The organism is Burkholderia sp. BCC1988 (genome assembly GCF_905339895.1).
GTDB lineage: Bacteria > Pseudomonadota > Gammaproteobacteria > Burkholderiales > Burkholderiaceae > Burkholderia.
Genome location: NZ_CAJPHA010000011.1, coordinates 115343 through 230685 on the forward strand (window position 1 = coordinate 115343; position 115343 = coordinate 230685).

The 115343-nt window shown below is 66.7% G+C and carries 101 protein-coding genes and 2 pseudogenes (2 of these 103 running past the window's edge); 41 read left to right on the plus strand and 62 right to left on the minus strand.

Annotation, left to right across the window (positions count from 1 at the left end; genetic code table 11):
* The 4 genes from U4012_RS17650 to U4012_RS17665 form a co-directional block, all read left to right on the plus strand.
* Positions 1-498 carry the end of an NAD(P)/FAD-dependent oxidoreductase gene (locus U4012_RS17650; RefSeq protein WP_044843181.1) on the plus strand. 747 nt of this gene lie to the left of the window's left edge, so 498 of the gene's 1245 nt are visible here — the last part of the coding sequence; its start codon lies off the left edge, out of view; it ends in the stop codon at positions 496-498.
* A gap of 38 nt (positions 499-536) precedes the next feature.
* On the plus strand, positions 537-1937 hold the full coding sequence (locus tag U4012_RS17655; protein ID WP_044843182.1) for an MFS transporter: 1401 nt from the start codon (positions 537-539) through the stop codon (positions 1935-1937).
* Positions 1938-2101: 164 nt separating this feature from the next.
* Positions 2102-2653: a GNAT family N-acetyltransferase gene (locus U4012_RS17660; RefSeq protein WP_321800351.1), complete on the plus strand. Its 552-nt coding sequence runs from the start codon at positions 2102-2104 to the stop codon at positions 2651-2653.
* 151 nt (positions 2654-2804) lie between these two features.
* Entirely contained in the window at positions 2805-3206 is a 402-nt protein-coding gene (locus U4012_RS17665) for a PPC domain-containing DNA-binding protein (RefSeq protein WP_124520778.1), read from the plus strand.
* A 67-nt stretch (positions 3207-3273) separates the two neighbouring features.
* Here U4012_RS17665 and U4012_RS17670 read toward each other — a convergent pair whose 3' ends face one another.
* The 4 genes from U4012_RS17670 to U4012_RS17685 all read right to left on the minus strand — a co-directional run bounded on the left by U4012_RS17670 (position 3274) and on the right by U4012_RS17685 (position 7538).
* Positions 3274-4509 carry a DUF2252 family protein gene (locus U4012_RS17670; RefSeq protein WP_321800353.1) on the minus strand — a complete coding sequence of 412 codons (1236 nt, stop codon included), beginning with the start codon at positions 4507-4509 and terminating at the stop codon, positions 3274-3276.
* A gap of 104 nt (positions 4510-4613) precedes the next feature.
* Positions 4614-5900: an Nramp family divalent metal transporter gene (locus U4012_RS17675; RefSeq protein WP_321800354.1), complete on the minus strand. Its 1287-nt coding sequence runs from the start codon at positions 5898-5900 to the stop codon at positions 4614-4616.
* A 468-nt stretch (positions 5901-6368) separates the two neighbouring features.
* Positions 6369-6617: an adhesin gene (locus tag U4012_RS17680; RefSeq protein WP_321800355.1), complete on the minus strand. Its 249-nt coding sequence runs from the start codon at positions 6615-6617 to the stop codon at positions 6369-6371.
* A gap of 486 nt (positions 6618-7103) precedes the next feature.
* Positions 7104-7538 carry a universal stress protein gene (locus tag U4012_RS17685; protein ID WP_044843188.1) on the minus strand — a complete coding sequence of 145 codons (435 nt, stop codon included), beginning with the start codon at positions 7536-7538 and terminating at the stop codon, positions 7104-7106.
* Between the two features lie 382 nt (positions 7539-7920).
* Between U4012_RS17685 and U4012_RS17690 the strand changes: the two genes are divergently transcribed.
* The 4 genes from U4012_RS17690 to U4012_RS17705 all read left to right on the plus strand — a co-directional run bounded on the left by U4012_RS17690 (position 7921) and on the right by U4012_RS17705 (position 12381).
* The gene (locus U4012_RS17690; protein WP_321800358.1) at positions 7921-9405 is read left to right on the plus strand and encodes an amidase; all 1485 of its coding nucleotides are present in this window, start codon (positions 7921-7923) and stop codon (positions 9403-9405) included.
* A gap of 377 nt (positions 9406-9782) precedes the next feature.
* Positions 9783-10475: a hypothetical protein gene (locus U4012_RS17695; RefSeq protein WP_257769710.1), complete on the plus strand. Its 693-nt coding sequence runs from the start codon at positions 9783-9785 to the stop codon at positions 10473-10475.
* Between the two features lie 117 nt (positions 10476-10592).
* Positions 10593-11426, plus strand: coding sequence for an arylamine N-acetyltransferase family protein (locus U4012_RS17700; protein ID WP_044843191.1), 834 nt, complete (start codon positions 10593-10595; stop codon positions 11424-11426).
* Positions 11427-11520: 94 nt separating this feature from the next.
* The gene (locus U4012_RS17705) at positions 11521-12381 is read left to right on the plus strand and encodes a class I SAM-dependent methyltransferase (protein ID WP_321800363.1); all 861 of its coding nucleotides are present in this window, start codon (positions 11521-11523) and stop codon (positions 12379-12381) included.
* Positions 12382-12396: 15 nt separating this feature from the next.
* Here the strand turns inward: U4012_RS17705 and U4012_RS17710 are convergent, their stop codons facing one another.
* The 4 genes from U4012_RS17710 to U4012_RS17725 all read right to left on the minus strand — a co-directional run bounded on the left by U4012_RS17710 (position 12397) and on the right by U4012_RS17725 (position 19389).
* Positions 12397-17238 carry an NAD-glutamate dehydrogenase gene (locus U4012_RS17710; protein ID WP_124666733.1) on the minus strand — a complete coding sequence of 1614 codons (4842 nt, stop codon included), beginning with the start codon at positions 17236-17238 and terminating at the stop codon, positions 12397-12399.
* A 267-nt stretch (positions 17239-17505) separates the two neighbouring features.
* Positions 17506-17694, minus strand: a complete 189-nt coding sequence (locus U4012_RS17715) for a 4-oxalocrotonate tautomerase (RefSeq protein ID WP_044843193.1) — start codon at positions 17692-17694, stop codon at positions 17506-17508.
* Positions 17695-17744: 50 nt separating this feature from the next.
* The gene (locus U4012_RS17720; protein ID WP_321800367.1) at positions 17745-18521 is read right to left on the minus strand and encodes a class II aldolase/adducin family protein; all 777 of its coding nucleotides are present in this window, start codon (positions 18519-18521) and stop codon (positions 17745-17747) included.
* The gene (locus U4012_RS17725; protein ID WP_321800369.1) at positions 18496-19389 is read right to left on the minus strand and encodes an urea transporter; all 894 of its coding nucleotides are present in this window, start codon (positions 19387-19389) and stop codon (positions 18496-18498) included. The genes U4012_RS17720 and U4012_RS17725 overlap by 26 nt, the downstream gene beginning before the upstream one ends.
* A gap of 242 nt (positions 19390-19631) precedes the next feature.
* On the opposite strand from U4012_RS17725, the gene U4012_RS17730 reads away from it, so the two are divergent.
* Complete coding sequence (locus U4012_RS17730; protein ID WP_124488162.1) at positions 19632-20186, plus strand: putative glycolipid-binding domain-containing protein; 555 nt, start codon at positions 19632-19634, stop codon at positions 20184-20186.
* Here U4012_RS17730 and U4012_RS17735 read toward each other — a convergent pair.
* The 6 genes and pseudogenes from U4012_RS17735 to U4012_RS17760 all read right to left on the minus strand — a co-directional run bounded on the left by U4012_RS17735 (position 20147) and on the right by U4012_RS17760 (position 25537).
* Positions 20147-21070, minus strand: a complete 924-nt coding sequence (locus U4012_RS17735) for an alpha/beta fold hydrolase (protein WP_321800371.1) — start codon at positions 21068-21070, stop codon at positions 20147-20149. The two genes, U4012_RS17730 and U4012_RS17735, sit on opposite strands and share 40 nt — an antisense overlap.
* A 4-nt stretch (positions 21071-21074) precedes the next feature.
* A complete protein-coding gene (locus U4012_RS17740; RefSeq protein ID WP_321800373.1) occupies positions 21075-21980 on the minus strand; it encodes a metal-dependent hydrolase in 906 nt (301 codons plus the stop codon).
* Positions 21977-22915 carry an SDR family NAD(P)-dependent oxidoreductase gene (locus tag U4012_RS17745; RefSeq protein ID WP_124520751.1) on the minus strand — a complete coding sequence of 313 codons (939 nt, stop codon included), beginning with the start codon at positions 22913-22915 and terminating at the stop codon, positions 21977-21979. Before U4012_RS17745 ends, U4012_RS17740 begins: the two co-directional genes overlap by 4 nt.
* Before the next feature lie 21 nt (positions 22916-22936).
* Entirely contained in the window at positions 22937-24529 is a 1593-nt protein-coding gene (locus U4012_RS17750; protein ID WP_321800377.1) for an NAD(P)/FAD-dependent oxidoreductase, read from the minus strand.
* Positions 24530-24776: 247 nt separating this feature from the next.
* Positions 24777-25025: pseudogene (locus U4012_RS17755) on the minus strand (lysoplasmalogenase family protein); the annotation flags it as partial.
* A 329-nt stretch (positions 25026-25354) separates the two neighbouring features.
* Positions 25355-25537 carry a hypothetical protein gene (locus tag U4012_RS17760; protein ID WP_321800379.1) on the minus strand — a complete coding sequence of 61 codons (183 nt, stop codon included), beginning with the start codon at positions 25535-25537 and terminating at the stop codon, positions 25355-25357.
* 84 nt (positions 25538-25621) lie between these two features.
* Here U4012_RS17760 and U4012_RS17765 point away from each other — a divergent pair, with 84 nt between their 5' ends.
* The 3 genes and pseudogenes from U4012_RS17765 to U4012_RS17775 all read left to right on the plus strand — a co-directional run.
* Positions 25622-26353: a metallophosphoesterase gene (locus tag U4012_RS17765; RefSeq protein ID WP_321800381.1), complete on the plus strand. Its 732-nt coding sequence runs from the start codon at positions 25622-25624 to the stop codon at positions 26351-26353.
* Positions 26354-26897: 544 nt separating this feature from the next.
* Entirely contained in the window at positions 26898-27656 is a 759-nt protein-coding gene (locus U4012_RS17770; protein ID WP_321800383.1) for a tyrosine-type recombinase/integrase, read from the plus strand.
* Positions 27657-27724: 68 nt separating this feature from the next.
* Positions 27725-28096: pseudogene (locus U4012_RS17775) on the plus strand (arginase family protein); the annotation flags it as partial.
* Positions 28097-28232: 136 nt separating this feature from the next.
* Here U4012_RS17775 and U4012_RS17780 read toward each other — a convergent pair.
* The 5 genes from U4012_RS17780 to U4012_RS17800 form a co-directional block, all read right to left on the minus strand.
* On the minus strand, positions 28233-28634 hold the full coding sequence (locus U4012_RS17780) for a cupin domain-containing protein (protein WP_321800385.1): 402 nt from the start codon (positions 28632-28634) through the stop codon (positions 28233-28235).
* 252 nt (positions 28635-28886) lie between these two features.
* A complete protein-coding gene (locus U4012_RS17785) occupies positions 28887-29867 on the minus strand; it encodes a sulfonate ABC transporter substrate-binding protein (protein WP_321800387.1) in 981 nt (326 codons plus the stop codon).
* A gap of 123 nt (positions 29868-29990) precedes the next feature.
* Complete coding sequence (locus tag U4012_RS17790) at positions 29991-30848, minus strand: MerR family transcriptional regulator (protein WP_321800389.1); 858 nt, start codon at positions 30846-30848, stop codon at positions 29991-29993.
* 9 nt (positions 30849-30857) lie between these two features.
* Positions 30858-31418 (minus strand): N-acetyltransferase family protein, encoded by a 561-nt coding sequence (locus tag U4012_RS17795; RefSeq protein WP_321800391.1) that lies wholly within the window; start codon positions 31416-31418, stop codon positions 30858-30860.
* A 101-nt stretch (positions 31419-31519) separates the two neighbouring features.
* Entirely contained in the window at positions 31520-32425 is a 906-nt protein-coding gene (locus U4012_RS17800) for a LysR family transcriptional regulator (RefSeq protein ID WP_321800393.1), read from the minus strand.
* 125 nt (positions 32426-32550) lie between these two features.
* Here U4012_RS17800 and U4012_RS17805 point away from each other — a divergent pair, with 125 nt between their 5' ends.
* The gene (locus U4012_RS17805) at positions 32551-33549 is read left to right on the plus strand and encodes a quinone oxidoreductase (RefSeq protein WP_321800395.1); all 999 of its coding nucleotides are present in this window, start codon (positions 32551-32553) and stop codon (positions 33547-33549) included.
* Between the two features lie 91 nt (positions 33550-33640).
* Here U4012_RS17805 and U4012_RS17810 read toward each other — a convergent pair whose 3' ends face one another.
* Positions 33641-35155: an MDR family MFS transporter gene (locus U4012_RS17810; RefSeq protein WP_321800396.1), complete on the minus strand. Its 1515-nt coding sequence runs from the start codon at positions 35153-35155 to the stop codon at positions 33641-33643.
* Between the two features lie 229 nt (positions 35156-35384).
* On the opposite strand from U4012_RS17810, the gene U4012_RS17815 reads away from it, so the two are divergent.
* Positions 35385-36944 carry a methyl-accepting chemotaxis protein gene (locus U4012_RS17815; RefSeq protein ID WP_321800398.1) on the plus strand — a complete coding sequence of 520 codons (1560 nt, stop codon included), beginning with the start codon at positions 35385-35387 and terminating at the stop codon, positions 36942-36944.
* A 79-nt stretch (positions 36945-37023) separates the two neighbouring features.
* Here U4012_RS17815 and U4012_RS17820 read toward each other — a convergent pair whose 3' ends face one another.
* Both U4012_RS17820 and U4012_RS17825 read right to left on the minus strand, forming a co-directional pair.
* Positions 37024-38691 carry an ATP-dependent helicase gene (locus tag U4012_RS17820; protein WP_321800400.1) on the minus strand — a complete coding sequence of 556 codons (1668 nt, stop codon included), beginning with the start codon at positions 38689-38691 and terminating at the stop codon, positions 37024-37026.
* A gap of 120 nt (positions 38692-38811) precedes the next feature.
* Positions 38812-39666 (minus strand): helix-turn-helix domain-containing protein, encoded by an 855-nt coding sequence (locus U4012_RS17825; RefSeq protein WP_257769841.1) that lies wholly within the window; start codon positions 39664-39666, stop codon positions 38812-38814.
* 535 nt (positions 39667-40201) lie between these two features.
* On the opposite strand from U4012_RS17825, the gene U4012_RS17830 reads away from it, so the two are divergent.
* Positions 40202-40411 (plus strand): hypothetical protein, encoded by a 210-nt coding sequence (locus U4012_RS17830; RefSeq protein ID WP_044843214.1) that lies wholly within the window; start codon positions 40202-40204, stop codon positions 40409-40411.
* A 348-nt stretch (positions 40412-40759) separates the two neighbouring features.
* Entirely contained in the window at positions 40760-41044 is a 285-nt protein-coding gene (locus tag U4012_RS17835) for a hypothetical protein (RefSeq protein ID WP_044843215.1), read from the plus strand.
* A gap of 230 nt (positions 41045-41274) precedes the next feature.
* Here U4012_RS17835 and U4012_RS17840 read toward each other — a convergent pair whose 3' ends face one another.
* Positions 41275-41922, minus strand: coding sequence for a hypothetical protein (locus tag U4012_RS17840; RefSeq protein ID WP_321800525.1), 648 nt, complete (start codon positions 41920-41922; stop codon positions 41275-41277).
* A gap of 246 nt (positions 41923-42168) precedes the next feature.
* On the opposite strand from U4012_RS17840, the gene U4012_RS17845 reads away from it, so the two are divergent.
* From U4012_RS17845 to U4012_RS17865, 5 genes are all read left to right on the plus strand, one after another.
* Positions 42169-43503 (plus strand): FAD-binding oxidoreductase, encoded by a 1335-nt coding sequence (locus U4012_RS17845; RefSeq protein WP_321800405.1) that lies wholly within the window; start codon positions 42169-42171, stop codon positions 43501-43503.
* A 60-nt stretch (positions 43504-43563) separates the two neighbouring features.
* The gene (locus U4012_RS17850) at positions 43564-44658 is read left to right on the plus strand and encodes a potassium channel family protein (RefSeq protein WP_044843218.1); all 1095 of its coding nucleotides are present in this window, start codon (positions 43564-43566) and stop codon (positions 44656-44658) included.
* Positions 44659-44800: 142 nt separating this feature from the next.
* Positions 44801-46279, plus strand: coding sequence for a sensor domain-containing diguanylate cyclase (locus U4012_RS17855; protein WP_321800407.1), 1479 nt, complete (start codon positions 44801-44803; stop codon positions 46277-46279).
* A 311-nt stretch (positions 46280-46590) separates the two neighbouring features.
* The gene (locus tag U4012_RS17860) at positions 46591-48018 is read left to right on the plus strand and encodes an MFS transporter (protein ID WP_044843220.1); all 1428 of its coding nucleotides are present in this window, start codon (positions 46591-46593) and stop codon (positions 48016-48018) included.
* Positions 48019-48122: 104 nt separating this feature from the next.
* Positions 48123-48455, plus strand: coding sequence for a cupin domain-containing protein (locus U4012_RS17865; protein WP_321800409.1), 333 nt, complete (start codon positions 48123-48125; stop codon positions 48453-48455).
* Positions 48456-48468: 13 nt separating this feature from the next.
* Here the strand turns inward: U4012_RS17865 and U4012_RS17870 are convergent, their stop codons facing one another.
* The 3 genes from U4012_RS17870 to U4012_RS17880 all read right to left on the minus strand — a co-directional run bounded on the left by U4012_RS17870 (position 48469) and on the right by U4012_RS17880 (position 51401).
* Positions 48469-49446, minus strand: a complete 978-nt coding sequence (locus U4012_RS17870; RefSeq protein ID WP_321800411.1) for a helix-turn-helix domain-containing GNAT family N-acetyltransferase — start codon at positions 49444-49446, stop codon at positions 48469-48471.
* Between the two features lie 138 nt (positions 49447-49584).
* Positions 49585-50343, minus strand: a complete 759-nt coding sequence (locus tag U4012_RS17875) for an SDR family oxidoreductase (protein ID WP_321800413.1) — start codon at positions 50341-50343, stop codon at positions 49585-49587.
* 113 nt (positions 50344-50456) lie between these two features.
* Positions 50457-51401 (minus strand): LysR family transcriptional regulator, encoded by a 945-nt coding sequence (locus U4012_RS17880; protein WP_321800415.1) that lies wholly within the window; start codon positions 51399-51401, stop codon positions 50457-50459.
* 183 nt (positions 51402-51584) lie between these two features.
* Between U4012_RS17880 and U4012_RS17885 the strand changes: the two genes are divergently transcribed.
* Positions 51585-52799, plus strand: coding sequence for an FAD-dependent monooxygenase (locus U4012_RS17885; RefSeq protein WP_321800417.1), 1215 nt, complete (start codon positions 51585-51587; stop codon positions 52797-52799).
* Positions 52800-52913: 114 nt separating this feature from the next.
* Here the strand turns inward: U4012_RS17885 and U4012_RS17890 are convergent, their stop codons facing one another.
* Positions 52914-54314 carry an LLM class flavin-dependent oxidoreductase gene (locus U4012_RS17890; protein WP_321800419.1) on the minus strand — a complete coding sequence of 467 codons (1401 nt, stop codon included), beginning with the start codon at positions 54312-54314 and terminating at the stop codon, positions 52914-52916.
* Positions 54311-55576 (minus strand): acyl-CoA dehydrogenase family protein, encoded by a 1266-nt coding sequence (locus tag U4012_RS17895; RefSeq protein WP_321800421.1) that lies wholly within the window; start codon positions 55574-55576, stop codon positions 54311-54313. The genes U4012_RS17890 and U4012_RS17895 overlap by 4 nt, the downstream gene beginning before the upstream one ends.
* Before the next feature lie 293 nt (positions 55577-55869).
* On the opposite strand from U4012_RS17895, the gene U4012_RS17900 reads away from it, so the two are divergent.
* A complete protein-coding gene (locus U4012_RS17900; protein WP_321800423.1) occupies positions 55870-57108 on the plus strand; it encodes an SfnB family sulfur acquisition oxidoreductase in 1239 nt (412 codons plus the stop codon).
* A 130-nt stretch (positions 57109-57238) separates the two neighbouring features.
* On the opposite strand, the gene U4012_RS17905 is transcribed toward U4012_RS17900, so the two are convergent.
* Positions 57239-58177, minus strand: a complete 939-nt coding sequence (locus U4012_RS17905; protein ID WP_321800425.1) for an alpha/beta hydrolase — start codon at positions 58175-58177, stop codon at positions 57239-57241.
* Between the two features lie 61 nt (positions 58178-58238).
* Positions 58239-59342, minus strand: coding sequence for an OpgC domain-containing protein (locus U4012_RS17910; protein WP_044843341.1), 1104 nt, complete (start codon positions 59340-59342; stop codon positions 58239-58241).
* Positions 59343-59723: 381 nt separating this feature from the next.
* Here U4012_RS17910 and U4012_RS17915 point away from each other — a divergent pair, with 381 nt between their 5' ends.
* Positions 59724-60878 carry a porin gene (locus U4012_RS17915; protein ID WP_321800428.1) on the plus strand — a complete coding sequence of 385 codons (1155 nt, stop codon included), beginning with the start codon at positions 59724-59726 and terminating at the stop codon, positions 60876-60878.
* Positions 60879-60930: 52 nt separating this feature from the next.
* Here the strand turns inward: U4012_RS17915 and U4012_RS17920 are convergent, their stop codons facing one another.
* A complete protein-coding gene (locus U4012_RS17920; protein ID WP_321800430.1) occupies positions 60931-61842 on the minus strand; it encodes a LysR family transcriptional regulator in 912 nt (303 codons plus the stop codon).
* A gap of 140 nt (positions 61843-61982) precedes the next feature.
* Here U4012_RS17920 and U4012_RS17925 point away from each other — a divergent pair, with 140 nt between their 5' ends.
* The gene (locus tag U4012_RS17925; RefSeq protein ID WP_321800432.1) at positions 61983-62999 is read left to right on the plus strand and encodes an aldo/keto reductase; all 1017 of its coding nucleotides are present in this window, start codon (positions 61983-61985) and stop codon (positions 62997-62999) included.
* 191 nt (positions 63000-63190) lie between these two features.
* Positions 63191-63931, plus strand: a complete 741-nt coding sequence (locus U4012_RS17930; protein ID WP_321800434.1) for a sulfite exporter TauE/SafE family protein — start codon at positions 63191-63193, stop codon at positions 63929-63931.
* 102 nt (positions 63932-64033) lie between these two features.
* Here U4012_RS17930 and U4012_RS17935 read toward each other — a convergent pair whose 3' ends face one another.
* The 3 genes from U4012_RS17935 to U4012_RS17945 form a co-directional block, all read right to left on the minus strand.
* Positions 64034-66196, minus strand: a complete 2163-nt coding sequence (locus U4012_RS17935) for a hypothetical protein (RefSeq protein ID WP_321800436.1) — start codon at positions 66194-66196, stop codon at positions 64034-64036.
* A gap of 497 nt (positions 66197-66693) precedes the next feature.
* Positions 66694-67080 (minus strand): ester cyclase, encoded by a 387-nt coding sequence (locus U4012_RS17940; RefSeq protein ID WP_044843235.1) that lies wholly within the window; start codon positions 67078-67080, stop codon positions 66694-66696.
* Between the two features lie 56 nt (positions 67081-67136).
* Entirely contained in the window at positions 67137-68033 is an 897-nt protein-coding gene (locus tag U4012_RS17945) for a LysR family transcriptional regulator (protein WP_257769921.1), read from the minus strand.
* 536 nt (positions 68034-68569) lie between these two features.
* On the opposite strand from U4012_RS17945, the gene U4012_RS17950 reads away from it, so the two are divergent.
* The 3 genes from U4012_RS17950 (at position 68570) to U4012_RS17960 (ending at position 71645) form a co-directional block, all read left to right on the plus strand.
* Positions 68570-69397, plus strand: a complete 828-nt coding sequence (locus U4012_RS17950; RefSeq protein ID WP_321800440.1) for a peptidoglycan DD-metalloendopeptidase family protein — start codon at positions 68570-68572, stop codon at positions 69395-69397.
* 189 nt (positions 69398-69586) lie between these two features.
* Entirely contained in the window at positions 69587-70477 is an 891-nt protein-coding gene (gene bla, locus U4012_RS17955; protein ID WP_321800442.1) for a class A beta-lactamase, read from the plus strand.
* A gap of 295 nt (positions 70478-70772) precedes the next feature.
* Positions 70773-71645, plus strand: coding sequence for a LysR substrate-binding domain-containing protein (locus U4012_RS17960; protein ID WP_257769935.1), 873 nt, complete (start codon positions 70773-70775; stop codon positions 71643-71645).
* 31 nt (positions 71646-71676) lie between these two features.
* Here the strand turns inward: U4012_RS17960 and U4012_RS17965 are convergent, their stop codons facing one another.
* The 13 genes from U4012_RS17965 to sapR all read right to left on the minus strand — a co-directional run bounded on the left by U4012_RS17965 (position 71677) and on the right by sapR (position 85321).
* Positions 71677-72012: a type 1 fimbrial protein gene (locus tag U4012_RS17965; protein WP_321800445.1), complete on the minus strand. Its 336-nt coding sequence runs from the start codon at positions 72010-72012 to the stop codon at positions 71677-71679.
* A 363-nt stretch (positions 72013-72375) separates the two neighbouring features.
* Entirely contained in the window at positions 72376-72630 is a 255-nt protein-coding gene (locus tag U4012_RS17970) for a GlsB/YeaQ/YmgE family stress response membrane protein (RefSeq protein WP_321800527.1), read from the minus strand.
* Positions 72631-72775: 145 nt separating this feature from the next.
* On the minus strand, positions 72776-73783 hold the full coding sequence (locus U4012_RS17975) for a fimbrial protein (RefSeq protein WP_321800447.1): 1008 nt from the start codon (positions 73781-73783) through the stop codon (positions 72776-72778).
* Between the two features lie 9 nt (positions 73784-73792).
* Entirely contained in the window at positions 73793-76390 is a 2598-nt protein-coding gene (locus tag U4012_RS17980; RefSeq protein WP_321800449.1) for a fimbria/pilus outer membrane usher protein, read from the minus strand.
* Positions 76391-76586: 196 nt separating this feature from the next.
* Complete coding sequence (locus U4012_RS17985; protein ID WP_321800451.1) at positions 76587-77327, minus strand: molecular chaperone; 741 nt, start codon at positions 77325-77327, stop codon at positions 76587-76589.
* 111 nt (positions 77328-77438) lie between these two features.
* Entirely contained in the window at positions 77439-77912 is a 474-nt protein-coding gene (locus U4012_RS17990) for a fimbrial protein (RefSeq protein WP_415750385.1), read from the minus strand.
* 531 nt (positions 77913-78443) lie between these two features.
* On the minus strand, positions 78444-79220 hold the full coding sequence (locus tag U4012_RS17995) for an ABC transporter ATP-binding protein (protein ID WP_321800455.1): 777 nt from the start codon (positions 79218-79220) through the stop codon (positions 78444-78446).
* A complete protein-coding gene (locus U4012_RS18000) occupies positions 79217-80131 on the minus strand; it encodes an ABC transporter ATP-binding protein (protein ID WP_044843243.1) in 915 nt (304 codons plus the stop codon). Before U4012_RS18000 ends, U4012_RS17995 begins: the two co-directional genes overlap by 4 nt.
* 1 nt (position 80132) lies before the next feature.
* Positions 80133-81047, minus strand: a complete 915-nt coding sequence (nikC, locus tag U4012_RS18005; protein WP_124492228.1) for a nickel transporter permease — start codon at positions 81045-81047, stop codon at positions 80133-80135.
* 66 nt (positions 81048-81113) lie between these two features.
* On the minus strand, positions 81114-82184 hold the full coding sequence (locus tag U4012_RS18010) for an ABC transporter permease (RefSeq protein ID WP_321800459.1): 1071 nt from the start codon (positions 82182-82184) through the stop codon (positions 81114-81116).
* 10 nt (positions 82185-82194) lie between these two features.
* Entirely contained in the window at positions 82195-83796 is a 1602-nt protein-coding gene (locus tag U4012_RS18015; protein WP_321800461.1) for an ABC transporter substrate-binding protein, read from the minus strand.
* Between the two features lie 64 nt (positions 83797-83860).
* Positions 83861-84424, minus strand: coding sequence for a D-alanyl-D-alanine dipeptidase (gene ddpX / locus U4012_RS18020; protein ID WP_321800463.1), 564 nt, complete (start codon positions 84422-84424; stop codon positions 83861-83863).
* A 15-nt stretch (positions 84425-84439) separates the two neighbouring features.
* Entirely contained in the window at positions 84440-85321 is an 882-nt protein-coding gene (sapR, locus tag U4012_RS18025) for a sap1 transcriptional regulator SapR (RefSeq protein ID WP_044843248.1), read from the minus strand.
* A gap of 257 nt (positions 85322-85578) precedes the next feature.
* On the opposite strand from sapR, the gene U4012_RS18030 reads away from it, so the two are divergent.
* Both U4012_RS18030 and U4012_RS18035 read left to right on the plus strand, forming a co-directional pair.
* Complete coding sequence (locus U4012_RS18030) at positions 85579-85827, plus strand: helix-turn-helix transcriptional regulator (protein WP_321800466.1); 249 nt, start codon at positions 85579-85581, stop codon at positions 85825-85827.
* 3 nt (positions 85828-85830) lie between these two features.
* Positions 85831-87165 (plus strand): type II toxin-antitoxin system HipA family toxin, encoded by a 1335-nt coding sequence (locus U4012_RS18035; protein ID WP_321800467.1) that lies wholly within the window; start codon positions 85831-85833, stop codon positions 87163-87165.
* A gap of 36 nt (positions 87166-87201) precedes the next feature.
* Here U4012_RS18035 and U4012_RS18040 read toward each other — a convergent pair whose 3' ends face one another.
* The 7 genes from U4012_RS18040 to U4012_RS18070 form a co-directional block, all read right to left on the minus strand.
* A complete protein-coding gene (locus U4012_RS18040) occupies positions 87202-88455 on the minus strand; it encodes a hypothetical protein (RefSeq protein ID WP_321800469.1) in 1254 nt (417 codons plus the stop codon).
* A 26-nt stretch (positions 88456-88481) separates the two neighbouring features.
* Positions 88482-89024, minus strand: coding sequence for a class I SAM-dependent methyltransferase (locus tag U4012_RS18045; RefSeq protein ID WP_044843252.1), 543 nt, complete (start codon positions 89022-89024; stop codon positions 88482-88484).
* 79 nt (positions 89025-89103) lie between these two features.
* Positions 89104-90693, minus strand: coding sequence for an ABC transporter substrate-binding protein (locus U4012_RS18050; RefSeq protein ID WP_321800471.1), 1590 nt, complete (start codon positions 90691-90693; stop codon positions 89104-89106).
* Positions 90694-90819: 126 nt separating this feature from the next.
* Positions 90820-91152: a hypothetical protein gene (locus tag U4012_RS18055; protein WP_059533926.1), complete on the minus strand. Its 333-nt coding sequence runs from the start codon at positions 91150-91152 to the stop codon at positions 90820-90822.
* Positions 91153-91399: 247 nt separating this feature from the next.
* The gene (locus tag U4012_RS18060) at positions 91400-91729 is read right to left on the minus strand and encodes a hypothetical protein (RefSeq protein ID WP_044843255.1); all 330 of its coding nucleotides are present in this window, start codon (positions 91727-91729) and stop codon (positions 91400-91402) included.
* Between the two features lie 135 nt (positions 91730-91864).
* Positions 91865-92785 (minus strand): bestrophin family protein, encoded by a 921-nt coding sequence (locus U4012_RS18065; RefSeq protein ID WP_124570628.1) that lies wholly within the window; start codon positions 92783-92785, stop codon positions 91865-91867.
* A gap of 12 nt (positions 92786-92797) precedes the next feature.
* Positions 92798-95122 (minus strand): FdhF/YdeP family oxidoreductase, encoded by a 2325-nt coding sequence (locus tag U4012_RS18070; protein WP_321800475.1) that lies wholly within the window; start codon positions 95120-95122, stop codon positions 92798-92800.
* A gap of 153 nt (positions 95123-95275) precedes the next feature.
* Between U4012_RS18070 and U4012_RS18075 the strand changes: the two genes are divergently transcribed.
* Positions 95276-96697, plus strand: coding sequence for a PLP-dependent aminotransferase family protein (locus U4012_RS18075; RefSeq protein ID WP_321800477.1), 1422 nt, complete (start codon positions 95276-95278; stop codon positions 96695-96697).
* Positions 96698-96752: 55 nt separating this feature from the next.
* Here the strand turns inward: U4012_RS18075 and U4012_RS18080 are convergent, their stop codons facing one another.
* The gene (locus U4012_RS18080; protein ID WP_321800480.1) at positions 96753-97994 is read right to left on the minus strand and encodes a mechanosensitive ion channel family protein; all 1242 of its coding nucleotides are present in this window, start codon (positions 97992-97994) and stop codon (positions 96753-96755) included.
* A 312-nt stretch (positions 97995-98306) separates the two neighbouring features.
* Here U4012_RS18080 and U4012_RS18085 point away from each other — a divergent pair, with 312 nt between their 5' ends.
* The gene (locus tag U4012_RS18085; RefSeq protein WP_321800482.1) at positions 98307-100025 is read left to right on the plus strand and encodes a SulP family inorganic anion transporter; all 1719 of its coding nucleotides are present in this window, start codon (positions 98307-98309) and stop codon (positions 100023-100025) included.
* 124 nt (positions 100026-100149) lie between these two features.
* Here the strand turns inward: U4012_RS18085 and U4012_RS18090 are convergent, their stop codons facing one another.
* Entirely contained in the window at positions 100150-101025 is an 876-nt protein-coding gene (locus U4012_RS18090) for a LysR substrate-binding domain-containing protein (RefSeq protein WP_321800484.1), read from the minus strand.
* 95 nt (positions 101026-101120) lie between these two features.
* On the opposite strand from U4012_RS18090, the gene U4012_RS18095 reads away from it, so the two are divergent.
* Complete coding sequence (locus U4012_RS18095; protein WP_321800486.1) at positions 101121-101717, plus strand: LysE family translocator; 597 nt, start codon at positions 101121-101123, stop codon at positions 101715-101717.
* Between the two features lie 34 nt (positions 101718-101751).
* Here U4012_RS18095 and U4012_RS18100 read toward each other — a convergent pair whose 3' ends face one another.
* From U4012_RS18100 to U4012_RS18120, 5 genes are all read right to left on the minus strand, one after another.
* Positions 101752-103206, minus strand: a complete 1455-nt coding sequence (locus U4012_RS18100; protein ID WP_321800488.1) for a DHA2 family efflux MFS transporter permease subunit — start codon at positions 103204-103206, stop codon at positions 101752-101754.
* Positions 103203-103766: an isochorismatase family protein gene (locus U4012_RS18105; protein ID WP_321800490.1), complete on the minus strand. Its 564-nt coding sequence runs from the start codon at positions 103764-103766 to the stop codon at positions 103203-103205. The genes U4012_RS18100 and U4012_RS18105 overlap by 4 nt, the downstream gene beginning before the upstream one ends.
* A 70-nt stretch (positions 103767-103836) precedes the next feature.
* Positions 103837-104292, minus strand: coding sequence for a MarR family winged helix-turn-helix transcriptional regulator (locus U4012_RS18110; protein ID WP_321800492.1), 456 nt, complete (start codon positions 104290-104292; stop codon positions 103837-103839).
* Between the two features lie 169 nt (positions 104293-104461).
* On the minus strand, positions 104462-104698 hold the full coding sequence (locus U4012_RS18115) for a hypothetical protein (protein WP_321800494.1): 237 nt from the start codon (positions 104696-104698) through the stop codon (positions 104462-104464).
* Between the two features lie 46 nt (positions 104699-104744).
* Complete coding sequence (locus U4012_RS18120) at positions 104745-105824, minus strand: serine hydrolase (RefSeq protein ID WP_321800496.1); 1080 nt, start codon at positions 105822-105824, stop codon at positions 104745-104747.
* Positions 105825-106214: 390 nt separating this feature from the next.
* On the opposite strand from U4012_RS18120, the gene U4012_RS18125 reads away from it, so the two are divergent.
* The 7 genes from U4012_RS18125 to U4012_RS18155 all read left to right on the plus strand — a co-directional run bounded on the left by U4012_RS18125 (position 106215) and on the right by U4012_RS18155 (position 115165).
* Positions 106215-108746, plus strand: a complete 2532-nt coding sequence (locus tag U4012_RS18125; protein ID WP_321800529.1) for a type VI secretion system Vgr family protein — start codon at positions 106215-106217, stop codon at positions 108744-108746.
* Between the two features lie 5 nt (positions 108747-108751).
* Positions 108752-109726 carry a DUF4123 domain-containing protein gene (locus U4012_RS18130; protein ID WP_321800497.1) on the plus strand — a complete coding sequence of 325 codons (975 nt, stop codon included), beginning with the start codon at positions 108752-108754 and terminating at the stop codon, positions 109724-109726.
* Between the two features lie 43 nt (positions 109727-109769).
* On the plus strand, positions 109770-112670 hold the full coding sequence (locus U4012_RS18135; protein ID WP_321800498.1) for a T6SS effector BTH_I2691 family protein: 2901 nt from the start codon (positions 109770-109772) through the stop codon (positions 112668-112670).
* Positions 112667-113398, plus strand: coding sequence for a putative type VI secretion system effector (locus U4012_RS18140; protein ID WP_321800499.1), 732 nt, complete (start codon positions 112667-112669; stop codon positions 113396-113398). The genes U4012_RS18135 and U4012_RS18140 overlap by 4 nt, the downstream gene beginning before the upstream one ends.
* 21 nt (positions 113399-113419) lie before the next feature.
* On the plus strand, positions 113420-114151 hold the full coding sequence (locus tag U4012_RS18145; RefSeq protein ID WP_321800502.1) for a putative type VI secretion system effector: 732 nt from the start codon (positions 113420-113422) through the stop codon (positions 114149-114151).
* 112 nt (positions 114152-114263) lie between these two features.
* Positions 114264-114902, plus strand: a complete 639-nt coding sequence (locus U4012_RS18150; RefSeq protein WP_321800504.1) for a putative type VI secretion system effector — start codon at positions 114264-114266, stop codon at positions 114900-114902.
* Positions 114903-114913: 11 nt separating this feature from the next.
* A complete protein-coding gene (locus tag U4012_RS18155) occupies positions 114914-115165 on the plus strand; it encodes a PAAR domain-containing protein (protein WP_321800506.1) in 252 nt (83 codons plus the stop codon).
* A 50-nt stretch (positions 115166-115215) separates the two neighbouring features.
* Here U4012_RS18155 and tssF read toward each other — a convergent pair whose 3' ends face one another.
* Positions 115216-115343: the 3' end of a type VI secretion system baseplate subunit TssF gene (gene tssF, locus U4012_RS18160; RefSeq protein ID WP_321800508.1), read on the minus strand. Its footprint extends 1684 nt past the window's final position; the window shows 128 of its 1812 coding nt (coding positions 1685-1812); its start codon lies off the right edge, out of view; it ends in the stop codon at positions 115216-115218.

A 115343-nucleotide genomic window follows, 5' to 3' on the forward strand; every position in this document is an offset into this window, starting at 1 on the left:
GGCATCGGCCTCGCGCTGAACGCGACACTCGCGAGCGACGCGGGCCTCGCAGTCGACGACGGCATCGTGGTCGACGAATTCGGCGCGACCAGCGATCCGGCGATCTTCGCGTGCGGCGACGTCGCGAACCATCACAACGGCTGGCTGAAGCGGCGCGTGCGGCTCGAATCGTGGGCGAACGCGCAGAACCAGGCGATCGCGGCCGCGAAGGCCGTGCTCGGCGTGCGCGCGCCGTACGCCGAGATTCCGTGGTTCTGGTCCGATCAGTACGACGTGAACCTGCAGATCCTCGGCGATCTGCCGGCCGATGCGCAGCTCGTCGTGCGCGGCGATCTCGCCGCGCGACGTGCGACGCTGTTTTTCGTGGGCGACGGACATGTGAGAGGTGTCATCGCCATCAACAACGCACGCGAGCTCAAGCTCGCACGCAAGTGGATGAACCAGGGCCGGGCAGTGAACACGGAAGCCCTGGCGGACACGACCCAAGCGCTTGCCTGACCGGCGAAACCGGTACAAAGACCCAGGAGACACCCCGCATGAGCACTTTCGACAACGTCGTGGCCGGCAGGGCCACGATGGAAGCTGCCGCCTCCACGCCCGGCGCGATCATCGCGCGGCTCGAGCGGCTTCCGGCCAACGCGATGCAGATCCGCGCGCGCGTGCTGATCGGCACCGCGACGTTCTTCGACGGCTTCGACGTGATCACGATCGCGGCGACGCTGCCGCTGCTGATTCACAAGTGGGGGCTGTCGCCGACGCAGATCGGCATGCTGATCGCGTCCGGCGCGATCGGCCAGCTGATCGGCGCATTCCTGTTTCCCGCGCTCGCGGAGAAGCATGGCCGCGTGAAGGCGATCGCGTGGAGTTCCGCGGTGATCGGCATCACCAGCATCGCGTGCGGCTTCGCGCCGACGTTCGAGGTGTTCGTGCTGCTGCGGATCCTGCAGGGGCTCGGCCTCGGTGGCGAGCTGCCGGTCGCGGCCACGTACATCAACGAAATCACGCGCGCGCACGGCCGCGGCCGCTTCGTGCTGCTGTACGAAATCGTGTTCCCGATCGGCCTGCTGGTATCGATGGCGCTCGGCGCGTGGCTCGTGCCGCGGTTCGGCTGGGAGATCATGTATTTCGTCGGCGGGCTGCCGCTGATCCTCGCGCTGGTGCTCACGCGTCTGGTGCCGGAATCGCCGCGCTGGCTCGCGTCGCGCGGGCGGCTCCCGGAAGCCGGGCGCGCGGTCGGCGTGTTCGAAGCGTCGGTGCGTGGCGAACTGCCGCCGGTCACGCAGGTGGCCGCGTACGACGAGATGGTGCGCCAGCACCCGAAGCGCCGGATGAGCGACCTGTTCAGCGCCGCGTATCGCAAGCGCACGCTCGCGGTGGCGACGCTGTGGGCGACCTGCGGGTTCATCCAGTACGGGCTGTCCACGTGGCTGCCGACGATCTACAAGAACTTCTATCACGCGCCGCTGCAGCTCGCGCTGAATCTCGCGGTGATCGGCTCGGTGATGGGCGTGCTCGGTTCGCTCGCGTCCGCGCTGCTGGTCGACAAGCTCGGCCGCAAGCCGGTGATCGTGTGGTCGTTCGTGCTGTGCGCGCTGTCGCTGGCGTTCGCGGGCATCTACCACGCGTCGTCGGTGTACGTCGTCGCGACCTTTTGCTCGCTGTCGCTGGGGCTGATGGCATCGGGCTTCATCACCGCGTACGTCTATACGCCGGAACAGTATCCGACGAGCATCCGCGCGTCGGGCTGCGGGCTCGGCAGCGCGTGGCTGAAGATCGCGTCGTTCGCGGCGCCGATGATCGTGCCGCACGCGATCATCGGCGGCAATCTCGCGCCGGCGTTCTACCTGATCGGCATCGTGCCGCTGATCGCCGCCGTGACCGTTCATTTCGTCGGGATCGAGACGAAGGGGAAGGTGCTCGAAGCGCTCGAGGCATAAGCGCGGCGCGCGGCAAAGGCGATGTGGAAGGCCCGGACGATGTGTCCGGGCTTTTTCGTTTCGGGCAGCGGATCGTGCGTGCCGGACAGCGCGAACGCACGCGATGGCCGGCCTCCGGATAGCGTGTTCTAATTCATGCTTGCGTTTTTTCCCCGGCCGCCGCGATGCCCTTGTTCGAACCCGTCACGCTGCATACGTCCCGACTCGTCCTGCGTCCGCTTCGCGACACGGACGCTCATGCGTTCTTCGACCTCTGGTCCGATGCGCAGGCGATGCGCTATGCGTCGTTCGCGCCGCTCACGGATTGGCGGCAGGCCGCCGAGCGCGTCGCGCTCAACCTCGCGACGACCGCCAGCGGCCAGGATCTCGTCTGCGTGCTCGAAGCCCGGGACACGGGCGACGTGCTCGGCGAATGCGTGCTGTTTCATGCGCACGAGCAATGCCGGCGTGCGGAAATCGGCTTCAGCCTGCGGCGCCGCTACTGGCGCGGCGGCTATATGCGCGAGGCCGCGTCGGCGGTCATCGACCACGCGTTCGGCACGCTGCGCCTGAACCGCATCGAGGCCGACATCGATCCGCGCAACGTCGCTTCGGCCGCGTTGCTCGAACGGATCGGGTTCGTCAGGGAAGGCGTGCTGCGCGAACGCTGGATCGTCGGCGACGAGGTGTCGGACAGCGCGCTGTACGGTTTGCTCGCGCGCGATCGGCGCGGGTGATGCGGCGCGTCCGGTGCGAACGAATGACGCATCGGCATCGTTCCCGTAGTCGCGACGCAGGAGCGGCGTTCGATCCGGCTGGCGGCTTGCCGGATTGCCGTGTCGAACGTACGCTTTGCCTACCCGCGACCCCATCAGCAGGTTACCGCCCATGCAAGCCCATCCTCTGCGTCTTTCCCCCGGCGACGATCTGCGCGCGTCGATCGAGCAGGCGTTGCGTCGACTCGACGCGCATGCAGCATTCGTGATCCAGGGCATCGGCAGCCTGAACGTCGCGCAGCTGCGCTATGCCGGCGTCGCTGCGCCGACCGAGCTGCGCGGCGATCTCGAGATCCTGACGCTGGCCGGTTCGGTCTCGCCGGACGGCGCGCACCTGCACATGGCGGTGTCCGACGCGCACGGCCGCGTCTCGGGCGGCCACGTCGCGAGCGGCTGCGTGGTGCGCACGACCGCCGAGATCCTGCTCGTATCGTTGCCCGCGCATCGTTTTTCCCGCGAGCACGATGCGCTCACCGGGTTCAACGAGCTGGTGGTCCGTCCGGCGAAAGACTGAGATCGCGCGGGCCGGGCCGTTCACGATCGTGCGTCCATCGCAACGACGCACGACCGGCGGCGACGATTCAACGGGCCGTCTTGCCGACCACATGGCGCCGGCAATGTTCGAGATACGCCTCTTCGTGCGCGACCATCAGTTCGATGATGCTTCGCCACAGCCATGACGGCGCGTCGGCCGTCTTCGGGTGCTGGCGCCGCAACTCGCTGCGCCACGCGCGTTGCGTCGTGTGGTCCATCTGCGCGGCATGCGCGCTGCCGATCACCAGCGCCAGATAGCGCGCGACTTTGACCGCATCGGCCTCCGACATCCGTTCCGCGTCCAGTTTCAGATCCTGCGGCATCAATTCGCGTATGACGACGGGGCATCCGTCGAGGCGTGCCGCGCACATCCGGCTGCCCAGCATCGGCGATACGTGCCGCGCGCCTTCGAGCACCCGTTGCGCGGGATCGCGCGGCATGCGCACGCCGGGATCCTTCGGAGCCTTCGCCGCCGCGGCCTCCTTGATGTCGATCAGATACGGCGGATGGCCGTCGGAACACGCGTCGTCGATATCGAGCATGACCGCGAAGCGGCGCCGTCCGAGCGAGCTGCATCCCTTTACCCAGAAGGCGGCGTCGAGCACCTTCATCCTCGCGTCGCGGTGTGGCGCGCGGCTGAGCGCCGCGCCGATCGGCGAATCCGGGGTGGATTCGAACAGCGCGTGGATGGCGCTCCGCTCGCGCTCGGACAACGGCCAGAAGCGTTTGCCGAGCGGAATGCGCGGCGTGACGTTCTGGATCGTCTGCCGGTCGAGCTTGCGCCACGATCGGTGCAGCGCCGCCTTCATCGCGATCTTGATCGCGGTTGGGCGTTGCAGGTGACTGGTCTCGGCGCGGTGCCGGCTGTCGAACGCCTGCTCGTATCCGGCGATGAGCGCTTCGACCATCCGCCACGTGATGATGCCGGGCAGATCGGAGCTGCGCGCCGCGGTCGCGAGCGAGAAGCCGAGACGCAGCAGGTCGTGTACGGGATTGCCGATCACGCTCTGGTCGAGATCGCGGATCTGCACGGCAACCTCGCCCGTCTTCGCCGCGACGGGCCCCAGATTGCCGAGATGGCAGTCGCCGCCGATCCATACCGCGGGGCCGTCGGGCAGGGTGCCGGAGCGATGGTCCGCGAGCCACGCGTAGAAGCGCTCGGCGCTGCCGCGCGTATACGTGTGTATCGAGCGCGCCATCTTGCCGCTGCGCAGGCGCGCGAGAATCTGCGCGCGCTGGTCGCTGGACGGCAGCCGTGCCGATCCCGATGCTTTCTTCGCCACGATGCGTTCTCCTTCTGTTCCGCGGCATGCGTCGCCGGTGCGTGTGCCGGCTCGCGTGACGTCGGTGTATCCGGCGCCGCGCCGGCCGGCGCGGCTCCACCTGCTCAACCCGGCACGAACACGCCCAACGCCGCGACCGCCATCGCGAACGTCGCGAGCCAGCCGCCCCAGGCCAGCAGGCCGGTGATCGCGAATTTGCCCATGATGCGCGTGCTGTGGGCCATCAGCATCATCACGACCATGATCGGCACGGCGGTCACGCCATTGATGACCGCGCTCCAGTAGAGCGCGCGGATCGGGTCGAAATGCATGAACGTGATCGCGACGCCGCCGATGATCGCCAGTGCGATGACCGCATAGAACTCGCGCGCGACGCCGAATTGCAGCGCGAGGCTGCTGCGCCAGCGGAAAGTGCCCGCGGCCGCATAGGCGGCCGACCCCGCGAGGACCGGCAGCGCCAGCAGGCCGGTGCCGATGATTCCGAGCGCGAACAGCACGTACGCGAAGTGCCCGCCGATCGGCTCGAGCGCCCGCGCGGCATCCGCCGACGTCTTCACGTCGATGTGGTGCAGGTTCAGCGTGGCCGCGGCCGTCAGCGTGATGAAGAACGCGATGACGTTCGACACGCCCATCCCGACCCACGTATCGAAGTTGATCCGGCGCAGCTGCGCGGGGGCCTGGTGAGGCGCGTGCCGCAACGACTGCTGGTTCGGCACCGCGCGCAGCTCCTCGACTTCCTGCGATGCCTGCCAGAAGAACAGGTACGGGCTGATCGTGGTGCCGAGCACAGCGATGACCGTGGTCAGGTAGGCGGCGGACAGCTGGACGCGCGGCAACACGAGCGCACGGCCGACCTCGCCCCACGGGACGGGCACGATGAGCGCCACGGCGACGTAGGCGAGCAGGACCAGCGCGGTCCATTTGAGCAGGCGCGCGTAGCGGTCGTACGGCACGAGGATCTGCAGCAGGGCCGATGCGCCGCCGAGGCACACGACGTAGAGTTCTTGCGGGCCGTTCAGCAGGAGCTTGACCGCCGCGCCCATTGCCGACAGGTCGGCCGCGATGTTGATCACGTTCGCGACGATCAGCAGCACGACGGTGACGTAGAGCAGCCACGGCGGATAGTGCGTGCGCATGTTCGACGCGAGGCCCTTGCCCGTCACGCGGCCGATGCGCGCGCTGACCAGCTGGATCGCCGTCATCAGCGGATACGTCAGCAAGAGCGCCCACAGCAATTCGAAGCCGAACTGCGCGCCCGCCTGCGAGTACGTGCCGATGCCGGACGGATCGTCGTCCGCGGCACCGGTGACGAGGCCCGGCCCGAGGCGGCGGAGCCACGTTGCGGCACGCGGACGCTGCTCCGCGGAATCGAGGGACTCGTTGTCGTTCATGATCGCGACTCGTGGGGAGGGGGCAATCGAGTCGCAATTGGCATGCCCAGGAGGAAGGGGCGGCTGGGGCGGGCGGGTTACGGGATGCGACCGCCAGACGCGGTGCAACCGAACGCAACTCGACGCGATGGAAAACCGGCTCGGCTAACGGGCGGGGAGCGGCGGTACGGCAGGGAGCGCACGACGTGCTCGCGTGCTCGTGACGGGGGGGAACCCGAACCCAGTTGGAGAAGCGACGGACGGTGCCGAGCGATTCGCGCAAGTCGCTATCGCTGCGACGTGCTTGACGTGTCGCGGCGAACGCTGATCTTTCGCCGCGATCGTCGGATGGTTGGCGTATTCGTACTGCCGCTACCGGCGAGCCAATGCCGCCGGTGGCATGCAAAAGAACCTCGGAAGGCGCCGCGGATCACAGTTGGCGCCCAGGCGCCGCGACACGCATGCAACCGGCGCGGCGCCCGGTCGGCCTCAACGGGCCGCCACCGCGACGTCCCGATTACCGCGCCCGGACACGAGGCAGCTCGACATGAACGCTTCGCTCTGGCTGTCGGCCGCCGCGCTGCCGAAGCCCTTGCCGAGCGCGGCGTATTTCACCTGCTCGGCGCCCTGCGAGCAGGCGGTCGGGCTGGCATCGCGGCCTTGCGCGTGCAGCAGCGCGCGATCGCCGATCAGATAGACCAGCAGCGCGAAAAAAGCGATGTGTACGACTCGTCTCATGGTTCGTCTCCTCGTCGCTCAAGCGTAACGCGGAGACGTTTCTCGAAGCACTTGGGGCTTCCCCCGGTAAACGTCTGCAGAAATGACAGCGAGCCCGGCTGATCGTGTCCCGTTTTTACCGTGCGGACGACGAAAAGGCACGTTGGCCGCCCGCATCGCCGCACGATTGACGCGAGTTTGACGAATGTCAGACGGCGGGCAGGGCGAGACGGTCGTGCCGACGGTCAGGGCGATAGCATGAATACATGTTTCAACGGAACGCGATGCGCGGCAGGCGATGGGCGCCGCGGCTCCGAATGCAGCGGGTACGTATTGAACATCGCTATCGAATTAGTGAGGAATCCAAATGCTTAACGTATCGTCCGTCCTGATCAGTCTCGCGCCGATGTGGGCGATTCTGCTGGTTGCATCGTCAGCCGCGACCTATCTCGTGTTCTGGCGCAAGGTCATCAAGTAAGAAGCGGCGAGTGCCGCATCGCGTGCCGCTCATCTGACCGCCGTCACCGGCACGTTCGAAATCCGCACGAGGCGGCCCATCATGCTGCGACCGAACATCGACAGCATCTGATGAAACGGATCGTGCCGCGGCGCGACGACGACGATTTCGTCGCAGCCCGTCTCGGCCGCAACGGCCGCGATCGTGTCGGCTACCGGCCCGACCTTCTTCACGACGCTGTATCGGACGCCGGCTTCCCGCAGCACCCGCTCGGCCGTCGCCAGATCGTCGCACGCGAACTGGTCCTCGATCGAGCGCAGTCGCGACAGCGAGTGAAATGCCTCGAGCCGCGTCGCTTCGAGCGGCGGCTGGACGTTGATCAGCACGATTTCCGACGCGCAGCGTTCGCGATACAGGAAGGTCGCATGGCGGACCGCCTGCAGCGAACGCGGCGAATGACCGACCGGAACCAGCAGCTTGAGCATGGAAGATGCTCCGGAATCGAGATGTTTGCAGCGTAGCGCGGCGCCGGATCGCCCGACCTAAAGAGATCGGGCGGCCGCGTAAAAATGTCGTCAACGTCCGCCGCGCCTATTAGAAATATAAGAAATTTAAGTTTATGCGCATAAACGTTTTCACCGACCGGCCGGGCGGCGGCCCCAGGCGGGCCGTCGAGTGGCGCACCACGCCGATTTAGTCGGATCCTCAATGAATCGCGGCGGAAAATATCGGAGGTCGGCGATCCGGCGTCGCGTAGAGTAGTGCATCGGCCGCGGCGCGGCCTTCTCCCGGGCTGTCCAGGCCGTTCGGGACGGACCGCCGCCACGCTGCGGCCCGCCATTCCATTCCGATTCCAGGAGACCTCGCATGCCGCATGGCGCCCCGCAGCTTCTCGCACCCGCTTCCATCACCGTCGACCCGATCGTGCGCCTGTCGGCCGGCGAACTCGCGTCGGCGATCCGCGGCAAGGCGGTCTCGTGCGTCGAGACGATGCGTGCGTATCTCGATCACATCGAGCGCGTGAACGGCGCGGTGAACGCGTTGATTTCGCTGCGCGATCGCGCCACGCTGCTCGCCGAAGCGGCGGAAAAGGACGCGGCACTCGCCCGCGGCGAGTACCACGGCTGGCTGCACGGAATGCCGCAGGCGCCGAAGGATCTCGCGATGACGAAAGGGCTGCGCACGACCTACGGCTCGCCGATCTTCCGCGATCACGTGCCGCAGGCCGATTCGGTCGGCGTCGGCCGGATGCGCGCGGCGGGCGCGATCTTCATCGGCAAGACCAACACGCCGGAGTTCGGCCTCGGCTCGCATACGTTCAACGAAATCCACGGCGCGACGCGCAATCCGTACGACCTGACGAAGAGCGCGGGCGGCAGCAGCGGCGGCACGGCGGCGGCGCTGGCCGCGCGCATGCTGCCGGTCGCGGACGGCAGCGACTTCGGCGGCTCGCTGCGCAATCCGGCCGCGTTCTGCAACATCTACGGGTTCCGTCCGTCGCAGGGCCGCGTACCGCGCTGGCCGGGCGTCGACGTGTTCATGCAGCAACTCGGCATAGAAGGGCCGATGGGCCGCACGGTCGGCGATGTCGCGCAGCTGCTCGCGATCCAGGCCGGCTACGACCCGAACGATCCGCTGTCGCTCGCGGAAGATCCGGCCGTGTTCGCGAAGCCGCTCGATACGGACCTGCGCGGCAAGCGCATCGCGTGGGTCGGCGACTGGAACGGCTATCTCGCGACCGAGCCGGGCGTGCTCGCGCAGTGCGAACAGGGCCTCGCGACGCTGCGCGAGATCGGCTGCGACGTCGATGCCGCGCTGCCGGCGTTCGCACCGGAGCGCATCTGGCGGCTGTGGCTCGCGCATCGGCACCTGCTGTCCGGCGGCGGGCTGCTCGCGCACTATCGCGACCCGGCACGGCGTGCGCTGCTGAAGCCCGAGGCGATCTACGAGGTCGAAGGGCTGCTCGCGATGCAGGGGGCCGAGGTATTCGACGCGAGCGTCGAGCGCACCGCGTGGCACCAGGCCGTGCTGGGCTTCTTCGATCGCTACGACTTCATCGCCGCGCCGACCGCGCAGGTGTTCCCGTTCGACGTCGAGCAACGCTGGCCGCAGGAAATCGCGGGCCGCGCGATGGATACCTACCACCGCTGGATGGAAACGGTCGTGCCGTGGACGCTGGCCGGCTGCCCGGTGATCAGCGTGCCGGTGGGCTTCAACGACGCGGGGCTGCCGATGGGGATGCAGCTGATCGGCCGGCCGCGCGCGGATCTCGCCGTGCTGCAGCTCGCGCGCGGCTACGAGCAGGCGGCCGACTGGGTCGGCCGGCGGCTGCCGGGCTGGATGGCTGCGTAATGCGACGGCCGGCGGGCCGGTGACACACGCCGAACGCAAGCGACGAAACGGGCGGCCGCGTGCCGCCCGGTTCGTTTCCACACCTCGAAACGCGCCGGCTAATCCTGCCATTCGTGCGCCGGGCATCACGCTGTCGCACAACGGCGCCGGCCGACGCCGGCGCAGCGCCGGCGCATACCGGGCGTCGCCGGGATTGCCGCGGTGCAGGAACGAATCGCGGCGCCAGCCCGATATCGCGCGGCAAATCCGGATGAATCCGCGCGCCGGGCGACGCTCGTGCCGGGCGATTTCGTATCGATGTGTTTCAGTCGTTGCGGCGGCGCGCGGCGCGCTTCGACAATATCGGCCTCAAACATATTCGGGCACGAGGGAAACACATGAAGCACATTCGCGCGACGGGCAAGCACCTGGCATCGGCGGGCATCGCCTTCGGCATCATGCTCGGCGTGAACGGCACCGCCCATGCACAACTCGACCTCCAGTCGATCGGCTCGGCGCTGCTCGGCGGCGGGCAACAGCAGGCCGCACCCGCGCAGGGCGGCGTCGCGCAGTTGATGCAGGCGTACGTCGGCGCGAACCAGCAGGTGCTGGTCGGCCAGTCGTCGCTCGCGTCGGCGATGGGGCTCACCGGCGCGGCCGGTCAGGCGCAGCAGGCCGCCGGCCTGCTCGGCGGCGGCAATGCGCTGACGCCGGCCGCGCTGTCGCAGATGGGCGGCGCGCAGCAGTCGGTGTCGCAGGCGCTCGGCCAGGCGTTCGCGAGCGGCGGGGCGTCGCACGGCCCGATCGACAAGCAGGCGTTCAGCAACGGCCTGGCGTCGCTCGGCCAGGGCCTGACGCAGTACTCGCAACTGCAGTCGGGGCTCGGTAATCTCGGTTCGACCAGCGCGGCATCGCTGCTGCAGTCGGGCCTGAATCCGCAGAACATGCAGGCCGCGTCGTATATCGCGCAAAGCGCGCCGGGCCAGTTGCAGTCGCTCGCGTCGACGCTCAGCCAGGCCGTGCAGTTCGCGACGAGCCAGGGCATTACGGTGCCGTCGGTCGCGTCGTCCGCGCTGAAGCTGCTGCCGTAACGCGGCCGCACCCGCTACGGAGCCGGCAGCGCGCGCGGCGATCCGGGATGGCCCCGCGCAACATGGGGATATCGCTCGATGCTATCGTGGCGTGTTCCCCGTTACCGGTGCCGGTTCATGACTGACTCGTTCGACCTCTCGCGCTACTTCGCCCGCATCGGCTACGACGGCCCGGCCGAGCCGACGCTCGACGTGCTGCGACGGCTGCACCTGCTGCAGCCGCAGGCCATTCCGTTCGAAAATCTCAATCCGCTGACCGGCGCGCGCGTCGCGCTCGACCTGCCCGCGATCGTCGACAAGGTGGTCGGGCGCCGCCGCGGCGGCTACTGCTTCGAACTCAACAAGCTCTTCTACACCGCGCTCACGACGATCGGCTTTCGCGTGACGCCGCTGATCGCGCGCGTGCGCTGGATGCGGCCGCCCGAGCTCGTCACCGCGCAGACCCACATGCTGCTGCGCATCGATCTCGACGGCGCGGCGTGGCTCGCCGACATCGGCTTCGGCAGCGCGACGCTCACCGCGCCGCTGCGCTTCGTGCCGGGCGAGCGGCAGCTGACGCCGCATGGGGCGTTTCGCGTCGTCGACGCGCCGGTCGACGGCGAATTCGACATGCAGTTCCAGATCCCCGACGGCTGGCAGACGACCTACCGCTTTTCGCTGAAGCCGGCCGAGTGGATCGATTACGACGCCGCGAACTGGTTCACGTCGACCTATCCCGAGTCGATCTTCGTCAACGACCTGATCGCCTGCCGCGTGCTGCCGGACGGCCGCGCGGCGCTGTTCAACACCGTGCTGACGCTGCGCGACGCGGCGGGCGCGGGGCGCACGGTCACGTTCGACGACGCGGCCGCGTGGGGCGCGTGCCTGCGCGACACGATCGGCATCGATACGACCGGCTTCGACCTCGACGCGTTGTTCGCGCGGGTGGCGGCGCGGGCGAACCCGATGTAATGCGTCGCGGGCCGCGACATGACCGTACGCAATCCCGCCGGCCGTGCGTGGCGCCTGCAGGCGCCGCACCAGCCGCGCGCATGAGGACGAGACGATGACCGACCTTCATCCGGACGCCCCTGACAGCACCGCCGCGCGCGTCGCGCTGTGGCGCGCGCTGCACGTCGAGCTCGATGCGCCGCCGCACGTGCTCGTGGACGAAATCGGACTGCGCCTGCTCGCGCCGGCGCCCGGCTGGCAGCAGCGCGGCGACATGGATCCGCAATTCACGCGGCCGTTTCGCGCGTCGATCGTCGCGCGGGCGCGCTTCATCGAGGATCTCGTCGTCGAGCAGGCCGCGCGGGGCGTGAGCCAGTACGTGATCCTCGGCGCGGGCCTCGACAGCTTCGCGCAGCGCCGGCCCGAGATGGCGTCGCGCCTGACCGTCTTCGAGGTCGATCCGCCCGCGCCGCAGGCGTGGAAGCGCCGCCGGCTGACCGAGCTCGGCTTCGGCGTGCCGGACTGGCTGCGGTTCGTGCCGGTCGATTTCGAAGCGAAGCAGTCGTGGCGCGACGCGCTCGTGCGCGCGGGCTTCGATGCAGGCAAGCCGGCGGTCGTCGTGTCCACCGGCGTCAGCATGTACCTGACGCGCGACGCGAACGCGGCGGCGCTGCGCGAAGTCGCGTCGCTCGCGCCGGGCTCGACGTTCGCGATGACGTTCCTGCTGCCGCTCGAGCATGCCGATCCGGACGTGCGCCCGGCGCTCGAAATGGCCGCGAAGGGCGCGCGCGCGAGCGGCACGCCGTTCATCAGCTTCTTCATGCCGGCGGAGATCCGCGCGCTCGCGATCGGGGCCGGCTTCGCGCGAGCCGAGCATGTGTCGGCCGCGGAGCTCACGCGCCGCTACTTCGCCGATCGGACCGACGGCCTGCGCCCGCCGGACAACGCGGAAGAGCTGCTGGTCGCGACGGTGTGACGTCGCGACCTTCCATCACGCGCGTTCGAGCACGGCCATCTCGCGCACGATCACGAGCAGCACCGCGAGGCTCGCGCCGCCCGAGGCGCGCAGGTCGGCGAGCAGGTGCTCGTAGCGTTGCAGCGCGGCTTCGCGGCGTTCGCGCCACGCGTGGACGATCGTCTCGGGCGCCGTCGAGTCGGCCGATTCCGCGAGCGCGCTGGTGGCGAGCGTGCGCTTGAGCCGCGCGACTTCCGCGAGCGCGGCCGCGCGCGCCAGCATGTCCCAGTGCGTCGGGGTCGGCAGCGAGGCCGCGCGTTCGCCGATCCACCCGTAGTTCAACAGCGTGCCGAGCGAGAAGTAGACACCCGCGACCAGCTCGAGGCTGCGATCGCAGGTCGCGGCCACTTCGGCGATGTCGAGCAGCGCGGCCGAGATGTCGCCGCTCGCGACGCGTACCGCGAGCGCGCTCTCGACGCCGGCTTCGACCAGCGCGCGCTGCCGCTCGGACAGCGCCTCCAGATCGGCGGTTGGCAGCAACGACGGCAATTGCGGCGCGATGCGCTGCACCGCGTCGCGGCACCGCGCGATCAGGCCGGCGACGCCGCCGTCGGCCACCGTGCCCGACTGCAACTGCCGCAGGAACCACAGCGCCGCGCGCTCCAGCAGCCGCGCGACGTCGACGAACATGCGCGCCTGCACGTCGTCGGCGACGCGGTTGTCGAGCGCGTCGATGTCGCGCCACACCGCATCGAGATCGAACACGTCGCGCGCCATGATGCAGGCGCGCACGATGTCGCCCGGCTTCGCGTCGGTTTCCTCCATCAGCCGGTGCACGAACGCGCAGCCGACCCGGTTGACGAGCGCGTTGGTCAGGTGCGTCGCGAGAATCTCGCGGCGCAGCGGGTGGCGCTGCATCGGTTCGCTGAAGCGCTGTTGCAGCGGCTTCGGGAAATAGTCGACGAGCATCGCGGCGACGAGCGGATCCTCGGGCACGTCGGATTCGAGCAGCGCGTCGTACAGCCACATCTTGCTGTACGCGAGCAGCACCGCGCGCTCCGGCGACGTGAGGCCCTGTTTCGCGGCCTGCCGTTCGGCGATCTCGTCGTCGGTCGGCAGGAATTCGATCACGCGGTTCAGGCGGCCCGCGCGTTCGAGCCAGCGCATCAGGCGCGCCTCGGCGTCGAGCAGCTCGACGCCGTAGCGGCCCGCGATCGACAGCGCCTGCGTCTGGTAGTAGTTGTCGCGCAGCACGAGCAGCCCGACTTCGTCGGTCATTTCCGCGAGCAGGGCATTGCGCTGCTTCTCGGTCATCTCGCCGTCGCCGACGACGAGCCCGAGCAGGATCTTGATGTTGACTTCGTGATCCGAACAATCGACGCCGGCCGAGTTGTCGATCGCGTCGGTGTTGATGCGCCCGCCGCGCTGCGCGAACTCGATGCGGCCGAACTGCGTGCAGCCGAGGTTGCCGCCTTCGCCGACGACCTTGCAGCGCAGGTCCGCGCCGTTCACGCGTACCGCGTCGTTCGCGCGATCGCCGACCTGCTGGTGGGTTTCGCGCGCGGCCTTCACGTAGGTGCCGATGCCGCCGTTGTACAGCAGGTCGACCGGTGCCTGCAGGATCGCGCGGATCAGCTCGGTTGGCGGCAGCGCCTGCGCGTCGATGCCGAGCGCGGCCTGCACGGCCGGCGACAGCGGGATCGTCTTCGCGGTGCGCGGGTAGACGCCGCCGCCCGCCGAGATCACCGACGTGTCGTAGTCGGCCCAGCTCGAGCGTTCGAGCGCGAACATCCGCTGGCGCTCCGCGAAGCTCGTCGCCGGGTCGGGGTTCGGGTCGAGGAACACGTGGCGATGATCGAACGCCGCGACGAGCCGGATATGCGGCGACAGCAGCATCCCGTTGCCGAACACGTCGCCCGACATGTCGCCGACGCCGACCACCGTGAAGTCGGTCGTCTGCGTATCGATGCCCATCTCGCGGAAGTGCCGCTTCACCGATTCCCACGCGCCGCGCGCGGTGATCGCCATCTTCTTGTGGTCGTAGCCGACCGAGCCGCCGGACGCGAACGCGTCGTCGAGCCAGAAACCGTATTCGTGCGAGATCGCGTTCGCGTAGTCGGAGAAGGTGGCCGTGCCCTTGTCGGCCGCGACGACGAGATACGGATCGTCGGCGTCGTGGCGCACCACGTCGGGCGGCGGCACGATCGCGTTGCCGGCGAGATTGTCGGTCAGGTCGAGCAGGCCGCGCAGGAAGGTCTGGTAGCACGCTATGCCTTCGCGCATCCATGCTTCGCGATCGCTCGGCGGCGGCGGGTTCTTCACGACGAAGCCGCCTTTCGAGCCGACCGGCACGATCACGACGTTCTTCACCATCTGCGCCTTCATCAGCCCGAGCACCTCGGTGCGGAAATCCTCGCGACGGTCGGACCAGCGCAGCCCGCCGCGCGCGACGCGCCCGCCGCGCAGGTGCACGCCCTCGACGCGCGGCGAGTACACCCAGATCTCGAACATCGGCTTCGGCTCGGGCAGGCCGGGCACCTTCGCCGGATTGAACTTGAACGACAGGTACGGCTTCGATTCGCCGTTCGCGTCGTGCAGGAAATAGTTGGTGCGCTCGGTCGCGTTGATCACGCCAAGAAACTGGCGCAGGATCCGGTCCTCGTCGAGGTTCGGCACCTGGTCGAGCGCCGTCTCGATCGCCTTCAGCAGGCGTTCGGCCTGCACGTCGCGCGTGCCGCCCGTGGCCGGGTCGAAGCGCACCAGGAACAGCTCGACGAGCTGCCGTGCGATCGCCGGGTTGCCGGTCAGCGCGCGCTCGATATAGGCGTCGCTGAACGTCGAGCCGACCTGCCGCAGGTATTTCGCATATGCGCGCAGGATCGTGACTTCGCGCGCGCTCAGGTGCGCGCGCAGCACGAGGCGGTTGAAGTCGTCGTTCTCGATCCGGCCGCTCCAGATCCGGTCGAACGCATCCTCGAACAGGCCCTTCACGCGTTCGATGTCGAACTCGGTATCGTCGGCGAGTTCGAGGCCGAAGTCGTGCACCCAGGCGGGCGCGGCATCCTGCGTCTGGATCCGGTACGGCCGCTCCTCGTCGACGCGCACGCCGAGATGCTCGAGCATCGGCAGGCTGCGCGACAGCGCGATCGGGTCGCCCGCGCGATACACCTTGAAGCGGAACGCGCGCGCGTCGGCCTCGATCGGGCGGTACAGGTTCATCGCCAGCTGGCCCGACGCCTTCACGCGCTCGATCAGCTCGATGTCGCGCACGGCCGTGCGCGCCGGATAGTCGTCGCGATAGCCGGCCGGGAACGAGTCCGCATAGTGCTGCAGCAGGCGGTTGCCTTGTTCTTCGCCGAACGCGTCGAGCAGCGCGTCGGCGAGATCGTCCTGCCAGCGGCGCGCCACCTGCACGAGCCGCGTTTCGAGTTCGCGCGTGTCGACGTCGGGCATCGTGCCCGGTTCCGCATGGACGACGAAATGAATCCGCGCGATCGCCGATTCCGACAGCAGCGGCGTGAACTCGACGTTCACGCCGTTGTACGCATCGACGAGCAGCTTCGCGATGCGGCGGCGCAGGTCGGTGTTGTACTTGTCGCGCGGCACGAACGCGAGGCACGACACGAAGCGGTCGAAGCGGTCGCGCCGTACGAACAGGCGCGTGCGCTGGTGTTCCTGCAGGCGCAGGATGCCGAGCGCGATGTCGTAGAGCTGGTCTTCGTCGGCCTGGAACAGTTCGTCGCGCGGATAGGTTTCGAGCACCGTCACCAGCGACTTGCCGAGATGCCCCTTCGGCAGGAAGCCCGCGCGCCGCACGATGTTCGCGCATTTGCGGCGCACGATCGGTATCTCGGTGTACGAACCGAAATAGGACGTCGACGTGTAGAGTCCGATGAAGCGCCGTTCGCCGGTCACCTTGCCGTCGGCGCCGACCAGTTTCACGCCGACGTAGTCGAGATAGCCGGGCCGGTGCACGGTCGCGCGCGAGTTCGCTTTCGTCAGGAAGATCGGCCAGGGGCCGGTGATGATCTCGGCGGCGGCCGGCGGCAGCGGCGTCACGTCCGGCGCGCCGGGCGCGCGCAGCGATTCGCGCAGCAGGCCGCAGCCGGAGCCTTCGACGCCGCGCAGGCCGAAACCCGTGCCGTCCGACACGAGCGCGTAGTCGCGCTGGCCGAGGAAGGTGAAGTGGTCGGCGACCATCCATTCGAGGAACGCGCGCGCCTCGATGTCTTCCGCGGTGGATTCGCGGGCCTTCATGTCCTTGATCGTCGCGCGCGCGATGTCGACGATCTTCGGCCAGTCCTCGACCGATGCGCGCACGTCGCCGAGCACGCGCGCGATGTCGTTGCGCAGCGTGTTGAGCAGCGCGGCGTCGCCGCAGCGGTCGACTTCGAAGTGGATGAACGACGCGAGCTGCGACTGGCCGTCGCCGGCCGTCGCGCCGCCGGCGTCGACGCGCTCGATCGCGCCGTCGCCGCCGCGCCAGATGCGGAACACCGGGTGCAGCGCCGAGTGCAGCGCGAGCCCGAGGCGGTTGACGGCCATCGTCACCGAGTCGACGAGGAACGGCATGTCGTCGTTGACGATCTCGATCACCGTGTGGTCGGAGTGCCAGCCGTGCTGTTCGAGGATCGGGTTGTACACGCGCAGCCGCTCGCTGCCGGGCACGAACTTCTGGGCGGTCTGCCAGTGCGCCATCGCGGCGCCGTAGAGGTCGGCGATGCCGCGATTCTGCAGATCATCGGCGTCGACGAAATCGTAGTAATGACGCAGGAACGGTTCGACGATCCGGAACGTGGCTTCGGGCAGGCGTCCGCGCGCGAATTCGACGACATCGGAGAGCAGGTGTGCGACGACTTCTTCGTTCTTCGCTTCCATGGCGGTCTCCTGGTCGGGTGGCCATTGGCTGCTGCGTCTGTGCCGCATTATATGCGCCGATTGCGTGACAACGCGATGTGCGGGCGCACAACGCGGCGCAGGGAACGAAGGGCGCGTGCGACGCCGGTAGCTGGCGTCGCACGGGCGGGTCAGGCGAGGTCCGGCGGCTTCGAGTCGAGCCGCATCGTGCGGCGCATTCGTCCGGATGTCACCGCAATTCGAACGCCTGTCGCCAGGCAGGTTCCGCCGCCGCCGAACGCAGCGGCGTCAGCGTTCGTCGCTCCACAGCTTGCCGCCCGTCGCCCAGTTCTCCTTCTTCACGTCGGCGAGGATGATGTCGACCGAGCCCGGGTCGCAGCCGAGCGTCTCGCACGTGACGCGCGTGATCGCTTCGACGAATGCGCGTTTCTGCTCGACCGTGCGGCCTTCGAACAACTGGATATTGAAAGTCGGCATGACTGGATGCTCCGATGGTTGGGGGTAGGGAAGTCGGGACGCGAGCGGCGTCAGTCGCGATACGACGGATCGATCCGGTCGAGGCGGCGCAGCAGCGCCGGCCATTCCAGTTCGCCCTCGATCGCGCCGCCGTCGCGCAACTGCGCGGCGGTGCGCTCGGCGACGGCCGGCTCGGGCAGCACGAGCGTCCCGCCGCCTGCCTGCGCGCGCACCTGGATGTCGCAGGCCTTGATCAGCGTATCCATCAGCACATATGCCTCGGCGACGGTCCGGCCGACCGTCAGCGTGCCATGGTTGCGCAGCAGCATCGCGGATTTCGCGCCGAGGCTGGCGGTCAGCCGCGTGCCTTCGGCCGGCGAGAACGCGAGCGCCTCGTAGTCGTGGTACGCGAGGTCGCCGTGAAACCGCAGCGCGTGCTGCGACGCGGGCAGCAGCCCGTCGCGCTGGATCGACACGGCGATGCCGGCCGTATTGTGCAGGTGCATCACGCAGACGGCGTCCGGCCGCGCGGCGTGCACGGCCGCGTGCAGTGCAAAACCGGTCACGTTGACTGCGTGTTCGCTGTCGCCGATCCGGTTGCCGGCCAGGTCGATCTTCACGAGATTCGATGCGCGAACCTCGTCGAACGCGAGGCCGAACGGGTTGATCAGGAAGTGTCCGGGTTCGCCGGGCACGGTCGCGGAAAGATGCGTGTAGATCAGGTCGTCCCAGCCGTTCAGCGCGACGAGGCGATAGGCGGCGGCGAGATCGACGCGCAACCGGCGCTCGGCGTCCGAGATCGGGCCGCCGGGCTTCACGGTGTCAGGACGGTGTGCGAATGACGACATCGGGTTCTCCGAGGGTGAAGCGGCGCGCGACGATCACCGTGATCCACGCAGCGATCGCGAACGGGGCGGTGAATGCTGGGAGGCCCGCGCGCGTCGCGAGCCACTGGATCAGCGCGGCGAGCGCGGCGGCCGCGAACGCCGCGCGCGGCCCGCGCGGCATCAGCGCGAGTGCGGCGAGCGCGCCGTTGAAGCCGAGCAGGCCGTCGGCGAACGACGCGCCGTTCGCGCCGGCCGCGATCAGCAGCACGGTCGACACGATCGTGCCGCCGAGTGCGAACGCGGCCGCGCGGCGCGACGCGACGGCGAGGCCGGCGACGATCAGCGCGCCGGCCCACGGGCCTTGCGCAAAGGTGGTTTGCGCGACGCCCGACAGCAGCGCGTCGGCGATGGAAGGAAGCGTCAGCGGCGCACCGGCTGTCGCGTCGCCCGCATGCTGCGGCGCGACAAACGGCAGCCACAGCGCGGTGACGGCGAGGCACGGGCTCGAATACGGGCACTGGCGCCAGCGGGCGAGCGGCACACGCATCGCGCGTTGCACGAGCGCCGCGCCGATCGCGACCAGCGGTACCAGCGCGATGGCGGCGGGCGAAGCAGGCGCGAACAGCACGGCGATCAGCGCGGCGAGCGCGCCGTTGAAGCCGTGCAGCCCCTGTTCGACGTCGCGGCGCTCGGCACCCGTCAGCACCGCCGTCATGCTGGCGGCGGCCGAGCCGACCAGCGCCGCGGACGCGAGCCGCAAGTCGGTCAGCGCCAGCGCGGCAAGCAGCAGCGCGCCGGTGACGGCATGCGCCTGCAGCACGATCTGCCCGATGCCGCGCAGCAGGATGCGCAGGTCGATCGACGGCGAGACGGGGCGGGCGGTAGGCATGGCGGCGGTGGAGCAGGACGAGCCGCGAGCATAGGACACAATGCCGTGCACCGGAATAGGGAATTCTGGATAGTCAGGATTTGTGGCGCATGCCCTGAGTTGGGGCGGGGCGCGTGTTTCGGCGTCTTGTTTGCCCGGGACAATGGCGCTGTCGCGGGATTGCCGGGCCGGGAAACGAAATTTTGGCCGCAGCCGGATTTTTCGTGCGTATGCTGACGCGTCGGCGTTTTCGAGGAGGAACGATGCGTGAACTGCGCTGGGCGTCGCTCGAGGGCGACGGAATCGAACACCTGACGTTCGACCGGGGGGACGCGGGCATCGTCGTCGAAAGTGCCGTGGTCGGCCAGCGGTACGGCCGCGCGTACGGGCTTGCATACCGGGTCGAGTGCGATCCGCAATGGCGGGTCAGGTATGCGGTGCTCAAAGTGATGGGCGGCGGCACGCTGGAACTGCACGGCGACGGCGCCGGGCACTGGCGCGACGGTTCAGGCAGCGCGCTGCCGGAGCTGGATGGCTGCGTCGACATCGACATCGCGGCGACGCCGTTCACGAACGCGCTGCCGATCGGCCGCCTCGGCCTCGCTCGCGGCGAGCGGCGACCGATCGACGTCGCATACATCTCGACGCCGGACCTGAAGGTGACGCCGGTCAAGCAGGCTTACGCGTGCATCGAGCCGGGCCGGCGCTACCGCTACGAAGGCATCTTCCGGAATTTCACGGCCGAGATGGACGTCGACGCCGACGGGCTCGTGATCGACTACGAAACGCTGTTCAAGCGCCTGCCGCCGTTGCGCTGAACCGCCGCCCGCGGTGCCGCGGCTGCTGCCGCGACCGCCGGTCGTTCATGCGCCGAGGCAAACCGGTCGATCCGCGCCGCGATCAGGTCGGGATTGCGTACCACGACCCAGTGCCCGCCGTCGATTTCCTCGCGCACGTGCTCGCCGAGCCAGCGCTCGAGATCGACCGACATTTCGGGCGTCACGTAGCGGTCGCGCACCGGCACGAGGATCTGCACCGGCGCCTGCGCATACCGCTCGCGCGGCTTGCTCGCCCGCGCGAGGAAATTCGCGCGGTAGAGCTGCAACCCGTTCAGCGCGTTCTTCAATTGCGCGGGATCGCGCTCGGGCCGCACGCGTTCGGTCAACTGCAGCCAGCGCGGCCACAGTGCGGCGCCGCCGAGGCGCCACACCAGCGACGGCACGACCGGCAGGTGGAAGAACGCGATGTACCACGATTTCAGGCTCTGCCTGAGCCGCATCTTCGCGCGGAACACGTGGTCGAGGCACGGGCCGGAGATCGACGTGTATGACGCGATCCGGCCGCGCAACGCAGGGTCGGTCACGGCCTCCCAGCACTGGATCGACCCCCAGTCGTGACCGACCAGATGGAACGGCCGCGCGCCGCAGGTCGCGTCGGCGACGGCCTTCAGGTCGTCGGCGAGCCGCGCCAGCGTGTAGTCCGCGCGGCGGCGCGGCGCATCGGATGCGCCAGCGCCGCGCACGTCGTACGCGATCACGCGGTAGCGCTTCGCGAGCCGCGCACGGACCGGCGCCCACACGGCCGACGAATCGGGATAGCCGTGCACGAGGATCAGCGGCGGCGCGCGGCGCGGGCCGCTGACATGGACGGCGAGTTTCACGTCGCCGGAGCGGACGGTCAGCATCTCGTGCGTGCGTGCCATGACGTCATGCCTGCGGAACCGGATGCAGCGGCACGCGGCGCGGGGCGGCCTGCGCCGCGTGGCGCGCATTGGTCGCGTCGATGTTCGCGAGCAGCGTGTCGAGCCCCTGCAGGTACTGATGGTTGTCGTGGTCCCACGGATGGAAGCCCGGACGGAAGTAGTCGAGCCATTCGCGCGCGATGCTCGGGAACACGCCGGTCCGCGGGCTGTACAGATACTTCACGAGCCGCCACATACCGCCGAACCTGCCGTGTTCGCGACGGTGCGCGCGCATCAGGCGCACGTGGAAGTCGAACACGATCGTCCAGAACAATACCGTCGTCGTCAGCATCGTGCCCGTGCGCAGCAGGTAGCTGCCGAGGCCGGGCTTCATCACGGCGTTCCATACGTCGTACGACACCGCCTTGTGCTCGGTTTCCTCCATCGCGTGCCACATCCACATCTGCTGATAGCCTTCGACCGACCCGTCGATCCGGTGCTCGTGGCCCGCCAGCAGCTGGTTCGCGAGGATCGCCGTGTAGTGCTCGAGCGCGATCGTGATCGCGAGCTGCATCGAATGCGGCAGCGTCTTCTTGAAGAAGCCGAGGATCGTCCACAGCCGCTTGTCGAGCTTGTGCGCGGGCAGGCCGGACGCCTGGAGCAGGTCGTTGTACTCGATGTGCTCGCGCGTGTGCATCGCTTCCTGGCCGATGAAGCCGAGCACCTGCTTCTTCAGCTCCGGATCCTCGATGCGGTCGCGGTAGTGGCGCACCGAATCCATGAAGAAGCGCTCGCCGGCCGGGAACAGCAGCGACAGCGCGTTCATGAAGTGCGTGACCGGCACGCCCTGGACGTGCCAGTCCTTCGCGCGTTCGGGCGGCAGCGCGAAACGGATGTCGCGCCGCACCGGCATCATGTTCGGGGTCGTCATGATTGTTCTCCTCCCTGATTGCCTGCGTTGTTGTAGGTGGCGTGAAGCGGCGCGGCGGCCGGCGTGCCGTAGCGGGCGGCCGCGCGGCGGGCCTTCGCGGCCTCGCGGCGCGTCGTGAGCACGACGAGCGCCTGGTACGCGGCCGGCAGGATGCGCGCCATCCAGTCCGCGGCCTTCGCGTCGCGGCCGATCAGCACACGCCGCTTGTTGCGGCGCACGCCGGCGAGGATCGTGCGCGCGGCGTCGTCGGCGGTCGTGATGAAGAACTTCTCGAAGCTGTCCTTGCCTTGCTGCTCGCTCTCGACGATGAAGCCGACCATGTTCTTCGCGACGCGGCTCGACTGCGCGATGTTGGTGCGGATGCCGCCCGGATGCACGCAGGTGGCCGACACGCCGCACTTCATCATGTCGAGTTCCTGGCGCAGCGATTCGGTGAAGCCGCGCACCGCGAACTTGGTCGCGTTGTAGCCGCTCATGCCCGGCTGCGCGAAGATCCCGAAGATGCTCGACGTGTTGATCACGTGACCGTCGCCGCTCGCCTTCAGGTGCGGCAGGAACGCCTTCGTGCCATGCACGACGCCCCAGAAGTTGATGTTCACGATCCACTCGAGATCGCCGTATTCCATCCCTTCGATCGTGCTCGACAGCGCGACGCCCGCGTTGTTGAAGATCAGGTTGACCTTGCCGTGTTCCTGCGCGGTGTCGTCGGCCCACGCGAACATCGCGTCGCGGTCGCCGACGTCGAGCACGCGCGTCGACACGCGCACGTTCGGCGCGATCGCGCGGACGATCCGCTCGGTTTCCGCGAGGCCGACGCCGTTCTTGTCGGCGAGCGACACATGGCAGCCGGCCTGCGCGAGCTGGACCGCGAGCGAGCGGCCCATGCCCGAGCCTGCGCCCGTGATCGCGGCGACCTTGTTGGCGAAATCTCTCATGTCGTTGGCTCCTTGTCTGGCTCAGGCCGCTTCGGCGGACGTGGAAGCGGAAGCGGCGGAAGCGGCGGGCGCGGCGACGGGCCGCCCGCTCGTGTCGTGGTGCGGCGCGCGATACGCGTGGTAATCGGCGATCGAGAAGTGCGCGGTCGCCTGGCGGAAGCGCCAGGTGAAGCCCGGCCACAGCGTCGTGTTCTTGCCGGTGCGCGGGTCGAGGTACCAGCTCTTGCAGCCGCCCGTCGACCAGATCGCCTTTTTGAGGCGGCCCTGCAGGTCGCTGTTGAACTGCGCCTCGACGAGCGGGCGCACCTCGATCGCATCCGCGCGTTCGCGCTGCATCGCGTTCAGCGCGCCGAGGATGTATTCGATCTGCGACTCGATCATGAACACCATCGAGTTGTGGCCGAGGCCGGTGTTCGGGCCGACGATCATGAAGAAGTTCGGGTAGCCCGGCAGCGTCGTGCCGAGATACGCGTGCGCGCCGTCGCGCCACGCATCGACGATGTCGAGGCCGCCGCGGCCGATGATCGCGCCGCGCGGATACGGATCGGCGACCTGGAAGCCCGTGCCGTAGATCAGGCAGTCGACTTCATGACGCTTGCCGTCGGTCGTCACGACCGCGTCGGCTTCGATGCGCTCGATGCCGGTCGTGATCACGTCGACGTTCTTGCGCGACAGCGCCGGGTAGTAGTCGTTCGAGATCAGCACGCGCTTGCAGCCGAGCGTGTAGTCCGGCGTGACCGCACGGCGCAGCTCCGGGTCGGGAACCTGCTTGCGGATATGGCGCAGCGCGAGCTTCTGCACGTTCTTCATCAGCGACGGATGGATCGCAAAGCCGAGCACGCGCGATTCGAGCATCCAGTAGATGCCGCTGCGCACCGCTTTCTGCGTGAACGGCAGCGTGCGGAACAGCCACTTCTCGAAGCCGCTCAGGTTGCGGTCGGGCTTCGGCATGATCCACGGCGGCGTGCGCTGGAACAGCGCGAGTGTCTTCACGCGCGGCGCGATCTGCGGCACGAACTGGATCGCGCTCGCGCCGGTGCCGATTACCGCGACGCGCTTGCCTTCGAGTGGGTAGTCGTGATCCCACTGCTGCGAATGGAACGCGCGGCCCTTGAAGGTCTCGACGCCGGGAATCGCCGGCAGCGCGGCGCGCGACAGCCCGCCCATCCCCGACACCAGCACGCGCGCCGACAGCCGCTTGCCGTTCGCGAACGTGAGGCGCCAGCGTCGCGCGGCCTCGTCGTATTCGGCGCGCTGCAGCTCATGGTTCAGGCGCAGGTGCGGGCCGACGCCGAAGCGCTGCACGCAGTCTTCCAGGTACGCGCGGATCTCCGGCTGCGGCGCGAACATGCGCGTCCAGCGCGGGTTCGGCGCGAACGAGAACGAATAGACGTGCGATTGCACGTCGCACGCACACCCGGGGTAATGATTGTCGCGCCACGTGCCGCCGACCGACGCGGCCTTCTCGAGCACGACGAAGTCGGTCACGCCGGTCTGCCGCAGGCGAATGGCCATCCCGAGACCGGCGAAGCCGGTGCCGATGATGGCGATGTCGGTGGTTTCGTCCAGGCCGTCGTGGCCGGGCGGGCCGAAAGGCAACGTGCGAGCATTCATCCGGGTGTCTCCGATTTGGCTCATTTTTGAATGTTACATTGGTTGATGTAACGATAGTGGGTGAACCCGGAAACCGCAAGAGGCTAGAAGCGGCGCTCTAAGGGCCGGAAGCCGCGCGGGAAAAGGCTGAGCGGGGTTTGGAACGGTCTGGTTTCCGCATTGCGGAATGCACGGAAACGGCCGTCGGCAGGGCAGGAGCGGCGGGCGACGAAGGCCGCCGACACGCGGCGGCCTGTTTGAAACACTATCAGGGACGGATCGGGCGGGCGGCCGTCTCATGGAAAACCCCGGCGACGATCGTGATCTGCGCGAGCGCGTAGAGGCCCCAGATCAGGTAGTCGATGCCGGGAAAGCCGCCGAGGAAGCGTCCAACGCCGATCAGCGTGTCCGAGCCGACGAAGATCAGGCTGCCGACGGCGACCAGCGGGCCGCGTGTGCGGGCCGCGAGCGCGAAGCTCGCCATCGCGCACAGCACGAGCATGTAGACGGCGACGGGTATTGGCCCATACCACTTCCGGCTAACGGTTGACGACGAATGCATAGATGCCGTCAGGCAAGCCGTCTACGACTGCGCGCCGATTAGCTACAGAGTGGATGTGGTTGGAAGGAGCGAAACCACCGCACCAGTCGACGAACCCAAGCCCAACCATGTGCACGATGCCGTGCTGGCGAATCAATAGGGACAGTGCGCCTGCCGGGCTACAAAATCAGCGCACATAGCACTGAATGTGGCCCGCAGGCATCAAAGGAGAGGGGTGCAACAGCCACAAGCGATGGCCTGTAGCTGCCGGATACAACCGATGGAGTGTAGCGACCTTAGCCTGTTTATGCTGCGGGGATAAGCTTCGATTCCATTGCTGCCAAGGCGCTGATGTATCGCGCAAGCGCGTGGTCTTTGAGATTGACGAAGGGAAGCGCGGCCTTGCCGATCTGGATCAGCGATCCGCTTTGAGGCCATAGCGGCGGCACTGCGGGCACTGCATCGTTCCCGTTGCGATAAAGCGCCATCGGCGTCTTGGCGAGAATGGTTGAGATGTTTGGCTCGGGGCTTATTCGATCGATTGTGAGACTGCATGACAAGGGGGTGTTGAAGTGAAAAACTCATTCGTCCAACGCTTCGAGCGCAACGCGGTTGGCCGTGACTTCGCAGTGGGCGACATCCATGGCTGTTTCGCGAAACTCGAAACCGCCCTCGCCGCTCTTGGCTTTGATGAATCGCGGGATCGCCTGTTCTCTGTCGGCGATCTGGTTGATCGTGGGCCGGAATCTGAGCGTGTGCTCGAATGGCTCGACAAACCGTGGTTCCATCCCGTGCAGGGAAATCACGAGGACATGGTTGTTCGCTTCACGCATGGCACGCGCGAGACCGAACATTATCTGATGAACGGTGGGTCATGGCTGGTCTGCAAGACCCCGCCCGAACAACAGCCGTTCGCCGACGCGCTTGTCATGCTGCCCTACGCTATCGAAGTCGAGACGGCCGGCGGCACCATCGGCATCGTGCATGCGGATGTGTCCGGCCCGACGTGGAGCGGCATGATCGAGGCGTTTTCGTCGGTGACGAGCAACAACAAGCTGAAGGCGATCACGAACGATTGCCTCTGGTGCCGTGACCGCATCCAAGATGGGGATCTATCAGGCGTGTCCGACGTGCGCGCTGTCATCGTTGGTCACACTCCGCTCAAGCGCCCCGCCATTCTCGGCAACGTCTATCACATCGATACGGGCGGCTGGACCCGCGACGGTTATTTCACGTTCATCGAACTCGATACGCTCGAGACAATTCCGCCGAAGGCTGAGCGGCTTTATTGGGAGGAAGCATGACCAACACCATCGAATTCCGCCGCTGGAACAGCAGGCGCAAATGGCGCGCAGCATGTTCTTCAATGGTCCGGCGAACTTCACGAGCTTGTAACCGTGCTCACGGATGAGAATATCGGCTACGGTCGATTTCCCCGCGCCTGCATTACCGACGAGTGCAATAACTTGCGGGTGGTTCATGACTGCTCCGTGTCGAGCCCGAGATACGTGCGCCAGTAGACCTTGCCTTCTGGCGTCTTAAATCCCCAACTGTTGGATTTTTTCCCCATCACGAAGAGCGATCTTGCAATCGTCCCCTCCGGCAGAATCAGCCGATGGAAATCTGTTGCCCTGCGGAACACGATGGCACCAGGGCCGCGCCAAAAGATGCCGTACAGAGCAAGCGATTTATGAAGCGACGTCCCCAAGCTCGGCAGCGCTGAGTTGTGCTGGCACTCGTCAAGCAATTGCTTGTACCGAGTCGGATATCGGGCTGAAGTCTCAGCTGAATGCAATCCGCGGCGCCCCGTTTGCCGGTCAGGAGATCGCTAAGGTAGCGGCTCGAGAGGTGTCCGACTTCATCCGAGACGCAGCTTCGACTAGAGGACCAGCAAGCGCCACGAAAATTCGATCTCGCCTGCACGACGTTTTCCGGGAAGCTATTGAACGCGGCCTTGTGGAACTCGGAAAGAATCCGGTGGAAGTTGTGAAAGCCGCAAAATCGTCGGTCACACGGTCACGACTGACATTGAACGACTTCAAGGCAATTCTCGCCGAGGCTCAGAAGGATGCTTCTCTGCGATGGCTATCAAACGCCATGATGGTGGCGCTCGTATCGGGCCAGCGTCGAGAGGACGTTGCCACCATGCGCTTCGATCAAATCAGGAATGGTTTCCTGTGGGTCGAGCAAACGAAGGGGAGAGTTGGCCATACCGCGAAGCTAAAGATCCCACTGTCATTGAAACTGGCCGCGCTTGATGCCACGCTAGGAGATGTACTGAAGCGCTGCCAAGATAGTGTTGAGTCGAAGTATGTCATCCATTTCGTGAAGCGCTCCGGACGATCCAAGGAAGGTGATGCGCCAAAATTAGGGACGATAACCGACAAGTTTGCCGACCTGCGAGACGCAGCCAAGATTCCGACGCTTCCAGACAAGACCCCCGCCTCATTCCATGAGATCCGGTCGCTGGCCTCCAGACTCTATACTGAAGAATATGGGAAAGAGTTTGCCCAAGCGTTGTTAGGTCACAAGTCGTCACAGATGACCGACATGTATCGCGATGTCCGAGGCCGGGAGTGGGTCGAAATCAAGCCGGATGAAGAGTGACGTTTTGGACGATTTTCGGTAAACGAGTGGACGCTCTATGCTGGGCGTGCGTTTGAGGTGGGTTCGTTATCCGTACATGGAACGACGATTTCCTCGGGATCGAGCGGCTCGATGCGGCGTGGGTGCATGAGCATGGTCCGCGCGCGGCGGTGGAGCGGATCGTCGACGTCATCGGCGCGCGGCCCGCGTACCTGACGTTCGATATCGACTGTCTCGATCCGGCGTTCGCGCCCGGCACGGGGACGCCGGTCGCGGGCGGGTTGTCGTCCGCGCAGGCGCTCGCGATCGTGCGTGCGCTCGGGGCGGTGAATCTGGTCGGCGCGGATGTGGTCGAGGTTGCGCCTGCTTACGATCACGCGGACATTACCGCGATCGCCGCTGCGCATGTTGCGTGCGATTTGCTGTGTCTGTGGCGGCAGAAGAAGGTGGCGGGGCGTTGAAGTGGGGTGGGGCTGGCGGGCACGGCCATAGCTTCCCGGCCCATTGCCGACCTTCAACGCCCCAACGTCAAGCCGAAAAGAGGATGTTCAACCCGACGCATAAAGCCCCATGCAGCCCGGCAACACCGCTTGCCGCTCAGGGATCGTTGACCGTTTCGGGCTCTGCCGGGATCAGGATTTCGAGCAGTTCGCAATCATCCGACCAGCCTATTACGGTATGGCGGATGCCCGGTGGCTGAATCCAGCACGAACCGGCCACCAGCCGCTGCGGTCCAATGCCTTCAAAGTCGGTCTGAAACCGGCCCTTCAGGCAGTAAACCAGCTGAAACTGCACGTTGTGGTGATGCCGCACGCTCAATTCCGGGCGGAACGGCGCAATCATGCGGACTACGTGCGCTCTGACAAGGCCGCTGGTTGCCGCCGCAACGCCCAAGTCCCGGTAAGTGGAGTAGCCGCGCAGGCCGCCGGTCTTGAAGTCGTCCTCCGCGTAATGGCTGATGACGAAACGCTGCGGCGCGTCGGGAAGAAAATGTTCCATGCACCCCTCCGAAGGAATGGGTCAGTGGAAAATGAAATACCGAACTGATCCGGAAAGCAATCGGTAGCGGCACGCACCCGGGGACGTCGACGTAATTGTCCGAGCAGAAACGATGGTTGAATGGCGGTGCGAAAGTGCGGGCAGATGGCCGAACGCCGCCAGCGCGCCCGACGTTCCCCCCGAAAATTCCCAAAAAAAAAGCCGACGGGCAGGGTACCCGTCGGCCTGTTCGAAATGAGTGCGAACCGTGCGTTACTTCGCCGCGAGCGCGCTTGCCACGCCCTTGTCGGTCCACGCGTTATCGGCCACGTTCAGCTTCTGCGGAATCAGCTTCGCCGCATAGAACGCATCGGCCACCCCCTGCTGAACCGCGACGATCTTCTCATCGACCGGCACCGCGCCGAACGGCACACGCTTGATCCACGTTTCCACGAGCGGCTGCGGCAGGCCGACCTTCGGCGCGATCAGCGCGGCCGTCTCGGCCGGATGCCCGTTGACCCACAGGCCCGTCTCGCGCAATTGCTTCAGGATCGTGCCGACCACGTCGGCATGTTGCTCCGCGAAGCCACGCGTTGCCTCGTAGAAGTTGTTCGCGGGCGTGAGGCCCGTGTAGTCGGACAGCGTGCGGATCTTCAGCGAATTCTGCGCGGCCGCGTAGTACGGATCCCACACGGCCCACGCGTCGACGTTGCCGCTCTCGAACGCGGCACGCGCGTCGGCGGGCGGCAGGTACACCGGGCGAATTTCGTCGTAGCGTACGCCGGCCTTTTTCAGCGCTTCGAGCAACAGGTAGTTCGCGCTCGAACCCTTCTGCAGCGCGACCTTCTTGCCGCGCAGGTCGGCGAGCGAGCGTACCGGCGAATCGGCCTTCACGAACACGGCCTCGTTGTGCGGCGACGGCGGTTCCGCGGCGACGTACACGAAGCGCACGCCGGCCGCCTGCGCGAACACCGGCGGCGGCGCGCCCGTGTAGCCGAAGTCGATGCTGTTCGCGTTCAGCGCCTCGAGCAGTTGCGGGCCGGCCGGGAATTCGAACCACTGGACGGTGTAGCCGAGCGGTTTGAGCCGCGTCTCGAGCGAGCCCTGCGTCTTGACGACCGACAGCAGGCCGGCCTTCTGGTAGCCGATGCGCACGACCTTGTCGGCGCTGCCTTGCGCGAGGGCCGACGTGGCGGCGACGGCGACGAGCGCCGTCACGGCGGTGCGGGTGATCCAGCGGGTGAAACGAATCATCGAACGGACTCCATGCGAAACGTCTTCGGGGAGCGGCGCGCGCCGCTCGGTTGGAAGAATCGTCGCACGGGCGATCGGGCCCGCAAACCAAGCAATGCCGATATGAATATGACGGCGGCGGTCCTATGCTTTGTCGCCGTCGCCTTGCGGGCCGGACGCATCGGACGTATTCGACGTGCCGGCCTGGCGTGCTGCTTCGTCGCTGAGTTTCCGGTCGAGGATCGTCGCGACACGGCCGCCCAGATACGCACTGGCGGCGTTCTCGAGCGCGCGGTTCGTCTCGCCCTCGACGAACACGGCCGCGAGCGGGCGCAGGCGCCAGATCGCATCGACGAGCGCGGGCACGTCGGTGACGGGCGGCAGCGTGCCTTCGTCATAGCGGTCGAGCCGCTTCACGACGAGATCGACGAGCAGCCGCGCGATCGCATCGAAGTGCGGCCGCGCGAGGCTGATCACGTCGAGCAGCTCGCGCGGCGGGATGCCTTCCTTCGTCATCGCGGCTGCCGCCTCGAGCAGCGCGGGGCTTTTCGCGACGAACGACAGGCCGCGCCGTTCGAGCAGGCCGAGTTCGGTCACGCGCGACAGTTGCGACGCCGTCTGCGGGCCGAACATCTGCGCGAGTTGCGCGAGCGAATAGGTTTTCGGCAGTTCGTGCGACCAGCGGCCGCCGATCGCGTTTTCCAGGCCGAGGATCGAGCGCAGGTCGTGACCCTCGTCGATCGCCATGATCAGGTCCTGGATGTTCGACAGCGTGTAGCCGCGCGCGAGCAGGTGGTTGATCAGCTTCAGGCGCGCGACGTGCGTGTCGTCGTAGATGCCCACGCGCCCGCGCTTCTCGGGCGGCGCGAGCAGCCCGCGATCCTGGTACGCGCGCACGTTGCGCACGGTCGTGTCGGACACGCGTGCGAGTTCGTCGACCGTGTACTCGTTGCGGGAATCCGGCGCGGCCTCGTCTGGCATGGTTGGAGTCTGTTTTGACATGCGGCCATTCTAGCGCGGCGCGACAGGCTCGGGCGCGGCGGGGAGCGTGCGTGCGCCGTCGCCGAGCGCGCGCTGCATCAGCGCGGTGTCGATCCAGCGGCCGTGCTTGAAACCGACCGCCTTCAGCACGCCGGCCGGCTCGAAACCGAACGCGCGGTGCAGCGACGTCGACCCGCCGGTGCCGCCGTCGGCGATTACCGCGATCATCTGCCGCCACGGGCCGGCTTCGCAACGCGCGATCAGTGCCGCGAGCAGCGCGCGGCCGATGCCGCGGCCGCGCTGCGCGTCGTCGATGTAGATCGAATCCTCGATCGTGTGGCGGTACGCGCTGCGCGTGCGATAGGGCGTCGCGTACGCGTAGCCGGCGATGCGGCCGTCGCATTCCGCGACGAGATAGGGCAGCCCGTGGCGCAGCACCGCGTCGCGGCGCGCGCGCAGTTCGTCGACGTCGGGCGGCGTCTCCTCGAACGACGCGACGCTGTGGCGCACGTGGTGCGCGTAGATCGCGTGAATGGCGTCGAGATCGGCATCGGTCGCGTCGCGGACGACGCAGGCGGGAGCGGCGGGCATGGTGGCGGAGCAGGCGGATGAAACCGCTACTATGCCGGCCGTCGGGCGGTGCGGTAAAGGCATTGGCCGCGTCGCCTGCGTGCAGGGCCTGCCCGACCGGCCTACAGATGGCCGTCCGCGTCGCGAACGGCGTCGGCGATCGCCTCCGCGACGCGCTGCACGCGCGGCGAGCGGCGCACGTCCGGGTGGACGACGAGCCAGATCTCGCGCTCGACGTCGCAACGAGGCGCGGACGTCAGTTCGACGAGCGCTGCGGGGGCCGACAACGACGGATCGGCCGCGGCCGGGCCCGAGCTCGTGGCCGGCACGTCGACGAGAAAGCGCGGCAGCAACGCGATTCCCGCACCGGCCACGCACGCACGATGCAGCGCGGCCAGGTCGTTGGCGACGAACGCGAAGCGGCGCCCGGCCGCGAAGCGCTCGAGCCATTGCTGCTGCGGCATTTGCGCGAGCGCGTCGTCGTAACCGAGGAATGCCCAGGTGTCGGGCGGCGCGGTGGCCCAGTCGCGCGATGCGCACAGCGCGAAGCGCATCGTGCCGAGCCGGCGCGCGGCCAGCCCCGGCTCGTTCGGTCGTGACAAGCGCACGGCGAGGTCGGCTTCGCGCGCGTACAGGTTCGCCGCGTGCATTTCGCCCATCAGGTCGATCCGCAGCGCGGGCCACGCGCGCTGCGCGCGGGCGAGCCGCGGCGCGAGGAAGTGGCTCGCGAATACCGGCGACGCGGACACGCGCACCACTCCGTCGAGCGCCGCCGCCCCCTGCGCGGCGCGCGCGAACGCATGCACGTCGGTTTCGACGCGCGCCGCATGTTCGGCGAGATGCAGCCCTTCGTCGGTCGGCGGCCAGCCGCGCGGCAGCCGGTCGAACAGCCGGATGCCGAGCGCGGACTCCAGCGCGTCGATGCGCCGGGCAACCGTCGAATGCTGGACCTGCAGCGTCCGCGCCGCGGCCGACAGGCTGCCGCCGCGCATCACCGCGAGGAAATAGCGGAGGTCGTCCCAGCTCATCGGCGGCGCGGACACTGCCGTTGGTTCGGTCGAATTTTGCACAGTAGATGGGCGCGTAACGGGAATTCCGTTCGATTATGCACGATGGGATGATCGTGTCACTTCATTCGATTGCGAGGAACGTCATGACCCAAACTGCCACCGCCACCCGGATCGGGATCGACCGCTACGGCGACGCCGGCGTGCTGCGCCGCGTCGATGCGCCCGTCGCGCCGCCCGGCGCCGGCGAGGTGCGGATTCGCCAGACCGCCGTCGGCGTGAATTTCGTCGACATTTATTTCAGGACCGGCGCGCACCCGTTGCCGGCATTGCCGGACGCGCTCGGCGTGGAGGCGGCCGGCGTGGTCGATGCGATCGGGCCCGGCGTGACGGCGCTCGTCCCGGGCCAGCGCGTTGCCTATGCGGGACTGCCGACCGGCAGCTATGCGAGCCTGCGCACGCTGCCTGCCGAGCGCGTGGTGCCCGTGCCCGACGGCGTGAGCGACGACGCGGCCGCGGCCGGGCTGCTGAAAGGCATTACCGTCTACATGCTGCTGCACCGCGTGCGGCAGGTCGGCGCCGGCGAGACCGTGCTCGTGCATGCGGCGGCCGGCGGCGTCGGCTTGCTGGCGACGCAGTGGGCGCGCGCGCTCGGCGCACGGGTGATCGGCACGGTCGGCTCGGCCGCGAAGGCGGCGCTGGTGCGCACGCACGGGGCGGAAGCGGTGGTCGATTATCGCGAGGCGGATTTCGTCGCGGCGGCCCGCGCGTTCGGCGGCGGCGCGGGCGTCGACTACGCGATCGACGGAATCGGCGGCGACGTGCTGACGCGTACGCTCGGCGCGGTCCGGCCGTTCGGGATGGTCGCGAGCATCGGGCAGGTCGCCGCGATCGGCGCGCGGCAGACGATCGATCTCGACGAACTCGGGCCGGCCCGCTCGATCGCGCTGGCGCGGCCGAGCGTGCTGGGTTTCATCGCGCGTGACGTGGCGGGGTATCGGGAAGCGGCGCGCGCGACGCTCGAGCGGCTCGCGGGCGGGATGCACGTGGAGATCGGCGCGCGGCTGCCGCTCGAACAGGCGGCCGACGCGCATCGCTTGCTGGAGTCGCGGCAGACGACGGGCGGGGTGGTGCTGGTGCCGTGACGGCGGGCGGGGCGGCGCGGCGATCGCAAATCGGGAGAACGGTCGCCTCGTGGCTTCGATCGGCCGGCGATCGCTGCCGCCGGCCTGCGAATCAGTGGTGCGTGCGCAGCGGCGCGCTCTCGACGAACCAGGCGAGCACGAACGCGATCGCGATCACGCCGGCCGCCGCGAGATACACCACATGCAGCGACCCGGCGAACGCATGCAGGTACGCATCGCGCACCGCATCCGGCAACTGGTGCACGGCCGCCGGGCCGAGCGCGGGCGGCAGCTCGGTGCCGGCCGGCAGCGCCTGCACGATCCGCGACTCCAGCCCGTGCGAGAACAGTGCGCCGAACGCGGCGACGCCGAGCGAACCGCCGATCGAGCGGAACAGCGTCGCGCCCGACGTCGCGACCCCCATGTGCCGGAATTCGACCGTGTTCTGCACCGCGAGCGTCAGCACCGGCATCACCATGCCGAGCCCGATCCCGAGCAGCGCCATGTACGCGTACATCGTGTGCAGCGGCGTGTCGAGCGACAGCGTCGACAGCAGCGCCATCGCGACACCGCCGATCAGCGTGCCCGCGATCGGAAACGGCCGATACGTGCCGAGCCGCGAGATCAGCCGGCCGCTGACCACCGACATCGCGAGCATCCCGCCCATCATCGGCAGCAGCTGCATCCCGGCCTGCGACGGCGTCGAGCCTTTCACGACCTGCAGATAGAGCGGAATGAACGTGACCGACCCGAACAGCGCGATGCCGACGACGAAGCCGATCAGGCTCATCAGCACGAAGGTGCGCTGGCGGAACAGTTCGAGCGGCATGATCGGCTCGGCCGCGAGCCGCTCCTCGTAGATGAAGCCGCCGACCGCGACCACGCCGAGCACCAGCGTCATCCACAGCTGCGGCGACGACCACGGCAGCAGCGAACCGCCTTCGCTCGTGAACAGGATCACGCAGGTGAGGGCCGTCGCGAGGAACGCCGCGCCCATGTAGTCGATCCGGTGCTTCACGTGCGCGGTATGCGGCCGGAACGCGATGCCGATCACCGCGAGCGCGAGCAGGCCGAGCGGCAGGTTGATCGTGAAGATCCAGCGCCACGACAGGTGTTCGACCAGGAAGCCGCCGAGCAGCGGCCCGACGATCGTCGCAAGGCCGTACACGCCGCCGAACATCCCCTGATAGCGCGCGCGGCGGTCGGGCGGCACGAGGTCGCCGATCGCGGCCATCGTGACGACCATCAGCCCGCCGCCGCCGAGCCCCTGCAGCGCGCGCAGCACGATCAGTTGCGTCATGTCCTGCGCGATGCCGCACAGCGCGGAGCCGGCGAGAAACAGCACGATCGCGGCCTGCAACACGATCTTGCGGCCGTACAGGTCGCCGAGCTTGCCGTACAGCGGCAGCACGACCGTCGACGACAGCAGGTACGCGGTGACGACCCATGACAACTGGTCGAGGCCGCCGAGCTCGCCGACGATGGTCGGCAGCGCGGTCGACACGATCGTCTGGTCGAGCGCGGACAGCAGCATGACGAGCAGCAGCGCGGCGACGATCAGCCCGGTCGGCGCGTCGCGGCGGGCCGCGTCGGCGGCTGGCGGGGCAAGGAGGGTATCGGTTCTCATCGAGATATCTGCCATGGCAGGGAATTGAGCGAAATATAGAGATAATTTATTGCCTGGTCAATTTCTGCCGGGCCTCGATTTGTTGCATCGGTAACAGGAGATTGCCGGCCGGGAAAATTGATCGCGATCAGCCAGACGGTGGGTCGGGCTCAAGTTTTTTGCAGGCAAACCGTAATCCAGAGTGCCGCGGACCGATTGCCGCGGCACCCTTTATCGCTCCCGTCCCGTCATGAACCTGAACGCCCTGTTTTCCCGTTTCTCGATCCGTACGCGGATTTTTTCCACGCTCGGGCTCGTCGCCGTGCTGCTCGTCGTGTCGGGCCTGATCGGCCTGACCGGCATGCAGCGCTCGAACCGCGCGCTCGACGAAGCCTATACGCGCGAGCTGGCCGCGAAGACCGCGCTGTCCGCCGCGAGCCTGAACCTGACGATCGTGCGAACCACGCTCGACCGCGCGATGCTGCATCCGGAGGCGCCGGAAGTGCCCGAGATCGTCAACAAGGCCGAGGGCTATCTCGCGAAGGCCGACGCCGCGTGGCGCACCTACGCGACGATGCCGCACGACGGCGACGAAGGCCCGCTCGCGACCCGGCTCGACGCCGCGCGCCAGGCGCTGATCGGACAGGCGTTGAAGCCGATGATCGACGCGATCCGCGCGGGACGCCGCGACGACGCCGACCGCCTGCTGATGACGGTCGCGCCGCCGCTGTCGGTCGCGCTCACGCAGGCGACCGACGCGCTCGACGCGTACCAGGCCGCGCGCGGCAAGGACGTCTACGACACCGCGCAGACCTATTACGGCTGGATGCGCGCGGGCGCGATCGCCGGCATCGCGTTCGGTCTCGCCGCGTGTCTCGGCTGCGCGGTCGGCCTGCATTTCGCGATCACGCAACCGGTGAACCGGCTGCTGTCGCATTTCCGCCGCCTGTCGGACGGCGACCTGACGTCGGAAGTGCGCTGGTCGTCGCGCGACGAGATGGCCGAGCTGGTCAAGGGCGTGACGGGCATGCAGCGCAGCCTTGCCGATACGGTGCGCCAGGTCAGCCAGGGTTCCGAAGCGATCTCGACCGCGACGCACCAGATCGCGGCCGGCAACACCGACCTGTCGCAGCGTACCGAGGAGCAGGCGTCCGCGCTGCAGGAGACGGCCGCGAGCATGGAAGAGCTGACGGCGACCGTGAAGCAGAACGCCGATCACGCGGTCGAGGCGCAGGCGTGCGCGGACAACGCGAGCGAGATCGCGACGCGCGGCGCGACGGTCGTCGGCGAGGTGATCGGCACGATGAACGAGATCGACCAGAGTTCGCAGAAGGTGGCCGACATCATCGGCACGATCGAGGGCATCGCGTTCCAGACCAACATCCTCGCGCTGAATGCGGCGGTCGAAGCCGCGCGCGCGGGCGAGCAGGGCCGCGGCTTCGCGGTGGTCGCGGGCGAGGTGCGCACGCTCGCGCAGCGCTCGGCGTCGGCCGCGAAGGAGATCCGCACGCTGATCGGCGAGTCGGTCGAGCGTGTCGCGACGGGGTCGCGGCTGGTCGGCGTGGCCGGCGCGACGATGCAGGACATCCAGCAGGCGATCGGCCGCGTGACGGGCATCATGACCGAGATCGCGGCCGCGTCGAACGAGCAGCGCGACGGGATCGAGCAGGTGAACCGCGCGGTGTCGCAGATGGATCAGGTGTCGCAGCAGAACGCGGCGCTGGTCGAGCAGGCGGCGGCGGCAGCGGCGTCGCTCGAGGAGCAGGCCGATGGGCTGCGGCGGGCGGTGGGGGCGTTTCGGGTGGCGTGACGCACGGTGCGGCGCGCGCAGCGGGAGCAGTGGGCGGGGTGGTCATCCGGCGCGCGCCCGCCACCCGCGTTCCGCCGCGTCATCCACCCGCAAGCTGCGCCGCCGAGCGCGCCGACGCGACGAGCAGCAGCTTCATCGTCGCGCGCGTCGCGCCGACGAACAGCTTGCGGGCCGCACGCGGATCGAGCGTGTCGAAGTCGATCTCGGTGAGGATCACGCACGGCGCGGACTGCCCCTTGAAGCGGTAGATCGAATCGAGCAGCACGTCGCCTTCGCGGTATTCAGGGTTGCCGAACAGGTCGTACTTGCCGGTAAAGCGCTTGACCCGGTGCGGGCCGAGCTGGTCGAGCCGCGCGAGCACCGAGCTTTCGCGGCCGCGATACGACAGCACCGCGATGTCCTGCTTGCGGAAGCCGAGCGACAGCGCGTGCGTGATCGCGCGCTTGGTCGCGTCGATGCACGCTTCGGCGAGTGCGTCGCCCGACGCGCCGTCTTCCCCGTATGACGACACCGACGGATCGGAACCGTCGAACGGGCTGCCCGAGCGCAGTTCGGCCGCGAGCGGCTCGACGCGGCCGACGACGTCGCGCACGAATTCGAGCAGGTCGCGCGGGCTGCGGTAATTCGTCAGCGCCTTCAACGTGACCCAGCCGGGCAGCGCGACGGGCTCGCGCAGATAGAGGTTCTGCAGCGGGTCTTCCAGCCACCACCACGCGGCGTCCGGCGCCAGCAGGCGCTCGAGCGCCGCCGCCCACGGCGCGTGGAAGTCCTGTCCTTCGTCGACGATCAGCACATCGAAGCGCCAGCGTTCCGGAATCGGCGCTTGCGCGAAGCGCGCCTCGAGCCGCTCGAACGCGCCGGGCGTGTCGAAGTCGGGCGTATAGCCGCCGTCGCGGGCGACCCAGTCGCACAGCTGATGGTAGTTCGCGATCTTCGCGCCGGGCGGCGCGATGCGCGCGATGTAGTCGGCGAGCGGCCGGTTGAAACACACGTAGAGCACGCGCTTGCCGGCCGCGACCGCGTCGCGCATCGCCTGCACCGCGAGCTGCGTCTTGCCCGAACCCGCGGTGCCCGTCACGCGCAAGCGGAACGGCGTGAATTCGAGCTGGCGCGCCCACTCGGCAAGCCCGCCCGACAGCCGCGTGACGAGCGTGCCGGCCTGCCCGACGAGCGCGCTCGTGTCGGGCGTGAGCGCCAGTTCGTCCGCGAGGAAGTGATGCAGCTTCGCTGCGTTCGGCAGCGGCTCGTCGTGCTCGGGCAGGATCTGCAGGATCACCTGCGCGAGCTGCGCCTTGCGCGACGCATCGACGATGCGGTCGGCCGCGACGCCGGCGATCGCCGTCTCGCGGATCGCGTAGTCGGGGCAGTACAGCAGCGCCTCGACGCCATAGACGCCCGCGCCGAGCGCGGCGGTCAGCCGCCGGTGCAGCGTCTCCTGCGTGCGCGCGAGCTGGATCGGGACGTTGCGCTCCTTCTGCAGGTAGACCTTCACGAGCCCCTTCGGCGTTTCGCGCAGGAAGCCGGCCTTCTGCTCGATCAGCAGCACGCGGCCGGCCGGGCTCACGACGACGAACGCGGCTTCGCCGAACACCGAGAAACCCTGGTCGGCACGCGTCCAGTGCACGCCGTGATAGACGGTGTAGTTGTCCGGCAGCGCATGTTCGAGGGCGGCAAGCGTCTCGCGCTCGCGTTCGGCCGCGCCGGTGGCGGCGAGGCTTTTCCAGTCGTCGGGAATGAGGCGGGCCATGAAGTCGGGCGGCGGATGCCGGTCGTGAACGGGGTCCGGCTATTGTACTGAGGAACCCGTTCACGACCGCCGCGCCGCAGGGGCGCCGGCCATGCGAAAGAGGTAGACGGCGTGCGGGAATTACCCGCGTGCGAGCCGCTTCGCGAGGTCGGCGCTGAGGATCGCCATGCGCGCGGGTTTTTCGTAGCAGACGACGTCGAATGCGCGGATCACTTCGCTGATGTCCGCTTCGCTCGCGCGGCCGGTGAGCAGGTCGCCCGTCAGCACGAAGATCGGCGCGCCCGGATTGTCGGACGTGCGCACCGCCTTGATCGCGGTGGCGGCCGTGCTGCCGTCGAACAGCCATTCGGTGACGACCGCGTCGAACGCCTGGCCCTGCAGCGCGTCGACGAACGGCGCGAGGCCGTCGAACGCGGCCGTCGAGAATCCCTGCCGCTCGAGATAGCGGCACAACTCGGTCGCGCTGACGCGATCGGGATCGATCACCGCGACGACGAGCTTGTCGCTCTCCGCGCGGCGCGGATAGATCTCGATCTTGTGCACGTCGTACGCGTTCTGATACAGCACGCCCGTATGGCGCAGCACGCGCCAGCGGCCGTTCTGTTCGTACGCGACGAACTCGGGGCGCGCGCCGGCTTCGAGCGGCGCGCCGATCCAGGCGGTGCACGGAATTTCGGCGACGCCGGCGTACAGGACGGCCTCCTGCGAATAGGCGCCGACCATGCCGGGGTCGAGCGTCTGCGCGCCGAACAGTTGAGCGGCGGGCTCGCCGTAGGCTTCGGCGACTTTCTTGATCTGCGCGAGCGTCCAGGGGCTGCTGCCGCGCAGCTTGCGGTGACCCTGCGAAAAGCTCAGGTCGAGGATGCGGCACAGCTCGGTGGTTTGCTGGCGCTTGCCGATGCCGTTGCGGGTCATCAGCTCGCGCACGCGCTCGGCAACCGCGAGGGAATCCGTGGTGATTGCTTCAGTGGTCATGCTACGGGAACGGATCGTGACGTTCAGAACGACGCCTTGCGGCAGTCTCGGCGGACAGTCTTTATGACGTCCAGGGGCGAGCCGACCGGCCACGCGCGGAAAAGATAACTTTACCGCAAAACGAGTGTCATTCCATGTCGCAATCGGTGCCTTTCTGTGAAAGGTGTGTCATGACGTTACGCTAGATCCGCAGGTGTGCGTCACGCGTCGCTGGCCCGTTCGCAACCTTCGGACGCGGATCGCGAGGCGCCGGGACACGATTCCTCGCCGAGCGGCACGTAATCGCACCGCACTGCCGACGAAATGCACCAGAGCAGGGCGTGTCGGCGAGCCGAACCGCGGCATTCGTGCCGCTGCGTCGGCGACAAATTTTTACATGGCGTCGCGCGTCGGGCCGGATGGCCCGACATCTTGTACGCGAATGATTCGACGGCTTACTCTAATGGAACCGATGGGGATGCTCTGGTCGGGCACGCGCATGAACGCGGCGGAACCCCATGCTACGATTCGCCCGTCTCAAAATAGTGTTGAAGCGATGCAGAAGAAATTTGTGATGCGCGGGTACGAGATGAACTGCGAACCGCGCGTGACGGAGGACGGCAAATATGCCGCCCAGGTCGAGGTCACGAAGCTGGGTTTCAGCCGCGAGGCCGCTTTCCGCAAGCTGGGCGAATTCGATACCGAAGCAGACGCCGTCGCCTACGCGAAAGCATTCTCCGAAGCCTGGTTGAGCCGCTACGCGTAGCGCGTCGTTTGCCCGTGCAAGACGGGCGCCGGCTCGACCGGCCGGTGCATGCACCGTGAGCCATTAGGGCGCCGAACGGGCGCCCCCCATTCAAAGCGAAAATCACGAGTGACGCCCGGATGCGCGGCGGGGTCGCGCGCACCTTCCCGCCGTTGCCGCATGGCGACGCGCCCGGATCGTCGCGTCCGGCAGAAGGGTTCGCGGAAAGGTTCGCGGAAGGCGATGGACAGCCGGCCCGCGATTGATTCCTGATGGTTTCGAATATCCGGGGAAGCGAGTAGATTCATCGCCCGGGTTGTGAGGTATCGTTCGATGCTCGATTGAAGGCAACGCAATTGGAGGCAGCGAATGGCCACTTTGTGCATGCAGATCGTCGTTCTCGGTAAAACTGTCCAGCTCGTGTTGTCGTCGGAGCACCGTACCGCCAGGATTTACATCGTCGACGCCGACGCGGGCAGCCATCCGCCCCGAACGATGAGCATCGAACAGTACGTCGACGCCGGCATGACGGACGACGAGATCGCACGGCATGTGCTCGAAGTCGTCACGATGTCGATCGAACAGCTCGCGCGGCTTCAGCCGTACAACCGCACGGCGCGCGCGCAAACGCGTCGGTTGAGCTATCCACACTGATCACCCCGATACCGGTTGCACCGGGATCGTCCCGGCGCAAACCGCGCCTTTCGATCTTCGATAACGTCCTTGTGTTGCGATGACCTCGCGGTCATCGCGCCTTCGGCATTGATCAATGAAGCATGGCCTGCCCGACGCATTGCACGGGAAAGTATCGTCATGTCGTCATGATCAGGAAAACGAACGACATCGAAGAACCCTCGAAAAACGACCGCCGAATTCGAATCGCCTTACGCCGGCATATACGTGAACGGCTCGCCGTCTTCCCGCTCGACGGACAGCAGCCGCTTGAGTTGATCGAGCGCGAACAACTGCTTGCCTTCCGCCGCCGCTTCGGCGATCGCGGCATCGACGAGTTTTCGCGCGCGCGCGAGGATCACGGATCGCTGACGCGCGATCTCGAGCACCATGCGTTGCTCGATGTTCTGCCGGCTCGATTGCCTGTCGCTCAGATGACGCCAGCGATCGCGAAGCTCGGCCCAGGTGACGCGCCGGAATTCCGGAATCGTGCAGGGGAGCGTGCCGGCTTCCGCGGATTCGGGCTGCGCGCGCAATGCGCATCGCAGCGCTTCACGGGCGCGCCATTCGTCGGAAAACGGTGCATATACGTCGCGCGAGCGGCCGATCGGATTCGCGCGCTCGATTTCCTTTTCGAGCAGGTAGGTCAGCCGTCTCAGTGCGGAGCCGTGCGCGAGCATGGCCGGATCGAGCACGCGGATCCCGCGCGATGCATCCGCGACGTGCGCTTTCAGTTCCCACAGCGTCAGACGAAGGTGCTGCACCTCGAGGATCAGTCGCTGGACGTCGGCGTAGGTGCACTTCGTCCACCATTCGGTGAGGTCGTTCAGCTTCGGGGGATCGAATGGGGGGAGGATCATGTTACTGCTGAAGAGGCACTGTATGGATATACAGTTTATCGCGCGGTAACATAGCGCCGTCAAGGCGAAAAAACAGGGACGGTCGACGGGCAACCGTCACCGGCGGCGGGGCCGCGGCCACGCACCGGATCGTTCATCGACTTTCCCCCACGTTCGCCATCCCGATCCTCAATCCAGGCGCCGGTCCGGCGCATGCCATCGCGAACGCCGATGCGTGTGCCGGCGTATCGACGCCAACAGAGAACAATGACGACCACCTATCCGCTGCACGACGCATTGACGCACGCCGACACGGCGTTTCCGGCCGAAGCCGACATCGTGATCGCCGGCGCCGGCATCATGGGCTGCGCGGCCGCCTACTACCTCGGCCTGCGCGGCCTGAAGGCCGTCGTGCTCGACAAGTCGCGCATCGCCGGCCAGCAATCGACGCGCGCATGGGGCTTCGTGCGGCAGCAGGGCCGCGAGTCCGCCGAAGTGCCGCTGATGATGGCCGGCATGCGGATCTGGGAAGGGCTCGAGCAGGCGCTCGGCTTCGACCTCGAATGGCGGCAGGGCGGTTGCCTCTATATCGCCGACAACGACGACGACTGGGCGTCGTTCCAGGCGTGGCTCGCCGTTGCGCGCGAACACGGGCTCGACACGCGCACGCTGACGCGCGCGGAAATCGACGAACGCGTGACCGGGCTGTCGACGCAGGCGCGCACGCTCGGCGGGCTGTATACGGCGACCGATGGGCAGGCCGAACCGCGCCGCGTGGCCGCCGCGTTCGCGGCGCGCGCGACGGAAGCCGGCGCGCGTTTCTTCGAAGGCTGCGGCGTGACGGCGATCGAGACGGCCGGCGGCGCGGTCGTCGGCGTCGTGACCGAGCGCGGCACGATCCGCACGCGGCGCGTGATCTGCGCGGCCGGCGCGACCAGCTTCCGGCTGCTCGACGGCGTCGGCATCCGGCTGCCGCAGCAGGCCGTGCGCGGCACCTGCATGCGCACCAACGTGTTGCCCGACGTGTCCGCGTCGACGATCTGGGGGCACGGCCTCGGCATCCGGCAACGCAGCAACGGCGCGATCAATCTCGCCGACGACATGCAGGTCGACGTCGACCTGACGCTCGGCCATCTGCGCGGCCTGAGCCTGTTCTGGCCGGAATTCTGGTCGCAGCGCGAGAAGTTCCGGCTGCATCTGAATGGCGCCGCGTGGCGCGATGCCTGCGCGCGCATCGGCGGCGGAGGCGGGCCGATCGAGCCGCGCGATCCGCAGCCGCAGCCGAATCGCGCGCATGCGCCGCGCGCGCTCGCGAAGCTGAAGGCGATCTTCCCCGCGCTGAAGGACGCGCAGATCGTCGAGGCCTGGGCCGGCCTGATCGACGTGCTGCCCGACGGGATTCCGGTGATCGACGCGCCCGGCACGCCGTCCGGGCTCGCGATCGCGACCGGTTTCTGCGGGCACGGCTTCGCGATGGGGCCGATCGTCGGGCGGCTGCTGGCCGAATGGGTCGATACGGGCGCGCCGTCGCTCGACCTGGCGGCGTTCCGCGCCGGGCGTTTCGCCGACGGTACGATGGTGCGGCCGCGCAGCATGCTGTAGCGGACGGGCCCGCGTGTTCCCGTCGTAGAATCGAGCCCGCAATCTTCAGGAGATTCCCCGTTGGCAACGCCCTCCGACAAGCGCCGCTCGTTGCGCTCACGCCTGCGTCGTGCCCGCGATCCGTGGCAGGCGCCGCGTGCGCGCACGCTGTTCACGCGTCCCGCGACGTCGCCGCGGCGCACGCTGCTGTTCCGTCTCGGCGCGGTCGTGGTGCTGTGCATGCTCGCGTTTCTCGTGCTGTATCTCGATCGCGACGGCCTGCGCGATTCGACCAAGAGCACGCCGATGAACGTCGCCGATCTCGTGTACTTCACGATGGTCACGGTCGCGACGGTCGGCTACGGCGACATCGTGCCGGTCACCGCGCGCGCGCGTCTGATCGATGCGTTCTTCATCGTGCCGATCCGCATCGGCATCTGGTTCATCTTCCTGGGCACGGCGTATCAGTTCGTGATCCAGCGCGTCATCGAGGAATTCCGCATGAAACGCCTGCAGAAGCAACTGTCCGATCACATCGTCGTGTGCGGCTACGGCCTGTCGGGGTCGATCGCCGTGCGCGAGCTGCTCGAAAGCGGTGTCGATCCGTCGACGGTCATCGTGATCGACGCGCAGCAGCAGGCGCTCGAGGCCGCGACGTCGCTCGGCGTGACGGGGCTGCTCGGCGATCCCGCGCACGAGGATCTGCTGCAGCAGGCGCAAGTGCGCTCGGCGAAAGCCGTGATCATCTCGGTGACCGACGACCCGACCGCGATCCTGCTGACGCTGTCGGTGCGCAGCATCGCGCCCGAGACGAAGATCGTCGTGCGAATCCAGGAGAACCTGTATCAGCGGCAGCTGCGGCAGGCGGGCGCGGACGTGATCGTGTCGTCGACGAAGATCGGCGCGCTGCTGCTCGCGGATGCGGTGCATAGCCGCTACATCGTGCCGTTCGTGAACGACATGCTGTCGACGCGCGGGCGCGCGACGCTGCTGGAGCGCGAGGCATTGCCGCACGAGATCGGCTGCATGACGAACGTCGTGCCGGGCGCGATCGTCGTCGGGCTCGATCGCTGCGGGAAGATCCATTCGTTCTACGAGGATCCACCGTGTCGGATCGAGGCGGGGGATACGCTGGTCGTGATTCAGTCGGCGCGGATTCCGGATCCGGATGTGTGAGGGCCGGTTGTGCAGCATCCCGGCATCGTGCGCCATGCCGCGCGGTGACCGGGGCAACCCCGCTTGATATGTCCCCGCACGTTATTTAGTATGAGGTAATCGCGTCGTGCGCCGCGCACGAGCGTGATCATCGAGGAGACACATGCAATTCAGGTCGACGGCGCCCTATACCATCGTCGTGATCGGTATCGTGATTGCGTGCGCGCTCATGGGTCTGTGCGTGTTGCAGCTGTTCCAGAGCCGTAACGACGCGCTCGCGCGGGCGAGCGAGACCTCCCGCAATCTCGGCCTGATCGCCGAGCGCGACATCGAACGCAATTTCGAACTCTACGACCTGTCGCTGCAGGCTGTCATCGCGGGGCTTCAACGTCACGACGTGATGACCGCGCCCGCGAGCTTGCGGCGCGCCGTGCTGTTCGATCACGCCATGACGGCAGAGTTTCTCGGCTCGATGCTGGTGCTCGACGCCGGCGGCAACATCGTCCTCGATTCCGCCGGCGACGAGCCGCGTCACGGCAATTTCGCCGATCGCAAGTATTTCACCATCCACCGCGACAATCCGGACGCAGGGCTCTACGTCAGCGATCCGTTCATATCGCGCCTGCGAAGAGGCTCGCCCAGCATCGGGCTCTCGCGGCGGATCTCGAACCCGGACGGCTCGTTTGCCGGCGTCGTGCTTATCGCGGTCAACCTCGAGTATTTCCACCAACTGTTCGCCGGCCTGTCGCTCGGACAGCACGGCTCGATCTCGCTGATCGGCAACGACGGCGTGATGGTGATGCGCCAGCCGTACGACGTGCATACCATCGGGCGCAACATCAGCAAAGCCGCGACCTTCCGGCGATTCCAGACCGCGCCGGAGGGCTCGTTCTCTGAAACGTCGTCGATCGACGGCGTGCGCCGTCTCTATTACTTCAAACATCTACCCAAGCTCCCGCTGATCATCATGGTCGCGGAAGCGGAGCAGGATATCTATGCGGCCTGGCGGCACCGCGCCGTGACGATCGGCGCGCTGGTGGCGACGTTCGGCGCCGCGTTCATCGGGGTGTCCTTCATGCTCGGCACGCAACTCCGGCGCCGGATGCGCGCCGAGTCGGAACTCGTGCTGCTCGCCCGCACCGACGGTCTCACCGGCCTGAACAATCGCCGCAGCTTCGCGGAAGTGCTGGACCGCGAATGGCGCCGCGCGCGGCGCGCGCGATCGGTGTTCTCGTTGCTGTTTGTCGATGTCGACCGCTTCAAGGCCTACAACGATACCTACGGCCACCAGGCGGGAGACGATGCGCTGGCTGCGGTTGCGCGCTGCATCGGCGACAACATTCGCCGGCCGGCCGACACCGCAGCCCGCTATGGCGGAGAGGAATTCGTCGTGCTGCTCCCCGATACCGCCGAGACGGGTGCCGCCCAGATTGCCGAGCGGATTCGCGCGGCGATCGACGAGCTGCCGCTCGAACACGCCGGCAGCGAACACGGGCACGTCACGGCCAGTATCGGCCTGGCGAGCTGGACGCCCGAGCACGATGCCGAGGCCGAGGCCGTGATCAAGGCTGCCGACGAAGCGTTGTACTACGCGAAGGCGACCGGCCGGAACAAGGTCGTCGCGTTTCAGCCGCCGGCATGACGCGTGGCGCGACACGCAGGCGCGTGGCCGCGCTCGAATTGCCTCGAGCCCGCCGCGGTCGAGATTGCACCTGCGCGTGCCTGCCAGGGGTACGCGGCCGCGAAACTTTATGACGTGCACCGAATAATTTATCGGTTTATATCGGTTGGGAATGCCGGATCGCGGGAACAGAATCGTCGCTTCCGGAACCCGAAGGCCTGTGTGTCGACGCTCCAGCATCCACTTCTCATGTGATGGCGAGCGTGCATGCACGTGTCGGGTTCCTGTCTCCATGTGGACATCGCCGGCCATGCGGCGAACAAGGGAATGCGATGAGTTCGATCGATCTGAACGCAGTCACGCCGGTTTCCGCGCCCATCCGCTCCGCGAGCGATGTGGCGCGCCTGATCAATACGACGGACAGTTCCGTCAGCCACGCGCGGATGATCGTGCTGCTCGCGCTCGGCGGTGTGTTTCTCGACGCGTACGACCTGACGACACTGTCGTACGGCATCGACGACGTCGCGCGCGAATTCGGCCTGACGCCCGCGCTGACGGGGCTGGTCGGCTCGGCGATCATGATCGGCACGATCTTCGGCAGCCTGATCGGCGGATGGCTGACCGACAGGATCGGCCGTTATCAGGTGTTCATGGCCGACATGCTGTTCTTCGTCGTCGCGGCGATCGCGGCCGGGCTCGCGCCGAACGTCTGGGTGCTGATCGCCGCGCGCTTCGTGATGGGGCTCGGGGTCGGCATCGACCTGCCCGTCGCGATGGCGTTTCTCGCGGAGTTCTCGAAGTTCAACGGCCGCGGCAACAAGGCGTCGCGGCTCGCTGCATGGTGCCCGATGTGGTACGTGGCGTCGTCGGTGTGCTTCCTGCTGATCTTCGGCATGTATTTCCTGCTGCCGGCCGAGCATGCGGGCTGGCTGTGGCGCGCGTCGCTGATCTTCGGCGCGGTGCCGGCGCTCGTCATCATCCTGGTCCGGAATCGCTTCATGAACGAATCGCCGTTGTGGGCCGCGAACCAGGGCGACCTGGCCAATGCCGCGCGCATCCTGCGCGAGTCGTACGGCATTCACGCGCATGAAGCGGACGACGCGCCGCGCGAGCCGAGCCCGCCGCCCGTGCGGATTCGCGTGCTGTTCCAGCGTCCGTATCTCGGCCGAACGATCGTCGCCAGCGTGATGAACCTGTGCATTCCGTTCGAATACACGGCGATCGCGTTCTTCCTGCCGTCGATCCTGTCGCAGTTTCTCGGCGCGGGCGTGTTCGAGACGATCGCGGCGTCGCTTGCGCTGAACGTGCTGTTCGCGTTGACGGGCGGTTTGCTGGGCATGCGTCTCGCGTATCGATATCCGTCGCGTCACGTCGCGATCGCGGGGTTCGCGCTGCAGTTCGTCGCACTCGTCGCGCTCGCGCTGGCGGGGCATCCGCACGGCGCATTCGCAATCGGCCTCGTGTTGCTGATGCTCGGCACCTGGCTGTTCGCCGAAGGTTTCGGGCCGGGTGCGCAGATGATGATCTATCCGACGCTGTCGTATCCGGCGGCGATCCGCGGCACCGGTGTCGGCTTCGGGCGCTCGCTGTGCGGGATCGGCCAGGCGCTCGCGCTGTTCGTGCTGCCGATCCTGCAGGCCCGTCTCGGCACGGACATGTTCTGGGTCGTCGCGGTCAGCGCGGCCACGCCGATCGTGTTCCTGCTGATCGTGCGTCATGAACCGACGGCGCGCGATATCGACGCCGAGGCGGCCGCGTGAATGCAGCGCTTGCCGGAACCCGCAAACAAGTTCGCCGCGATGCCGGCCTTCGCGCTACATTGGCGTCATTCGCCTTCAGCCGAAGGCCGACCCGGAGTCGAACCATGCAACGCCAGACCGGCAACCTGTTCAGCCTCGAAGGCGCGCGCGGCGACGACGAGCGCGTCGACGTGCTCATCGCGGGATCGCGCCTGAACGTCGAGCGGATCGTGTCGATGGGGCACACGAGTCCCGATGGATTCTGGTACGACGATTCGCGCGCCGAATGGGTCGTGCTGCTGTCAGGCGCCGCGGTGCTCGAGTTCGAAGCGGACGCGACGCTGCACGACATGCGCCCCGGCGACTACGTGCTGATCGAACCGCATTGCCGGCATCGCGTCGCATGGACGCATCCTGAAGAACGGTCGGTCTGGCTCGCGATCTATCACGATCGATGAAACGTGCGGCGACTTATCGACCTGGCCGCCGCCGGCTGAAGCGCTGCTCGACGACGTTGGTTCCCCATTGCGCGCCCTCCGATTCGCTGGTCAGCGTAAAACCGAACGATTCATACAGGTGGCGTGCCGAATCCAGCCCCTTGAACGTCCACAGGTAGGTCTCGTCGAACTGCTGCTCATCGACGAAATGCATGGCGCGCGTCATCAGTTCCCGTCCGATCCCGAAGCCACGTAATCCATCGTCGACGATGAACCACCGCAAATGTGCGATTCCCGTGGCTTTATTCCCGTCTATCGCGACCGAGGCGAGCGCGCGGCCGTGTTCGGCATGGAGCCACAGAGCCTTGCCTTCGGCCGGCAGGGTGCCGGCAAATTCCGCGAGTTCGGTCGCCACCTTTTTCTCGAAGAAAGCGCCGAACCCCCAGTGTTCCGAATAGAACCGCGCGTGAAGGCTTGCTATGTCGCCGATACAGCCGGGCTGGTAGCCGTCGACGATCTGCGTGGTGTCCGCTTTAGGCGTGCGCGCGTCGGTGGCATTGTCTTGCGCGAGCGCATCGCTATAAAGCGCGAGGGAGCGGACGAGGGTTTGCTGGTCCGCCGGAACCATCCGGCGTAACGCATTCGACACCTGACGTGTCGCAAACTGGTCGATCTTCTTGCGCAGTTTTTGCCCGTCGGCAGTCAGGTACAGCTGCGTCGCACGTGCATCGTCGGGCGAGATGCGGCGCGTCACGAAGCCGGCCGTTTCGAGCCGGGCAAGCTGCCTGCTCGTGTTCGATTTATCCAGACGCAGAATGCTGCCCAGATCCTTTGCGCTGATGCCGGGCGCCATGCCTATCTCGAGAACGGCGTGAACGGCAGACGGCGCCAGATCGCTGTCGGCCAATGTCGCCCGCATGAAACCCAGTTCGCGAACCAGTTTGCGCGAGAAGTCCCGAAGCTCGAGGATCGTCGCTTCGCGCGTCTTCGACGGAATATCGATGAGGTCCATGCCGAGCCCGGGAAAGTTGCGTGTCGCAAGTAATATTAGTTGCGACACGCAACTTGTCAAGGACGAGCGGCGCCGGGCAGCCGGGCGACGTGCCCGGCATCGCGGCCCGGCGCGGCAGAAACGGCGCGGCGCCGGGCTTTATCCCCGTCCGACGAACGGCATCGTCGTCGCCATGATCGTCATGTTCAGGATGTTCGTATCCAGCGGAAGATTCGCCATCTGAACGACCGCATTCGCGACATGCGTGACGTCCATCCGCGCCTCGGGCGCCATGCGGCCGTCGGCCTGCAGCACGCCTTCCGTCATGCGATCCGTCAGCGACGTCGCCGCGTTGCCGATGTCGATCTGGCTGCACGCGATGTTGTATGCACGGCCGTCGAGCGCGAGCGACTTGGTGATGCCGGCCACCGCATGCTTGGTGGCCGTGTACGCGATCGTGTTCGGGCGCGGCGTATAGGCGGAGATCGAGCCGTTGTTGATGATCCGGCCACCCTGCGGCGTTTGCGCCTTCATCACGCGCCACGCGGCCCGCGCGCACAGAAAGACGCCCGTGAGGTTCGTCGCGACGACGTCGTTCCATACGTCGAACTCGTGTTCGTCGAGCGGCACGGCCGGCGCATTGCGCCCGGCATTGTTGAAGAGGACGTCCAGCCGCCCGAACCGCTGCGCGATCTGCGCGAACGCGTGGTCGACCGACGCTTCGTCGGTGACGTCGGCCGGAAACGCGTGTGCGTCGCCATGGGCGGCGACGATCGCCTCTTTCGTTTCACGCAGCGAGGCTTCCTTGCGTCCGATCAGCGCGACGGCAAATCCGGCGTTCGCGAGCGCGATTGCCGCGGCACGACCGATGCCGGATCCGGCGCCCGTGACGGCGGCGAACTTCTTCGAGACAGACATGGCTTGATTTCCTGCGGGTTGGGTGAGGAAAGCGGCGGCGGGCGCGCGATGGACCCGCCGCGCCGGTCGAAGCGACATCCTACCGCGCACGCCGGATTTCGCGACGCGAGCGGCTATGCCTTGCGCGTCGGCGCGGCCTTGCGTTCGCGCGTTCCGGCTTGCGCGAACAGGCTGACCACGACGTCCCGGAGCCACCGGTTGCCTTCATCCTGATTCACGCGCGCATGCCACAGCATGTGGATCGGCGCTCCCGGCAGCGTGACCGGCAACGCGCGCCAGCCGAGCGAAAACGGCGCGGCGAGCTGCAGCGCCAGGTGTTCCGGCACGGTCGCGATCAGGTCGGTGCGCTGCAGGATATAGCCGACGCTCATGAAATGCGGCACCGTCAGCCGCACGCGGCGCTTCACGCGGCGGCGCTTGAGCCATTCGTCCACCTGGCCGTGACCGGTGCCGGCCGACACCACGACGAGATGCTCGGCCGCTCGCCATGCGTCGACGGTCAGCGGCGCGTCCTCGAGAGGATGCCCGCGCCGGAACAGGCACACGTATCGCTGATCGAACAGCCGGCGCTGATAGAACCCGCCCTGCAACTGCGGCAGCAGGCCGATCGCGAGATCGACGCGGCCGCCGGCCATCTCGTCGGCGAGGTTGACGCTCGTGTTGCGCACCGTATTGAGTGCGATGCCCGGTGCCGTGCGCGACAGGTGTTCGAGCAGCGCGGGCAGGAACACGACTTCGCCGATATCGGTCATCCCGATCGTCATCGTGCGCGATGCGCGCAGCGGATCGAAACCGGTCTCGGGGTTGAGCGCGGCATGCAGCGTCGACAGCGCGTGCGCAACCGGTTCGGCCAGGCGCAGCGCGAACGGTGTCGGCACCACGCCGCCCGGCCCGCGCACGAACAGCGGATCGCCGAGCCGGCGGCGCAGCTTCGCGAGCGCGTTGCTGACGCCCGGCTGGCTCATGTTCATCTGCTCGGCGACGGTCGACACGCGCCGCTCCTGCATCAGTCGCTGAAACAGCAGCAACAGATTGAGGTCGATCTCGCTCAGTTCCATGGTTCCGGGTTGTCTCCGATCATTCCGGTCAGTGATGAAGCAGATTCCCTGCATTTTATTGTGGGATAAGGGGGCGCTGCTGAAAATACCGATACGGCGTTCGCGTTCGACAGGCGCGCCGGGCGGGGCACGCGCGCCGCGGCCTCGACCACTCACCATCTGAATATCGGAGACACGTTCATCATGCAGACGAATCTGAGGATCGCGATCGTCGGGGCCGGCATCGGCGGCCTGACGCTGGCGCTTGCATTGCGCGAGCTGGGCATCGACGCGCAACTGTACGAGCAGACCGACGTGCTGCGCGAGGTGGGGGCAGCCGTCGCGCTGTCGGCCAACGCGACGCGCTTCTACGAACGGATGGGATTACGGCCGGCTTTCGACGCGGTGTGCGCGGAGATTCCCGGCCTCGTCTATCGCGACGGGCGCAGCGGCACGGTGATCGGCCATCATCGCGGCGAACCCGACTATCGCCGGCAGTTCGGCGGCGCGTACTGGGGCGTGCATCGCGCGGACCTGCAGGCGATCCTGTCGAAGGCGGTCGGTGTCGAGCAGATTCATCTCGGCCATCGGCTCGTCGATCTCGCGCAGCATCCGGATCGCGTCACGCTGAGCTTTGCCAACGGCGTACGCGTCGATGCCGATCTCGTGATCGGCGCGGACGGCGCGCGTTCGATCACGCGGCGCTGGATGCTCGGCTACGACGACGTGCTGTATTCGGGGTGCTCGGGCTTTCGCGGCGTGGTGCCGGCCGAGCGGATGGACCTGTTGCCCGATCCCGAGACCATTCAGTTCTGGGTCGGGCCGCACGGCCATCTGCTGCACTATCCGATCGGCGACAACGGCGACCAGAACTTCCTGCTGGTCGAGCGTCATCCGTCGCCGTGGCCGTCCCGCGACTGGGTCATGCCGGCGCAAGAGGGCGAGCAGTTGCGCCTGTTCAAGGACTGGCATCCGGCGGTGGTGCAGATGATCACCGCGGTGCCGATCAGCCAGCGCTGGGGGCTGTTCCACCGGCCGCCGCTCGGCCGCTGGAGCCGCGGGCGCGTGACGCTGATCGGCGACGCCGCGCATGCGCTGGTGCCGCATCACGGGCAGGGCGCGAACCAGTCGATCGAGGACGCGATGGTGCTGGCCGCGCAGCTGGCGAAGGCCGGGCGCGGCAACTGGCGCGAGGCGCAGGAAGCGTACGAGCGGCTGCGGCGCGGCCGCACGCGCAAGGTGCAGTACGCGTCGATCTCCGCGGCCGACGTGCTGCATCTGCCCGACGGGCCGGCCGCGCAGGCGCGCAATGCGCGTCTCGGTGAGCGCGACAGCGTGCTGCATCACCTGGACTGGATTCACGATTTCGACGCGCTCGCCGATGAACCGAACGAGCGGCAGGGCGGGACGTGGCTTTGACCTGACAGGCGCGATCAGTGGCAGTGCATCAGGCAACCGGTGCGGCAGTTGCGTGGGGGGCGTTCGTCGGGAAGGCCGGCCTTTCTCGTGCGGGCCGGCCAGCCCGGCTGGCCGTCACGCGTAGTCGGCCACCTGTTGCGCGTCGCGCTTGACCTGTTCGATGTCGCGAAACCGCGCGGCCGGATGGGCGTCCGGCAGCCGCGCCGACGCACCGAACAGCTTCTCGCGCAGCGTGCCCGGCGCATATTCGGTCGGATAGACGCCGCGCCGCTGCAACTCCGGCACGAGGTAGCGCACGATGTCCTCGAAGGTTTCGTGCGCAACGGCATACGCGAGATTGAAGCCGTCGACGTCGGTCGCAGCGACCCATTCCTGCAGGATGTCCGCGACGGTCTGCGCGGAGCCGACGAACACGGGCCCCATCCCGCCGATGCCGCCCCACGCGGCCAGTTCCTCGATCGTCCACGCGGTATCGCCGCCGGCCAGATGCTCGACGGCCGACACGATCGCGTTCGTCTCGACGCGCCGGACGGGATCGGTCGGCGCGTACTGGCCGAAATCGATGCCGGTCCAGCCGGACATGAACACGAGCGAGCCGTCGTACGACACATAACGACGGTACTCGTCGAACTTGGCCCGCGCCTTCTCGTCGGTCTCGTCGACGATCACCGTGACGAGGTTGTAGATCAGCACGTCGTGCGGGTCGCGGCCCGCGGCGGCGGCCTGCGCGCGCACGTCGGCGACATAGCGCGCGAGTTGCGGGCGGGTCGGCGCGGCGACGAACACGCATTCGGCGTGCTGCGCGGCGAACGCCTTGCCGGGGCCGGACGCGCCGGCCTGGAACAGCACCGGCGTGCGCTGCGGCGACGGTTCGCACAGGTGATAGCCGGGCACGTCGAAGAAGCGCCCCTTGTGGCCGATCTCGTGCACCTTCTCCGGATGCGTGAACACGCGGCCGTCGCGATCGCGCACGACCGCGCCGTCTTCCCAGCTGCCTTCGAACAGCTTGTACAGCACCTCGACGTATTCGGCCGCGACCGCATAGCGGTCGTCATGGGTGCGCAGTCCGTTGTCGCCGACGTTTTTCGCGCCGCTTTCCAGGTACGACGTGACGATATTCCACGCGAGTCGGCCCTTCGTGTGATGGTCGGCGGTCGACAGCCGGCGTGCGAACGTGTACGGATGCTCGAACGTCGTCGACGCGGTGATGCCGATACCGAGATGCTCGGTCGCCATCGCGATCGGCGCGGCGAGCTGCAGCGGATCGTTGACGGGAATCTGCGCGGCCTGGTGCAGCGCGTGGTAGTTGCTGCCCTGGTAGACGTCGTAATAGCCGATCACGTCCGCGATGAAGATCGCGTCGAAGATCCCGCGTTCGAGCACGCGGGCGAGATCGGTCCAGTAGTCGAGATCCTTGTACTGCCACGAACGATCGCGCGGATGCGCCCACAGGCCGGGCGACTGATGGCCGACGCAATTCATCTCGAACGCGTTGAAGCGGATGGTCTTGCTCATCGCGCGGCTCCCGTTTCCGTGCCGGCTTGCGCACCCGCACCGTTGCCGACGCGCCAGACGAACGGCGGCGTGCGTCCGTTGATGACCCAGTCGCCGACGATCCGCGCCTTGTAGACGAGCGGATTGTGCGACGACACCGTGCGCGCGTTGCGCCAGTGACGGTCGAGCGCGGTCGTGCTGCGCGTCGCGGATGCGCCGAGCGCGTCGAACAGGCGCGTCGCCGCGCGCAGCACGAGTTCCGACACGACGAGCTGGCTCTGCGCGGATTCGATTTCGGCGGCGACGTTGGCGGCATGTTCGGCTTCGTCGTCGCCGCCGAAGCGTGCGACGTACGCCTGCTGCAGCGGTTGCGCAGCGCGCAGCGTGAGCGCATCGGCCGCATAGGCCCACGACGCGATTTCGCCGATCACCTGCTGGAGCTGCGCATCGTCGCCGGCGCGCGCGGCGTTGCCGTGGCTGTACACGCGCGTGCGGCCGCGCACGAGCTCGCCCGCGTCGCGCACGATCGCATGGCCGATGCCGGCCAGCGTGGCGACGTGGAACAGCTGGTAGAACGCGGTCTGGTATTTGAAGCGGCGTGCGAAATCGATCACGTGGTCGGCGTCGACCGCCGCATTCTCGAAGCGCGTCGTGCCGCTGCCGGTCGTTTTCTGGCCGAAGCCGTCCCAGTCGTCTTCGAGTATCACGCCGGGCTGCCCGGTGGCGATCGCGACGATCACGTCGCTGCCATCCTCTTCGCGCTGCGCGAACACGTCGATCCAGTCCGCGAACAGGCTGCCGGTGCTGTAGAACTTCCGGCCGTTCAACACGAGCCGGCCGTTCTGCTCCGATACCTTGGTGATCGTCTGGCCGAGCGGAACGTCGCCGGCTTCCGACCACGCATTGCCGACGAGCTGGCCGCTCGCGAAACGATCGAACCACGTCGTGCGCTGCGGCCCGGGCGGCGCGTTCAGCCAGTCCTCGACGAACGCGAAGTGGCCGCGCAACGCTTGCGGCAGATTGGAGTCGGCGGCGGCGAGTTCGGTCAGCAGCCGGAACAGCTGCGGCAGCGACGCGCCGGCGCCGCCGTCACGCACCGGCAGCCGTATCGCGCCGAAGCTGGCGGCCTTGAGCCAGCCGATCGCTTCGTACGGCAGTTCGCGGCGGCGTTCGCGCTCGGCGGTGCCGGCGGCAATCCGGTCGAAGATCGGCCGGAACCGGCTCGCGAGTGCGTCGTAGTCGGTGCCGGTGGACAATTCGGTATCTGCGTGCGACGAAGTCATGCGGGGTTCCTCGTAGGGCGGGGCCGTTTGCACCGGGAGCCCAGTATAGGAAGCACGACGCGCACGTTCCAATAACGGATTCGCAGATCGTTATCGTCGCTGCGCATTACGCGAACGGCGCCGTGAAACGTCGACGCCAGGGCATCGATTGCGACGCCGAAGCGCGGAGGCGGATGCGGTGCCGTGCGATGTCGTTTGTTATCCGAAGGAATATCGTTACGAGAATCGCTCGGTTTGCCGGCCTGCGGCGCGCTGCTAGATTGAGTGCTTTCGTGATTCGACAGGAGAGCCCGATGTCAGATACGAGCGCGACGATTCAGGACCGGCCGGCCGACGCAAGACCGCAGGTGGCCCGCGTGATCGCCGACGACGCGCAGGCGATCGCGGTTGCGCAGGCACTCGCGCAGCGGCTGGCCGAAGGGGCCGCCGAGCGGGACCGCGAGCGCCGGCTGCCGCGCGACGAGATCGAATGGTTCTCGCAGTCGGGGCTGTGGGCGATCACGGTGCCGAAGGCCTACGGCGGCGCGGGCGTCTCGAACGTGACGCTCACCGAGGTGATCAAGATCGTCGCGGCGGCCGATGCGTCGCTCGGGCAGTTGCCGCAGAACCACTTCGGGCTGGTCGACGTGATCGCGCTGGCCGGCACCGACGCGCAGAAGCGCCATTTCTTCGCGGAGATCCTGAGCGGCAAGCGCTTCGGCAACGGCTTCTCGGAGAAGGGCACGAAGCACGTGCTCGACCTGAAGACGCGCGTGCGGCGCGACGGCGACGACTATGTCGTCGACGGCACGAAGTTCTATTCGACCGGCGCACTGTTCGCGCATTACGTGCCGGTGCTCGGCCTCGACGATGCGCAGCAGGCATGGCTCGCCTACATTCCGCAGCCGACGCCGGGGCTGACCGTGATCGACGACTGGTCGGGCTTCGGGCAGCGCACGACCGCGAGCGGCACGGTGGTGCTGGACGGCGTGCGCGTGCCGGCTTCGCATGTGTTGCACGCGCAGCGTGTGTCGGACGAGCCGACGCTCAACGGCCCGCTGTCGCAGATCATCCAGGCGGCGATCGATGCCGGCATCGCGAAGGCCGCGATCGCCGATACGGAGGCGTTCGTGCGCACGCGCACGCGGCCGTGGGTCGACAGCGGCGTCGAACGGGCGGCCGACGATCCGTTGATCGTCCGCGAGATCGGCCGTCTGCATATCCAGCTGCATGCGGCGGAAGCGCTGCTCGAACGCGCGGCGCGCACGCTCGACGAGATCGGCGCGCGCGGCACGGTGACCGACGACGATGTCGCGCGTGCATCGGTCGCGGTCGGCGAGGCGAAGGTGCTGACGACCGAGATCGCGCTGCTCGCGGGCGAGAAGCTGTTCGAGCTGGCGGGAACGCAGTCGACGCTCGCCGAACACAATCTCGACCGGCACTGGCGCAATGCGCGCACGCACACGCTGCACGATCCGGTGCGGTGGAAGTATCACCTCGTCGGCAACTACTACCTGAACGGCGTGCGGCCGGCGCGTCACGCGTGGAATTGAATCGGGCGCGAGGCAGCGCGACAGCGCGGCGCGCGCCTTGCGCCGGCGACGCCGGCGCAGAGTAGGAAGCGGCGTCAGGTGATCGTCGTGCGGTTGCCTGACGCGTCGGCCGGCTCCATTACGTCACGCATTACTTCACGCATTCCAGCGCGTACTTCAACGCCGACCCGAGCACCCCGCGCCACACGTCCCACGTGTGCCCGCCATCGACGATGCGCAGTTCGGCCGGGTTCTGCGCGCGGCGCAGTTGCGTGTACAGCACGCTCGATTCGGCCTGGATCGTCAGGTCGTCGTCGCCGGCCGCGATGAACATCGGCACGCGCCAGTTGCGCGCGAAATAGCCGCGCATCAGGGCCGGGTAGTTCAGCTCGTGCCACACGCGCGGGTCGAACTGCCGGTCGCCGAACACGCCGACATAGCGCGCGGCGGAATTGAGCGGCGGCTCGTTCGCGTAGATCGCGGGGCTCAACAGCATCGCGCCGCAGAACAGGCCCGGTTCGAGCAGCGAGAAACGCAGCGCGCCGAAGCCGCCCATCGACACGCCGCCGATCGCGCGGCCCGCGCGCTGGTTCGACACCGCGAAGTGCGCTTCGACTTCCGGCAGCAGGTCGTTCAGGAACGCGCTCTGCATCTTCTCCTTGCGGTCGACGTACCAGTCGGTGCCGCCTTGCGGCATCACGATCACGACGGGCGGGATCTCGCGGCGTTCGATCAGCGTGTCGGCCGTGGCCTGCAGCCGGCCCTGCGTGATCCAGTCGTTTGCATTGCCGGCATTGCCGTGCAGCAGGTACAGCACCGGGTAGCGCGCGCCTTCCGGGTTGTAGCCGGGCGGCAGGTAGACCGTGTACGACCAGTCGCGCTTGAGCGACGCCGACCGGAACGCGCGCAGCACGATGCTGCTGCCCGGATTGACCGGCGGTTCCTGGGCGGCTGGCGCGACCGTTGCGGGCGGGACGATCGCGGGCGCGGACGTCGCCGGCGCAGCCGCGGGCCCGCCCGGCGTGGCGTGGGCGGTGGCGATGGAGCCGGCGATCAGGGCGATGGCGAACGGAAGGGCGAGTCGGCGCATGGCGAAGCGTTTCAGGAGAGGCGCCCGCTATCGTAGCAGCGGCGCGTGACGGCGCGGCACGTCATCGCCGCGTACGGAACGGGAACGACAGCCGCGACACCAGCGGCGCATAGAGCTTCGCGACGAGATACAGCAGGCCCATCGCGACGACGTCGGCAGCCAGGCCGAGCGGCACGTCGAGATAGCCTTCGGTCGCCTGGTAGAGCAGCGAGTCGACCGCGAGCGAGATGCCGGTGCCGGCGACGAAGCACAGCAGCCCCTGGCGGCCGATCGTGCCGATCCATGGCATCGCGTGCGCGACCTTCTTCATCCACCCGAGGTGCACGAGCTTGGCCGCGAGCCACGCGATCGCGAGGAAGTTCGCGAGCCGCAGCGCGCCGAGGTTCTGCTTGATCGACGGATCGGTCGGGAACGGCTCGACGCGCAGCCGGTAGTACGCGCCGGCCGCGACGATCGCGAGCGATACGGCCGTCAGCAGCCAGCCCTGCGGTTTCGGCGCGAGCGTCTGGTAGACGGGCTGGCAGCGCGCGATCACGCCGAGCACGAACAGGAACTGCCACGCGAACGGGTTGAAGTCCCACGGCGCGCCTTCGACGGTCGGCAAGAAGCGCGCGACGTGCGGCGCCGCGTACCAGAGCGAGCCGCTGAACGCGAGCATCAGCCACGGCTGGGTGCGCGCGAGCGGCAGTGCGAGCGGGACGAGCAGCGCGAAGAACGCATACATCGGCAGCACCGACGCGAGATACGGCTGGCGGCGGAACAGCAGGATGTCGCGCAGCGCGGCGAGCGGCTTGTGGAGCAGGCCGTCGAGATCGTTGGTCGGCATGTTCGGGCCGTCGATCGAGAACGCGTTCAGCACGGCGGTGATCAGCAGCATCAGGCCGGCCGTCACGAGGAATGCGCGGTAGATCTCGAACGCACGGCGGATGAAACGCTGGCGCGCGGCGGCCTCGTCGTGGCGCTCGGCGAGCGAGTTGTACGCGATGGCGGTCGCGAAACCGCCGAGGAACACGAACACCTCGGCCGCATCGCACAGCGCGTACGCATGCAGCGTCACGCGCGACAGGATGCTGCCGCCGATGTGGTCGACGACGATCACCAGCAGCACGAGGCCGCGGAAGAAATCGAGTTCGGCGTAGCGGCCGGCCCGGGCGGCGGCGGTCATCGGGCCGCCTCCCGGCGCGCGCCGCGTGCGCGGCCGGCACCTGCCGCGCATGAATCGGGGTGAAGCATGAATTCGTGAAGAAATGACGAACGGATGCGCATTGTGCCACCGATACGGTGCCGTCCGGGTTTACGCGGATAGCGGGCCGGCCGGCCGCTGCCGATAAGCGTGCTCATGGCATCGGAAGAACAGGGCAGTTGGACGAGCGCAACGCTTTGCTGGCCGCGCCCACGCCCCGATGGACGGGCGGTTTGCGACGTGACACCATTTTGTCCTCGCGGCCGCACACCGCGCAGTCCGCCCTGCGGGCCACCTCTATAAATCAGACCAAACAATCGCCGGGCGAATGGCCTGCCCGGCACCCGGCTCCGGAGATCCGTCATGAAGAAGCACGTCATTTTTGCCGCCGCGCTGGCTGCTTTCGCCGCGCCGGCCTTCGCGCAGGACAGCGTGACGCTGTACGGCCTGATCGACGAGGGCTTCAACTACACGAACAACGTGAGCGTGAACGGGGTCGGAAAAACGAATTACCAGCTCGCGAGCGGCTATGCGCAGGGCAGCCGCTGGGGCCTGAAGGGTAGCGAGGACCTCGGCGGCGGGCTGAAGGCGATCTTCACGCTGGAAAACGGCTTCGACGTGAACAACGGCCGGTTCAACCAGGGCGGCCGGATGTTCGGCCGCCAGGCGTTCGTCGGGCTGAGCGCGTCGCGCTTCGGCACGCTGACCTTCGGCCGCCAGTACGATGCGCTCGTCGACTATCTCGCGCCGCTCACCGCGAACGGCAACTGGGGCGGCACGCTGTTCTCGCACCCGTTCGACAACGACAACACGGACAACTCGTTCCGCGTCAACAACACGGTCAAGTACGCGAGCCCCGACTGGAACGGGCTGTCGTTCGGCGGCACCTACAGCTTCAGCAACAGCACGGGCTTCTCGACCAACCGCCAGTACAGCATCGGCGCGCAGTATTCGCTGGCCGGGCTGCAGGTCGCGGCCGCGTATCTGCAGGCGAACAGCCCGGGCGTCGGCAATGCGGGCGCGATCGCGGCCGACGACGCGAACTTCGTCGCCGACCGCCTGCGGATTTTCGGCGGCGGCATCAACTATACGTTCGGTCCGGCGACGGTCGGCTTCGTCTATACGAAGACCGACGTGAAGAACCCGGTGTCGACCGTCTACCTGCCGGCGTCGACGTTCGACGGCCTCGGGCTCACGGCGACCAGGTTCCAGAACTTCGAGATCAACGGCAAGTACCAGCTCACGCCCGATTTCTATCTCGGCGCGCAGTACGTGTATACCGACGGCAAGTTCGACGCCGCGGCCGGCTCGTTCAAGCCGAAATATCACACGGTCGGGCTGATGGCCGACTACAGCCTGTCCAAGCGCACCGACGTCTACCTGCAGGGCGCATGGCAGAAGGTCGCCGGCGACAAGACGGGCACCGCGGCCGACGGCGGCTACGTGGTCGGGACGGACGGTCCGTCGTCGTCGGCGAACCAGTTCGCGGTGCGCGCCGCGATCCGCCACAAGTTCTGAGTGCCCTTGACCGGCCGGCGCCCGGGGTGGGTTGCCCCGGTGCCGGCCGTCGTCATTGTGCCCGGTGCGCGTCGTCGAGCGTGTGCGCGAGCCAGTCGACGAAGATCCGCACGCGCGGCGCCAGATGCCGGCTGTTCGGAAACACGACCGACACCGGCAGCGGCGCCGCATGCCATTCGGGCAGCACCTCGACCAGCGAGCCGTCTTCCAGCAGCGGCGCGAGCCCGTCGCGCGGCGCCTGGATCAGCCCGAGGCCCGCGAGGCAGCACGCGAGATACGCGTGCGAGCTGTTCACCGCAACCACGCTGCGCATCTTCACGGTCTGCAGCGCGCCGGAATCCATGTCCGCATATTCCCAGTCCAGCTCGCGGCCCGTGCGGCTCGAGAAATAGCCGACCGCGACGTGGTCGGGCAGATCGTCCGGCGAGCGCGGCGTGCCGTATCGCGCAAGATACGCGGGCGACGCGCAGTTGATCTGCGCCATCTCGCCGACGCGCCGCGCGACCAGCGACGTGTCGGACAGCACGCCGACCCGCACCGCGCAGTCGATCCCGTCGGCGACGAGATCGACGAAGCGGTCGGTCGTGCTCAGCACGACGCGCAGGTCGGGATAGCGTGCGTGGAAATCCGGCAGCGCCGGAATCACCTTGTCCAGTGCAAAGCGCTCGGGGAGGTCGACGCGGATCAGGCCGCGCGGCGACGCACCGGCTTCGTCGAACAGCGTCTCGGCGTCGTCCAGGTCGGCCAGCAGCCGCGTGCAGCGCTCGTAGTAGGTCGCGCCTTCCGCGGTCAGCGCGACGCGCCGCGTCGTCCGCTGCAACAGGCGCACCTTCAGGTGCTTCTCCAGGTACTGGACGGCATTGCTGACGGTCGGGCGCGGCAATTGCAACTGCTCGGCGGCTTTCGTGAAGCTGCCGAGGTGAGCGACGCGCGCAAAGATGCGCATTGCATGCAGATGGTCCATGCGGGGCGGAAACGTGGCGGATCGGGACAGGCTCCATTGTTAATCAGCGTCGAATGATTTGGTTGGGCGTTTCGCGTTTATCGCGCGCCGCGTTACGCCCAGAATCCGGTTCATTCACTCACCACCGCGAGGAAACGGACATGGACAAGCGTCAACTGGGCCGCACGGGCCCGCAGGTATCGGAGATCGGGCTCGGCTGCATGGGGATGTCGGATCTCTACGGGCCGGCGGATCGCGACGAAAGCATCGCGACGCTGCACGCGGCGCTCGACAACGGGATCACGCTGCTCGATACCGGCGACTTCTACGGGATGGGCGACAACGAGATGCTGATCCGAGACGCGCTGCGCGGCCGCACGCGCGACCAGGTGCTGATCAGCGTGAAGTTCGGCGCGCTGCGCGATCCGGCCGGCGCGTTCGTCGGCTACGACGCGCGGCCGCAGGCGATCCGTAATTTCGTCGCGTATTCGCTGAAGCGGCTCGGCACCGACCACATCGACATCTACCGGCCGGCGCGCGTCGATCCGGCGGTGCCGATCGAAGAGACGGTCGGAGCGATCGCCGATCTCGTGAAGGCCGGCTACGTGCGCCACATCGGCCTGTCGGAGGTCGGGGCCGACACGATCCGCCGCGCGGCGGCCGTCGCTCCGATCGCCGACCTGCAGATCGAATACTCGCTGCTGTCGCGCGGGATCGAGACGGACATCCTGCCGGTGTGCCGCGAACTCGGGATCGGCGTGACGGCCTACGGCGTGCTGTCGCGCGGGCTGCTCGGCGGCGGCTGGAGTGCGGCGCGGCAGGGCGAGCGCGATTTCCGCGCGGCCAGCCCGCGGTTCCAGGGCGAGAACCTCGCGCACAACCTCGCGCTGGTCGACGCGCTGCGCGCGATCGCCGACGAGAAGGGCAGCAACCCGGCGCAGATCGCGATCGCGTGGGCGCTGTCGCGCGGCGACGACATCGTGCCGCTGATCGGCGCACGCAAGCGCACGCAACTCCAGGACGCGCTTCAGGCATCAAAATTGCAACTAACGGTCGATGATCTCGCCCGCATCGAAACGGCGGTGCCCGCCGGGGCGGCTGCCGGCGAGCGTTATCCGGCCGCGCAGATGGCTCACCTCGACAGCGAGCAGGGACGGGGACCGGCGCACGGTGCCTGAACGGCGCGCATGGCGGGGCGACGGGGCGACGGGGCGACGGGGCAACGGGGCAACGGGGCGATGGGTGGCGGGGTAGCGGCGTGACAGGCCCCGCCGGGCGGGCCCGAGCCAGCCTCAGGCAAAGCCAGATGGCCGACGGCGTGACGGTGGTTCACCATCGGCGCCGTATTCAACCGGACCGAACCCCCGCCATGCAAACGCATACGCTGACGATCATCGTGCTGGTCTTTCTGCTCGCCGGCGCGGTCAAGGGCATGATCGGCCTCGGCCTGCCGACGATCGCGATGGGGCTGCTGACGCTCGCGATGCCGCCGTCGGCCGCCGCGAGCCTGCTGCTCGTGCCGTCGTTCATCACCAACGTGTGGCAGTTGTGGCTCGGCCCGTCGTTCCGGCCATTGCTGCGGCGTTTGTGGCCGCTGCTCGCCGGGCTGACGCTCGGCACGCTGACGGGCGGGCTGCCCGCACTCGCGGCCGGCAGCGCGTGGACCCGTGCGGCACTCGGCATCGTGCTGGTCGCATACGGCGGCTGGGGGCTCGCCGCCGCGCGGCTGCCCGCGCCGGGCCGTCACGAAAAGTGGCTGTCGGCCGCGGTCGGCTACCTGACGGGCGTCGTGACGGCCGCGACCGGCGTGTTCGTCGTGCCGGCCGTGCCGTACCTGCAGGCGCTGCGCCTGTCGAAGGACGACCTGATCCAGGCGCTCGGGTTGTCGTTTACCGCGTCGACGATCACGCTCGGCCTGCAGTTGCGCGTGACGGGCGCGCTGCAGACGGTCGATCTCGGCGTATCGGCGCTGGCGCTCGTGCCGGCGCTCGCGGGGATGATCGGCGGGCAGTACGCGCGGCGCGTGATGAGCGAGAAGGTGTTCAAGCGCTGCTTCTTCGTCGGGATGATCGCGCTCGGCGCCTATATGGCGGTTTCGGCGTGGCGGTGAGCGGGCATTGCCGACACGCGCGATGCGCGCCCGGCGTGAATGCCCCGAAGCCGGTTTCCAAAGCCGGCTTCGAGGACGCTCACGGAACGGCGGCCATGCCGCTCAGGCCGGGTCGGCGTATTTCAGCGTCCACCCGAACGTGCGGGTAGCGCCCGCACCGAGCGCGAACGGACTGGTCTTGCATGCGAAGTTCGAATGCAGCTGGCCGACCGGCGTCGTCGACAGCGGGTTCGTCGCGCCGTTGACCGTGTCGAAGGCGGACAGCGCGCAGTTGTCGAACCCGGACGCCGCATAGCCGGTCGCAGCGCTGTTCGCGTAAGTCACCGACACGCCGTCGCCGTTGGCCTGCGTCGACGCGAAATCCGCGAACGACGTGAAGTCCGTCTCGACCGCGAGGTTGCCCGTGAGCGTGCCCGAACTCAGCGTATCGCTGCGCGAGACGGTGCCGTGCGCGAACGTCAGCACCGTATGCACCTGCAGATCGAGATCCGTCGTGTATGCCGCGTTCTTCGATGCGAGACGGAACTTCGTCGTATCGAACGACACGATCACCTGGCCGTTGCTTTGCTGCACGTTCAGGTTCTTGTAGTACGTGACGGGAATGTACGTCTTTGCGTTGTACGTCACCTGCGGCACCAGCAGCGCATAGCCGAGATCGGTCGTGCCGTAGATCAGCTTGTCCGAGAACGGCACCGGGTAGTACGGCGTGTACGAGTTGTAGTCGGGCGCCTGGCTCAGGTTCAGGTTGATCACGCGCCGGCCGTCGCGCACGGTGAGCAGCGCGGCGCTGTACGGATGGGCGGCATCGGTCGGCTGGTTGTACCAGGTCAGCGTGTAGCGCGGCAGCGCGTCGAGCCATGCGCCGTAGTCCGCATCGGCCATCGGCGCCTTCCCGCCGAAGCCGAGCTTGTTCCACCACGCGTTCACGTACAGGTACTGGTGCAGCAGGCTGAAGTTCTCGCCCATCACGCGCGGCTTGCCGCGATACGCGTCGGTGCCGCGACCCTTGACCCACATGTTCACCGACGGCGTCGGCAGCGACGGGTCGTACCAGTACGTGTCGAAACGATGCGCGGCCTGGTAGATGAACGCATACGCGACCTGCTTCTCCTGGTCGGTCAGCACGCCGGCGTTGGCGGCGGCCGTCAGCACCTCCATGAATGCGGAATCACCGTACGGACCGATCGAGCGGCCGTAGTTGAAGCCCTGGCCGTTGGCGTTCAGCTGCGGCAGGATCAGGTCGACCGACTTGCGCAGATAGCCCTTCAGTTCGGGCGTGAGATTCGCCACGTTGTCCATCTCGAACGTGCGCTCGACCACTTCACCGATCAGCAGCGTGCTGTAGCGGTCGAAGCGCGCCTGGTCGTAGTAGGTCGTGTGCGTGTTCGACGCTTCGTCGGAGAACCCGCCCGACGAATCCTTGCGGATGTGGTTCGTCAGTGTGTACAGCAGCGCATCGCGCGCACCCATCGTCGCGACGGCCGGATCGGTCGCCGACGAGAACGACGGATTGCTCCAGCCGAGTTTCTGGCGCAGGCCGGCGATTCCGTAGGACACCGCATAATAATTCTGCGCGGTGTTGAGCGACGCGATGTCGATCGGCGTGCCGGCGGCCGGGCAGGTGCTGGTCTTGCCGCTCGCATCGGGGCCGAACATGTCGCAGAAGGTGAGCCGTTGCTGCAGCGTCGCGAGCATCGCGTCGCTGAAGACTTCGTTGAGCATGCCGTGCGCCTTCAGGTTGTTCAGCGCGACGAGGTAGTAGTACTCGCCCCGTGACGTGTTCGCATACGTGTAGTTGCTGCCCGACTGCGCCATCATCGCGGTCGTGATCGTCTGGTACGTCGCGAGGTAGCTCGCGTATTGCGGATCGCCCTTCGACTTCATGTCGATCAGGATGTACGACAGGCCGAGCGCGAGCTTGCCGGGCAGGAATTTGTCGCCGGTGTTCGTGTCGAGCACGTGAACCGGCGAACCGTCGCCGAGATCCATGACGACCTGCGTGAAGTCGGGCGACTTCCGGATCAGGTCGAACAGCGCGCGCATCTGCCCCATCATCGTGACCGGGATGGTCGTGCCGGCCGGCACGCTGGTGTCGGGTGCGCCGTAGACGAGCGCGTGCAGCGAGTTCGGTGCGAGCGCGGGTGTCGACGGCGGGGGCGACGTGGGCGGCGGGGCGGTCACGTCGTTGCCGCCGCATGCGCTGACGAACAGGACGGAAAAGGCGCTGAGCGCGGCGCCGAGCGCGAATCTGCTGCGCGTATGCATTGTGTCTCCAGGTTCGAATGGTAATGAAGGGCGGGCGGGTTCAACCGTTGCCGCGCTCGACGCCCGACCCGGCCTCCGTCTCGCAACCCTGATCCCTGTGGACGGACGGCTTGAATCACTACTCGAGCAGGCAAGCGTTCTCCCTGCGCGAGCCGTGGCCGCAGTCGCGCCAATATGGAAGGAAAACGTTTTCCAAATTTAGGCTTCGATTGATTCGATGTCAACGCGCTTTCGCGCCGGATGCGCCGGTGAAAACCCGAATGGCCAAAGCACGAGGTGCATGAAGAGGGGCATATTCACGTAGAAATTTCCGCGATTTCTGTTTTTTTTCGCTGCGGCGCGGCGTGAATATCTCGGCGGTGACAGCGGTGGCGGAAAGGTACACGGGCGGTGCGTTTTTCGGTGAGATTTGGTGGAAAACGTTACCCTTAAGAGTCAAATCGGATCAGGCCGGATATCGGCTCGTCGATCCCGTCTGGCGGCCGTCCCGCGCCGTGCTAAAGCTGCGCTTCGATCGCGGCCTTGTCGATCACCGACCACACCTGCCGGATCCTTCCGTCGTGAAATTCGTAGAACACGTTCTCGGCGAACGTGACGCGCGTGCCGTCGACGGCGAGCCCCATGAAGGTCCCTTTCGGCGCACAGGCGAAGCGCAGCCGGCATGCGATGCGCGGCGGTTCGCACACGAGCAGCCGGACCTCGAAATGGAGATCCGGAATGTCGCGGAAATCCTGCTCCAGCATCGCGCGATAGCCGGCCAGGCCGAGCGGCCGGTCGTTGTGGATCACGTTGTCGGCGACGTACCGGCCGAGCGCCGGCCAGTCCTGCCGGTTCAGGCAGTCGATGTAGGCGCGATAGTGCATCGCGAGTTCGGGTCCGGTCATGGCTGCGATGTCTCCTCGGTTATCGCCGCGCTGTTGCGGAGCGGAGCGCGCGACGTTCAGCGTGGCGGCATGTCGCCCGACAGATACGACACGAACGCCTGCGTGTATTTCGGCAGCGCATCGAACGAGCGCGCGCAGAGCGTCAGCTTGCGGTGGCTCCACGCATCGGACAGCTCGACGAGCCGCACGTCCATCGTCTGCATCGCGCGTTCGGCCGCATGGCGCGACACGATGCCGATCCCCACGCCGCTTGCGATCACGCGGCAGATCGCATCGAAACTCTTCAGCTGCACACGGTAGCGGATCCGCTTGCCGAGTGCACGCGCCTGGTCCGCCAGATGGACCTGCAGCGCGCTGCCGTCGGTCAGCCCGATGAAGTCCGCGTCGGCGATCTCGTCGAACGCGACCTTGTCGCGCGCGGCGAGCGGATGACCGGCCGGCACGACCGCGATCAGCCAGTCCTCTCTGAACGGCTTCTGTTCGAGCCCGCCGAGCCCGACCGAATCGGCGACGATGCCGACCTCGGCCGTCCTGTTGCGGATCGCATGCACGATGTCCTGGCTCGAGCGCTCCTCGACGCTGATCGACAGTTTCGGGTGAAGCGGCAGATACGCGGCGAGCGCGTCGGGCAGGTATTCGCTCAGCGACGCCGTGTTGCACAGCAGCCGGATATGCCCGCGCAGCCCCTGGCCGTATTGCTGCAGCTCGCCGCGCATGTGGTCGATCTGCTGCAGCACCGTGCGCGCGTGGTGCTCGAGCGCGCGGCCGGCGTCGGTTACCTGCGCGCCCGACTTGGTCCGGTGCAGCAGCGGCACGCCGAGCTCGTCCTCCATCCCGCGGATGCGCTCGCTGGCGGCCTGCAGCGTGATGTGGGTGCGCTCGGCGCCGCCCGTGATCGTGCCGGCCTCGCAGATGTTCAGGAAGAGCCGCAGGTCGGTCAGGTCGAAGCGCATGATCGGTGGGGGCGCGTAAGGATGGGTATGGCCGATAAGTTAGCAGGAACCGCCGCACCGGTCTCAGGCTGGGCCTGAGGCCCGGTTCGCCGGTTCCGCATTTTCGGGGCGGGATCGATGCCGGATCATGGCCGCATATCAACCGGGGGAGACTGTCATGCGGGTCGATTCGTCGTGGGGCGTGTCGTTCAAGATCGCGCTGCACGTGCTGTTCCTGTGCATCGGCATCGCGTGGGCCTGCGCGGAGCTGGTCGACTGGCTGCGTTGAGCGGGCGGGCGGTGCGGGCCGCATTGGCTCGCCGGCGCGCTCACGCGCGCAATGAAAGCTTTTCGAAATAATCAGTGCATCGCGAAATTTCTTCCGAATCGCCCGTCCAATACCGTCAAGTTTTTCCGAATCCGACCGTATTCCCGGTAACAAGTGTTTGCCGGCACCCGGTTCGTGATCGTTTGTCATCATTGTTTGCATCCGGTTACACGTCGGCCGTTCCGTTTTTGAGATGCTTGAAAGATTGTCAAACCGGAGTCGATCGTCCATGAAACAGCGCGAGATTTGCCGCAAGTCGGCGTGGCTGTCCGGCCTGGCCGCGGTGCTCGTCATGGCCGGTTGCGCCAGTACGCCGTCCGTCCCGCCGAGCGATACGCTGGCGGGCTCGACGTCGGGCCAGCCCGCCGCCGCGCCGGCGGCGCCGCCGGCGCCCATTCTCGTCGCGCAGAAGTACGTGGTGAAACGCGGCGACACGCTGTCGGGCATCGCGTCCGCCAACGACTGCAGCGTCGCCGACCTGCGGACCTGGAACAAGCTCAACGGGCGCGGCGCGCTGCGCATGGGGCAGGTGCTGCGCATCGTCCGGCAGCAGTCGCTGCAGGCGCCGGCCAGCGCGCAAGCGGCCGCACCGGCCGCCGCGAGCAATGCGGCGGGCGCCGCGCAGGCGAGCGCATCGACGGCGAGCGACCGGCAGGTCGTGAAGGAAACCCGGCGCCATGCGGGCGCGGTGGCGCTCAAATGGCCCGCGCAGGGCAAGATCGTCGATGCGTTCAAGCCGGGGCAGAACCGCGGCATCCAGATCGCCGGCCGGCCGGGCGACCCGGTTCGCGCGGCCGCCGACGGCCGCGTGATGTACGCGGGCACCGGCCTGAACGATTACGGCACCTTGATCATCGTCCAGCACAACGCCGATTTCCTCACGGCCTATGCGCACAACCGCAAGCTGCTCGTGAAGACCGGCGACATCGTGCGCCAGGGCGACGAGATCGCCGAAATGGGCGACCTCGACAACGCGCGTGTCGCGCTGCTGTTCGAAGTGCGGCGTGACGGCAAGCCCGTCAATCCGATGCCGTACCTGCCTTCGTCGCAAGGCTGACGCGAGCGGCGCGCGCTGCTACGCTAGGGTCTGTTCATGTGAGTCCCGCCGCATGCGGGGCCGACGGACGTCTTCGGGGATGCGCGGCGAATGCCGTCGCGAGCCGGCCGTCGGCGTGAACACGCGCGCATCGCCGATGCGCGCGTGCGTTGCTCCATGCCACCGTTTCCGACCGAACAGCCTTCATCCATGGAACACTCTCCGACACGCCGCTCGCTGTTGCTCGCCGCCGTCGCCGCGCCGTTCGTCGCCGCCTGCTCGTCGGCACCCGTCGCCGACCAGGGGCGCGCCCACGTCGCCCAAGCCGAGCTCGCCGCGCTCGAAAAAGCGTCGAACGGCCGGCTCGGCGTTGCCGCACTCGATACGTCGAACGGCACGCGCATCGCGCATCACGCGCGCGAGCGCTTCCCGCTGTGCGGCACCTATGCGGTCGTCGCCGCCGCCGCGATACTCGCGCGCGGTTCGCTCGACGCATCGCTGCTGGCGCGCCGCATCCTGTACCGCCGCTACGAGGTCGTGGCCGGGTCGCCGGTGACGGAAAGCCACGTGGATACGGGGATGACGATCGCGCAGCTCTGCACCGCGCTGCTGCAGTCGGGCGACAAGGGCGCGGGGAACCTGTTGATGGGCGTGCTCGGCGGTCCGCAGGCCGTCACGTCGTTCGCGCATGAAAGCGGCGACACCGCGTTCCGGCTCGACCGCTGGGAACCCGAACTGAACCAGGCCGCGCCCGGCGACGAGCGCGATACGTCGACGCCGGTCGCGATGGTCGACATGCTGCAGCGGCTGCTGCTCGGCGACACGCTGCGCGAGCCGCAGCGTGCGCAGCTCACCGAATGGATGACCGGCGGCGCGACCGGGATCGCGGCCGGCGTGCCGCCCGGCTGGCGCAGTGCCGGCAAAACCGGCACCGGCGGCTACGGCACGACGACCGACGTCGCGGTGCTGTGGCCGCCGTCGCGCGCGCCGATCGTGCTGGCCGTGTCGTTCACGCAGCCGCGTGCCGGCGCGGCGGCACGCGCGGACGTCGTCGCATCGGCGGCGCGCATCGCGGCGGGCGCGCTCGTTCCCACGGCCTAAGCGCGGCGGCACGCGCGGACGTCGTCGCGTCGGCGGCGCGCATCGCGACGGGTGCGCTTGTTCCCACCGCCTGAGCGCGGCGGCACGCGCGGACGTTGTCGTGTCGGCGGCGCGCATCGTGGCGGGTGCGCTAGTTCCTACGACCTGAGCGCCCGGCGCACCTCGCGTAAAGCCCGCGTTTGGCTTATCGTGTCGATCAGCGCGCGCCGATGTCGACGCGCGGTCCTGCCGCGCCGTCGTTCGGCGCGGTCGATCCGCGATCCGCGGTCCGTTTACCCGCCTTACCCGCTTCGTCATGCGCCGACTTCCGCCCCTGCACGCGCTGCAGATCTTTTCGACCGTGGCTCGCCACCGCAGCTTCACGCGCGCGGCCGAGCAGCTGTGCCTCACGCAGGGCGCGGTGAGCCGGCAGATCCTGACACTCGAGGCGCACTACGGCTTTCCGTTGTTCAAGCGGCACGCGAAGGGCCTCACGCTGACGGCGGAGGGCGAGCAATTGCTGCCGGTCGTCAACGAGAGCTTCGCGCGGATCGAGGACATCTCGATGAAGCTCACGCGGCAGCGCACCGATCTCGCGCTGAAGGTGCCGACCTGCGTGATGCGCTGGATGCTGCCGCGCATCATGCGCTTCCAGGGCGAGCATCCCGATCTCCACGTGCAGATCACGACCGCGTGGCAGCACGTCGTCGATTTCTCGACCGAGCCGTTCGATGCGGCGGTCGTTTATGGCACGTCGCCGGGCGCGGGCGTGTTCGCGCTGCCGCTGTTCGACGAGCGGCTGACGCCGGTGTGCGCACCCGAGCTGCGGCACGCGACGCCGCTCGATGCGGTCGGCGATCTCGCGCGCCATACGCTGCTGCATCCGACGCGCGACCATCGCGACTGGCGCGCGTGGCTCGATTACGCGGGCGAGCGTGCCGTCGACGCGGAGCGCGGCCCGACCTTCGACACGCTCGATCTCGCGACGAACGCGGCGATGCAGGGCTTCGGCGTCGCGATCGGCGACGTGACGCTCGTCGACGACGACGTCAGCGCGCGCCGGCTCGAACGGCCGTTCGACATCGTGCTCGAGACCGGCGCCCGCTATTTCTTCGTCTATCCCGAGAGCATCGGCAGCCAGCAGAAGATTCGCGCGTTCAGCGACTGGATCGCCAGCCATCGCGACTGACGCGCCACGCGACGCCGGCGGCGCATGTTGCTTACTGATAGGTGACGACGGCGATCATCGGCGCATGCGCGTTGCCCGGACGGTCCGGTAAAACGATTGCGCGCGACGCCTGCGTAAAGGTCGTGGTCTTGATCGTGCGCAGGCTGGCCGCGTCGACGAACGCGACTTGTCCGGTCACCGGGCGCGGGCAGTCGGCGCGCACGTGCGCATGTGCGGTGTCGGCGGTGTCGAGCGCGAACGAGCACGGCGGCTCGACGATCATACCGGTGAAGTGGATGATGCCGGACGTGCCGGCGGCAAATGACGAGGACGAGGCCAGAAGCGCGGCAGCCAGGGCAAACGAGGCGGCAAACAGGCGATGCTTCATGACAGGCTCCAGAGAGGAAGCGCGTCGCAGCGGGGCCGCTCGAATGGCAGTCCGTCAACGCTGCGGTGCTGTATGCGTAAACGGCAAATCCATCGGACCTCTTGAATGAAAAGACGGAAATAACGGCAATAAGCAAATGACGCCGTATTCCTTCAATCAATTTATCTCAAATTTGTGCGGCCGCAAGTCAGGGTATTGCCGGTGGCGTACGCTGGCGGAAGGGGCGTCAATGGATGCGGCGTTTGCCGGTAAATCGTTGAGGATTCAACGATTCACGGGTGGCGCGAATTGAGGTATGCAAAAAGAAAACGGCCGCTCGTGCGAACGAGCGGCCGTTGTGCATCGACGCGGGCGATGCGGCGGTCAGCCCGCGCGCTTGCGCACCGCGCCGACGATCACGAGCAGCACGATCGCGCCGATGATCGACGCGATCCAGCCCGCGCCCTGGCCCGGCGCATACCAGCCGGCAGCGCGGCCGACGTAGCCCGCGACGAGCGAGCCGACGATGCCGAGCACGACGGTCATCAGGATGCCCATCTTGTCGTCGCCGGGCTTGAGCGCACGTGCGAGGAGGCCGACGATGAGCCCGACCACCAGGGTTTCGATGAATTGCAGCATGAACGCCTCCCTATAGCTGTTGAGCTGTTGACGAAAGGACATGGACAGGTACGGCGCGCCGAGGTTCCCGGTGGCGGCGAACCGGTGCGCGGCGCGCCGAGTATCGCACGGCGCCGTGTCGCGGGGATGTCGCGGCGCGTGCCGTTCATTGATAGTCGAGCAGGACCTGTGCTCCGGCATGAACGTAGCCGCCGCCGATCTTCGCGTCCGTTTGCAGGTAGGACGCCCGAAGCGGAATCGACGGCGATCCGCCGGTGGCCGGGTTGTAGTTCGTCACCGTGTGCGATTTACGCAGCGTCAGCGGCTGGCCGGTCGTGGCATCGGCGATCTGGATGCCGACGCCGGTGGCCGTGGCGTCCGGGCGCAGCTGCATCCCGCCGGGCGTGCCGGTGACGACGTCGTCCAGCGGGGCCAGTTGGTATCCGATCCGGTTGTAGCCGGCCGGGCAGTTGTTCAGGTGAACCCGGAAATCGGTCGCGCCGGCAGTCGAACCGATGCCGCTGAACACATGATGCTGCACCGGCGGCAAGGCGACGGTCTGATCGGAAATCGAGCACGTTCCGTTGATGAAGCTGACCTTCGCGTCGAGGAAGACCGTTGCCGTTTTACCGAGGATGCCGGACTTGTAATTGATGAGGAAGTACCCGTTGAAGGAGCCTGAATTGAGCGACCCGTCCCGCGGCTGACGGCTGTCGCGAAACAACTGCACTTCGCCTGTATTGCGCAATGTTTCTCTCGTCGACGAGACTGCCACCTTGCCGTCGATCAGCAGCCGCGTCGACAGGCCTGACACGTTGGTTTCGAGGTCGGGACCGTCGGTGCCTCCCCAAATGCTACCCTTTGAGTACATCAGGATGTTGGTGATCTGGCAGGTGCTGGCACCGCAAACGTCCTGCGGCGTGAAGTAATGACGCGCGACGATCGTTCCGGGCGTCGCGTTCGACGGGCTCGAAACCGTTGCCTGTCCGAAGGCATAGATGGACTCTGCTGCCGCGTCGGTCGCAAAGGCAGCGCACACGAGCAGCAAGGTCGACGTAGCCGCGATCACGCCGGCCGCGCGTCGGGCGATGCCACCGCGTGCGTCGGGTGCGTGTGCCATGCGCGTCAGGCTCGTGACTCGTGGCGATTCGGACGATGCGTAAAGATATTTCATCTGGATTCCTTATTGAATGGCGGCAGTCGTCGAATCGGCCTGACAGATGCTCGTGACGATCTGGATGCCTGGCGATCGTCCGCGACGCTCCGCGACGGGAAGCTCGTAGGCGATGCGGCAGACCGAACGGCCGTCGTCGCCCCATTGAACCGTCAGCGAGCCGCGGTCGTTGAGTCCGCGCGCGAAGATCTTGCTCGCCTGGGCGACGACGCCGACTTCCTTGCCGGTCTCGTCGTGCACGACCGCGCCGAACGGCAGCGGCGTGCCGTTGGCCTGCGGCGCTCGGACGAGCGCGGCGCGGCCGGTGTCGGTTGTGAACCGGATGAGCGGCACTGCACCAGCGCGCGGCGCGATCTGCCGGCTGGTTTCCTTCAGTTCGACGTCCATCGAAATGCCCTTCGGATCGAGCGCGACCGTATTGAGGCTGTACGGCGTCAGGTAGGGCACGACCGCGTAGCCGTTGCCGTCGACCTTGACTCCCGCGGCATTGGTGATGCGCGCGCCAGCCGCACCCGGCGCCTCGACGATCGCGAATGTCTCGGACAACGGCTGCGAGAGCGTGATGCCGCCGCGGTGCGCGACCAGCGCGCCGCGCACGCCGAGCGAACCCTGCTGGAAGTCCGTGCTCGCGCCCGCGCTGGCATTGATTTCGGCCATGCGCGTGCGGTACGTGACGTTGGCGCTGCCGTCCGTGACCGAGTCCGGTCCGGACGCGTGGTTCGCGCTGACGCTGTACGACAGCGCGTGATCGTCGCCGAGCGATCCTGACAGCGTCGACTGCAGCCGCGTACGGCCGAGCGTGTCGCGCGATACGTTGCCGGTGACGGTCATCGGGCGCTCGCGGCCGAACGGGATCGTGACGCTCGCGTAATAGAGCGTGCTCATGTCGCCGCCGGCATTGCGCTGCCGCGTGGCCGTCAGGCTATAGGACACGTTACGGAACTGGTTCGTATAGCCGACCGAATAGTTGACGTCCGAGCCGGAGCGGTTCCAGTAGTTCACGGCCGATGCCGTGGCGTTGATGCGCCCGCCGGTCGCGCCGAGGCGCTGCGTGAGCGCCAGCGACGCGCGATGGCGCTGACGCCAGACCGAACTGGCCGTGTGGCCGTCCCGTACGGCGTCGCGTGCCTGCGTCGCATCGTTGAGGCTGAAATAGCCGTCCGTCGAATAACGATACGCGGCAAGGGCGATGTCGGTGCCGGTCGCCTCGACGGACTTCGCATAGCTGATGCGCATGCTCGACCCGCTGTAGCGCTTCGCACCGGGGATCGAGGTCATGGCATGCGTCACGTCCGTGCCGAACGCGCCGAACGATGTATTGAGGGCGCCGCCCAGCATCGCGGATGCATAACCGGCGGCAAGCGTGGCGCCCCCGTAGGCCGTCAGCAGGTTGGTCAGGCCGCGCTGGTACGTGGCCTGCGCGAACAGCGGCTGGCTCGATCCGTAGGGATTGCGCAGCGTGCCCGCGACGAAGCTGTAGCGGCCGATGCCCGGCCGCAGCGACATCGGCACGGCGGCGTAGGGCACGGAGAACGTATGCACGGAACCGTCGGCCTCGGAGACCGACACCTGCAGGTCGCCGCCATACCCGGTCGGGTACAGGTCGTCGATTTCGAAATTGCCGGGCGCGACGGTCGTCTCGTAGATCGTCACGTCGTTCTGGCGGATCGTCACCTTCGCATTGCTGTTCGCGATGCCGCGCACCACGGGCGCATAGCCGCGCAGCGAGTCGGGCAGCATCCGGTCGTCGGTCGACAGGCGCACGCCGCGGAACTGCATCGAATCGAACAGTTCCCCCGACGTGTAGCTTTCGCCGATGACGAGTTGCGACGACAGCGACGGGAGGTCACGCTGGAGATAGGTCGCGAGATTCTGGTACCGGCTCTGGCCGCGCGACGACCATGAATAGGAGCCTTCATGGCGAAAGCGCCAGCTGCCGAGGTTCACGCCGCCGTTCAGGCCGAGGTAGCCTTGCGTCTGGGTGGTATGGCCGCCGGCCTTCGACGAGTAGAGGTTGAAGTTGTAGCCGAGCAGGCCGACGGTTTCGCCCGACGTCCATTGATCGGGGTTTACGTAGCCACGCGCCTTGCGCGCGAGCGATGCCTGGGGGATCGAGAGCCGGAGTACCTGGCGCGTGAAGTCGAACGCCGCGCTTGCCTCCGGCACGACTTGCTCGATCCGCAGGCATGCGCGGTCGCCCTCAAGCGCCGCGACGACGTCCGGCGCGAGCTTGCCGAAATCGATGCCGACGCGTTCGAGCAACGCGCGGTCGAAGCACGGCCGCGCGTCGCCCGAGTCCGGTGCGGCCGTGAAGCGCACGTCGTAGCGGCCGATCCAGTCGGAACCGACATGGATGTCAGCGGTATACACGCCGGGGGCCGTCACGTTGCGCTGAGCGAAGCGCGAGACGTCGAAATGCTTGCCCAGGCGATTCTGCAGGAATGCGCCGTCGAACTCGACTTGCGCGAGCGTGCTTTCGGCGGCGGATTGTGCCGTCGCGCGGCCATCGCTCGACCACGCGCCGACGCAAGCCACCACCAGCAGATGGATCGGCTTGATGCGGGGCATGTCGGCCACGTCGTGGCGCGGCAGTCGAGTCGAGGTCATGAGTAGTACTCCAGATAATGTCGAATCGAGCGGATGCGTTTTGCCGACGCAGTCGCGCGGGCGTGCGCATGCTGTTTGGCGAATGACGAGTCCGGGGATTCGAGGCCGTCTGGTCGGGACGGCAGAAAGGGCGGTGGCCCAAAGGAGATGAGGCGGTCGGCCGCGCCAGTGGTGCGCGCTGCCGGCTTCGGCCGCGTTACGGGGCGACGCCGACCGGACGCTTGATGTCGATCGACCGGCCCCAGTCGTTGATGCTGCCGAACTCGACCGTTGCGCCCGCAGCGGGCACGCCGGTGAGATCCTTGATCGGGAATCGCTGTGTGCTGCGAGGCAGCACGTAACCCATGCCGGCGTCATGCTTGCGGCCGGCGGCATTCAGCATGACGTTGCCGAAATTGACGACGAACGGCGTTGGATTGCTCGCCTCGAGCGCGTAACCGCCATCGGCGCGAACCACGCGCCAGTCGAGCAGCATCGGCGCATCGTCGGCGCTGCCGGCCAGCCCGTCGGGGCGATACATGATCTTGATGCGGGAGCGGAACGCGAGCTGGATGCGGTTGCGGTTGTCTTCCGCGGACGCCTTCGGCGGCACTTCGAGCACGTTCAGCCAGAGCAGCGATTCGCGGTCGGCGGGAAGCGGCTCGCCGGTGTGCACGAGACGCAGCGTCTGGCCGTTGCCGGATTCCATTCGGAAGATCGATGGCGTCAGCGTGAACGGCACGTCGATGTTCTCGGGCAATGCGCCGCTGTCGCCGTTGTCGAGCCACGCCTGCACCAGCGCCGGACGCTTGCTGTCGTTCGTGAGTTGGATCGTGACCTCGCGCTCGCTGGACGGGAAGATCACGCGCGTGCCGGCGATCACGACGCTTGCGTCGGCTTGCGACGCGAATGCGGTGACGGCCAGGGTCAGCGTACGGAAGAGCTTCAACAGTTTCATAGGCGTAGAGAGTCGGATCGTGGAAAGGAAGCGGACGGAAACCGCGGTTTCTGCGCCGCGCGGCGCGATGGGGCAGAGATCGCCGGGACGGCGACCTCCACGCGCTCATCCTTACTGGTAGATCAGCGAGTACTCGACGCGCGAGTTGACGTCGCCGGCCTTCACGTCGCCGGCCGCGTAGTACTCGGCAAAGTAGTCCAGCTTCGCGTTGCCGTCGGCGTCGATATTGGCGAGTTGCGTGTTGGCACTGGTTTGGGCGCCGATCGGGATCAGGTTCTGCTGATGATCCAGCACGTTGATCTGGACGCCTTGCGCGGCCTTTTCACCCGAATCGATCGTCAGACGGCCACTCGACTGATCGACGTTCGTGCCGTTCTCGAAGATCACGCCGACCTTCACCGGATTTTCGTCGCCGACCGTGCAACCCTTGAGCGCCAGCGAGAATGCGCTGCGACCGGCAACGGAGCCGACGTCGGTGAGCGCGGTGGTGCTGACCGGCGGCAGCGGGACGGTGAGGTCCGATCCGCCTTCGACGCTGCAGGTCGACGCGATGACCTTGCCGACGAAGCTGACGGTGCCATCCACCGCGTGGGCCGTGGACGAAAAGGCTGCGCCGGCTGCGACGAGTAGGAATGGGATTGCGCTGCGCTTGATGTTTTTCATATTTAAAAATTCCAATTAAAGTTCGACGTTTGAAAGCACGCGGTGAATTTAAATCTCTGAATGGCGCGTTTTCGCGTTGAATTATGCGGATATCGTAATGATTTTGTAATGCGATAAGTACGAATCGATTGGATTTTTGTCTAGTACAAGTACTAAGTTTTTGTTGCCGGATGCGGCATTCAGGCGGGAAGGGCGTGGGAGCAGGCGGGGTGGGCGCGGGCGGACGTGGTGGTCCCGCGAGTGAAATCGGTCAAGGTACCGATTTTGTTGTCGCGCCATTCGATATTCGCGCCATCCGCTATTCGTTGGCCGTTATTCGCTATTCGAAGCGGATCGAAGCGGAAATGACCGGCCGGCGGAGCGTGGCAGCGGGCGGCATGCCGCGTGGCGGTCGCGGCACGTCATGCGACGTTCGTGCGTGTGAACGGCCGCGTTATCGTCGAGCGACGCGTATCAGGCCGCGGGCGCGTCGACGGCCGGATCGAGCCGGCGGTACCCTTCGGTCGCGCGCAGCAGCGTGCGCGTGTAGTCGCGTGCCACCTGCCCGGCGCGCACGTCCTCGATCCGCAGCTGTTCGACGATCTCGCCGTGCTGCATCACCGCGACGCGCTGGCACAGGAAGCCGATCACCGCGAGGTTGTGGCTGACGAGGATCATCGTCAGGTTGCGTTCGCGATGCAGGCGGCGCAGCAGGTTCAGGATCTCTGCCTGCACCGACACGTCGAGCGCGGAGGTCGGCTCGTCGAGCAGCAGCACGCGCGGCTCGACGATCAGCGCGCGCGCGATCGCGACACGCTGGCGCTGGCCGCCCGACAGCTGGTGCGGATAGCGGAAGCGGAACGCCGGGCCGAGCCCGACTTCGGACAGCGCGCGGGCGATGCGCGCGTCGGCGTCGTCGATCCCGTGGATCGACAGCGGCTCGCGCAGCGTCTGGTCGACCGTGAAGCGCGGATGCAGCGACGCGTACGGATCCTGGAACACCATCTGCACGTGGCGGCGGAATGCGCGGTCGGGCGTGCCGCCGACGGGCCGGCCGTCGATCGACAGGCTGCCGCCCGCGAGCGGCACGAGGCCGGTCAGCGCACGCAGCAGCGTCGACTTGCCGGAGCCCGATTCGCCGACGAGGCCGAACACTTCGCCGTCGCGCACCGCGAAGCTCGCATCGCGCACGGCGTCGACATGGCCCGTGCGGGTCGGAAAACGGATCGAGGCGTGATCGACGTCGATCATCGGGCGGACTCCTGTTGTGCCGTCGCGGCGCCGGCAGGCGAAACGGTATCGAGCCATGCCGGATCGCGCCGCAGCACCGGCAGTTCATCGGGCGGGTTCGCGAGCGGCGGGTTCGCCGCGAGCAGCCCGCGTGTGTAGGGATGCGTGGCGTTGCGCAGGTCGCGCGCGGCGCAGGTTTCGACGACGCGGCCCGCATACATCACCGCGACGCGATCGCAGAACGACATCACGAGCGGCAGGTCGTGGCTGATGAACATCAGCCCCGTGCCGTGCCGCGCGATCATCGCGTCGAGCACCGCGAGCACCTGCATCGATACCGCGACGTCGAGCGCGGAGGTTGGTTCGTCGGCGATCAACAGACGCGGGCCGGTCGACACCATCATCGCGATCATCACGCGCTGGCCCATGCCGCCCGACAGCTCGTGCGGATACGCATCGGCGACGCGCGCCGGATCGCGGATCTGCACGGCCGCGAGCGCATCGACGATCCGTTCGCGCAGCGCGCGGCCGCGCAGCCCCGGCTCATGCAGGCGGAATGCTTCGCCCATCTGCTTCGCGACGGTCATCACCGGGTTCAGCGAATACTTCGGATCCTGCAGGATCATCCCCATCTGGCTGCCGCACAGGCGCCGGCGTTCGCTCGCCGACATCGCGAGCAGATCGTGGCCCGCGAAGCGCATCGTGCGGGCCGACCAGCGCGCGGCTTCGGGCAGAAGGCCGAGCAGCGCGCGGCCCGTCAGCGATTTGCCGGAGCCCGATTCGCCGACGATGCCGAGCCGTTCGCCGGGCGCGAGCGTCAGCGACAGGTCGCGCACCGCGTCGGACACGACGCCGTCGTGTCCGCGAAACCCGATCTTCAGGCCGTCGATCTCGCAGAGCGGCGCGGCGGCGTTGGCGGAATTCAGTGACATGTCACGCTCCATGACGCGGATCGAAGACGTCGCGCAGCCCGTCGCCGAGCAGGTTGAACGCGAGGCTGACGAGCAGGATCGCCGCGCCGGGCAGCGTCGCGACCCACCACGCGTCGAGCAGCACGTTGCGGCCGGACGCGACCATGAAGCCCCATTCGGGGCTCGGCGGCTGCGCGCCGAGGCCGAGGAAGCCGAGGCCGGCGACGGTCAGGATGATGCCGGCCATGTCGAGCGTCGCGCGCACGATCACCGACGACATGCACAGCGGCACGATGTAGCGCAGCAGGATCCGCGGGCCCGATGCGCCTTGCAGGCGCGCCGCATGGATGTAGTCGGCCTGCGCGATGCGGATCGTCTCCGCGCGCGCGAGCCGCGCATAGGCGGGCCACGCGGTGATCGAGATCGCGACGACCGCGTTGATCACGCCGGGCCCGAGCGCGGCCGCGAACGCGAGCGCGAGCACGATCTTCGGGAACGCGAGGGCGATGTCGGTGATGCGCATCAGCACGCTGTCGACGAAGCCGCCGCAATAGCCGGCCGTCGTGCCGATCGCGAGGCCGATCGGCACGACGATCACGACCACGAGCAGCGCGATGCCGAGCGTGAGGCGCGAGCCGTCGATCAGCCGCGAGAGGATGTCGCGGCCGAGCTGGTCGGTGCCGAGCCAGTGCGACGGCGAGCCGGGCGGCAGCAGGCGGTCGGACAGCACCTGGCGCAGCGGATCGTGCGGCATGATCAGCGGGCCGACGATCGCGACGACGATCAGCGCGACCAGGATCGCGAGCCCGAACAGGTTGAGCGGATTGGCGGCGAAGCGGCGCCAGCGGCGATACGCAAGGCCGAACGCGGCCTGCGCGCGCGACGCGGGCGCATCGGAAAGCAGCCACGCGCGCAGCGTGAGACGCTCGGCATTCATGATCGGGACACCTTCGGCATGGACGGGAAAGGAAGCAGCGTGAAAGCAGTCATGTCGCGGCAGCCCTCAGCGCGCACGCGGATCGAACACGCGGTACAGCGCGTCGGTCAGCAGGTTGACGGTGATGAACATCGCACCGATCACGAGCGTCGCGCCGAGCACCGCGTTCATGTCGGCGTTCAGCAGCGCACCCGTCAGGTACGAGCCGAGCCCGGGCCACGCGAACACGATCTCCGTCAGCACCGAGCCTTCGAGCAGGTTGCTGTACGTGAGCGCGATCACGGTCAGGAGCGGCACCGCGATGTTCCCGAACGCGTGCCGCCAGATCACGCGGCGCTCGGACAAGCCTTTCGCGCGCGCGGTGACGATGTATTCCTGGCTCAGCTGGTCGAGCATGAACGAGCGCGTCATCCGGCTCAGGTACGCGACCGAGTAGTAGCCGAGGATCGCGGCCGGCAGCGCGATGTGCGATACCGCGTTGCGGAACACGTCCCACTCGCCCGCGAGCGCCGCGTCGATCAGCAGGCTGCCCGTGCGCGGGTCGACCATCCCGTCGTACACCGGGTCGAGCCGGCCGGGGCCGCCGACCCAGTGCAGCCGCGCATAGAACAGCAGCAGTCCCATCAGCCCGAGCCAGAACACCGGCACCGAATTGCCGATCAGGCCGACGAAGCGCGCGACGTGGTCGATCGGCCGGTTGTGCTTCACCGCGGCCGCGACGCCGAGCGGCACGCCGATCGCGATGCCGATCAGCGTCGCGATCGTCGCGAGTTCGAGCGTGGCGGGGAACACGCGCCGGATGTCGTCGAGCACCGGGTTCGACGTCAGCAGCGACATGCCGAGATCGCCGTGCAGCACGTCGCGCGCGTAGATCAGGAACTGCGTGACGAGCGGCTTGTCGAGGCCCAGCGCGATGCGTTCGGCCGCGTACGCCTCGGCCGACGCGCGATCGCCGAGGATCGCGAGCACGGGATCGATCGGCACCTTGCGGCCGATCACGAACGTCAGCGCGAGCAGACCCGCGAACGTGACGGCGAGCGTGAGCGCCCAGCGCAGCACGCGCAGCGCCCAGCGTACGGCCGGGCGGCGCGCGGGCAGCGTGCGCAGTGCTTCGAGGGAGGAGACGGGAGTCGACATGCGGCGAATCTTATTGCTTCTTCAGGTTACGGTACGACACGAGATCGTTGATCGGTCCGACTTCGAGCCCGCTCACGCCGGGCCGCGTCGCGACCTGGGCGACCTTCTCGAACATGATCACGAACGGCGAGCGCGCGAGCAGGTCCTTCTGCATCGCCTGATACCGTTGCGCACGTTGCGCGGCGGTCGGCTCGGCGAGCGCGGCGTCGGTCTCCTTCGTCAGTTGCGGAATGTCCCAGCTGTTGCGCCAGGCCAGCATTTTATAGCTCGACTTGTCGGAGTTGTCGGGGTTCCATGCGAAACCCTGCGCGTTGCTGTGCGGGTCGATGTAGTCGGCCGACCATTCGCCGATATAGATGTCGTGCTGGCGCGCACGGTATTTCGCGAGCGTCTGCTTGTTGTCGCCGGGAATCAGCTGCACCTTGACGCCCGCCTGCGCGAAGTTCGCCTGCACGGCCTGCGCGATCTCCGTATACGGATAGTCGTTGCGCACGTCCATCGTCACCGAGAAGCCGTTCGGCACGCCGGCCTTCGCAAGCAGCGCCTTCGCCTTCGCGACGTCGAGCTTGTACGGGTTCGCCTTCAGCGTGCCGAGGAAGCCTTCGGGCAGGAAGGTCTGGTGCACCTTGTAAGTCGTCTTCACGACGTTGGTCTGGATACCGGAATAATCGACCAGCCACTTCAGCGCTTCCTGCACGTCGGGCTTCGCGAGCGTCGGGTTCTTCGTGTTCAGGCCGAGATAGAGCAGCGTCGCCTGCGGCGAGGCCATGACCTTCGCCTTGCCGGATTTCACGACCGACACGAGATCGTCGGGGCTCAGGTCGCGCGCCGCGTCGACGTCGCCGTTTTCCAGCAGCAGGCGCTGGCTCGCCGCTTCGGGCACGTGGCGCAGCACGATGCGCTTCATCGCGAGCGGCAGCCGGTAGCCGTCGAAGCGCTGCAGCACGATGCTGTCGCCGGCCGCCCACTTGACCAGCTTGTATGCGCCGGAGCCGGCCTCGTTGGTCTTCAGCCATGCGTTGCCGAAGTCGTCGCCCTGCTGGTGCGACAGCAGCAGCTTCCTGTCGAGCACCGACGCGGGCCACGCGCCGAGCACGTTCAGCACGAAGGTCGGCGCGTATTTGTGGTCGGTCGTGATCGACACCGTCTGGTCGTCGAGTTTCTTCACGTTCGCGACGACGTTCGCCTTCGTGAGGCCGATGCCGGTCAGCACGGCGGCCGGGCCCTTGTCGAGCAGCACCGCGCGCTGGATCGACCAGGCGACGTCGTCGGCCGTCAGCGGGTTGCCCGAGTGGAACTTGAGGCCCGGGCGCAGCTTGAACGTATAGGTCAGCCCGTCGGGGCTCACCGTCCACGACTGCGCGACGTCGCCGTTGAATTTCGACGGATCGCGCAGGTCGACGCGCACGAGCCGGTCGTACGTGTTCGCGACGTATTCCTCCGGCACCAGCTCGTAGATCTCGCCGGGATCGAGCGTCGTGAATTCGTCGAGCAGCGTGGCCATCACGAACATGTCCTTCGGTGTTTCCGCGCGTGCGGCGGCAAGCGGAACGGCGGCGAGCACGGACGCGGCGGCCAGCGCCGCGACGAGCCGTGAGGTCAGGGGCTTCATGTGCGTTTCTCCATGTGTCGTTGAAGTCGTTGAACGTGAACGGTGAAGGGAACGTGCAGCGTCGTTACATCAGGCGCCACGGGCCGCTCGCGTCGTTGTCGATCTGCGGCAACGCATGCGAACCGGGCAGCTCGTAGTGCCACCACTCGCTGTCGATATGCGCGAAGCCGGCCGCGTGCATCACGCCGAGCAGCAGCAGCCGGTTGCGTTGCACGGCTTCGGGCAGCCCCGCGTGGAAGTGGCCCGACGCGGCCACCATCTCGTCGAAGCCGGTGCCCATGTCGAGCACCTCGCCGTTCGCGTCGACGAGTGTCAGGTCGAGCGCGGTGCCGCGGCTGTGGTTCGAGCCGCGGCCGAGATCGGCGACGAAGTTCGGGTCGGGCAGGAAATTCCACAGCACCTGCTGCGCCTGCGGCGGCCGGTACGCATCGTAGACGCGCAGCGTGAAGCCGGCCTGCGCGGCGACGTCGACCGCGCGGCGCAGCGCGGCTTCGGCCGGCTCGAGCAGCAGGCAGTGCGCGCGGCGGTAGATCGCCTTGCCGGTCAGGTTGCGCTCGGTCGCGTAGACGAGATCGATCTCGACGCGATGCGTGGCGGGTGTGATTTCGACGAGGCGGGGAGGGTTCATCGGCGGTCGGGGCGCTCAGGATTCGAATTGGTCGAACGTGCGCTGCAGTTCGCGGTTGCGCGCGACGCGCCGGTCGATCGCGGGGCCGAGGCGGTCGACCACGGCGGTGATCAGCAGGTTGAACAGGCAGGTGAGCGGCGCGAGCGAATCCCAGAACTGGCCGACGTCGGTCTTCACCTGCAGCAGGTCGGCCGGCCATTCACGTGCCCACGGGCAATAGAGATCGGTGACCAGCGCGAACGGCTGGCCGCGCTCGGCGGCCGCCTGGCAATAGCGGCGCGCGCTGCGCGAATAGGCACGCGTATCGGTGACGATGCAGTACGGCCGCTCGAATTCGGAATTCAGCGAATCGACGTACGAGCCCGACTGACCGTCGGAATAGAACACGCGAGGGCGCAGGTATTCGAGATAGCTGCTGAACGCATTGCTGATGCCGCGGGTCGACTGGATGCCGAGGATGAACACGGCGTCGGCATGCGCGATCCGGTCCGCGACCTGCGCGAACACGGGTTCTTCCGCGAGCCGGTAGACGTGGCGGATCGCGTCGAGTTCGCGATCGAGCGACGATGCCAGCGTGCCGTCGCTGCGGGTGCCGTCGCCGTCGCTCACGTGTGTGCCGGCGGCGCGGCGATATTCGTCGAGGCGATCGGTGATCATCCACGGGCGATCGCTGCCGCCGCGCAGTTCGCGTTTCAGATCGTCGAGGTTCCGGTAGCCGATGCTGCGCAGGAAGCGCCCGACCGAGATGCCGCTGGTGCCGGCCTGCTGCGCGATCTGGTCGGCCGTTTCGAGTCCGAGACGGTCGAGGTTCGCGAGCATGTAGCTCGCGATGCGCTTCGCGGTCGGCGTCAACTCGGCAAAGCGGGATTCGACGGTATGGGCGAACGCGCAGGTCATCGGTATGTTAGATATTTGTCATCGGATGATTCGGTGTCATCCATCTAACAAAACCAAAATCATTCGCGCCAGCGGATAAAAACTATGGCTTAGCGGAGGGTGATAGGGTCGGGTACGCGTCCCCGACGGCAATGTCGCGATGCGTAACCACACGGATTATTTCTGACAGAGATATTTTGCGTTTATGTCTGTCAGCAATAATTTGCGTTTATGTCTGTCAGAGATATACTGCATTTATTGCCTACTGGACCCGAGCCGTGGATTTCATCGTCAATACACCCGCGCAACTGGGCGAAATCCTGTCGTCCGCGCGTCAGGCCAAGGGGCTGACGCAAGCCGAGGCAGCGGCGCGCATCGGCGTCGGCCAGTCGCGCCTGTCGTCGCTCGAGACCACGCGCACCGCCAGCCTGTCGCTCAGCCAATTGCTCGAACTGACCGCGCTGTACGGTCTTGAGCTCAGCGTCCGCACGAAGGACGGGCGCGACGTTACCGACATCGACTGGTAAGCGATGGGGCGCAACTCGCACAGCCGCGCACTGTCGATCTGGGCCAACGGCCAGCGGGTCGGGACATGGCGGATTCCGGCGCGCGGCGACATGGAGTTGCGGTACGACGCCGGCTGGAAGCAATCCGCGGCGGGCCGCCCGTTGTCGCTGTCGCTGCCGTTCGGCGTCGGCGATGCGCCGTTGCGCGGCGAGCGCGTGAACCACTACTTCGACAATCTGCTGCCGGACAGCGACGCCATTCGTCGCCGGCTGGCGTCCCGGTTCGGCACGGCGACGATCGAGCCGTTCGATCTGCTCGCCGCGCTCGGCCGCGACTGCGTCGGCGCGGTGCAACTGCTCGGCGAGGACGAAGCACCGGCCGGCCATGATCGCATCGACGGTACGCCGTTGTCGGACGACGAGGTCGCGCGCGTGCTCGATCAGGCGAGCGGGGTGGCGGGTGGTGCGCAGGATGACGACGACTTCCGCCTGTCGCTCGCCGGCGCGCAGGAAAAGACCGCGCTGCTGTTTCACGACGGGCGATGGAAGCGCCCGCACGGCGCGACGCCGACCACGCATATTCTCAAGTTGCCGCTCGGTCTGGTCGGCAACAAGCGTGCGGATCTCACCGCCTCCGTCGAAAACGAGTGGCTGTGTCTCGCGATTCTGCGCGCGTACGGCCTGCCGACGGCCGATGCCGAAATCGTGCGTTTCGGCGACCACAAGGTACTGTCGGTCGCGCGTTTCGATCGCGCGCTGCATCGCGAAGGCGGATGGTTGTTGCGCTTGCCGCAGGAGGATTTCTGCCAGGCGCTCGGTGTGCCGCCGCATCTGAAGTACGAATCGCAGGGCGGCCCCGGCGTGCCGGATCTGGCCGCCATCCTGCGCCGGTCGGAAACGGCGCAGGACGACCTCGACACGCTGTTTGCCGCGCTGATCGTGTTCTGGATGCTCGCCGCACCGGACGGGCATGCGAAGAACTTCAGCCTGCGCCTGCTGCCGGGCGGTCGGTTCCGGTTGACGCCGCTCTACGACGTGATGTCGATCTGGCCGGTCGAGGGTGATGGCGCGAACCAGTGGTCGTGGCACAAGGCGAAGCTTGCGATGGCCGTGCACGGCAAGCGCAAGCACTATGCGATGCGCGACATCACACGCCGTCACTTCAGTGCGATGGCCGAGCATTGTCTGCTCGGCGATATCGCGACGCCGATCATCGAACGGCTGGTCGCCGCGACGCCGCACGTGATCGAGTCGGTCGGCGCGACGCTGCCGGCCGGGTTTCCGGCGCGGATCGCCGAACGCATTCTGGGCGGATTGCGGTTCGCCGCCGAACGTCTCGCCGAAACACCGCGCGCCTGACGTCGGGGAGCGAACCGCCTACGCGTCGTCCACTGCCTACTGCTGCATGTCCGGCGCCTCGCGCAGCCGCCAGATCGCGTTGCACTGCTGGCCGCCGAGGCTCGTCGAGCGCAGCGTGATGACGGTGCCGGCCGAGATCCGATACCAGAAATGGGTCATCAGATCAGGGCCCTTGTGCTGCGCCTGCCCATCGATCAGCACCTCGCATCGCAGCGGCGACGGCGAGCCGGACGGGTGCGTGATGTACACGTTCAACCGCGCGATGTCGCGGGTCGCGGTCAACACGATCTCGTGGTTCCCGCTGCCGACGAGCATCGTGCCGCCCGGTTCGTCGAGCGCCTGCAGGTACGCGCCCGCGCTGCCCTCGATCGCGGCGGAGTTGACGGTCAGCCCGGCCGAACGCACGTATTCGGTCGCGGCGATGCGGGCGGCGGCCGTGTCGGACGGTGCCGGCGTGCCGTCCGACAGCGCGAACGGCATGCCGTCGCGCAATGCGGCGTCGACATGGTTCGCGTAGTAGCGCCAGCGGTCGAAGAAACGGATGTCGCCGGTCATGTGCAGCGCGCGGATCGGTTCGCCCTGATAGCGCAACGTCGTGGCGCCGTTGCTCGGATCGAACGATTCGTGAATGCCGTTCTTGCTGACGAAGTTCTGGACCGGGTCGAGCAGCGCGGTTTCGCCGCGTGCGCCCCACAGGTGCAGGAACGTCGTGTCGATTCCGAAGCATTCCTGAAAGTCGGTGCCAATGCGAGCGACGCAATCGCGCAGATGCGCCGCGAAACGCGCCCACGCGGTGGCCGTGCCGGCGACGAGCCCGGCCTGCAGCGCACCGCCGTGACGCGCTTTCACTTCGTCCACGACGAGACGCCAGTGCGCGTCGCGTCGCTCGCCGATCAGCGGCGTGACGATGAACGTGCAGAACAGCGGGTCGGGGCACGCGTACAGGCGGTCGTCGGCGATCCGGGAGAACAGGTCGAACGAGGACGCGCAGAACCAGATGTCCGCGTCGTACAGCGCGAGTTTCGTGATGTGCGGATTGCGCGCGCAATAGTCGGCGGCCTCGATGAAGCGGCCGACCGGCAGCGCATGCGCGCTCGACGCTTCGACCACGTCGACCGACTGGCTTTCCAGGATGCGCCGCTTGCGTTCGGACAGTCCGTAGCCGATGACGGCCACCTGCCCGTCGTAGCCTGTCTGCCGCAGCGACAGCAGGAACGGCACGAGCATCTCGTACCACGCGCGGTTGTTGTCGTTGATCGCCACGCAGACCGCGTGTCCGTTCGCATGCATGGTGCCTCCCGTTGCGCGTGCGCGGCTCAATAGCCGACGTGACGCTCGCACACGACCGCGCCGCAGCCGCGGCTGTCGTGATATGTGATGTGAAACTGCTTGTTGTCCCACAGCCATTGGAAGACGGCCTGGTAGACGCCCGACGTGTTCATGTCGTGCAGCACGATCTTCTTGCGCGCGAGCGGGCCGAACCGGTTCAGTTCGGCGAGCGTCTGCTCGTACGTGTGCGTGGTGTCGATGAACAGCAGGTCGCACGCGAGCGGGTCCATTGCGAGATCATCGGCAATCCTGAATTCGAAGTCGATCGCCAGTTCCTGCGCCGCGTGCTTCAGCTCGTCCTGGATGTGGAAATACTGATCGGTGATGTCGACCGACACGAGCCGCTTCGGCTGCGCGAGCATGAAGGCCGTCGTGGTCAGTCCGGTGAACACGCCCAGCTCGAGGATGCTGTCGCATCCGGCGGCCGTGCGGGTATAGAAGTCGAAGCGCGACGGGCTGTCGCCGAGCCAGCCGATCGGTTCGATCTTGTACTGGAGGAATTCCAGCCGCAGTTCTTGTAATGAGCGCATTGTGTATTCCCCGAGCGAAGCGTATTGGATGACGGATGCACCCGCACGCCGGCGTCGCCGGTCGCGCGGGCAGCCGGGCTTATTTCGCCAGCGTCCGGTACGACACGAGGTCGTTGATCGGGCCGATCTCCGGCCCGGTCGTGCCAGGGCGCGTCGCGACCTGCACGACCTTCTCGAACATGATGATGAACGGCGAGTTCGCGAGCACGGCCTTCTGCAGCGCCTCGTAACGCTGCGCGCGCTTCGCGGGCGACGGCTCGACCAGCGCGGCCTCGGTGTCCTTCGTCAGTTGCGGGATGTCCCAGCTGTTGCGCCACGCGAGCATCTTCGTCTTCGACTGGTCGGAATTGTCCGGATTCCAGGCGAAGCCGCGCGCATTGCTGTTCGGGTCCATGTAGTCGGGCGACCATTCGCCGATGAAGATGTCGTGCTGGCGCGCGCGGTACTTGCCGATCGCCTGCTTCGCATCGCCCGGGATCAGCTTCACGCGGATGCCGCCCTGCGCGAAGTTGGCCTGCAGCGCCTGCGCGATCTCGACGTACGGATAATCGTTCGGCATGTCCATCGTCACGTCGAAGCCGTTCGCCAGGCCGGCCTTCGCGAGCAGCGCCTTCGCCTTCGCGACGTTCAGCTTGTACGGGTTCGCATTCAGCGTGCCGAGGAAGCCTTCCGGCAGGAAGGTCTCGTGGACCTTGTAGGTCGTGCTGACGATGTTGCGCTGGATGCCGTCGTAGTCGACCAGCCACTTCATCGCCTGCTGGACCTCGGGCTTCGCGAGATTCGGGTTCTTCGTGTTCAGGCTCAGGTACAGCAGCGCGGACACCGGCCACGACGCGACCTTGATCTTGCCGGCCTTGGTCAGCGCGGCGAGGCTGTCGGGGCTCAGGTTGCGCGCGGCGTCGACGTCGCCGTTTTCCAGCAGCAGCCGCTGCGCGGATGCCTCGGGCACGTGGCGCAGCACGACGCGTTTCATCGGGTACGGCGCGCGGTACTTGTCGAAACGCTGCAACACGATGCTTTCGTTCGGCGTCCACTTGGCGAGCTGGTACGGGCCCGAGCCCGCGTCGTTGGTCTTCAGCCAGCCGCTGCCGAAGTCGTTGCCCTGCTGGTGCGACATCAGCAGCTTCTTGTCGAGCACCGACGCCGGGCACGCGCTCAGCACGTTGAGCACGAAGCTCGGCGCGTACTTGCGGTCGGTTTCGAGCACGAAGGTCTGCGGGTCGACCGCGCGCACCTTCTGCATCACGTTCGCCTTCGTGAGGCCGAGATCGGCGAGCACGCCGGCCGGGCCCTTGTCGAGCAGGACGGTGCGCTGCAGCGACCATGCGACGTCGTCGGCGGTGACCGGGTTGCCGGAGTGGAACGCGAGGCCGGGGCGCAGCTTGAACGTATAGGTGAGCCCGTCGGCGCCGACCGTCCAGGATTGCGCGATCTGCCCGTCGAAGCGCGTCGGGTCCTTCAGGTCGACCCGCACGAGCCGTTCGTAGGCGTTCGCGACGTACTCGGACGGCACGAGCTCGTAGATCTCGCTCGGATCGAGGGTCGTGAATTCGCCGAGCTGGGTGGCGACGACGAAAATGCCGGGCGGCGTCGCGGCTTGCACCGGCAGCGCCGGAACAAGCGCGACGAGCGCGGCGCTGACGAACAGCCGGGACAGCAGGTGCTTCATGCGGGCTCCGTGGAAAGGGAATCGTGGTGCGATTCTCTCATCGACGGCCGCCCGGATGAAAAAATTCGACGGGCGCGCCTGACGGCGCCCGGGGGAAGCGGCTTGCGTGCCCGGCAGCGGCGGCGGTCAGATCACGCAGCGCGCGATCGCGAAGCGCATTGCTTCCTCGGCCGGCTCGCTGCCCGAGCCGCGCACGACCTTGACGACCGAACCGTTGCCCGACGGCGTGAGCGTGACGAAGTACGAGCGCGAGCCGACGGTGATGTCGGTCACGCCGTTGTGCTGCGATTGCTCGGTGCCGGACAGGCGGCTGTCGAGGCAGTTGGCGATCGCGTGGGCCGGACGCGCCGACGACACGTAGATCATCGGCGCCGGGCCGGACGCGGCCGAGTCGGACGAAGGTGCGGAACCGCAGGCGGCGAGCAGGGCGGCGGGAAGGAGCAGCAGGAATCGTTTCATGATCGGAATCGTCGTGTGTCTCGTGTCGAGGCTGGGGCGCGGGGTACGCGAAACGCGGAGCTTCGCGACGAAACCGCCGCAATCGTGCCGTTTTTGACGGTCGATACGGGCGGCGGCTGACGTCGGAGTATACCCGCGGCACTTGACACGAACGGCCGGCTGAAACGATTCGATACAACAACAAGCGCCCGCTGTCGCGCGGCGGCAGCGGGCGTTTCAAGCGATGGCGAATCGACGTTTGCCGGCGTTATTGGCCGATCTTGTGGCTGACCGCATTTTCCTGCTGGTTCAGCACGTGCTTTTCGCTCTGCGTAATGTGGCCGCGATCCTGCGCGGCCATGTCCCGCTCTTCCCGGCGGATCCTGCGGTCGTCACGGTGCAGGCGCGCGGCCCGGGCGTGCGACATCTCGCCTTCCTTCACTTCGTGACGGATCCGGCGATTCTGGTTGGCGAGACGCTGGTTGACCTCCTCGCGGCGCGGATGCGCCTGCTGCCACGGCGTTTCGGCGAACGCGGTGCCGGTCAGCACCGACATCAGGGTGGCGGCGATCGCGAGATGGCGGGTAAGGGCTCGCATGACGTTTTCTCCTGTCGTTGCGCGTCACGAAACGTGCGCGCTTGTCGAAAAAACGCTGTGCGGGCCCCGGCTGTTGACGTTTCCGGCTGTATCGCTTGCAAGTGTTTATTACAGCGCGTCGGCCGTATCGGCTCGTCAGGTGAGCCGATACGCCGGGCCGGGCGTCACCTCCGCCGGCAGCGGCTCGCGGTTCAGTTCGAGCAGCGTGCGCTCGATCGTGCGCGTCATCGCATCGAGCGCGAGGTGGTTCGGCCCGTCGCCGAACGGCTCCGCGATCGCATGCGCGATCGCGTCGAGCGCGATCAGCGTATAGGCGACGAACACGGTGACGAACGGCGTCGCCGCGCCGATCGAATCGACGAGACCGAACGGCAGCAGCACGCAGTACGCATAGATGGTCCGGTGCAGCAGCACGTCGTACGAGAACGGGATCGGGGTCGACGCGATGCGCTCGCAGCCGCTCACCATCGACACGAGATCGTCGAGGCGCGCGTCGAGCATCCACAGCCGCGTGTCGGCGAGACGGCCCGCATCGGCGCGCGCGGCGAAGGCTTCGCGCAGTTCATGAACGATCGCGATCGGCGCAAACCGGGCGGCGACGATGCGCGCATAGGTCGCGTCGTCGAGCAGCGTGCGCAGGTCCGGCGCCGGAGCGGTGCCGCGCAGCTGATGCTTCAGCGCATAGACGAACGCGACGACCTTGCGCACGAACGCCTGCCGTGAGGCATCGTCGCCGTCGACCGCGCCGTAGCAGAGCGCCTGCGACACCAGCGTGCGCGTGGCGGTCAGCACGCCACCCCACAGCTGTCGGCCTTCGCGATAGCGTTCATAGCTCGCGTTGTTGCGAAACCCCGCGAAGATCGCGAGCGTGAGACCGATCAGCGTGAACGGCGTCGGGTTCAGCGGCACCTTCTCGCCGAGCACGCGGCCGCCGCCCCACACCGCGACGAGGCTGATCGCGAGCGTCAGCACCAACTGCGGCAGGATGGTCGGCAGCACCGACCCGTTCCAGACGAGCAGCATCCGCAGCCAGTGCTCGCGCGGGCGGACGATCATCGCGGCGCTCCGTCAGGCGGCAGCCGACGCCGGCGCGGCCGCGCGATGCAGCAGCACCGGCACCGACTTCGATGTCGGCGTGTTGCACACGTCGCCGACGCTGTCGAGCGGCACCAGCGGGTTCGTTTCCGGGTAGTACGCGCCGATGCAGCCGCGCGGGATGTCGTATTCGACGAGCAGGAAGCCGTCCGCGCGCCGCTCGATGCCGTCGTGCCACACGGTTTCCATGTCGACCCAGTCGCCGGCCTTCAGGCCGAGCATCGCGAGGTCGTCGCGGTTGGCGAACACCACGCGGCGCTGGCCGTACACGCCGCGATAGCGGTCGTCGAGCCCGTAGACGGTCGTGTTGTACTGGTCGTGCGAGCGCGTCGTCATCAGCGTCATCAGGCGCTCGCCGTGCAGTGCGCGGGCGCGCTGGATCGGCGTGTCGGTCGGCAGCGCATGCGTGATGAAGTTCGCCTTGCCCGTCGGCGTCAGCCATTCGCGATCGCGCGACGCGACGCGCAGGTGGAAGCCGCCCGGCCGCGCGATACGCGTGTTGTAGTCGTAGAAGCCGTCGAGCGTCGCCTCGATCGCGTCGCGGATCTTCGCGTAGTCGTCCTTGTACGCGAGCCAGTCGATCTTGCCGCTGCCGAACAGCGCGTGGCCCATGTGCGCGACGATCGCCGGTTCCGACATCAGGTTCGCGGACGCCGGCTTGTTCATCCCGTACGACACGTGGACCATGCTCATCGAATCCTCGACCGTCACGCCCTGCGCGACGTTGTCCTGCAGGTCGATCTCGGTGCGACCGAGCGTCGGCAGGATCAGCGCGTCGCGGCCGTGGATCAGGTGGCTGCGGTTCAGCTTCGTCGTGATGTGCACGGAGAGATCGCAGCGGCGCATGCCTGCCCACGTGCGCGGCGTGTCGGGCGTCGCCATCGCGAAATTGCCGCCGAGGCCGATCAGCACCTTCACGTGGCCTTCGAGCATCCCTTCGATGGTTTCGACGACGTCGTAGCCGTGGTGACGCGGCGGTTCGAAGTCGAACACGTGGCCGAGCCGGTCGAGGAACGCCTGCGACGGCTTTTCCTCGATGCCGACCGTGCGGTTGCCCTGCACGTTCGAGTGGCCGCGCACCGGGCACAGGCCCGCGCCGGGGCGGCCGATGTTGCCGCGCATCAGCATCAGGTTCGTCAGCATCTGTACGGTCGCGACCGAATGCTTGTGCTGCGTGATGCCCATGCCCCACGTCGCGATCACGCGCTCGCTGCGCGCGTAGCGCTGCGCAAGGCCGTCGATCTGCTCGTACGGCACGCCGCTTTCGGCCGTCAGCGCGGACCAGCTTTCATTGCGCAGATCGTCGGCGAACGCGTCGAAGCCGGCCGTGTGCTCGTCGATGAACGCGGTGTCGAGCACGCGCGGCGCGCCGGCGGCGCGCGCGGCATCGTCGAGCTCCAGCGCGCGCTTCGCCATCCCCTTGATCAGCGCGAAATCGCCGCCGATCGTCGGCTGGATGAAGGTCGACGCGATCTTCGTGCCCGACATCGTCAGCATCTCGAGCGGGCTTTGCGGATCGGCGAAACGCTCGAGCCCGCGTTCCTTCAGCGGGTTGATCGACACGATCGTCGCGCCGCGCTTCGCGCATTCGCGCAGCTCGCCCATCATCCGCGGATGGTTGGTCGCCGGGTTCTGGCCGAAGATCAGCAGCATGTCCGCATGCTCGAAATCGTCGAGCGTGACGGTGCCCTTGCCGACGCCGACCGACGCCGGCAGTCCGCGGCTCGTCGCCTCGTGGCACATGTTCGAGCAGTCGGGGAAGTTGTTCGTACCGTACAGCCGCACCAGCAACTGGTACAGGAACGCCGCCTCGTTGCTCGCGCGGCCGGACGTGTAGAACGCGGCCTGGTTCGGGTCCGGCAGCGCGCGCAGGTGGCGCGCGATCAGCTCGAACGCGTCGTCCCACGCGATCGGCACGTAGCGGTCGGTCTGCGCGTCGTACACCATCGGGTCGGTCAGGCGGCCGTGTTGTTCGAGCTCGAAATCCGACTGTTCGAGCAGCTCGGTGACCGTATGCGCGGCGAAGAATTCGGGCGTCACGCGCTTGCTCGTCGCTTCGGCGGCCACGGCCTTCACGCCGTTTTCGCAGAATTCGAACGTCGATGCGTGCTGGCGGTCCGGCCACGCGCAACCCGGGCAGTCGAAGCCGTCGGGCTGGTTCTGGCGCAGCAGCGTGCGGTAGTTGCCGCCGGTGACCTTTTCCTTGATCAGGTTGATCGTGACGGCTTTCAGCGCGCCCCAGCCGGCAGCCGGGTGAGTGTACGGTTCGATGCGCGCGGCGGCGGATTTCTTTTTCATGATGCAGGGTGTCAGGGGCGATGCACGCAGAGTACGCGTGGCGCTCCGGCCGCTGTGTGTACACCTTTCGTCTTCAAAAAAGAGTACAGTTTCGGCCATCCGGGCAGTGCGGACCGCAACTGTGTTGTTGAAGGGAAGTTGAAAGGGAGGCGCGTGAAGCGTTATGAACAACTGGCCGACGATCTGCAGGCGCAGATCGAGCGCGGCGTGTACCGGCCCGGCGAGCGGATTCCGTCGGTGCGCCAGGCGAGCCGGCAGCAGCAGCTCAGCGTCACGACCGTGCTGCGCGCGTACCTCGTGCTGGAGAGCCGCGGCCTGATCGAGAGCCGGCCGCAGTCGGGCTACTTCGTGCGGGCGCGCGCCACGGCGCCGGCCGAGGCAGAGCTGCACATGTCGGCGCCGGCCGCCGAGCCGTCGGCGGTGGACGTGAGCCGGCTCGTGCTGTCGACGCTGCGCACGATCTCGCGCGACGACGCGGTGCCGCTCGGCTCGCCGTATCCCGACGCGTCGCAGTTCCCGGTGCAGCGTCTCGCACGCTACGCGCAGGCGATCGGGCGGCGCCGCACGCGCTGGGGCGTGATCGACGACCTGCCGCCCGGCAACCCGGAGCTGATCCGCCAGATCGCGCGGCGCTACGCGGAGCGCGGAATTCCCGTCGAGCCGGGCGAGATCGTGATGACGATCGGCGCGACCGAGGCGATCAACCTGTGCCTGCAGGCGGTCGCCAAGCCCGGCGACACGATCGCGGTGGAGTCGCCGACGTTCTACGCGATGCTGCACGCGATCGAGCGGATGGGCATGCGCGCGCTGGAGGTGGCGACCCATCCGGGCGACGGCATCGATCTCGACGCGCTCGAACGGATCCTCGCGCGCGAGCGCATCGCCGCGTGCATGGTGATGCCGAATTTCCAGAATCCGCTCGGCTTCCAGATGCCCGATGCACGCAAGCGCGCGCTCGTCGAGCTGCTCGCGAAGCACGGCGTGCCCGCGATCGAGAGCGACGTCTATCACGAGCTGCATTTCGGCGACACGACGCCGAGCGCGCTGAAGTCGTACGACCGCGACGGGCTCGTGCTGCATTGCGCATCGTTCACGAAGAGCCTGTCGCCGCGCTACCGGATCGGCTGGGCGATGCCCGGCCGCTACCGCGACCAGGTCGAGAAGCTGAAATTCCTGAACACGCTCGCGACGCCCGCGATCGAGCAGCTCGCGATCGCCGAATACCTGAAGCACGACGGCTACGATTTTCACCTGCGGCGGATGCGCAAGCAGTATGCGCAGCAGGCGAGCCTGATGAGCGCGATGGTGCGGCGCTTCTTCCCGGCAGGCACGCGGTTGTCGCAGCCGCAGGGCGGGTACGTGCTGTGGGTCGAGCTGCCGCGGCAGGTCGATGCGATGAAGCTGTATGCGCTCGCGCTCGCGCAAGGGATCACGATCGGGCCCGGCCACATGTTCTCGGCAACCGCCGATTATCAGCACTTCATCCGGCTCAACTACAGCTATCCGTGGTCGCGGCAGATCGAGGAGGCGCTGAAGGTGGTGGGGCGGCTCGCATCCGAGTGCGCGGGGCGGTGAGCGGCGCGATACCGCGTTGCCGGCGGCGACCCGTCGGCGGCCGCGCAGGCAAGCGTCACCGCGCGGACGGCGCGGGCAGTCCGGCTTGCGCCGTGTCGACCATCCGGCGCATGTCGAAGCCCGACGGATGCTGGTACACACGCAGCCCGAACTCCGGCAGCACCGCGATCAGGTGATCGAACAGGTCGGACTGGATCGCCTCGTAATCGACCCAGGTCGTCGTGTCGGTGAAGCAGTACAGTTCGAGCGGAATGCCTTCGGCCGTCAGCGGCAGCTGGCGCGCCATGCACGTCATGTCGCGGCGAATGTGCGGATGGCCCTTCAGGTAGTTCGCGACGTACGCGCGGAAGGTGCCGAGATTCGTCAGCTGGCGGCGGTTCGCCGGGCATTCACCGGCCGCGCCGAGCGTGCCGTTCCATTGCGCGATCGCGTCGACCTTGTCTGCCAGGTAGTCCTTCAGCAGCGTCAGGCGTTCGAGCCGTTCGATCTCGTCGTTGCCGAGAAAGCGCACGCTCGTCGCGTCGATGAACAGCGCGCGCTTGATGCGGCGCCCGCCGGCCTCGGTCATCCCGCGCCAGTTCTGGTAGCTCTCGGTGATCAGCTTCCAGGTCGGCACCGTGATGATCGTGTGATCGAAGTTCGCGACCTTGACCGTGTTCAGCGTGATGTCGATGACGGTGCCGTCCGCGCCGGCCGACGGCATCGTGATCCAGTCGCCGATCCGCAGCATGTCGTTCGACGACAGCTGCACGCCGGCGACGAGGCCGAGCAGCGTGTCCTTGAAGATCAGCATCAGCACCGCCGACATCGCGCCGATGCCCGACAGCAGCAGGCCGATCTGCTTGCCGGTCGCGTCGCCGATCACGACGAGCGCGGCCGTGATGAACATCACGAGCTTGACGAGCTGCATCGCGCCTTTCAGCGACAGGCGCGGCTGGTCGCGCCGGCTCGTGCGATGCGAGTGTTCGAGCGCGGACAGCGTCGCGCTGATCGTCATCGACACCAGGAACACGATCAGCGCGAACAGCACCTTGTCGGCAGCCCGCGCGGCCACGGCGGGAATGCCGGGCACTGCGCCGAGCCCGAGCTTGATCACGACGAACGGCACGATGCGGTTCAGCCACTTGAATGCGCCGAACTCGAACAGCGCGTCGTCGATGCGGGTGGCCGACAGCCGCGCGAGGCGCGCGACCACGCGAAACAGCAGGAAATGGACGGCGGCGGCGATCGCGCCGGCGGCGGCGAGCAGGATGAGGATGCCGACGAGCGGCGCAAACCAGGATTCGTTCAGGGTCATAAGGGTGGACAGGGGCCTTCTCGTGCGTTGAATCTGTACCGCGACGCGGCGCGCGCCCGGTGAAGGGCACATGAAAGGGACCGTGATTGTGCCATCGGGTTCCGGCCGGATGTCGCGAATGCGTGACGCAGGGCTCCTCAACATTGTCACCGTCGCGCGGAGTTTCCTTGTGGCCTTGTGTCGTCGAGTCCGTGTGCTCACGTAGCGCAACATACTGTGCACTTGCCACGCATCGCCCGCTCGGGGCACGATGCGCGAACGGCTTCGCGAACTCCGCTTCCACGTCGTTCCGGTCAACCACGCATTTCACGCATGCAAGATTCCAACGAAAGCCAGCCGTCACGCGTGCGGCTGCTGAAGGGCATTCTGCCGGTTCGGCGCGCGTCGGCCATCCGCGACGTGTTCGCGGGCATCTCGCTCGCGTCGATGGATATCCCGCAGGTGCTCGGCTATGCGCGCATCGCCGGCATGCCGGCCGTGACGGGCCTCTATACCGTGTTCCTGCCGCTGATCGCGTTCGCGTGCCTCGGCGCGTCGCGCCATCTGGTGGTCGCCGCCGACTCCGCGACCGCGACCATTTTCGCGAGCCGCCTGTCGTCGATGGCGCCGGCGGGCAGCGCCGAGTACGTCGCGCTGGCCGGCATGGTCGCGCTGCTGACCGCCGCGATGCTGCTGCTCGCGCGCATCTTCAAGCTCGGCTTTCTCGCCGATTTCCTGTCGCGCACGGTGCTGGTCGGCTTCCTGGCCGGCGTCGGCGTGCAAGTATCGATCGCGATGCTCGGCGACATGCTCGGCTTGTCCGTGCCGTATCCGGCATCGCGCAGCGTCGCCCAGCTCGACTACGTCGTCACGCATGCGATCCACGCGCATCGGCCGACGCTCGCGCTCGCGGCGCTCGTCGTCGTCGCGATTCTCGCGTGCAAGCGCTTTGTGCCGCGCGTGCCGATGCCGATGATCGCGGTGGCGGGCAGCATCGCCGCGAGCGACTGCTTCGGCTTCGCCGCGCAAGGCATCGCCGTGCTCGGGCCCGTCGCGGGCGGCTTGCCGCCGCTGCGCTGGCCGTCCGTCACGTGGCAGCAGTTCCTCGATCTCGTGCCGGTCGCCGCGTCGTGCTTCGTGATGATCATTGCGCAGAGCGCGGCGGCGGCCCGCGTGTTCGCGCAGCAGTACGGCGAGGACGTCGACACCAACGCCGACATCCTCGGGCTCGCGGCCGCGAACGCGGCGGCGGCGGTGGGCGGCGCGTTCGTCGTCAACGGCAGCCCGACGCAGACCGCGATGGCCGACGGCGCGGGCGTGCGCAGCCAGATCGGGCATCTGGCGTTCGCCGCGGTCGTCGCGGCGGTGCTGCTGTTCCTGAGTGCGTATCTGCAGTACCTGCCGCATGCGGTGCTGGCCGGCATCGTGTTCACGATCGCGCTCGGGCTGATCAACGTGCGCAGCCTCGCGGCGATCCGCAGGGAAAGCCCCGGCGAATTCACGCTCGCGCTCGTCACCGCCGCGGCCGTCGTGACGGTCGGTGTCGAGCACGGGATCCTGTTGGCCGTCGCGCTGTCGCTGATGCGGCACGTGCGCCACAGCTATCAGCCGCACACGATGGTGCTCGAAGCCGCCGACGGCAACGGGCGGTGGCTGCCGGTGCCGGCCCGGCCGGGCGCGATGACGGCGCCGGGGCTGATCGTCTACCGGTTCGGCTCCGACCTGTTCTTCGCGAACGACCATCGGTTCGCCGCCGAAGTGACCGAACTCGTCGACGCGTCGCCGGTACCGCTGCGCTGGTTCATCGTCGACGCGGGCGCGATCACCGATCTCGATTACTCGGCCGCGCGGACGATCACCGATCTCGTCAAGGCGCTGCACGCGCGCCGGATCGGTGTGCTGTTCGGGCGCGTGAACCGCTACCTGCACGCCGATATGGAGCGCCACCGGATCACGGAGATCGTCGGCGCGTCGTGCATTTTCCCGACACTGCACCAGGCGCTGGAAGCGGCGGGCGTGACGCCGGCGCAGCAGGAGCCGGGGGTCACGTAGCGGAAATTGGAAGGCGGAAGGCGAGAGGCGGAAGGCGAGAGGCGGAAAGCGGAAAGCGGAAAGCAGGGGGAACGCGGGAGGCGGGAGGCGGAACGCGGGAAGTGGAACGCGGGAAGCTTCACCGCTAAGCGGCTGCGCGCACGCGCGCGAAGCCGTTGCGCAAATGGCGGGCCAGTTCCGCCGCGGCCGGCGCGTGCTGGCCGCGCGGCAGATGCAGGTTGATCGCGAAGTTCGGCAGGGCGGGCAGGCCGCTGTCGGCCGGCAGGATGTCGAGATCGGCCGGCACGGTGGACGCGAGCCAGACGGTCACCGCGAGATCGGAGCGCACGGTCGCGGCCGTCGCGTCGATGCTGCCGTTCTCGAACACGGTGCGCCACGCGCGATCGCAGGCCCGTAGCGCGTCGAGCACGGTCGGGCGGAACGCGCAGGTCTGGTCGACCATCGACACGGGCAGCGGCGTCTGCAGATGGGCGCTGCCGCCTTTCGCGCCGACCCAGACCAGACGGTCGACGGCGATGCATTCGCCGCGCGACGGCCCGACCGGCGCCTCGATCAGCGCGACATCGATCTCGCCTTGCCTGAGCGCCTTGCGCAGTGCGGGCGACGCCGCGCACACGAGCGACAGCGCGACTTGCGGGTGCGCGTGCGCATAGCCTTTCAGGATCGGCGCGAGACAGCTGCCGACGAGGTCCTGCGGCGCGCCGATGCGCACAGCGCCTTCCATCGCACCGGCCGTCAGCTCGGTCAGCAGTGCGTCGTGCGCGGCGAGCAGCCGGCGCGCCTGCGCGAGCAGACGCTCGCCGTCCGCCGTGAGCAGCATGTTGCGATGCTCGCGCACGAACAGCGGGCCGGACAGCGTTTCGAGCCGCGCGACCTGCTGGCTGACCGCGCCTTGCGTCAGGTGCAGCGCGCGGCTCGCCGCCGTCATGCTGCCGTGATCGGCGACCGTGACGAAGGCGCGAAGCAGGGCGATGTCGAGGTTGCGTGTCATGGTTCGCATTATGAATGCTAATGACTGGCATAAAAATCTTTCGCTGTCGTAATGCACGGAGCGCGGGTAAAACGGAGCTTCGACGACCCGAACCGGGAGCCCGTGTGCCGCTTCAAGACTATTTGCCGCTGCTGTTGTTCGTGATCGTGTCCACGGTGACACCGGGTGGCGCGACGACCCTCGCAACCGCATCGGGCGCGCATTTCGGCTATCGGCGTTCGCTGCCGATGATGACGGGCATCGCGGCCGGCCTGGCATCGATGGCCGCCGCCGCGGCGGCCGGGCTCGGCAGCGTGTTGCTGGCCCTGCCCGCGCTGCAGCTCGGGATGAAGGTGCTCGGCTCGCTGTATCTGCTGTGGCTGGCCACGCGCATCGCGCGCGGCGGCAAGCCCGGTGTCGACGCGGCCGTGCAGCGGCCGCAAGGATTCGTCAGCGGCGTATGGATGCTGTGGCACAACCCGAAGGGCTGGGCGATGACGCTCGGCGCGGCCGCGTCGTTCGCCGCGCTCGCGTCCGGCCCCGTGAGGCTCGCCGCGTTGCTCGGGCTGGCGTTCGGCGTGGCGGCGATGGCGTCGCTGTCGCTCTGGTGTTGTGCCGGGCTGCTGTTCGCGCGCGTGCTGCGCACGGAGCGGCAGTGGCGTTGCGTGAATGCGGGCTTGGGGATCCTGCTCGCGGCGTCGATCGTGCCGATGTGGCTGTAGCAGCGGCGCTGCGCGCACGGCGCAGCCGCGACACTCAGCGCGAACCGTCCCGCGCGGCCCTGACGGGCCGTCCGCCCGCGCCGCTCGACCATCGCGGCAGCCGCAGTGTCGTCGCGAAGCTCGCCGCATGCAGTGCGCAAAGCAGGCCGAACGTCCACGCGTAGGCGGCCCCGTGCGTGCCGCCCGTCGACGCGGATTCGGCCTGCAGCCGCCACGCGAGAAACAGCGTGCACATCGTCGTGAACGTCGGGCCGCCGAGGCGCTGGACGATATTGAGCGACGTCGTCGCCATCGGCAGGTTGTGCCGCTCGACCGACGCATACGCGGCGGAAATCGACGGCGCGCCGATCGCGCTCTGGCCCATCCCGCGCAGAAACAGCGCGGGCACCAGCACGGCGGGATCGTAGCCGGCCAGCGCGAGATACCCGAACGGCAGCGTCGCGGCGAGCGCGAGCAGCGCGCCGGCGGCGGCCAGCCGGCGCACGCCGAACCGGCTGGTCAGCGCGCCCATCGACGGATAGGTGACGAGCATGCCGAGCCCGAGCGGCGCCAGCAGCCAGCCCATCTCGCCGGGCGAGCGGCCGCACGCCTCGATCAGGAACACCGGAATCAGCATCTGGCCCGCGTAGATCGCGCCGTTCGACAGAAACTGCGTGGCCGCCGCCGCGCCGAACACGCGCGAGCGAAACAGCGCGAGGTCGATCAGCGCCCGCTCGCCTTTGCGCAGCTGGACGCGCAGGAACGCGGCGAGCAGCAGCACCGAGCCCGCGATCGCGGCGATGCCGGGCACCGCGTCGATGCGCTCCGCGCCATACAGGAACAGCACGAGCGCCGGCGACAGCAGCGCGAGGCCGACCCAGTCGAGTTCGCGCTGCTGCGTTTCCTCGCGATCGCCGGGCAGGAACCACACGGCCAGTGCCAGCGCCAGCGCGCCGACCGGCAGGTTCACGAGAAACAGCCAGCGCCACGACGCGTACTGCAGGATCGCACCGGCGACGACCGGCCCCAGGATCGGTGCGATCAGCACGGGTACCGCCGCATAGCCGATCACGCGCGCCATCTGCTGGCCGGCCACGCGCGCGATCATCATCTGCGCCATCGGCGCGAGCAGCCCGCCGCTGACGCCTTGCAGCACGCGGAACGCGATCAGCGACGGCGCGGACCACGCGAGCCCGCACAGCGCCGACGTCAGCGTGAACGCTGAGAAACACCACAGGTACAGCGCCTTCGCGCCGATGCGATCGACCAGCCAGCCGTTCAGCGGCAACACCAGCGTGAGCGCGAGCAGGTATCCGCTCGTCACCCACTGGATCGTCGACAGGCTCGCGTGCAGGTCGGTCGCGAGGCTCGACAGCGAGACGTTGACGATCGTCGCGTCGAGTTGCGACAGCAGCGAGCCGAGCGTCGCGACCGCGCTGACTTTCCAGATCGACGGACCGAGCCGTCCGGCCGCACGGCCCGGCGCCGGCCGCGCGCGTTGGTCGTTCACGCGCCGCGGCGGTCGAGCAGCGCGACGATCTCGTGCGTCGAGCCCGTCTCGCCGAGACGCGGGAACAGCCGTTCGACGCTGTTCGTGTGCGCGTCCGCGTTGAGGTCGGTCATCGCGTCGACCGCGAGCGTCACGTTGTAGCCGAGTTCGTGCGCCTGGCGGGCCGTCGATTCGACGCCGATGCTGGTCGCGATGCCGGCCAGCACGATCTGCGTGACGCCGGCCGTTTTCAGGTGCGCGTCGAGATCGGTGCCGGTGAACGCGCCCCAGGTTTTCTTCGTCACGACGTGGTCGCCAGGCTGGCGGTTCAGTTCAGGCAGGAGCTCGGCCCAGTCGGCCGGGAACGGATCCTTGCGCGGCGGCAGTTGCGTGCGGCCCGGCGCGCCGCCGGCGACGTTGACGAGCACGACCGGCAGGCCGCGGCTGCGGAACGCGTCGAGCAGTTCGCGCGTGCGCTCGATCACCGGTGCGACCGGGTGGGCGGTGGGCAGCGCGACGATGCCCTTTTGCAGGTCGATGACGACGAGTGCCGTATGCGTGTCGAGACGGGTTGTGCTCATGATGCGGATGCTCCGTGCATGGGGAGAAGGGACACGTGCCGCACGAATACCGCACGGCACGCACGCGTGGTCATTGCTCGCCGATGCGCCGGATCAGCGGAATCGCGGCGGCGAGTGTGCGGAGGTCTTCGGCGTCGAGCTTCTCGAGCGCGGCGCCGAGCCACTTGTGCTTCGCGGTGTCGCGCTTGCGCCGTGCCGCCAGGCCGGCTGCGGTCAGCAGGAACAGGATCTGGCGGCCGTCGGTCGGATGCGGCTCGCGTTCGACGAGCCCGTCTTCCTCGAGACTCGCGAGAATCGCCTTCATCGACTGTGGCTTCATCGCCTCGGCGCGCGCGAGATCGGCGGTCGTCATGGGGCCCTGTCGTTCGAGCCGCGCGAGCGCACTCGTCTGCGACATGCCGAGCCCTTCGGACTCGATCTCGGCGCGCAGCCGTCGAATCAGCTGGCCGACCGCGAGGGTCAAGTCGGCGGCGACGGTGTCGGCGGAAATGCGGGTTGTGCGTGGCGGAGTCATGCGGCGGATCATATAACACGACAGTTAAACTTGCAAGTTTAACTGTCTAGTTTGGCGGGCGTTCGCGATGCACGGCGCATGACGTACGACGCACGATGCGCCGGCGAGGCCGGGAGAGGAACAGCGGGCGGCGGCCCGGCAACCGCCGATTGTCGGACTGTGGGCAGTGTGCGGCCGGACGCTATGCGCGGCGCGGCAACGGAGCCGGCACGACGTCGCTGTACTTCGGCGACGCATTTTCGTGCAGCAGGTCGCCGAGATATTGCGCGAGTTCGTCCGCGGCGAGCGCGGACGGAACGTGCAGGTTGGCCGGTCGCCGCTTGCCTTCGGTGCCGAGATCGAATACCGCCCAGCGGCCGTTCGTCCGCACGACGGCGAGCAGGCGTCCGAACGCGTTGAAACGGTATTCGTCCTGCATCGCATCGCTCCTTCGTGGATGAATGTGTCGGCCGCGCGCGTCGCGTTTACTGGATCGAGCAGGTCAGCCAGCGATGGATCTTCAGCGCATCGCTGGACACGCCGGCGCGGGTCGGCGCGCCGAGCAGCACGACCGTTTCGCGGCGGCCCTTCACGCGCATGCGCATCACGACGCCGTGCCCCGATTCGTTGATGAAGCCGGTTTTCTGCAGCCGGATCGGCAGGCGGCCGTCACGCACGAGCGGATCGGAGTTCACGTACAGCAGCTCGCCGTCGCCGGCCTGCACGGTGGTCGACGTGTCCGTCGAGAAATAGCGGATCAGCGGATCCTGCGCGGCCGCGCCGACGAGCCGCGCGAGATCCTCGGCGGTCGACACGTTGTGCGGCGACAGGCCGGTCGGTTCGCGGAAATGCGTATCGCGCATCCCGAGCCGGCGCGCCTCGCGGTTCATCGCCTTCACGAACGCGGCACGGCCGCCCGGATAGTCGCGGCTCAGCGCGGCGGCCGCGCGATTTTCCGACGACATCAGCGCGATATGGAACATCTGGCGGCGCGACAGTTCGGCGCCGATCGGCAGCCGCGAACCGGTGAACTTGATCGTGTCGCGATCGCGAGAAGTGACGCGCAGCACGCCGTTCAGCGGCCGGTCCGCGTCGCGTGCAACGACGGCGGTCATCAGCTTCGAGATCGACGCGATCGGTCGCACCGTGCGTGCGTTGCGGGCGAGCAGCGGCGTGCCGGAGTCGACGTCGAGCACGTAGGCCGCGCGCGAATGCAGCGAGTGCACCGCGCGCGGGCTGTAGCCGCAGCTCGCGAGCAGGCGCGGCTGCGCGGCGGGGCGCGGGCGAACCGCGTTCGTGCGTTTCGCGCGCCGGTGCTGCGGTGCGGGCGCCGTGTGACGCTTGACTGCATGATGCGTCACGCGCGGGCGGCGGTGCTTGACGGCCTTGTGCTTGCGGTGGGCGGGTTGTTTCTTGACGACTTTCGCATGCGCATGGGGCGTCGCCGTGCGATGCGGCTGCGCACGCTGCGCCGACGCGTTCGTTGCGAACGCAAGTGTCAGGAACGAGAGGGCGATGAGCAGGGTGGTCCGGGCGCGAGGCAGGCGCGCGATGAGGCCGGTCAAGCGAGAGTCTCCTTTTCACGCGCGTTGCGGCGGCGCGAAATGCGTGGGCGGTCAGCGGGTGCGGGAAATTATAAGGTCGATTGTGTGGCGATGACGATGGATGTGCGCGCAATGGTGTGCGATCCGGGCGGATTCAAGCTGTTCCTTGGCCGTCAGCGGAGTAGCCGTATCCGGGCCATGCTCAGGGAAATGATATGTGACTCAACGTTATGGGTTACACCGGATGGCAATAATTACCTAATTGAATTGTGTTGGTAAATGTTACCTTTTGAGCTGTAAATTTATTGAGATTAGTGGGTGGGCGTTCAGCACTATCGTGTTGTTCAGAAAGACATTTATAATCAGCCCTCGGCAGAAACCCACCTGAATACCAAACCAAGGGCAAGCTGCATGGGCCACACCGCACTTTATAAGACGTTGCGTCTGGGCAACGCGCAATACAATCGTCTAGTCAAACTCGACACGCCGCTTGGCGTCGATTGGCTATTGCCGCTCTACGTAAAAGGAACGGCCAAGCTGGGCCGCGATTATGAATTCGTGGTTGATGCGGTTTCGCCGCGCGGCAGTCAGATCGAACTCAACGCGCTGCTTGGCAAACCCGTCACGCTTTGGATTCAACAGACCGACGGCACGTACATGCCGATCCACGGTTACGTTCACAGATTCAGCCGGTTGGGATTCGATGGGACGTTGACCTATTACAAGCTGGCATTCTCGTCCTGGCTCTATTTCTTGCGGCTGCGTCGCGATATGCGCGACTGGCAGGAGCAGAACGGCGAGCAAATTCTGACCGATGTATTCAACGAGCATCCTCAAGCGCGCGGCGCGTTCCGCTACGATCTTCACAAGCCGCTGCCGTCTTATTCGAATCGAGTGCAGTGGGAATATGACCTGAACTTCGTCCACCGCAGCCTTGAAGAAGTAGGCGTGTTTCCGTACTTCGAGCAGGCGGACAACGGCCGGTCGCACATGATGGTCCTGACGGACGACGTCTATTTCGTCCCGCAACTGAGGCAGTCCATTGTCGAGTTCGGTCACACGGGGTTCAGTGGTGAGATGGACGGATTCGTGCAGTGGAAGGAGCAGCTTCAGATCGAAAGTGCTCAACTGACATCGCGCTCGTTCGACTACAAGCGACCTGATCTTCCGCGGCAGGTTCAAGGCGTCACCGATACGCAGAGCGAGTTGCCGACGGATGGCGAGGTCTACGACTATCCGGGCGCATACATGTGGTCGGACCGTGAGCAGGGCGAGCGCCTCGCGCAGATCCGACTCGAGGAGAGGAAGTCGCGAATGAAGCGCTTCCACGGAGTGGGCGGCTTGCGCTGCGCGATGCCCGGGCGGCGCTTCGAATTGCACGGCCATCCGGTCCATGACGCCGGAAGCCAGCCGGATCGTGAATTCGTGTTGCTCGGGGTGGACTGGCTGATTCGCAATAATCTGCCCGGTCTGGATGAGGTGGGGGATTTTCCCGACGGCCTGGCTGCGGAAATCGCGGAAGCGAAGGTGGGTGCCACGGTGAGCCACGCGGATGGTGGCGAAGGTTTCTTTCAGGTGACGGTTGAAGCGCAGCCCCGCAACGTGCCGTTCCGCAGCCCGTTCGAGCACAAGAAGCCTGTGATGCAGTTGCAAAATGCAATCGTTGCCGGGCCGAACGGGGAGGAGGTTTATACCGACTCGCTGAATCGTGTGAAGGTGTGGTTCCACTGGAATCGCCGCAACGGTCAGGATGAACGTGCGTCGTGCTGGGTGCGTCCGACCTTCCTTGATGCAGGCTCGAATCGTGGCGGGATTCAGCCGTTACGCAAGGGCGATGAAGTCGTCGTCGGTTTCATGGAAGGCGACTGTGACAGGCCCGTCATTATCGCGAGGATGTACGGGGGTGCTACGCAGCCGGTATGGCATACGAACGGCTTGCTGTCCGGTCAACGCTCGCGCGAGTATGGCGGCACCGGCTACAACCAGCTCGTAATGGACGACTCGACGCAGCAGAATCGGGTTCACCTTTACTCGAGCAGTTATCAGTCTCACTTGCACCTCGGATACCTGATCCAGCAGACGGACAATACGCGCGGTGCGTTCCTCGGCAGTGGTTTCGATCTCAAATCGGACGCCTACGGTGCCATTCGGGCGGGGCAGGGCTTGTTCGTATCTACCCACCCGACAGCGACGAACCAGCCGTTGAACGTGACGGCTGCTTCCGAGCAGTTAGCCAGCGCGGAAACCGTTGTTGATTTGACGTCGCAGGCAAGTTCGGCGAATCAGGCGGAGAGCCTGCAAGAAGGGCAGGACGCGCTCAAGAAATTTACCGACGCGACGCACTATAGCCTGAGCGGCGGCGCTGGCAGCGGCGGTCGTACGGGCGGCGGCGGCACGGGCAACGCGAATGGCTTTTCGACGCCGATCATGTTGATGGCGAGTCCTGCAGGCGTGGGGCTGTCGACGCAGGAGTCGGCGCAGGTCACGGCGAACCAGCAGGTCAATATCGTCGGTGGCAAGAGCGTGCACGTGGCGGCGGGAAAATCGCTGATCGCGAGCGTGATGGAGAAGATCAGTCTGTTTGCGCAGAACGCAGGGATCAAGCTGTTTGCGTCCAAGGGAAAGGTCGAGATCCAGGCGCAGAGCGACGAAATGAAGCTCTCGGCGCTCAATGACGTGACGATTACCAGTTCGAACGGGAAAGTTGTTATCTCGGCAGAAAAAGAAATCTGGATCGGTGCAGGCGGCTCGTATATCAAGATCACGCCTGACCTGATCGAGAACGGCACCAGTGGCCAGATTCTGGAAAAGTGTGCGTCATGGGATAAGCCGGGCGCATCGTCGATGCGCCTTCCTTCGCCGATCGCCAGCGTGCCGAAGGGGTGTGCCTGGAAGACGGCTTCGGCGTCCGCAGATAGCGCATCGAGCGTTGTGCTGGAGTAATGGATATGGACACCTCAGACGCGCCGGGTAAGGACGAATCCCGCGAGGCCGCGGCGACAGATGCGGCTGTCAGTAGCTTGCGCACATATTTCAGCAAGCGGCCGGAGATGCACTGCTATCTCGTCGTCGATCCGAGCCAGCGGGATTTCACAAATGACGACGAGGAAGCCGAGCGATTCCGGGAATTGACGCGCGCGATCGTGGAGGTCAGGCACGACGCATTTCCCGACAGTCACCGGCCATATCTTGTCGACTTGGACCTTGCGACCGCCGAAGGGGCTGGAGTTTTGGCGGAGAGCGTGAAGATTGCCTTCGAGGATCGTCGCCCGATCTCAATGGCCGAAGGGCTGGGGCAGCGTGTCGGTGGATGGCTCGCCAGTGAGGCATCGTTGGATGAGGTCGCCGAGCATTGGGGCCGCCACGTTCTACAGTACAACGAGGACGGGCTGCCGTCTGTGCTGCGCTTCTATGATACGCGAGCACTCAGTTTGATCTGGCCAGTGCTTACCGAAGAGCAACAGCAGGCGCTGCTGGGGCCGGTAAAAGTATGGCATGCGCTCGACGCGGGCGCCAAACCTCGCACGTACAGTGTGTCGGCAGGGTCACGTGCCGATCTTTCGTTGACGACGGAGCAATGGCAGCAGATTCATCTTCACGGATTGGTCAATAGAGCGCTTGCGTTGTATGCCATGAAGGTTGAACGTCAACCGGAATCATCCGAAGTTGCTGCGGCAGTCGCTGCCGCCGAGCGTGCGGAGCACTATGGACTCTTTGACCGGGACGATCGCGTGGCATTCATTGAGAATGCGCTGACATGGCATCCGCAGTTCGATCTACATCCGAAAGTGCTGCAACTTTTGGGTGCGAGAGCGCCAGACAAGTTTTATACGGCAGCCGTTGGCGTATTGACAGAAGAAGATGTCGCGGAAATTCGAGACGGTGCCTGGTACGAACGATTGAGCGCTTCGTCGCTCCGTTGATTGGTGTTGGCAAAATTGCCTGAATTCGATACGAAGAGAGCGTATGGCAGCAAATAACCAGAAATGTGCCAACTGTGAGAAAACGGGGCTGCCGATCTTGCCGGTGCGGTACACCGTCCTGCCCAAAACGGTAAAGGCCAAGATGCCAGCCGGCATCGTCGGCGACCGTGTGACGAACGTCAGCCTCACCGAGCATCAGTATGGGCTCCGGACTTTGCGCGACGGTTGGCTCTATCTCTTCTACCCGGTAGGTGCACGTGGTACCAATTACTGGGAGGCATACAAGGTGACTGAAGACGGTAGGTTATGGAAGCAGTCGCGCCCGCTCCCGTCGGTTCCGACCACTCATCCTACTTGTGCGAAGACGAGCATTGCCGTTCCGATGGACGTCATCGCGATCGAGCAACCCGAACTGTGTACGGGCAAGGTCTATATCGCATTCTCGCAACTTGCATGGCATCCACGAACTTTCGATAAATACGAGGTTTACGTAGACTTGCGTGAACAACGCATGCAATGGATCGAGCCGTCAAAATGGATCGCTACCGGAAAGGATGGGACAGGCCACGCGGTCGTTGCAACGGAGTCGTCAGTTAACGACGTACTCGAATACATGCCGGGCCTGGATGCAAAACAGTTGGGCCTGTTTGACGACAAGCAGCGCTTTACTGCAGACGATGGTAGCTATCGAGAAGATCTGCTTGCCCGTGAGGTGTCGCGTTATCCTTTGAACATTCGGCAGGCATCGCCAGCATCGGCGAGCCAGTCGCTTGTGAAAATGATGGGCCACGTTGGGAAAAAGGATGCCGGCGGTGGCGGAGCTGCTCCGTCGACCTATCCCCCAATGTTGTTCGCTTTGTGGGATGCGGTCGGCAACGTTCACGAACTGAACGGCTTTCGAAACGACCCGGTGTCCTGGCTCGACCGTTATGGGTCGCAGCAGGAACTCGGCATGAAAGTGATGGCCCTGAACGACATCGACACGGCCAAACGTATCGTCGATTCGCGTACGAAACAGAACCTCGCCACTCAGGAGGCCATGGCGAAAGAGGCGCATGCGATGACACCGCTCGGCTCGGCGACAGCCCGCGCGGGTTTGGCCGCGCAACGCACCAGAGCGCTGGCGGGCGCGGATGCTGCGCGTGCCCAAGAGATCAATGCGTATTATGACGATCTTGACTGGATGGCTGTCAATAACATCCCGGGGAGCTATCAGACGCGTCTTATCCAGATTGGCCGATTTAGTCGCGCGGGCAGCGCGAGTTCAAGCGCGCCCTACCTTGGCAAGTACCGCGATGAGATCATGAGCGAAGCGCGTGAGTATGCGAAAGCGCAACCCGGGTTCCATGATCGCAATCTGGACAGAATGCAGAAGTCCGAATGGTCTAGGTACGAAGCCCGGCTTCAGCGCAAGCGGATCGAGGACTTCCGCAAGCCATACAAGAAATTGCAAGACACGGTGTTCCAATTGCAGGAAACGCGCAGCAACGATGTCGGAAAATGGTTGCGGGCGAAACTTCTTTCGGACACGCTGGAGGACTATTACTGCGACGATCTTAGTGACAGCTTCGAATTCGAGGTTGTGGTTGCAATGGCAATCGACGGGCTGGGGTCAACGCCCAAAGGGCTTGCGATTCTCGATGATCTGGTCGGGCGCTGGAAGCCGACGGACAAGGAAAGCATAGTGTGGCGGGCGGTTGCCATGAACCATCCAGCTGGGCGCGAGGAGCTTGAGAAACTGCTCGCCAGCGCGTTGGAGCACAAGGATAAGCCGCTGGAGGGCGATGGTGTCAAATATGTCGTAACGGCGGTGAAGCACATCGGCAAACTGACCGACTACTATAAGAAATATTCGAAATTGGCGCTCGAGACAAACCCGGCGAAGATCTCGTACTTGGGAGCGATGTACAAGGAGCAAGGGCGTGACGTTCTGCTCATGAATATTGGCGATCGAGTCTTCGAAAAACTCCGAATCAATAAGCTGGGCGATTTTGTCGGGGAGAAGATTGTTCAGACGCTGTTTCTCCAGCGAGCGGGCATACCTGTCGAGGACGCGCTGACACTCGTCCGCAAGCAAGCCCTGTATGACAAAGTGAGCCGAAGCGAAATTTTGCAGCGCTTTCGTACGGCGCGAACCGTGTTAGCGGCGTCGACGAAGGCAGGGCCAAACCCGACCACCGAGTTGTATGAGGTATGGGAAAAGTTGAAGGCCGACAAGGACGCGAACGCGATGAAGGAGCTTCGTCTCGGTCGTATCGCGGTGATTGCTGCGCTGTGTGAGTTGGTGAACTTCTGGCATCTGTTGTCTGAGGCCAAGGATGAAGATACCAACACCAAGCTGATCAAGTCGGGCGCATCGCTCAGTGCGTCGATCATCACAATCACGATGACTCCGTATTACGGGACGCTGAAGAAGGCTGTTCGGACGATGAGTTGGAAGATGGTGGGGGGATTTTTGTCGGGAGCCGGCGCATTTGCTGCAGCATGGTTGGACTATGGAGCAACTCAAAAAAGGCTGAAGAGTGGTCAGTATGACGTCATGTGGGTCTTGGTCGCCAAAACGATGTTGGGGGTCGCCTCCGGTACGGCCTTTGTCATCGATGCCATCAGTACTGCTGCACCGTTATTCAAGAAGTTGGCAGCCCGCTCAGGGAATAGAGTTGTCATCATGGCGGTCGAGACTGTTGCATCGCGGGTGGCAATGGTTGCATCGCTCCGAGTGGTAAGCATGCTGATTACATGGGAAGCGACGATTGGGGTGCTTGCACTTCAAATACTCGCCGACGTCCTGACCCCGAACGAGTTGGAATCGTGGTGTTCTCGCTGTGCATTTGGCACCGGGCAAGAGGCTATTCTCCGTGTGAAAGATCACGGTGTCGAAAAATACGCGGATATGGCACAGCAGGAAAAAGCCTTCGATAAGGCAATGACGGAGATGGCATGAGCTTGGAGCGCGAATACCCAGTTCAGGTGTTGCGAGGCACGATCAGCAGGTTGAAGTCCCGACGGCGCCAGCAGGACTTTGTCTTGAATGAAACCGAGCATGCTTATATGCAGGCAACGGCCGCAGGTGCTGCGTTGGCCGGCATGGGGGCATTCGCGATCGGATTGGTCCAATCGTCTGCGAATTCCGAGGAGGAAGCGGACTGGGTGGAATTTGAACTCGACGGCAAGCAGATCGAGGGATGGCTCTGGAAGATGCCGATGAAAGAGGGTGACGAGGTGGAGATCGTAGCCGAACCGAGGCCGCGTGATCGGTACTTTGCGTATTCGATCCGGAGAGTCGGGGACGATACGGTGGCGGTGTATCCGCATGCGACGAGGGGAAGGACGGCCCTTTATCGATGGCTGATGAAGATCATGTTGTGGTTTTTTGTACCGATCTACGCCCTAATGTGCTTCATGCTGTCACGTGATGCAGATGGTATCGACAGGACGACCCTCGTGATAGTCCTCGGCGGGGCAGGTGTCTTTTCTCTATTGATATTCTGGATCTTATTTTATCGCGCTTATCTGAAGATGAAGCGCTTTGCCAAATTGGCCGAAGTCATTTTTTCGTGTTATGGCTGGAGGGATGTACGTAAAATCAGCCTGATACATTCGTCGAAACAGATGAGGCCGGAGAATCGGGATCTTGACTACGGCATTCACTACTTTCGTTATCGGCCTTGAGGGGTGGATGGCGGAGATGGCATGAGTTCGGAGCATGAATACTCAGTTCAGGTGCTGCGAGGCACGATCAGCAAGCTGAAGTGCCGGCGTCGCCAGCAGGACTTCGTCTTGAATGAAGCACAGCACGCCTACATACAAGCGATGGCGGCCGGTGCAGCGTTGGCTGGCATGGGTGCATATGCAATCGGGTTGATTCAGTCTTCAGCGAACTCAGAAGAAGAGGCGGACTGGGTGGAGTTTGAACTCGACGGCAAGCAGATCGAGGGATGGCTCTGGAAGATGCCAATGAAAGAGGGTGACGAGGTGGAGATCGTAGCCGAACCGAGGCCGCGTGATCGCTACTTCGCCTACTCGATCCGAAGGGTCAATGACGATGTTGTCGCGGTATATCCGCACGCGACAAAAGGTAGGTCAGCACTCTATCGATGGCTTATGACGATCATGTTGACTACGTGGGTGTTTTGCAGTGGCATTGTAACGGTCCTGATGTCCCGCGATCACGCGGGAGTTGATTTAAATACGCATATCTTAGTAATGGCCGCCGCATGGATTTTTTCGTTACTTGTTTTTTGGATATTATTTCACCGTGCCTATCTGAAGATGAAACGCTTTGCTAGACTGGCTGAAGTCATTTTCTCATGCTATGGCTGGAGCGATGTGCGCGGGATCAATCTTGTGCGCTCGTCGAAACAGATGAAGCCGGAGAAGCGAGATCTCGACTATGGCATTCACTACTTCCGCTATCGGCCTTGAGGTGCGGACGGCGGAGATGGCATGAGTTCTGAGCGAGAATATGCGGTCCAGGTGCTGCGAGGCACGATCAGCAAGCTGAAGTGCCGGCGTCGCCAGCAGGACTTCGTCTTGAATGAAGCACAGCACGTACATACAAGCGACGGCGGCCGGTGCGGCGTTGGCGGGCATGGGGGCATTTGCAATCGGGTTGATTCAGTCTTCAGCAGACTCTGAAGAAGAGGCGGACTGGGTGGAGTTTGAGCTGGACGGCAAGCTGGTCGAAGGATGGCTCTGGAAAATGCCGATGAAAGAGGGTGATGAGGTCGAGATTGTTGCTGAGTTGAGGCCACGGGATCGATACTTTGCCTACTCCGTCCGACGGATCAGTGATGATGTGGTGGCAGTGTATCCGCACGCAGCGAGAGGTAGCTCAGCACTTTATCGATGGCTGATGAAGATCATGCTGAGTCTATTTGTCCCTATTTTTGGGTTGTTGTGCATTCTACTATTCCGCGACGCCGATGGTGTTGAGCGAACGACGCTTGTAATATTCCTCGGCGTAACCGGCGCCGCCGCTCTAATGATCTTCTGGATACTATTTCACCGTGCTTATATGAAGATGAGGCACTTTGCTAAATTGGCTGAAGTCATTTTCTCGTGCTACGGCTGGAGCGATGTACGTAGGATCAATCTCGTGCGCTCGTCGAAGCAGATGAAGCCGGAGACGCGAGACCTCGAATATGGCATTCACTACTTTCGCTACCGCCCGTAAGGCAATCGACGATGATGAATCTCATCCGCATCGGTGACGACACCGACCACGGCGGCAAGGTGATCACAGGTTCGTCGACGATGCGTTTCGATGGGCGTTTCGTTGCTCGCAAGGGCGACGAGGTATCCTGCCCCCAACACCCAGACGTCAAACCGAATTTGATCGAGGAGGGCGACGAATCGATGACAGATAACGGTGTTCCGATTGCCCGGCACGGTCACCGGGCGACCTGCGGCTGTCACCTGATTTCGAGCCTTACGTGACCTGGACGAATTGCGGCGCGACTTGATCGTTGAGGCTTCGGGGCAGGCAGTCAGGCGAGCATGACTGTGCCTGGCCGCGGCGTGCAACGTCGAATTTCCGCGCCTGTGTTGGCCGACATCACGACAAGTTGGACAAAACTCGTCACTGGCGCATGCACGGCGAAGAAGTGATCCATCA

Coding starts and splice junctions, on each gene's coding strand:
- U4012_RS17975 (WP_321800447.1), bottom strand. CDS start 73,783: ATGAAATATCTTTACGCATCGTCCGAATCGCCACGAGTCACGAGCCTG.
- U4012_RS17895 (WP_321800421.1), bottom strand. CDS start 55,576: ATGACTTCGTCGCACGCAGATACCGAATTGTCCACCGGCACCGACTAC.
- U4012_RS17830 (WP_044843214.1), top strand. CDS start 40,202: ATGCAGAAGAAATTTGTGATGCGCGGGTACGAGATGAACTGCGAACCG.
- U4012_RS17790 (WP_321800389.1), bottom strand. CDS start 30,848: ATGTCAAAACAGACTCCAACCATGCCAGACGAGGCCGCGCCGGATTCC.
- U4012_RS18065 (WP_124570628.1), bottom strand. CDS start 92,785: ATGATCGTCCGCCCGCGCGAGCACTGGCTGCGGATGCTGCTCGTCTGG.
- U4012_RS17815 (WP_321800398.1), top strand. CDS start 35,385: ATGAACCTGAACGCCCTGTTTTCCCGTTTCTCGATCCGTACGCGGATT.
- U4012_RS17740 (WP_321800373.1), bottom strand. CDS start 21,980: ATGACGACCCCGAACATGATGCCGGTGCGGCGCGACATCCGTTTCGCG.
- U4012_RS17980 (WP_321800449.1), bottom strand. CDS start 76,390: ATGACCTCGACTCGACTGCCGCGCCACGACGTGGCCGACATGCCCCGC.
- U4012_RS17840 (WP_321800525.1), bottom strand. CDS start 41,922: ATGATCCTCCCCCCATTCGATCCCCCGAAGCTGAACGACCTCACCGAA.
- U4012_RS17905 (WP_321800425.1), bottom strand. CDS start 58,177: ATGCGCCGACTCGCCCTTCCGTTCGCCATCGCCCTGATCGCCGGCTCC.
- U4012_RS17705 (WP_321800363.1), top strand. CDS start 11,521: ATGACCGACCTTCATCCGGACGCCCCTGACAGCACCGCCGCGCGCGTC.
- U4012_RS18125 (WP_321800529.1), top strand. CDS start 106,215: ATGGGCCACACCGCACTTTATAAGACGTTGCGTCTGGGCAACGCGCAA.
- U4012_RS17665 (WP_124520778.1), top strand. CDS start 2,805: ATGCAAGCCCATCCTCTGCGTCTTTCCCCCGGCGACGATCTGCGCGCG.
- U4012_RS18055 (WP_059533926.1), bottom strand. CDS start 91,152: ATGAAACGATTCCTGCTGCTCCTTCCCGCCGCCCTGCTCGCCGCCTGC.
- nikC (WP_124492228.1), bottom strand. CDS start 81,047: ATGAATGCCGAGCGTCTCACGCTGCGCGCGTGGCTGCTTTCCGATGCG.
- U4012_RS17655 (WP_044843182.1), top strand. CDS start 537: ATGAGCACTTTCGACAACGTCGTGGCCGGCAGGGCCACGATGGAAGCT.
- U4012_RS17680 (WP_321800355.1), bottom strand. CDS start 6,617: ATGAGACGAGTCGTACACATCGCTTTTTTCGCGCTGCTGGTCTATCTG.
- U4012_RS17855 (WP_321800407.1), top strand. CDS start 44,801: ATGCAATTCAGGTCGACGGCGCCCTATACCATCGTCGTGATCGGTATC.
- U4012_RS17690 (WP_321800358.1), top strand. CDS start 7,921: ATGCCGCATGGCGCCCCGCAGCTTCTCGCACCCGCTTCCATCACCGTC.
- U4012_RS17715 (WP_044843193.1), bottom strand. CDS start 17,694: ATGCCGACTTTCAATATCCAGTTGTTCGAAGGCCGCACGGTCGAGCAG.
- U4012_RS17685 (WP_044843188.1), bottom strand. CDS start 7,538: ATGCTCAAGCTGCTGGTTCCGGTCGGTCATTCGCCGCGTTCGCTGCAG.
- U4012_RS18155 (WP_321800506.1), top strand. CDS start 114,914: ATGATGAATCTCATCCGCATCGGTGACGACACCGACCACGGCGGCAAG.
- U4012_RS18000 (WP_044843243.1), bottom strand. CDS start 80,131: ATGTCACTGAATTCCGCCAACGCCGCCGCGCCGCTCTGCGAGATCGAC.
- U4012_RS17935 (WP_321800436.1), bottom strand. CDS start 66,196: ATGCATACGCGCAGCAGATTCGCGCTCGGCGCCGCGCTCAGCGCCTTT.
- U4012_RS17985 (WP_321800451.1), bottom strand. CDS start 77,327: ATGAAACTGTTGAAGCTCTTCCGTACGCTGACCCTGGCCGTCACCGCA.
- U4012_RS17730 (WP_124488162.1), top strand. CDS start 19,632: ATGCGTGAACTGCGCTGGGCGTCGCTCGAGGGCGACGGAATCGAACAC.
- U4012_RS17725 (WP_321800369.1), bottom strand. CDS start 19,389: ATGCCTACCGCCCGCCCCGTCTCGCCGTCGATCGACCTGCGCATCCTG.
- U4012_RS18070 (WP_321800475.1), bottom strand. CDS start 95,122: ATGAAAAAGAAATCCGCCGCCGCGCGCATCGAACCGTACACTCACCCG.
- U4012_RS17825 (WP_257769841.1), bottom strand. CDS start 39,666: ATGACCACTGAAGCAATCACCACGGATTCCCTCGCGGTTGCCGAGCGC.
- U4012_RS17750 (WP_321800377.1), bottom strand. CDS start 24,529: ATGAATGCTCGCACGTTGCCTTTCGGCCCGCCCGGCCACGACGGCCTG.
- U4012_RS17960 (WP_257769935.1), top strand. CDS start 70,773: ATGCGCCGACTTCCGCCCCTGCACGCGCTGCAGATCTTTTCGACCGTG.
- U4012_RS18040 (WP_321800469.1), bottom strand. CDS start 88,455: ATGCATGCGAACGGACACGCGGTCTGCGTGGCGATCAACGACAACAAC.
- U4012_RS17880 (WP_321800415.1), bottom strand. CDS start 51,401: ATGGAACTGAGCGAGATCGACCTCAATCTGTTGCTGCTGTTTCAGCGA.
- U4012_RS18115 (WP_321800494.1), bottom strand. CDS start 104,698: ATGCAGGACGAATACCGTTTCAACGCGTTCGGACGCCTGCTCGCCGTC.
- U4012_RS18035 (WP_321800467.1), top strand. CDS start 85,831: ATGGGGCGCAACTCGCACAGCCGCGCACTGTCGATCTGGGCCAACGGC.
- U4012_RS17695 (WP_257769710.1), top strand. CDS start 9,783: ATGAAGCACATTCGCGCGACGGGCAAGCACCTGGCATCGGCGGGCATC.
- U4012_RS17925 (WP_321800432.1), top strand. CDS start 61,983: ATGGACAAGCGTCAACTGGGCCGCACGGGCCCGCAGGTATCGGAGATC.
- U4012_RS17950 (WP_321800440.1), top strand. CDS start 68,570: ATGAAACAGCGCGAGATTTGCCGCAAGTCGGCGTGGCTGTCCGGCCTG.
- U4012_RS17700 (WP_044843191.1), top strand. CDS start 10,593: ATGACTGACTCGTTCGACCTCTCGCGCTACTTCGCCCGCATCGGCTAC.
- U4012_RS18140 (WP_321800499.1), top strand. CDS start 112,667: ATGAGCTTGGAGCGCGAATACCCAGTTCAGGTGTTGCGAGGCACGATC.
- U4012_RS17965 (WP_321800445.1), bottom strand. CDS start 72,012: ATGAAGCATCGCCTGTTTGCCGCCTCGTTTGCCCTGGCTGCCGCGCTT.
- U4012_RS17820 (WP_321800400.1), bottom strand. CDS start 38,691: ATGGCCCGCCTCATTCCCGACGACTGGAAAAGCCTCGCCGCCACCGGC.
- bla (WP_321800442.1), top strand. CDS start 69,587: ATGGAACACTCTCCGACACGCCGCTCGCTGTTGCTCGCCGCCGTCGCC.
- U4012_RS17995 (WP_321800455.1), bottom strand. CDS start 79,220: ATGATCGACGTCGATCACGCCTCGATCCGTTTTCCGACCCGCACGGGC.
- U4012_RS18145 (WP_321800502.1), top strand. CDS start 113,420: ATGAGTTCGGAGCATGAATACTCAGTTCAGGTGCTGCGAGGCACGATC.
- U4012_RS18010 (WP_321800459.1), bottom strand. CDS start 82,184: ATGTCGACTCCCGTCTCCTCCCTCGAAGCACTGCGCACGCTGCCCGCG.
- U4012_RS18135 (WP_321800498.1), top strand. CDS start 109,770: ATGGCAGCAAATAACCAGAAATGTGCCAACTGTGAGAAAACGGGGCTG.
- U4012_RS17865 (WP_321800409.1), top strand. CDS start 48,123: ATGCAACGCCAGACCGGCAACCTGTTCAGCCTCGAAGGCGCGCGCGGC.
- U4012_RS17915 (WP_321800428.1), top strand. CDS start 59,724: ATGAAGAAGCACGTCATTTTTGCCGCCGCGCTGGCTGCTTTCGCCGCG.
- U4012_RS18015 (WP_321800461.1), bottom strand. CDS start 83,796: ATGAAGCCCCTGACCTCACGGCTCGTCGCGGCGCTGGCCGCCGCGTCC.
- U4012_RS17845 (WP_321800405.1), top strand. CDS start 42,169: ATGACGACCACCTATCCGCTGCACGACGCATTGACGCACGCCGACACG.
- ddpX (WP_321800463.1), bottom strand. CDS start 84,424: ATGAACCCTCCCCGCCTCGTCGAAATCACACCCGCCACGCATCGCGTC.
- U4012_RS17735 (WP_321800371.1), bottom strand. CDS start 21,070: ATGGCACGCACGCACGAGATGCTGACCGTCCGCTCCGGCGACGTGAAA.
- U4012_RS18130 (WP_321800497.1), top strand. CDS start 108,752: ATGGACACCTCAGACGCGCCGGGTAAGGACGAATCCCGCGAGGCCGCG.
- U4012_RS17810 (WP_321800396.1), bottom strand. CDS start 35,155: ATGAGAACCGATACCCTCCTTGCCCCGCCAGCCGCCGACGCGGCCCGC.
- U4012_RS17800 (WP_321800393.1), bottom strand. CDS start 32,425: ATGAGCTGGGACGACCTCCGCTATTTCCTCGCGGTGATGCGCGGCGGC.
- U4012_RS17945 (WP_257769921.1), bottom strand. CDS start 68,033: ATGCGCTTCGACCTGACCGACCTGCGGCTCTTCCTGAACATCTGCGAG.
- U4012_RS18110 (WP_321800492.1), bottom strand. CDS start 104,292: ATGATCCGCCGCATGACTCCGCCACGCACAACCCGCATTTCCGCCGAC.
- U4012_RS17920 (WP_321800430.1), bottom strand. CDS start 61,842: ATGGACCATCTGCATGCAATGCGCATCTTTGCGCGCGTCGCTCACCTC.
- U4012_RS17785 (WP_321800387.1), bottom strand. CDS start 29,867: ATGATTCGTTTCACCCGCTGGATCACCCGCACCGCCGTGACGGCGCTC.
- U4012_RS18050 (WP_321800471.1), bottom strand. CDS start 90,693: ATGAAGCACCTGCTGTCCCGGCTGTTCGTCAGCGCCGCGCTCGTCGCG.
- U4012_RS17970 (WP_321800527.1), bottom strand. CDS start 72,630: ATGCTGCAATTCATCGAAACCCTGGTGGTCGGGCTCATCGTCGGCCTC.
- U4012_RS17940 (WP_044843235.1), bottom strand. CDS start 67,080: ATGACCGGACCCGAACTCGCGATGCACTATCGCGCCTACATCGACTGC.
- U4012_RS17860 (WP_044843220.1), top strand. CDS start 46,591: ATGAGTTCGATCGATCTGAACGCAGTCACGCCGGTTTCCGCGCCCATC.
- U4012_RS17910 (WP_044843341.1), bottom strand. CDS start 59,342: ATGACCGCCGCCGCCCGGGCCGGCCGCTACGCCGAACTCGATTTCTTC.
- U4012_RS17795 (WP_321800391.1), bottom strand. CDS start 31,418: ATGCCCGCCGCTCCCGCCTGCGTCGTCCGCGACGCGACCGATGCCGAT.
- U4012_RS17760 (WP_321800379.1), bottom strand. CDS start 25,537: ATGGCGCTTTATCGCAACGGGAACGATGCAGTGCCCGCAGTGCCGCCG.
- U4012_RS17890 (WP_321800419.1), bottom strand. CDS start 54,314: ATGAGCAAGACCATCCGCTTCAACGCGTTCGAGATGAATTGCGTCGGC.
- U4012_RS18060 (WP_044843255.1), bottom strand. CDS start 91,729: ATGCGAGCCCTTACCCGCCATCTCGCGATCGCCGCCACCCTGATGTCG.
- U4012_RS17710 (WP_124666733.1), bottom strand. CDS start 17,238: ATGGAAGCGAAGAACGAAGAAGTCGTCGCACACCTGCTCTCCGATGTC.
- U4012_RS18150 (WP_321800504.1), top strand. CDS start 114,264: ATGAAGCACAGCACGTACATACAAGCGACGGCGGCCGGTGCGGCGTTG.
- U4012_RS18105 (WP_321800490.1), bottom strand. CDS start 103,766: ATGAGCACAACCCGTCTCGACACGCATACGGCACTCGTCGTCATCGAC.
- U4012_RS17835 (WP_044843215.1), top strand. CDS start 40,760: ATGGCCACTTTGTGCATGCAGATCGTCGTTCTCGGTAAAACTGTCCAG.
- U4012_RS17875 (WP_321800413.1), bottom strand. CDS start 50,343: ATGTCTGTCTCGAAGAAGTTCGCCGCCGTCACGGGCGCCGGATCCGGC.
- U4012_RS17745 (WP_124520751.1), bottom strand. CDS start 22,915: ATGAGAGATTTCGCCAACAAGGTCGCCGCGATCACGGGCGCAGGCTCG.
- U4012_RS18090 (WP_321800484.1), bottom strand. CDS start 101,025: ATGCGAACCATGACACGCAACCTCGACATCGCCCTGCTTCGCGCCTTC.
- U4012_RS17870 (WP_321800411.1), bottom strand. CDS start 49,446: ATGGACCTCATCGATATTCCGTCGAAGACGCGCGAAGCGACGATCCTC.
- U4012_RS18085 (WP_321800482.1), top strand. CDS start 98,307: ATGCAAGATTCCAACGAAAGCCAGCCGTCACGCGTGCGGCTGCTGAAG.
- U4012_RS17805 (WP_321800395.1), top strand. CDS start 32,551: ATGACCCAAACTGCCACCGCCACCCGGATCGGGATCGACCGCTACGGC.
- U4012_RS18045 (WP_044843252.1), bottom strand. CDS start 89,024: ATGCGCTCATTACAAGAACTGCGGCTGGAATTCCTCCAGTACAAGATC.
- U4012_RS17675 (WP_321800354.1), bottom strand. CDS start 5,900: ATGAACGACAACGAGTCCCTCGATTCCGCGGAGCAGCGTCCGCGTGCC.
- U4012_RS17885 (WP_321800417.1), top strand. CDS start 51,585: ATGCAGACGAATCTGAGGATCGCGATCGTCGGGGCCGGCATCGGCGGC.
- U4012_RS18080 (WP_321800480.1), bottom strand. CDS start 97,994: ATGACCCTGAACGAATCCTGGTTTGCGCCGCTCGTCGGCATCCTCATC.
- U4012_RS17930 (WP_321800434.1), top strand. CDS start 63,191: ATGCAAACGCATACGCTGACGATCATCGTGCTGGTCTTTCTGCTCGCC.
- sapR (WP_044843248.1), bottom strand. CDS start 85,321: ATGACCTGCGCGTTCGCCCATACCGTCGAATCCCGCTTTGCCGAGTTG.
- U4012_RS17900 (WP_321800423.1), top strand. CDS start 55,870: ATGTCAGATACGAGCGCGACGATTCAGGACCGGCCGGCCGACGCAAGA.
- U4012_RS17720 (WP_321800367.1), bottom strand. CDS start 18,521: ATGTCGTCATTCGCACACCGTCCTGACACCGTGAAGCCCGGCGGCCCG.
- U4012_RS17780 (WP_321800385.1), bottom strand. CDS start 28,634: ATGGAACATTTTCTTCCCGACGCGCCGCAGCGTTTCGTCATCAGCCAT.
- U4012_RS17660 (WP_321800351.1), top strand. CDS start 2,102: ATGCCCTTGTTCGAACCCGTCACGCTGCATACGTCCCGACTCGTCCTG.